103 protein-coding genes, 1 tRNA gene and 2 pseudogenes (2 of these 106 cut by a window edge) are annotated in these 113,546 nt (G+C 65.7%); 57 read left to right on the forward strand and 49 right to left on the reverse strand.

Annotation, left to right across the window (positions count from 1 at the left end):
* On the reverse strand, nt 1-190 hold the 5' portion of the coding sequence (locus tag LN450_RS17685) for a TonB-dependent receptor (RefSeq protein WP_011348939.1). It extends 2,825 nt beyond the left edge of the window; 190 of the gene's 3,015 nt are visible here — the first part of the coding sequence; the start codon lies at nt 188-190; the stop codon falls past the left edge of the window.
* Nucleotides 191-573: 383 nt separating this feature from the next.
* Between LN450_RS17685 and LN450_RS17690 the strand changes: the two genes are divergently transcribed.
* The 4 genes from LN450_RS17690 (at nt 574) to LN450_RS17705 (ending at nt 6,366) form a co-directional block, all read left to right on the forward strand.
* Nucleotides 574-1,263 carry a glutathione binding-like protein gene (locus LN450_RS17690; protein WP_008576488.1) on the forward strand — a complete coding sequence of 230 codons (690 nt, stop codon included), beginning with the start codon at nt 574-576 and terminating at the stop codon, nt 1,261-1,263.
* A gap of 332 nt (nt 1,264-1,595) precedes the next feature.
* Entirely contained in the window at nt 1,596-3,833 is a 2,238-nt protein-coding gene (locus LN450_RS17695) for a S9 family peptidase (RefSeq protein ID WP_011348938.1), read from the forward strand.
* A gap of 197 nt (nt 3,834-4,030) precedes the next feature.
* On the forward strand, nt 4,031-4,312 hold the full coding sequence (locus tag LN450_RS17700) for a cytochrome c oxidase assembly factor Coa1 family protein (protein ID WP_011348937.1): 282 nt from the start codon (nt 4,031-4,033) through the stop codon (nt 4,310-4,312).
* 263 nt (nt 4,313-4,575) lie between these two features.
* The gene (locus LN450_RS17705; RefSeq protein WP_039418136.1) at nt 4,576-6,366 is read left to right on the forward strand and encodes a DUF885 domain-containing protein; all 1,791 of its coding nucleotides are present in this window, start codon (nt 4,576-4,578) and stop codon (nt 6,364-6,366) included.
* A 99-nt stretch (nt 6,367-6,465) separates the two neighbouring features.
* Here LN450_RS17705 and LN450_RS17710 read toward each other — a convergent pair whose 3' ends face one another.
* Nucleotides 6,466-6,936 (reverse strand): hypothetical protein, encoded by a 471-nt coding sequence (locus LN450_RS17710; RefSeq protein WP_011348935.1) that lies wholly within the window; start codon nt 6,934-6,936, stop codon nt 6,466-6,468.
* A 223-nt stretch (nt 6,937-7,159) separates the two neighbouring features.
* On the opposite strand from LN450_RS17710, the gene LN450_RS17715 reads away from it, so the two are divergent.
* Both LN450_RS17715 and hemB read left to right on the forward strand, forming a co-directional pair.
* Entirely contained in the window at nt 7,160-7,402 is a 243-nt protein-coding gene (locus tag LN450_RS17715; RefSeq protein WP_017156266.1) for a hypothetical protein, read from the forward strand.
* 224 nt (nt 7,403-7,626) lie between these two features.
* Entirely contained in the window at nt 7,627-8,619 is a 993-nt protein-coding gene (gene hemB / locus LN450_RS17720; protein WP_011348934.1) for a porphobilinogen synthase, read from the forward strand.
* Between the two features lie 384 nt (nt 8,620-9,003).
* On the opposite strand, the gene LN450_RS17725 is transcribed toward hemB, so the two are convergent.
* Entirely contained in the window at nt 9,004-9,756 is a 753-nt protein-coding gene (locus tag LN450_RS17725) for a DNA/RNA non-specific endonuclease (RefSeq protein ID WP_008576478.1), read from the reverse strand.
* Nucleotides 9,757-9,985: 229 nt separating this feature from the next.
* Here LN450_RS17725 and LN450_RS17730 point away from each other — a divergent pair, with 229 nt between their 5' ends.
* Complete coding sequence (locus LN450_RS17730) at nt 9,986-12,520, forward strand: PepSY domain-containing protein (protein WP_039419049.1); 2,535 nt, start codon at nt 9,986-9,988, stop codon at nt 12,518-12,520.
* A 464-nt stretch (nt 12,521-12,984) separates the two neighbouring features.
* Here LN450_RS17730 and LN450_RS17735 read toward each other — a convergent pair whose 3' ends face one another.
* Entirely contained in the window at nt 12,985-13,866 is an 882-nt protein-coding gene (locus LN450_RS17735) for a TolB family protein (protein ID WP_011348930.1), read from the reverse strand.
* Between the two features lie 64 nt (nt 13,867-13,930).
* On the opposite strand from LN450_RS17735, the gene aroE reads away from it, so the two are divergent.
* From aroE to LN450_RS17800, 13 genes are all read left to right on the forward strand, one after another.
* Nucleotides 13,931-14,782: a shikimate dehydrogenase gene (gene aroE / locus LN450_RS17740; RefSeq protein ID WP_011348929.1), complete on the forward strand. Its 852-nt coding sequence runs from the start codon at nt 13,931-13,933 to the stop codon at nt 14,780-14,782.
* Complete coding sequence (locus LN450_RS17745; protein WP_031424702.1) at nt 14,772-15,146, forward strand: hypothetical protein; 375 nt, start codon at nt 14,772-14,774, stop codon at nt 15,144-15,146. The genes aroE and LN450_RS17745 overlap by 11 nt, the downstream gene beginning before the upstream one ends.
* Nucleotides 15,143-15,379 carry a hypothetical protein gene (locus LN450_RS17750; protein WP_008576468.1) on the forward strand — a complete coding sequence of 79 codons (237 nt, stop codon included), beginning with the start codon at nt 15,143-15,145 and terminating at the stop codon, nt 15,377-15,379. Before LN450_RS17745 ends, LN450_RS17750 begins: the two co-directional genes overlap by 4 nt.
* Nucleotides 15,380-15,646: 267 nt before the next feature.
* A complete protein-coding gene (gene dinG, locus LN450_RS17755; RefSeq protein WP_011348927.1) occupies nt 15,647-17,782 on the forward strand; it encodes an ATP-dependent DNA helicase DinG in 2,136 nt (711 codons plus the stop codon).
* Between the two features lie 557 nt (nt 17,783-18,339).
* Complete coding sequence (gene katB, locus LN450_RS17760) at nt 18,340-19,845, forward strand: catalase KatB (protein WP_031424697.1); 1,506 nt, start codon at nt 18,340-18,342, stop codon at nt 19,843-19,845.
* 58 nt (nt 19,846-19,903) lie between these two features.
* A complete protein-coding gene (locus tag LN450_RS17765) occupies nt 19,904-20,491 on the forward strand; it encodes an ankyrin repeat domain-containing protein (RefSeq protein WP_011348925.1) in 588 nt (195 codons plus the stop codon).
* 566 nt (nt 20,492-21,057) lie between these two features.
* Nucleotides 21,058-21,282: a hypothetical protein gene (locus LN450_RS17770; RefSeq protein ID WP_008576462.1), complete on the forward strand. Its 225-nt coding sequence runs from the start codon at nt 21,058-21,060 to the stop codon at nt 21,280-21,282.
* 460 nt (nt 21,283-21,742) lie between these two features.
* A complete protein-coding gene (gene dusA / locus LN450_RS17775) occupies nt 21,743-22,747 on the forward strand; it encodes a tRNA dihydrouridine(20/20a) synthase DusA (RefSeq protein ID WP_011348923.1) in 1,005 nt (334 codons plus the stop codon).
* 275 nt (nt 22,748-23,022) lie between these two features.
* Nucleotides 23,023-23,388 carry a hypothetical protein gene (locus LN450_RS17780; protein ID WP_041855090.1) on the forward strand — a complete coding sequence of 122 codons (366 nt, stop codon included), beginning with the start codon at nt 23,023-23,025 and terminating at the stop codon, nt 23,386-23,388.
* Nucleotides 23,389-23,459: 71 nt separating this feature from the next.
* Nucleotides 23,460-24,143, forward strand: a complete 684-nt coding sequence (locus LN450_RS17785) for a response regulator transcription factor (RefSeq protein WP_002808458.1) — start codon at nt 23,460-23,462, stop codon at nt 24,141-24,143.
* Between the two features lie 74 nt (nt 24,144-24,217).
* Entirely contained in the window at nt 24,218-25,588 is a 1,371-nt protein-coding gene (locus LN450_RS17790; protein WP_228892919.1) for an ATP-binding protein, read from the forward strand.
* A 118-nt stretch (nt 25,589-25,706) separates the two neighbouring features.
* A complete protein-coding gene (locus LN450_RS17795) occupies nt 25,707-27,296 on the forward strand; it encodes a DUF1800 domain-containing protein (RefSeq protein WP_011348920.1) in 1,590 nt (529 codons plus the stop codon).
* A 119-nt stretch (nt 27,297-27,415) separates the two neighbouring features.
* Complete coding sequence (locus LN450_RS17800; protein WP_011348919.1) at nt 27,416-28,600, forward strand: DUF1501 domain-containing protein; 1,185 nt, start codon at nt 27,416-27,418, stop codon at nt 28,598-28,600.
* A 137-nt stretch (nt 28,601-28,737) separates the two neighbouring features.
* Here the strand turns inward: LN450_RS17800 and LN450_RS17805 are convergent, their stop codons facing one another.
* Both LN450_RS17805 and LN450_RS17810 read right to left on the reverse strand, forming a co-directional pair.
* Nucleotides 28,738-29,493: a M90 family metallopeptidase gene (locus tag LN450_RS17805; protein ID WP_029820641.1), complete on the reverse strand. Its 756-nt coding sequence runs from the start codon at nt 29,491-29,493 to the stop codon at nt 28,738-28,740.
* 8 nt (nt 29,494-29,501) lie between these two features.
* The gene (locus LN450_RS17810; RefSeq protein WP_008576447.1) at nt 29,502-29,816 is read right to left on the reverse strand and encodes a hypothetical protein; all 315 of its coding nucleotides are present in this window, start codon (nt 29,814-29,816) and stop codon (nt 29,502-29,504) included.
* A 304-nt stretch (nt 29,817-30,120) separates the two neighbouring features.
* Between LN450_RS17810 and birA the strand changes: the two genes are divergently transcribed.
* The 4 genes from birA to LN450_RS17830 all read left to right on the forward strand — a co-directional run bounded on the left by birA (nt 30,121) and on the right by LN450_RS17830 (nt 32,891).
* Nucleotides 30,121-31,137: a bifunctional biotin--[acetyl-CoA-carboxylase] ligase/biotin operon repressor BirA gene (birA, locus tag LN450_RS17815; RefSeq protein WP_170808551.1), complete on the forward strand. Its 1,017-nt coding sequence runs from the start codon at nt 30,121-30,123 to the stop codon at nt 31,135-31,137.
* Nucleotides 31,134-31,862 carry a type III pantothenate kinase gene (locus LN450_RS17820; RefSeq protein ID WP_011348917.1) on the forward strand — a complete coding sequence of 243 codons (729 nt, stop codon included), beginning with the start codon at nt 31,134-31,136 and terminating at the stop codon, nt 31,860-31,862. The genes birA and LN450_RS17820 overlap by 4 nt, the downstream gene beginning before the upstream one ends.
* Nucleotides 31,863-31,871: 9 nt before the next feature.
* Nucleotides 31,872-32,783, forward strand: a complete 912-nt coding sequence (locus LN450_RS17825) for an SPOR domain-containing protein (RefSeq protein WP_074038694.1) — start codon at nt 31,872-31,874, stop codon at nt 32,781-32,783.
* Between the two features lie 32 nt (nt 32,784-32,815).
* A tRNA-Thr gene (locus tag LN450_RS17830) sits at nt 32,816-32,891 on the forward strand.
* Nucleotides 32,892-33,193: 302 nt separating this feature from the next.
* Here LN450_RS17830 and tmk read toward each other — a convergent pair.
* The 5 genes from tmk to LN450_RS17855 form a co-directional block, all read right to left on the reverse strand.
* A complete protein-coding gene (gene tmk / locus LN450_RS17835) occupies nt 33,194-33,874 on the reverse strand; it encodes a dTMP kinase (protein WP_011348915.1) in 681 nt (226 codons plus the stop codon).
* Nucleotides 33,875-34,344: 470 nt separating this feature from the next.
* On the reverse strand, nt 34,345-34,887 hold the full coding sequence (locus LN450_RS17840) for a GTP-binding protein (protein ID WP_039418666.1): 543 nt from the start codon (nt 34,885-34,887) through the stop codon (nt 34,345-34,347).
* On the reverse strand, nt 34,884-35,801 hold the full coding sequence (locus LN450_RS17845; RefSeq protein WP_008576439.1) for a hypothetical protein: 918 nt from the start codon (nt 35,799-35,801) through the stop codon (nt 34,884-34,886). The genes LN450_RS17840 and LN450_RS17845 overlap by 4 nt, the downstream gene beginning before the upstream one ends.
* Before the next feature lie 96 nt (nt 35,802-35,897).
* Nucleotides 35,898-36,257, reverse strand: coding sequence for a roadblock/LC7 domain-containing protein (locus LN450_RS17850; RefSeq protein ID WP_003486613.1), 360 nt, complete (start codon nt 36,255-36,257; stop codon nt 35,898-35,900).
* Between the two features lie 63 nt (nt 36,258-36,320).
* The gene (locus LN450_RS17855) at nt 36,321-36,773 is read right to left on the reverse strand and encodes a roadblock/LC7 domain-containing protein (protein WP_008576438.1); all 453 of its coding nucleotides are present in this window, start codon (nt 36,771-36,773) and stop codon (nt 36,321-36,323) included.
* A 320-nt stretch (nt 36,774-37,093) separates the two neighbouring features.
* Between LN450_RS17855 and rocF the strand changes: the two genes are divergently transcribed.
* The 7 genes from rocF (at nt 37,094) to LN450_RS17890 (ending at nt 43,504) form a co-directional block, all read left to right on the forward strand.
* Nucleotides 37,094-38,017, forward strand: coding sequence for an arginase (rocF, locus tag LN450_RS17860; RefSeq protein WP_008576436.1), 924 nt, complete (start codon nt 37,094-37,096; stop codon nt 38,015-38,017).
* A gap of 106 nt (nt 38,018-38,123) precedes the next feature.
* Entirely contained in the window at nt 38,124-38,276 is a 153-nt protein-coding gene (locus LN450_RS17865; RefSeq protein ID WP_011348912.1) for an entericidin A/B family lipoprotein, read from the forward strand.
* A gap of 74 nt (nt 38,277-38,350) precedes the next feature.
* Nucleotides 38,351-38,485 (forward strand): entericidin A/B family lipoprotein, encoded by a 135-nt coding sequence (locus LN450_RS17870; RefSeq protein WP_005914328.1) that lies wholly within the window; start codon nt 38,351-38,353, stop codon nt 38,483-38,485.
* 227 nt (nt 38,486-38,712) lie between these two features.
* The gene (locus LN450_RS17875) at nt 38,713-38,922 is read left to right on the forward strand and encodes a CsbD family protein (RefSeq protein ID WP_003486601.1); all 210 of its coding nucleotides are present in this window, start codon (nt 38,713-38,715) and stop codon (nt 38,920-38,922) included.
* 166 nt (nt 38,923-39,088) lie between these two features.
* Nucleotides 39,089-40,378, forward strand: coding sequence for a tryptophan--tRNA ligase (locus tag LN450_RS17880; protein WP_011348911.1), 1,290 nt, complete (start codon nt 39,089-39,091; stop codon nt 40,376-40,378).
* A 128-nt stretch (nt 40,379-40,506) separates the two neighbouring features.
* The gene (locus tag LN450_RS17885) at nt 40,507-41,451 is read left to right on the forward strand and encodes an MBL fold metallo-hydrolase (RefSeq protein WP_039418368.1); all 945 of its coding nucleotides are present in this window, start codon (nt 40,507-40,509) and stop codon (nt 41,449-41,451) included.
* A 400-nt stretch (nt 41,452-41,851) separates the two neighbouring features.
* Nucleotides 41,852-43,504, forward strand: coding sequence for a M28 family metallopeptidase (locus tag LN450_RS17890; protein ID WP_011348909.1), 1,653 nt, complete (start codon nt 41,852-41,854; stop codon nt 43,502-43,504).
* 336 nt (nt 43,505-43,840) lie between these two features.
* On the opposite strand, the gene LN450_RS17895 is transcribed toward LN450_RS17890, so the two are convergent.
* Nucleotides 43,841-44,314 (reverse strand): Rap1a/Tai family immunity protein, encoded by a 474-nt coding sequence (locus tag LN450_RS17895; RefSeq protein ID WP_039418373.1) that lies wholly within the window; start codon nt 44,312-44,314, stop codon nt 43,841-43,843.
* Nucleotides 44,315-44,345: 31 nt separating this feature from the next.
* Here LN450_RS17895 and yedA point away from each other — a divergent pair, with 31 nt between their 5' ends.
* Together yedA and rarD are read left to right on the forward strand one after the other, a co-directional pair.
* Complete coding sequence (yedA, locus tag LN450_RS17900) at nt 44,346-45,290, forward strand: drug/metabolite exporter YedA (RefSeq protein WP_031424669.1); 945 nt, start codon at nt 44,346-44,348, stop codon at nt 45,288-45,290.
* The gene (rarD, locus tag LN450_RS17905) at nt 45,287-46,195 is read left to right on the forward strand and encodes an EamA family transporter RarD (RefSeq protein WP_011348906.1); all 909 of its coding nucleotides are present in this window, start codon (nt 45,287-45,289) and stop codon (nt 46,193-46,195) included. The genes yedA and rarD overlap by 4 nt, the downstream gene beginning before the upstream one ends.
* A 76-nt stretch (nt 46,196-46,271) precedes the next feature.
* On the opposite strand, the gene LN450_RS17910 is transcribed toward rarD, so the two are convergent.
* The 5 genes from LN450_RS17910 to LN450_RS17930 all read right to left on the reverse strand — a co-directional run bounded on the left by LN450_RS17910 (nt 46,272) and on the right by LN450_RS17930 (nt 52,369).
* Nucleotides 46,272-47,387 (reverse strand): alpha/beta hydrolase family protein, encoded by a 1,116-nt coding sequence (locus tag LN450_RS17910; RefSeq protein WP_014091326.1) that lies wholly within the window; start codon nt 47,385-47,387, stop codon nt 46,272-46,274.
* Nucleotides 47,388-47,554: 167 nt separating this feature from the next.
* The gene (locus tag LN450_RS17915; protein WP_109298367.1) at nt 47,555-48,880 is read right to left on the reverse strand and encodes an ABC transporter permease; all 1,326 of its coding nucleotides are present in this window, start codon (nt 48,878-48,880) and stop codon (nt 47,555-47,557) included.
* 7 nt (nt 48,881-48,887) lie between these two features.
* The gene (locus LN450_RS17920) at nt 48,888-50,048 is read right to left on the reverse strand and encodes an ABC transporter permease (protein WP_011348903.1); all 1,161 of its coding nucleotides are present in this window, start codon (nt 50,046-50,048) and stop codon (nt 48,888-48,890) included.
* Between the two features lie 12 nt (nt 50,049-50,060).
* On the reverse strand, nt 50,061-50,750 hold the full coding sequence (locus tag LN450_RS17925; RefSeq protein ID WP_005914341.1) for an ABC transporter ATP-binding protein: 690 nt from the start codon (nt 50,748-50,750) through the stop codon (nt 50,061-50,063).
* A gap of 374 nt (nt 50,751-51,124) precedes the next feature.
* Nucleotides 51,125-52,369 carry an efflux RND transporter periplasmic adaptor subunit gene (locus LN450_RS17930; protein WP_011348902.1) on the reverse strand — a complete coding sequence of 415 codons (1,245 nt, stop codon included), beginning with the start codon at nt 52,367-52,369 and terminating at the stop codon, nt 51,125-51,127.
* A gap of 450 nt (nt 52,370-52,819) precedes the next feature.
* On the opposite strand from LN450_RS17930, the gene LN450_RS17935 reads away from it, so the two are divergent.
* From LN450_RS17935 to LN450_RS17945, 3 genes are all read left to right on the forward strand, one after another.
* Nucleotides 52,820-53,995 (forward strand): sensor histidine kinase, encoded by a 1,176-nt coding sequence (locus tag LN450_RS17935; RefSeq protein ID WP_039418377.1) that lies wholly within the window; start codon nt 52,820-52,822, stop codon nt 53,993-53,995.
* A gap of 84 nt (nt 53,996-54,079) precedes the next feature.
* Nucleotides 54,080-54,682: a response regulator transcription factor gene (locus tag LN450_RS17940; protein WP_008574779.1), complete on the forward strand. Its 603-nt coding sequence runs from the start codon at nt 54,080-54,082 to the stop codon at nt 54,680-54,682.
* Nucleotides 54,683-54,909: 227 nt separating this feature from the next.
* Nucleotides 54,910-55,698, forward strand: coding sequence for a ThuA domain-containing protein (locus tag LN450_RS17945; protein WP_011348899.1), 789 nt, complete (start codon nt 54,910-54,912; stop codon nt 55,696-55,698).
* A gap of 224 nt (nt 55,699-55,922) precedes the next feature.
* Here the strand turns inward: LN450_RS17945 and LN450_RS17950 are convergent, their stop codons facing one another.
* Nucleotides 55,923-56,465, reverse strand: coding sequence for a cytochrome b (locus LN450_RS17950; RefSeq protein WP_011348898.1), 543 nt, complete (start codon nt 56,463-56,465; stop codon nt 55,923-55,925).
* Entirely contained in the window at nt 56,462-57,553 is a 1,092-nt protein-coding gene (locus tag LN450_RS17955) for a catalase family peroxidase (RefSeq protein ID WP_011348897.1), read from the reverse strand. Before LN450_RS17955 ends, LN450_RS17950 begins: the two co-directional genes overlap by 4 nt.
* A gap of 160 nt (nt 57,554-57,713) precedes the next feature.
* Here LN450_RS17955 and LN450_RS17960 point away from each other — a divergent pair, with 160 nt between their 5' ends.
* Together LN450_RS17960 and LN450_RS17965 are read left to right on the forward strand one after the other, a co-directional pair.
* A complete protein-coding gene (locus tag LN450_RS17960) occupies nt 57,714-58,229 on the forward strand; it encodes an RNA polymerase sigma factor (protein ID WP_008574784.1) in 516 nt (171 codons plus the stop codon).
* Nucleotides 58,226-58,978 (forward strand): anti-sigma factor family protein, encoded by a 753-nt coding sequence (locus LN450_RS17965; protein WP_011348895.1) that lies wholly within the window; start codon nt 58,226-58,228, stop codon nt 58,976-58,978. The genes LN450_RS17960 and LN450_RS17965 overlap by 4 nt, the downstream gene beginning before the upstream one ends.
* A gap of 55 nt (nt 58,979-59,033) precedes the next feature.
* Here LN450_RS17965 and LN450_RS17970 read toward each other — a convergent pair whose 3' ends face one another.
* The 7 genes from LN450_RS17970 to LN450_RS18000 all read right to left on the reverse strand — a co-directional run bounded on the left by LN450_RS17970 (nt 59,034) and on the right by LN450_RS18000 (nt 65,772).
* Nucleotides 59,034-60,404 (reverse strand): leucyl aminopeptidase family protein, encoded by a 1,371-nt coding sequence (locus LN450_RS17970; RefSeq protein ID WP_011348894.1) that lies wholly within the window; start codon nt 60,402-60,404, stop codon nt 59,034-59,036.
* A gap of 41 nt (nt 60,405-60,445) precedes the next feature.
* The gene (locus LN450_RS17975; RefSeq protein ID WP_008574788.1) at nt 60,446-61,183 is read right to left on the reverse strand and encodes an HAD family hydrolase; all 738 of its coding nucleotides are present in this window, start codon (nt 61,181-61,183) and stop codon (nt 60,446-60,448) included.
* A gap of 100 nt (nt 61,184-61,283) precedes the next feature.
* Entirely contained in the window at nt 61,284-62,390 is a 1,107-nt protein-coding gene (locus LN450_RS17980) for an AI-2E family transporter (protein ID WP_011348893.1), read from the reverse strand.
* A 597-nt stretch (nt 62,391-62,987) separates the two neighbouring features.
* Nucleotides 62,988-63,371, reverse strand: coding sequence for a hypothetical protein (locus LN450_RS17985; RefSeq protein ID WP_011348892.1), 384 nt, complete (start codon nt 63,369-63,371; stop codon nt 62,988-62,990).
* The gene (locus LN450_RS17990; protein ID WP_008574791.1) at nt 63,368-63,853 is read right to left on the reverse strand and encodes a phage holin family protein; all 486 of its coding nucleotides are present in this window, start codon (nt 63,851-63,853) and stop codon (nt 63,368-63,370) included. Before LN450_RS17990 ends, LN450_RS17985 begins: the two co-directional genes overlap by 4 nt.
* Nucleotides 63,854-63,856: 3 nt before the next feature.
* Complete coding sequence (locus LN450_RS17995; RefSeq protein ID WP_008574792.1) at nt 63,857-64,219, reverse strand: hypothetical protein; 363 nt, start codon at nt 64,217-64,219, stop codon at nt 63,857-63,859.
* A 116-nt stretch (nt 64,220-64,335) separates the two neighbouring features.
* Nucleotides 64,336-65,772 carry a Do family serine endopeptidase gene (locus LN450_RS18000; RefSeq protein ID WP_005914355.1) on the reverse strand — a complete coding sequence of 479 codons (1,437 nt, stop codon included), beginning with the start codon at nt 65,770-65,772 and terminating at the stop codon, nt 64,336-64,338.
* A 243-nt stretch (nt 65,773-66,015) separates the two neighbouring features.
* Between LN450_RS18000 and LN450_RS18005 the strand changes: the two genes are divergently transcribed.
* Nucleotides 66,016-66,867, forward strand: a complete 852-nt coding sequence (locus LN450_RS18005) for a histidine biosynthesis protein HisIE (RefSeq protein ID WP_011348891.1) — start codon at nt 66,016-66,018, stop codon at nt 66,865-66,867.
* A 278-nt stretch (nt 66,868-67,145) separates the two neighbouring features.
* Here the strand turns inward: LN450_RS18005 and LN450_RS18010 are convergent, their stop codons facing one another.
* The 8 genes from LN450_RS18010 to LN450_RS18045 form a co-directional block, all read right to left on the reverse strand.
* Nucleotides 67,146-67,808, reverse strand: coding sequence for a DUF3313 domain-containing protein (locus tag LN450_RS18010; protein WP_011348889.1), 663 nt, complete (start codon nt 67,806-67,808; stop codon nt 67,146-67,148).
* Nucleotides 67,809-67,872: 64 nt separating this feature from the next.
* Complete coding sequence (locus LN450_RS18015) at nt 67,873-68,163, reverse strand: hypothetical protein (protein WP_008574798.1); 291 nt, start codon at nt 68,161-68,163, stop codon at nt 67,873-67,875.
* 376 nt (nt 68,164-68,539) lie between these two features.
* Entirely contained in the window at nt 68,540-69,724 is a 1,185-nt protein-coding gene (locus LN450_RS18020) for an ATP-binding protein (protein WP_011348887.1), read from the reverse strand.
* Nucleotides 69,721-70,386, reverse strand: coding sequence for a response regulator transcription factor (locus LN450_RS18025; RefSeq protein ID WP_008574802.1), 666 nt, complete (start codon nt 70,384-70,386; stop codon nt 69,721-69,723). Before LN450_RS18025 ends, LN450_RS18020 begins: the two co-directional genes overlap by 4 nt.
* 146 nt (nt 70,387-70,532) lie before the next feature.
* On the reverse strand, nt 70,533-71,420 hold the full coding sequence (locus tag LN450_RS18030; protein ID WP_011348886.1) for a TIGR01777 family oxidoreductase: 888 nt from the start codon (nt 71,418-71,420) through the stop codon (nt 70,533-70,535).
* Nucleotides 71,421-71,626: 206 nt separating this feature from the next.
* Complete coding sequence (locus LN450_RS18035; RefSeq protein ID WP_011348885.1) at nt 71,627-72,220, reverse strand: DUF4142 domain-containing protein; 594 nt, start codon at nt 72,218-72,220, stop codon at nt 71,627-71,629.
* Between the two features lie 73 nt (nt 72,221-72,293).
* On the reverse strand, nt 72,294-72,569 hold the full coding sequence (locus LN450_RS18040; RefSeq protein WP_011348884.1) for a hypothetical protein: 276 nt from the start codon (nt 72,567-72,569) through the stop codon (nt 72,294-72,296).
* A gap of 43 nt (nt 72,570-72,612) precedes the next feature.
* Entirely contained in the window at nt 72,613-72,894 is a 282-nt protein-coding gene (locus LN450_RS18045) for a hypothetical protein (protein WP_003486531.1), read from the reverse strand.
* Between the two features lie 404 nt (nt 72,895-73,298).
* On the opposite strand from LN450_RS18045, the gene LN450_RS18050 reads away from it, so the two are divergent.
* The 3 genes from LN450_RS18050 (at nt 73,299) to LN450_RS18060 (ending at nt 75,515) form a co-directional block, all read left to right on the forward strand.
* Complete coding sequence (locus tag LN450_RS18050) at nt 73,299-73,463, forward strand: hypothetical protein (protein ID WP_008574812.1); 165 nt, start codon at nt 73,299-73,301, stop codon at nt 73,461-73,463.
* An 88-nt stretch (nt 73,464-73,551) separates the two neighbouring features.
* Complete coding sequence (locus LN450_RS18055; RefSeq protein WP_011348882.1) at nt 73,552-74,646, forward strand: DUF3182 family protein; 1,095 nt, start codon at nt 73,552-73,554, stop codon at nt 74,644-74,646.
* Complete coding sequence (locus tag LN450_RS18060) at nt 74,646-75,515, forward strand: alpha/beta hydrolase family protein (protein WP_011348881.1); 870 nt, start codon at nt 74,646-74,648, stop codon at nt 75,513-75,515. The genes LN450_RS18055 and LN450_RS18060 overlap by 1 nt, the downstream gene beginning before the upstream one ends.
* A gap of 267 nt (nt 75,516-75,782) precedes the next feature.
* On the opposite strand, the gene LN450_RS18065 is transcribed toward LN450_RS18060, so the two are convergent.
* From LN450_RS18065 to fabR, 4 genes are all read right to left on the reverse strand, one after another.
* On the reverse strand, nt 75,783-76,583 hold the full coding sequence (locus LN450_RS18065; protein ID WP_008574817.1) for a hypothetical protein: 801 nt from the start codon (nt 76,581-76,583) through the stop codon (nt 75,783-75,785).
* Nucleotides 76,584-76,788: 205 nt separating this feature from the next.
* The gene (locus tag LN450_RS18070; RefSeq protein ID WP_039417243.1) at nt 76,789-78,012 is read right to left on the reverse strand and encodes an RtcB family protein; all 1,224 of its coding nucleotides are present in this window, start codon (nt 78,010-78,012) and stop codon (nt 76,789-76,791) included.
* 54 nt (nt 78,013-78,066) lie between these two features.
* Nucleotides 78,067-79,191 (reverse strand): slipin family protein, encoded by a 1,125-nt coding sequence (locus tag LN450_RS18075; RefSeq protein ID WP_011348879.1) that lies wholly within the window; start codon nt 79,189-79,191, stop codon nt 78,067-78,069.
* A gap of 1,664 nt (nt 79,192-80,855) precedes the next feature.
* Nucleotides 80,856-81,503: an HTH-type transcriptional repressor FabR gene (gene fabR, locus LN450_RS18080; RefSeq protein ID WP_008574825.1), complete on the reverse strand. Its 648-nt coding sequence runs from the start codon at nt 81,501-81,503 to the stop codon at nt 80,856-80,858.
* A 92-nt stretch (nt 81,504-81,595) separates the two neighbouring features.
* On the opposite strand from fabR, the gene LN450_RS18085 reads away from it, so the two are divergent.
* Both LN450_RS18085 and LN450_RS18090 read left to right on the forward strand, forming a co-directional pair.
* Nucleotides 81,596-82,672: a ferredoxin reductase gene (locus LN450_RS18085; RefSeq protein ID WP_039417246.1), complete on the forward strand. Its 1,077-nt coding sequence runs from the start codon at nt 81,596-81,598 to the stop codon at nt 82,670-82,672.
* 9 nt (nt 82,673-82,681) lie between these two features.
* A complete protein-coding gene (locus LN450_RS18090) occupies nt 82,682-83,803 on the forward strand; it encodes a fatty acid desaturase family protein (protein ID WP_011348875.1) in 1,122 nt (373 codons plus the stop codon).
* Nucleotides 83,804-83,867: 64 nt separating this feature from the next.
* On the opposite strand, the gene LN450_RS18095 is transcribed toward LN450_RS18090, so the two are convergent.
* Nucleotides 83,868-85,430 carry an EAL domain-containing protein gene (locus LN450_RS18095; protein ID WP_008574831.1) on the reverse strand — a complete coding sequence of 521 codons (1,563 nt, stop codon included), beginning with the start codon at nt 85,428-85,430 and terminating at the stop codon, nt 83,868-83,870.
* A gap of 379 nt (nt 85,431-85,809) precedes the next feature.
* Between LN450_RS18095 and LN450_RS18100 the strand changes: the two genes are divergently transcribed.
* Nucleotides 85,810-85,986, forward strand: a complete 177-nt coding sequence (locus LN450_RS18100; protein WP_008574834.1) for a hypothetical protein — start codon at nt 85,810-85,812, stop codon at nt 85,984-85,986.
* 223 nt (nt 85,987-86,209) lie between these two features.
* On the opposite strand, the gene LN450_RS18105 is transcribed toward LN450_RS18100, so the two are convergent.
* The 3 genes from LN450_RS18105 to ubiK all read right to left on the reverse strand — a co-directional run bounded on the left by LN450_RS18105 (nt 86,210) and on the right by ubiK (nt 88,873).
* Nucleotides 86,210-86,719, reverse strand: coding sequence for a lipocalin family protein (locus tag LN450_RS18105; protein ID WP_008574836.1), 510 nt, complete (start codon nt 86,717-86,719; stop codon nt 86,210-86,212).
* 339 nt (nt 86,720-87,058) lie between these two features.
* Nucleotides 87,059-88,579, reverse strand: a complete 1,521-nt coding sequence (locus LN450_RS18110; RefSeq protein ID WP_008574838.1) for a YifB family Mg chelatase-like AAA ATPase — start codon at nt 88,577-88,579, stop codon at nt 87,059-87,061.
* Nucleotides 88,580-88,594: 15 nt separating this feature from the next.
* A complete protein-coding gene (gene ubiK / locus LN450_RS18115) occupies nt 88,595-88,873 on the reverse strand; it encodes a ubiquinone biosynthesis accessory factor UbiK (protein WP_008574840.1) in 279 nt (92 codons plus the stop codon).
* 153 nt (nt 88,874-89,026) lie between these two features.
* Here ubiK and LN450_RS18120 point away from each other — a divergent pair, with 153 nt between their 5' ends.
* Entirely contained in the window at nt 89,027-89,401 is a 375-nt protein-coding gene (locus tag LN450_RS18120) for a P-II family nitrogen regulator (protein ID WP_008574841.1), read from the forward strand.
* A 477-nt stretch (nt 89,402-89,878) separates the two neighbouring features.
* Nucleotides 89,879-91,864, forward strand: a complete 1,986-nt coding sequence (locus LN450_RS18125) for a glycoside hydrolase family 84 protein (protein WP_011348871.1) — start codon at nt 89,879-89,881, stop codon at nt 91,862-91,864.
* A 203-nt stretch (nt 91,865-92,067) separates the two neighbouring features.
* Here the strand turns inward: LN450_RS18125 and LN450_RS18130 are convergent, their stop codons facing one another.
* On the reverse strand, nt 92,068-92,724 hold the full coding sequence (locus tag LN450_RS18130) for an RIO1 family regulatory kinase/ATPase domain-containing protein (protein WP_008574844.1): 657 nt from the start codon (nt 92,722-92,724) through the stop codon (nt 92,068-92,070).
* A 543-nt stretch (nt 92,725-93,267) separates the two neighbouring features.
* Here LN450_RS18130 and LN450_RS18135 point away from each other — a divergent pair.
* Both LN450_RS18135 and LN450_RS18140 read left to right on the forward strand, forming a co-directional pair.
* Nucleotides 93,268-94,086 carry a hypothetical protein gene (locus tag LN450_RS18135; protein WP_011348870.1) on the forward strand — a complete coding sequence of 273 codons (819 nt, stop codon included), beginning with the start codon at nt 93,268-93,270 and terminating at the stop codon, nt 94,084-94,086.
* A gap of 184 nt (nt 94,087-94,270) precedes the next feature.
* Nucleotides 94,271-94,882, forward strand: a complete 612-nt coding sequence (locus LN450_RS18140; protein WP_011348869.1) for a PH domain-containing protein — start codon at nt 94,271-94,273, stop codon at nt 94,880-94,882.
* Nucleotides 94,883-95,250: 368 nt separating this feature from the next.
* On the opposite strand, the gene speE is transcribed toward LN450_RS18140, so the two are convergent.
* A complete protein-coding gene (gene speE / locus LN450_RS18145; protein WP_011348868.1) occupies nt 95,251-96,108 on the reverse strand; it encodes a polyamine aminopropyltransferase in 858 nt (285 codons plus the stop codon).
* 221 nt (nt 96,109-96,329) lie between these two features.
* Here speE and speA point away from each other — a divergent pair, with 221 nt between their 5' ends.
* The 5 genes and pseudogenes from speA to LN450_RS18170 all read left to right on the forward strand — a co-directional run bounded on the left by speA (nt 96,330) and on the right by LN450_RS18170 (nt 105,673).
* The gene (gene speA, locus LN450_RS18150) at nt 96,330-98,216 is read left to right on the forward strand and encodes an arginine decarboxylase (protein WP_039417250.1); all 1,887 of its coding nucleotides are present in this window, start codon (nt 96,330-96,332) and stop codon (nt 98,214-98,216) included.
* Nucleotides 98,217-98,353: 137 nt separating this feature from the next.
* On the forward strand, nt 98,354-98,524 hold the full coding sequence (locus tag LN450_RS18155; protein ID WP_164735716.1) for a hypothetical protein: 171 nt from the start codon (nt 98,354-98,356) through the stop codon (nt 98,522-98,524).
* A gap of 621 nt (nt 98,525-99,145) precedes the next feature.
* Nucleotides 99,146-103,089 (forward strand): annotated as a pseudogene (locus LN450_RS18160) (amino acid adenylation domain-containing protein).
* The gene (locus LN450_RS18165) at nt 103,082-104,410 is read left to right on the forward strand and encodes a glycosyltransferase (RefSeq protein WP_011348863.1); all 1,329 of its coding nucleotides are present in this window, start codon (nt 103,082-103,084) and stop codon (nt 104,408-104,410) included. Before LN450_RS18160 ends, LN450_RS18165 begins: the two are co-directional and overlap by 8 nt.
* 136 nt (nt 104,411-104,546) lie before the next feature.
* A pseudogene (locus LN450_RS18170) lies at nt 104,547-105,673 on the forward strand (acyltransferase family protein).
* Between the two features lie 246 nt (nt 105,674-105,919).
* Here the strand turns inward: LN450_RS18170 and LN450_RS18175 are convergent.
* The 5 genes from LN450_RS18175 to radC all read right to left on the reverse strand — a co-directional run bounded on the left by LN450_RS18175 (nt 105,920) and on the right by radC (nt 110,771).
* Nucleotides 105,920-106,675 carry an SDR family NAD(P)-dependent oxidoreductase gene (locus LN450_RS18175; protein ID WP_011348861.1) on the reverse strand — a complete coding sequence of 252 codons (756 nt, stop codon included), beginning with the start codon at nt 106,673-106,675 and terminating at the stop codon, nt 105,920-105,922.
* A gap of 38 nt (nt 106,676-106,713) precedes the next feature.
* Nucleotides 106,714-107,247, reverse strand: a complete 534-nt coding sequence (locus LN450_RS18180; RefSeq protein WP_011348860.1) for a hypothetical protein — start codon at nt 107,245-107,247, stop codon at nt 106,714-106,716.
* A gap of 6 nt (nt 107,248-107,253) precedes the next feature.
* Entirely contained in the window at nt 107,254-108,138 is an 885-nt protein-coding gene (locus tag LN450_RS18185) for an SPOR domain-containing protein (RefSeq protein WP_011348859.1), read from the reverse strand.
* A 179-nt stretch (nt 108,139-108,317) separates the two neighbouring features.
* The gene (gene argS, locus LN450_RS18190) at nt 108,318-110,006 is read right to left on the reverse strand and encodes an arginine--tRNA ligase (protein WP_039419019.1); all 1,689 of its coding nucleotides are present in this window, start codon (nt 110,004-110,006) and stop codon (nt 108,318-108,320) included.
* An 87-nt stretch (nt 110,007-110,093) separates the two neighbouring features.
* A complete protein-coding gene (gene radC / locus LN450_RS18195) occupies nt 110,094-110,771 on the reverse strand; it encodes a RadC family protein (RefSeq protein WP_011348857.1) in 678 nt (225 codons plus the stop codon).
* A 96-nt stretch (nt 110,772-110,867) separates the two neighbouring features.
* On the opposite strand from radC, the gene coaBC reads away from it, so the two are divergent.
* The 3 genes in view from coaBC to LN450_RS18210 are tightly spaced (at most 13 nt apart) and all read left to right on the forward strand, a layout consistent with a single transcriptional unit that may run on beyond the window.
* Nucleotides 110,868-112,142, forward strand: a complete 1,275-nt coding sequence (gene coaBC / locus LN450_RS18200; protein ID WP_011348856.1) for a bifunctional phosphopantothenoylcysteine decarboxylase/phosphopantothenate--cysteine ligase CoaBC — start codon at nt 110,868-110,870, stop codon at nt 112,140-112,142.
* Nucleotides 112,139-112,606, forward strand: a complete 468-nt coding sequence (gene dut / locus LN450_RS18205) for a dUTP diphosphatase (protein WP_007964142.1) — start codon at nt 112,139-112,141, stop codon at nt 112,604-112,606. The genes coaBC and dut overlap by 4 nt, the downstream gene beginning before the upstream one ends.
* A gap of 13 nt (nt 112,607-112,619) precedes the next feature.
* Nucleotides 112,620-113,546 carry the 5' portion of a phosphomannomutase/phosphoglucomutase gene (locus tag LN450_RS18210; RefSeq protein ID WP_011348855.1) on the forward strand. It continues 1,419 nt past the right edge of the window, so only the first 927 of its 2,346 coding nucleotides appear in the window; its start codon is at nt 112,620-112,622; its stop codon lies beyond the right edge, outside the window.

A 113,546-nucleotide genomic window follows, 5' to 3' on the forward strand; every position in this document is an offset into this window, starting at 1 on the left:
AGGTAAGGCTGCCGCGAATACCGCTGACCTGGACGGTATCGAGGGTGGCGGGGTCAGCCTGACTGGAACCCGGGACAGTGGATGCCGATTGCGGCGCCGGCGCGGTCTGCGCGGCCAGCGGAGTCGACAAGGCGAACAGCAGGGCAGACGTCAAGCGCCGCGTGCGCGGCAGGGTGCGAGTCTCTCTCACGGTAATTGCTTCCCCAAACAGAAGATAAGGCCGGCCCCACGGGGGCAGGCAAAGGTCGACGGAACAATCGAGCATTTGTTAGTGCGGCCTTAACAAAGTCAATTTGCACTGCAGCATCGGCCGCGACCCTGTCGCGTCACACATCGTTCCACCGAGCCAGGTGTGTCATGCCGCCATAGGCAAACGCTTGGCCTTACCATCACGCTTGGATGGCAACCTCTCTCAAGATGCGATGGGACTGAGGTAGCCGGCACACGCCTTGGATGCGCACCTGGCAAGCGGATTCGTCAGGTGCGAGCGCGTTGCCGGCCCGACGCCTGCACGCCAGGCAGCCGCCCTTGAGTCAGGCCTGCCGCAACGACCACCTTTGACTGGAGCGCACGATGATCGATCTGTACTACTGGCCCACGCCCAACGGGCACAAAGTCACGCTGTTTCTGGAAGAGGCGGGGCTGCAGTACACCCTCAAGCCGGTCAACATCGGCAAGGGCGAGCAATTCGAACCGGCATTCCTGCAGATTTCGCCCAACAACAAGATGCCGGCCATTGTCGACCATGCACCGGCCGATGGCGGCGGTGCGCAGAGCGTGTTCGAGTCCGGCGCGATCCTGCTGTATCTGGCCGAGAAGACCGGCCGCTTCCTGCCGCGCGATGCCCGCGGCCGGATCGCTGCACTGGAATGGCTGTTCTGGCAGATGGGCGGGCTGGGCCCGATGAGCGGCCAGATGGGTCACTTCAACGTCTACGCACCGGAAAAGATTGCTTATGCGATCGAGCGCTACAACGCCGAGGTGCGTCGCCTGCATGGCGTGCTCGACAAGCGCCTGGCCGACCACGCCTTCCTGGCGGGCAACGACTACGGCATCGCCGACATGGCCAGCTATCCGTGGATCGAAGTGTACGGCGACCTCAAGCCGGACTATTCGGCCTTCCCGCATCTGAAACGCTGGCACGACGCCATCGCCGCCCGCCCCGCCACCCAGCGCGCCTACGCGCTCAAGGAGCAGGTCAATCCCAATGCGGGCCAGCCGCTCAGCGATGAAGAGCGCAAGCATCTGTTCGGCAAGCGTTGAAGCAACGTCTTAGGCGCGGATGCGTAACAGTACACGCGCATCAAACGCGCGCGGCACATCAACGGGGCGGCATGCGCCCCTCTCCCACGGGAGAGGGGTTGGGATGAGGGTACGGCATCGCCGGAGACTGACAGCGACCCCAATTGCGCTCCCTCGCCATACGTAGCGACGCGTTAGTCCCCACCGTCCACAGACATCCCGCGATGCATGCGCATCCCCGGCCCCATCAATCCCAACGCGCGCACGCCTGAGCGGCCAACGCCAGGATCGCCGCGCTTCTCAAATCCACAACGCCGCCGCATCCTGTGCGCAGTCGTCAGACAGGATCATCGATGCGCGCCCTGTTCGTAGCCCTTGCCCTCATGCTCAGCACCGTTCCCATGGCCCACGCCGAAAAACTCACCCTGGAGGCCATCACCGGCCCATTGCCGCTTTCCGGTCCCACGTTGATGAAGCCCAAGGTGGCACCGGATGGCTCGCGCGTGACCTTCCTGCGCGGCAAGGACAACGATCGCAATCAGCTGGATCTGTGGGAATACGACATCGCCAGCGGCCAGACGCGCCTGCTGGTCGATTCCAAGGTCGTGCTGCCCGGCACCGAGGTCTTGAGCGATGTCGAAAAAGCCCGCCGTGAACGCCAGCGCATCGCCGCGTTCACCGGCATCGTCGATTACCAATGGGCACCGGATGCGCACGCGCTGCTGTTCCCGCTCGGTGGCGAGTTGTATCTGTACGACCTGCGCAAGACCGGCGCGGCCGCGGTACGCAAGCTCACCCACGGCGAAGGCTTCGCCACCGACGCCAAGCTCTCGCCCAAGGGCGGCTTCGTCAGCTTCGTGCGCGAGCGCAACGTGTGGGTCATCGAGTTGGCCAACGGCAACGCGCTGCAGCTCACCCACGATGGTAGCGAGACCATCGGCAATGGCGTGGCCGAATTCGTCGCCGACGAAGAAATGGATCGTCACACCGGCTATTGGTGGGCGCCGGACGACTCGGCGATCGCCTTTGCGCGCATCGACGAATCGCAAGTGCCGGTGCAAAAGCGCCCGGAAGTGTATGCCGACCATACCGAAGTGATCAGCCAGCGCTATCCGCAGGCCGGCCAGCCGAATGTAGCGGTGCAGCTAGGTGTGATCGCGCCGCGCGCCAAGGCCACCCCGCGCTGGATCGACCTGGGCAAGAACCCGGACATCTATCTGGCGCGCGTGGATTGGCGCGATGCACAGCGGCTGACCTTCCAGCGGCAGTCGCGCGACCAGAAAACCCTTGAGCTGATCGAAACCACGCTGGCCAGCGGCGTGCAGCGCACGCTCGTCACCGAAACCTCGCCCACCTGGGTGCCGCTCAGCAACGACCTGCGGTTTCTCAAGGACGGCCGCTTTCTCTGGAACTCCGAACGCAGCGGCTACGAGCATTTGTATCTTGCATCCGAAGACGGCCGCACGTTGACGCCACTGACTTCCGGCAACTGGGTGGTCGATGCCCTGCTCGCCGTCGACGAGCAGGCCGGCAACGTGTATTTCGCCGCCAGCAAGGACGGGCCCACACAAACGCATATTTACGCCGTGCCACTGGCCGGTGGCGCGATCGAAAAGCGCTCCAACACCAACGGCACGCATGCGGCCGGTTTCGCAAGCAACGCCAGCGTGTACGTCGATACCTGGTCCAACACCACCACGCCGCCGCAGATCGAGTTGTTCCGCGCCAGTGGCGAAAAGATCGCCACGCTGCTGAAGAACGACCTGAGCGATCCGCAGCATCCGTACGCCACCTACCGCGATGCGCAGCGCCCGATCGCATTCGGCACGCTCACCGCTGCCGATGGCAAGACACCGCTGCATTACCGGCTGACCAAGCCCGACAAGTTCGACCCGGCCAAGCGCTACCCGGTCATCGTTTACGTGTACGGCGGCCCGGCGGCGCAGACCGTGCTCGATGCCTGGCCCAGCCGCGGCGATGCCTTGTTCGACCAATACCTGGCCCAGCGCGGGTACGTGGTGTTTTCGCTGGACAACCGTGGCACGCCGCGGCGCGGGCGCGCGTTCGGTGGCGCGCTGTACGGCAGGCAGGGCACGGTGGAAGTGGACGACCAGTTCCAAGGCGTGGCCTGGCTCAAGCAACAGCCCTGGGTGGATGCCAAGCGCATCGGCGTGCAGGGCTGGTCCAACGGCGGCTACATGACCTTGATGCTGCTGGCCAAGCACAGCGACGCCTATGCCTGCGGCGTGGCCGGCGCACCGGTCACCGATTGGGGCCTGTACGACACCCATTACACCGAGCGCTATATGGATCTGCCGGCTCGCAACGCCGCAGGCTACCGCGAGGCACGCATCGCCACGCATCTGGATGGCCTGCGCGCCAAGCTGCTGCTGATCCACGGCATGGCCGACGACAATGTGCTGTTCACCAATTCCACCGCGCTGATGAGCGCGCTGCAGCAACGCGGCACCCCATTCGAATTGATGACGTATCCCGGTGCGAAGCATGGGTTGTCGGGTGCCACGGCGCTGCATCGTTACAAGACTGCCGAAGCGTTCTTGCAGCGCTGCCTGAGGCCGGTGCACGACTGAGCGTGCCCAGCAGGCGCAAGCAACAGGAGCCAGCTGGGTGAGGGCGGCGCACAGCAACCGACGCGTACCTGTAGCGCGCCGCTTCTGAGCATCTCCTGCGCCCGCCGGCGGCTGTGCAGTCGTTGTCCACTGCTGTGCGTCGCTCACAATGGGCGGTACCGATCATTCGCGTTCTCAGCGTTTGCACAAGGAGTGCCATGTCCCGGCCACCACCGCTTCCTCAAGCAGCACCGCAACGCCCGCGTGCTGCCGACCTCTGGAACCGGCACTGGAAGTGGGCTGTGCCTGGCATCGGTATTGCGCTGTCTGTGCTCCTGGCGTTGCTGATCGGTGGTGTGCTCTACGTGATCACTGCAGCGTTGAAATCCAGCGACGTGTATCTCGACGCGCTGCAGATCGCCAAGACCGACGCGCAGGTCGTGCAACGGCTGGGCATGCCAATCAACGAAGACGTCTTGATCAACGGCAGCATTCGTTAGTCCGGTCCTACCGGCGAAGCGCATTTCAGCGTCGGGCTGCACGGCCCGCGCGGTAAGGGCCGTGTGCAGGTGGATGCCATGCGCAGGCAGGGCCGCTGGACCTACCGGACATTGACCTTCGCCGGCGTCGATGGCGCCCGGATCGATGTGTTACCTGTTGCCGCCTCGCCGCCGCCGCCGCCCCGCCGGCCATGACCTAAGGCAGATTGCCGCGGCCGCTGCAGATGGGTAGGGTCGCGCTACTCAATTCGCGGATCTGCCTCATGAAGCCACTCGTTCTCGCCGTTGCGCTGGCGCTCGGTTCCTCGTTGCCGTTGCAGGCACAGACCGGCAAGACTGCGCCGACACAACCCGCCAGCCCGGCCTGGGTGCAGACCAGCAACGGCTATGCGCAGATCCTGCTCAATGCGCAGGCGCCGTTCCAGCCCGAATACGCCAGCTTCTTCGGTGTGCCCGGCTACGACGATCAGGTCGTCGACCTCGGCCCGGACAACGCCGCGCGCTATCGCGATGCCATGCGCAAGGCGCGCGCCACGCTGCAAACGAAGTTGACCACCGAGCGCGATGCCAACGTGCGCCAGGACCTGCAGATCATGATCGGCGCGGCCGAGCAGAACATCGAAGGCAGCGAGCTCAACGAACGGTATCTGTTGCCCTGGAGCGATGCTCCCGAGGCGGTTTTCAGTGGTCTCAACGGTCTGCTCTCCGACCAGACCGTGCCCGAGCGCCGCGCCAAGGCGCTGGATCGCCTCAAGCGTTACGTCGGCCTGGTACCGGGAAGCACGCCCACCACCACGCTGGCGCGCCAGCGCTACGAGGAAAAACTGAGCAACAAGGCCCTGCTGCAGCCCACCCAGCGCGAAGTAGAGCAGGCGCTGGCCAATGTGGACACCTACGTCGCCGGTATTGGCGAGCTGTTCGCCAAGTACAAGATCGCCGGCGCCGACGAGGCGCTCAAGGCCATGTCCACGCAACTGAAGGACTACGCCGCGTGGACCCGCGCCACCGTGCTACCCAAGGCGCGCAAGGACACTCGCCTGCCCGAGCCGCTTTACGCTTTCCAGCTCAAGCAGGTCGGGATCGATATCGCGCCGCAGCAGCTGATCCAGCGCGCGCAACTGGAGTTCATGGAGACCCGTTCGGCCATGCGCCAACTGGCGCCGCTGGTGGCCAAGGCCAAGGGCGTGCAGGGCGGCGATTATGTGCAGGTGATCCGCGCCCTCAAGGGCAACAAGATCGCCGACGACCAGTTGGAAACCCACTACCGCGGCGTGATCGATCAGATCGACCCGATCATCCGCCAGCAGCGCATCGTCGATGTGCCTAACCGCCCGATGCAGATGCGCCTGGGCAGCGCCGCCGAAAGCGCCGCGCAACCGGCCCCGCACTTCCTGCCGGCCCCGTTGATCGGCAATACCGGCCAGCAGGGCCAGTTCGTGTTGCCGCTGGGCAACCCGACCGCCGATGGCGCCAAGAAAGAGCAATACGACGACTTCAACTTCGGCTCGGCCGCCTGGACGCTCAGCGCCCACGAAGGCCGCCCCGGCCACGAACTGCAGTTCACCGCCATGGTCGAACGCGGCGTCTCGCTGGCGCGCAGTATGTTCGCCTTCAACTCGGTCAACGTCGAAGGCTGGGCGCTGTATGCCGAAGCAGAAATGGTGCCGTACGAACCGCTCGACGGCCAGCTGATCGCCCTGCAGTTCCGCCTGCTGCGCGCCGCCCGCGCCATGCTCGACCCGATGCTCAACCTGGGCCTGATCGACCGCGAACGCGCGCGCCAGGTACTGGAAGACGACGTCGGCCTTTCGCCGGCCATGACCCGCCAGGAACTGGACCGCTACACCGTCCGCGCCCCCGGACAGGCCGGCAGCTACTTCTACGGCTATACCCGCATCCTCGAACTGCGCATGCGCACCGAACTGGCCCTGGGCAAAAAGTTCGACCGCCTGGCCTTCAACAACTTCCTGCTCGACCAGGGCCTGCTGCCACCGGATCAGCTGGCCAAGGCGGTGGAGACGCAGTTCATTCCGGCGCAACAGGCCAAGCGCTGACCAGCTCCGTGGAGTTCAAAAAAACAGGGCGCGATAAAAGGCCGCAAACAGCCTTCCGTCGCGCCCTGGCGCAGTGATGCGGGTGATTCTTTGCGGGCTTTACCGCGTCGATGGGGAGACGTCCGGTGCAGGACGCTGCTGTGCCCCCGCCGGCACCCAGATCGCCACACCCGCCGCGCGCTTTTGGGTGGTGGGGATGCCGATCCCCAAGCCGCCGCCGACGCGGCCGCCGTAGCTGCCACCGCCCACCGACAGGCCGCCGCCGGAGCGTTCGGAGCCTACGCCGACGATGACCACGCCGTTGGCGCCGAGCTTGGCGGCTTCGCGCTTGAGGCGTTGCACGGCAGCGTCGGTCTGGCCCTGGGTGCCGAAGCCGGCGGCACTGGTCGATTCGAGCTGGGCGATTTCCACCGAGCCGACCGGGGCGTTGGAATACACCTCCACCTGCGCCGGGTCGATCGGCGCGCGCGCCTGGCCCAGCATCACCTTGGAGCTGCTGGCGCAACCGGCCAGCAAGGCGGCGGTCGCCGCGGCGATGGCGACGTTCCTGATCAGCGATTGCTTGTGCATGGTGGACCCCCCTTGGGTGATGAAAGCTGGGTAATGAAATCCGCGTAGTGGCAGCGATGATCCGGCGCCTGGACTGAATCGCGCCGCACTTTGGCGCACCCTAGCCATGCCGGTGTGAGGCTGCCGCCAAACCGCCATTGGTCATGATGACCACCCGCCCACGGCGTGAGGACGGCCGCGCCGGTAAGCTCGTGCTTTCTTCAAGACGAGGTGGCACGTGGGACTGATCAGCCTGTTGTGGGGCATCGTGGCGCTGCTCTGGATGGTGTTGGCCTTCATTCCGCTGCTGGGTTGGGGCAACTGGTTCCTGATTCCGTTCGCGGCGGTGGGCGCGTTGATCGCCGCCATCGCGCTGTTGTTCACCTCGGCAGGCAACCGTGGCCGTGCCAAGACCGGCTTGGTGCTCAACGGCCTGGTGATCGTGGTCGGGGTGATGCGCCTGACCCTGGGCGGCGGGATTATCTAACGGGCTCTCGACAAGGCGGCGATGCGTACCTGCGTGTGCATGTGTCGGGTGCGCGCGTGTCCGGCAGGGTCTGCATCGCCAGACGTCGGCGCCTTGCTCGACCTGTGGCTGAGAGAAAGCGAGCAAGAACCCGCGTGCCGTTGCAGCGCTGCGACACTGCGTCGCAGCGCGTTCTGCGCATCATGGCGGGCGTAAACTGATGCGCTGTCTACAGGAGCCTTGTCATGGCCCACCCGCACTATCGCCCCCGCCGCATGCGCCACGATGGGTTTTCGCGTCGGTTGATGCGCGAGAACACGCTGACCACCGATGACCTGATCTGGCCGGTGTTCGTACACGAACTGTCCGGCCGCGCGCCGATCGCGTCGATGCCCGGCGTGGAACGCCTGTCGCTGGACGAGCTGCTGCGCGAGGCGGAAAACGCGCTGGAACTGGGCATCCCGGTGATCGACCTGTTCCCGGTGATCGACCCGGCCGGCAAGAGCCTGGACGCGGCCGAAGCCTGGAACCCGGACGGCCTGGCGCAGCGCGCGGTGCGGGCGTTGAAGTCGCGCTTCCCTGAGCTGGGCGTCATGACCGACGTGGCGCTGGACCCGTACACCACCCACGGCCAGGACGGCATCATCGACGACAAGGGTTATGTGCTCAACGAGATCACGGTCGAGGCTTTGGTCAAGCAATCGTTGTCGCATGCGCAGGCGGGCGTGGACATCATTTCGCCTTCGGACATGATGGATGGCCGCATCGGTGCGATCCGCCGCGCGCTCGATGCCGACGATCATCTCAACGTGCGGATCATGGCGTATTCGGCCAAGTACGCCTCGGCGTTCTACGGTCCCTTCCGCGATGCGGTAGGCAGCGCCGGCAATCTGGGCAAGGCCGACAAGACCACCTACCAGATGGACCCGGCCAACGGCGATGAAGCCTTGCGCGAGATCGCACTGGATTTGGAAGAAGGCGCGGACATGGTGATGGTCAAGCCGGGCATGCCGTATCTGGATGTAGTGCGCCGGGTGAAGGATCAATTCCGCGTGCCGACCTTTGCGTATCAGGTCAGCGGCGAGTACGCGATGCTCAAGGCGGCGTCAGCCAACGGCTGGCTGGACGAGCGCAAGTGCGTGCTCGAAGCATTGATGGCCTTCAAGCGTGCCGGCGCCGATGGCGTGTTGACCTATTTCGCGCCGCAAGTGGCGCGCTGGTTGCGCGAAACACGCTGAGCGCGAGCACGGTGCGACGACGCTGCCACTCAGTTGCGCAAGAATGAGGGCCGCTCGCGTCGGCCAAGCAGTCGCCTGCGCGCAGTAGGATCCGGAGCGGGCGGCCTGGTTCGATGGGCAGGTCGTTAGCCTGACAGATGCACCAGCGCCCGCTGGATCGCGGGGATGTCGACGTGCCGCCTGCATCAGATGCAAGACGGCACGTCGCTCCCATGCATTAGCGTTCAAACCTTCTGATGGTATGGCTTGCGTACGCCGCAACAGGACCGGCGCGCTACGCTTGAAATTTCCGGGTCAGCCGCGCAACGCGCCTGGTGACGGCGTAGCGCCGAGCCAGCAACTGATAGTGGTGCAAATCCCGAATCCCAAATCCCGTCTCTCATCTCAGGGCAGCACCAACGCGATCGCCTGCGACTTCACGCTGGCGCTGAGCGAGGGGAACGGGTCGACGTTGGTCATCACGACCAGGTCGTCGATCGACACCACGTCGCAGTTGATGCTGCTGTCGTTGACGCACAGATACGCGCCCGCGCCCACGCCCGGTTCGTAGATGGCCTTCCACACATACGTCGGGACGGCGACGTTGTCGGTGCCGATCGTCGTTGCAGTGCCGCTGTCGAACGCCGGGCCGGTCACCACGTACAACTCGCCGTGCTGCTTGGCCAGCTGACGCACCTGCTCTTCGATGTGCGCCCACTCGCCGGTGTTGAGCTTGTGGTCCTGCGGGACGACATTGGCCATGGAAAATGTTTCTTTTTCCGAACTTTCGGTCGATGCATCGCCGGCCGGCGTCATGTGCCCGCGGTCGTAGCCGGTATTGGTGTAGTCGGAACTTTTCGAGCGATCAGCGGCGGGGATGCCGGTTTCGTCGTGGAAGGAGCCGACCCGGCCGATCGCCTCGGCGCCGGCAACCTGTTGGTCGGTGAGGTGCTCGGCCGAATACACCGGGTCCTTGGTCACGCCCGAGGCCAGCAACACGTATTCGGTGTGGCAGACCTCGGTGGCGCGGGTCGTGCTGCTGCCCACGCTCGGCGGGGTGCCATTCGCGTAGAGGCTGGGACAACGGGTGGCGGCCATCGCCACGGAGGTCGTGCACAACACTGCCAGGGCCACACAACCGCGCAGGAGGAAGGACATTGCAGAGCTCGCTTGCCAAGGGAAGTGAGGAAGGTGGCAAGGCGCGATGTCCAAACGATGACCGCGCCATGTGCGGCAGATGACGGCGCGGCAGCACGCGTCAGACCAGACAGACCGCTGCCGGGCGCGGCGTGCAGCGAGCCATAGAACGCCGTCGGCATCGATGCAGATCGGATGCGAGACTCATTCTCATCTACAATGGGCGGCCGTCCTGTTTCGTGTCCAGGTCTTGATCAAGACGCTCCTGTTCCAGCTGCATTGGCTGCTCGGCATCACTGCCGGGCTGGTGCTGTCGGTAATGGGGTTGACCGGCGCGGCGATGTCGTTCGAAAACGAGATCGTGCGCATGGCCAATCCGGTCATTGCGCAACTGGCGCAACGGCATGCGGCGGGCGAGCAGCCCTTGCCGGTGGATGTGTTGCTGCAACGGCTCGATCTGGCGCCAGCCGGTGCCGGGCAGAAACAGACGGTGACGCGCCTGTTGATCGATCCCACTGGTGCGCGCCCGTCTGCCGCGCGCCTCTCCGGCAAGGGCGCGGGCCGGGTGTATTTCGACCCCTATACGGGTGAGCGGGTCGCGCCGCCGCGGCTGAGCACTGCGTTTGCCTTCATCGAAGACCTGCACCGCAATCTGACGGCCGGCAAACGCGGGCAGGCGGTCACCGGTGCGAGCGCCTTCATCTTGCTGTTCTTCTGCGCATCGGGGCTGTATCTGCGCTGGCCGCGACGGTGGTGGAGCCCGCGCACCTGGTGGGTGGTGGAATGGCGACGGCAGGGGCGCAGTTTTTTGTGGAGCCTGCACGCGGTGTTCGGCACCTGGTGCTTGCTGGTGTATTTGCTGGTCGCGCTGACCGGGCTGACCTGGTCCTACCCCTGGTATCGCGATGGCATGATGGCCTTGCTTGACGGCCTGCCTGCGATACGCGGCGACAAAGGCGATAACCGCCCGGCCACCGTCGATCTTGCACGCGTGCAGCGCACGCTCGATGGCATTCCCGCCACGCGCAGCGCCGCCCTGGATCTGCGCATTCCCGCGCGCGCCGGGCAGCCGTTGAATGTGCGGTTCTTGCCCGACCATCCCGCTCACGATCGCGCCTACAACAGTCTTGATATCGCGCCGGACAGCGGAGCACTGCTGCAGCGCCTGGACTACGCGCTGCTGCCGCGCGGGCAGCAATTGGCGGCGAGCATGTTCCCGCTGCATTCGGGCAGTTTCTTCGGGTTGCCCGGGCGCATCGTGGTGATGCTCGCCAGCCTGGGCATGTCGGTGTTCTTCGTCACCGGCTGGATGCTGTATCTGGATCGGCGCCGCAAAAAACGCGAACTGCGCGCTGCGCGCAAGGTGTTGCAAGACGCAGCACCGGCCTCGCAAGCGGCGCCGTGGTTGATTGCGTTTGCCAGCCAGAGCGGTTTTGCCGAGCGCCTGGCGTGGCAGGCCGCCGGGCATCTGCAGGCCGCCGGCTTGCCGGTGCAGGTGTGCTCGCTGGCGCAGCTGGATGCGCAGGCGCTACAACGCACCGGGCATGCGCTGTTTGTGATCAGCACGTTTGGCGATGGCGAGCCACCGGATGCGGCACGCGGTTTCGAGCGTGGGCTGCTGCGGCAACGCCTGCAATTGCCGCACCTGACCTACGCGGTGCTGGCGCTGGGAGACCGCCAATATGCGCAGTTCTGCGGGTTCTCGCGGCGTGTCGAACAGTGGCTGGATGCGCAAGGTGCACGCGCGCTGTTTCCTGCGGTGGAACTGGATAACGTCGACCCGCAGGCGCTGGCGCAATGGCATGCGCAGCTGGGCCAGATCGCCGGTGCACCTTTGCGCGTGGCGCCGCTGGCACGGCCCAAATTGAGCGAATGGACCCTGTCTTCGCGCATGCATCTGAATCCGGGCAGCGAGGGGGCGCCGATCTGGCGCGTCGATCTGCAGCCGCCTGCCGATGCGCAGTGGCAGGCCGGCGACATCCTCGAAGTGCAGCCTGCGCATGCCCAAGCACAGGTGCGCGCCTGTCTGGCGGCATGGGGCCTGGCGCCGGACGCACTGGTGCACGTGGATGCGCAGCTGCTGCCATTGCAGCAGGCTGCCGCCGAGCGCGTCCTGCCCGAGCCGCCCGCAACGCCGCTTGCCCATCGCCCTGATCCGCAGACCTGGCTGGATGCTTGCGCCTGGCTGCCCACACGCGATTATTCGCTCGCCAGCGTACCGGCTGACGGCACCGCGATGGTGGTGGTGCGGCTGACGGCGCGTGCCGATGGCAGTCCCGGTCTGGGTTCGGGGTGGTTGATCTGCCATGCGGCGATCGGCACGCCGGTGCGCGCACGGTTGCGCACCAATCCCGGGTTTCATCGGCTCGAAACAATGCCGATGGTCTTGATCGGTAACGGCACCGGCATTGCGGGCCTGCGCGCGCTGCTACGCGAGGCCGAGTTGGCCGGCGTGCATGGGCACTGGTTGTTGTTCGGCGAACGGCATGCGGCGCACGACCGCCTGTTCGCCGACGAGCTGCAGGCCTGGCAGGCGAGCGGGCATCTGCAGCAGCTGGAGTGGGTGTTCTCGCGCGATCAACCACAAAAACGCTATGTGCAACATCACTTGCGCGACGCCGGCGACACGCTGCGACACTGGATCGACCGCGGCGCGGTCATTTACGTCTGCGGCAGTCTGGACAGCATGGCGCGCGAGGTCGATGCAACCTTGCGAGAACTGCTCGGCGACACGCGATTGGAATCGCTGACCGCGGCCGGCCGTTATCGACGCGATGTGTATTGAGCGCGGCGCTGATGGCGCCAGCCCCGCCTTACATCGGCTAGCAGAACCTGGCGAGTGAGCATTGTGCGGGTGCGCAGAGTAGAGAGCCGCAGACCACCGTGGACGACGGATACGCGCCCACTCCGAGTGGCTGGCGTTCTACGTTTGTATGGCATTGGTGCAGCGTTGTGTCGGCTGATGACCTGTTGGACCTATCAACAACTCCTCGACGGTCGAGCGTGCGCTGTCCTCGTCGCGCGCGGGACACGCCATGAACCCATTCCTGTGGTTCAACGGCGGCAGCTATGCCGCCAACGGTCCCGCAAGCGGCGCAGGCACAACGCCAGTCAGTTCGCGGGCTGTTTATCGAAGAATGAGCACGTCGCGTCGCACGGTTTGCTTGTCCCCGCATTGGAAGTGATCAGCAGCTCTGCGGCGAATGCCCAGGCAACATCGTCTCGATCGGACCGATGCACCCATCCACCTCAACGGCAATTCGCATCGCCGTCGGCTGCCGGTGCCTTCATCCGGTAGATGTCCAACTGCCCTGCGCGCGGCGCACGGGCGCTGCCGGTCACCAGCAATTCGCCCGGCTTGGCGGTATCCACGACCGCGCCAAAAGTGCGCTCCTGCGGCCCGTTGAACGACAGTGGCAGCGGCAAGCCCTGGGCAAAACGACCGTCCTTGCAGATGGCCAGCAGCAACTGGCTGGGGCCATTGGTCTTCCCCCGGGCCCAGACCAACGCGCGCCCGTCGCCGAGCCAGGCTGCGTCCAGCTCGTCGGCTGCGCTATTGATGTCGACCGGGGCCACCGGCGTGGTGAACGCCTGCCCATCCCAGCGCGCGACGAACAGATCCATGCCGCCAGCACCGCCATGACCGTCGCTGGCGAACAACAGGCGTGTGCCGTCCAGCGACAGCGTCGGTGCGCGCTCGTTGCCGGCGCTGTTGATCGCCGCGCCCAGCGATTGCACCGGGCCCACGGCGCCTTGCGCACCCACCGGTGCACGGTACAGGTCGCTGCCGCCCGCGCCGCCGGGCCGGGTGGAGGCGAACAGCAGCCAGCGGCCGTCGGCACTGAACAATGGGGTGGTCTCGTCCTGCGCGGTATTGATCGGCAGCGGCTGCGCGTCCTGCCAACGCCCGCCGCGCAGTTGCGCCTGCCACAGATCCCAGCCGCCGGTGCCACCGGCCCGGTCGCTGGCCCACACGATGCGCTGCCCGTCCGGGCTGAGCGTGGCGCGCGCCTCGTTGGCCGGCGTGGAGACCACACCCATGCCCTCGATGCCGAATTCAGCAAGCCCCGAAGCAGACGGGACGCAGAGTAAACTTGCCGCCAGCGTAAGCAGCGTCCATCGATAGTGCATGCGGTGTTCCTGCCTCAAGAGCGGCTCCAAGTCGCGCACAGTCTAGTCAACCAGAGAGTGTTTCATGCCCGTATCCCGTTATGCCGTGTTCGGTCACCCTGTCGCCCATTCGCTGTCGCCGGCCATCCACACCGAGTTCGGGAAGCAGACCGGCATTGCGCTGGACTACACCGCCATCGACGCGCCGCTGGAGGATTTCAGCGCCGCGTTGCAACGCTTCGCCGATGAGGGCGGCAAGGGCGCCAACGTCACCCTGCCGTTGAAGGAAGCCGCCTATGCGCTGGCCAGCAGTCTGAGCGATCGCGCGCGGTTGGCCGGGGCGGTGAACACGTTGGTGCGCAATGACGGCCAGTGGCAGGGCGACAACACCGACGGCGCCGGCCTGGTGCGCGATCTCACCGAACGCCAGGGCCTGGATCTGCGTGGCCGCCGCGTGCTGCTGCTGGGCGCCGGTGGTGCTGCACGCGGTGTGGCGCCGGCGCTGCTGGAGGCGGGCATCACCGCAATGGTGGTGGTGAACCGCTCGCCCGAGCGCGCCGATGCCTTGTGCGATGCGCTGGGCGAGCCGGCGCGGGTGACGTCGCGTTACATCGAAGACCTGCGCGAGCTGGGCGACTTCGAACTGATCGTCAATGCCACTGCCGCCGGTCGCGACCGCGATGCCGGTGCGTTCGCATTGCCACTGGGTCTGGTCAACAGCCTGACGGCCGCGGTCGATCTGAATTACGGCGACACCGCCATTGCGTTTCTGGCCTGGGCGCGCGCGGCGCAATGCCGGTACGCCATCGATGGACTGGGCATGCTGGTGGAACAGGCTGCCGAGAGCTTCGCGCTGTGGCATGGCGTGCGCCCGGACACCGACCCGGTCTATGCCGCGCTGCGCGCGCGCGAGGCCGTGCTGGTCAGTGCCGACTGACGTGGGCAGCGCCGATGCCACCGCGATCCTGCTAACCCTGGTCACCAGCCTGCTGTCGCGCGTGCCGATGCTGATTGCGGTGCTGCTCGGGCTGGCTCTGTTGTGGCGCGTACCGCATAGCCCGCTGCGGCGCGCGGGGCTGGCCGCGCTCTGGCTGCTGCTGGGCTGCCTGTTCGCCGAGGTCGCCGTCCAGGCGATTCCGATGGTGCTGCTGCAGCAAGGCAACGTGCGCCAGATCAGCATGGTGGTCGGCATCGCCCACTTCGTGCTAATGGCCATGCAGGCCGTCGGCATCGGCGTACTGGTGTGGACGCTGGCGGCCAGCCTGCAGCGTTTGCCGGCTGGCACTGGTCCGCGCCCGTGATCCCGCTCAAAGCCATCTTGCTGGTGATCGTTGGACTGGTCTGTGCCGGGCAGGGCGTGTGGACGCTGCTGCATCCGCAGGCGCTGGCGGCGGTCAATCGCGGCGGCCTGCTGTACGAACGTTTCGGGCCCAATGGCGTCGGCGCCGGCATGCTGTTGATGGGCGTGGCCATGGCGGCCATCGGCCTGGTGTGGGCGCGCCATGCGTGGCCGGCACGCCGGCAGCGGAACTGAGCGCGCATCGATCCTGCATACGCGTTAAAGACAACGGCGTTTCGTGCATCGGCATTCACTGCGCCGCCTTCCGGGTCGCGCCGGCGGCGAGTGCCTGCAGGCGGCCGGTGCTGGCAGGCCACGATCGGAGAATCGAACCATGCCCTCGGCCGCGTAGCAGTCGCACCAGCGTGGGAGTGGCCGGGTGGCCGCCGCAGGCAGGCAACCTGTTCAGCCCTGCGGCGCGCCGGTCGCAGTCACTGCGCCGGTCCGTGCGAAAATAGCGCGATGAGTGAAGTTGCCCCACCGGCCGCGCCGTCGGCGCCCGTTTCCACCCAGCGCAGCCTGACCGACCCGATCAAGGCCAGCATCCGCGACGCTTACGCCAAGCTGCAGGCCAATACGCCGGGCTTTGCCACGCGGCGCGCACAGAGCCAGATGATCGGCCTGGTCTCCCGTGCCCTGGCCACCTCCGGCGGCATCGGCATCGCCGAGGCGCCCACCGGCGTGGGCAAGAGCCTGGGCTATCTCACCGCCGGCGTGCCGATCGCACTGGCGACCAAGAAGAAGCTGGTGATCAGCACCGGCACCGTGGCGCTGCAATCGCAGCTGGTGGAACGCGACATCCCGGCCTTCCTCAAGGCCACCGGACTGGAAGCGACCGTGGCGCTGGCCAAGGGCCGTACCCGCTATCTGTGTACCCGCAATGCCGCCGAGCTGGAAGGCGACACTAGCCAGAACGCCATGTTCGAAGACGAGCAGGCGCTGTACGACCGCCCGCTCAGCCCCGTCGATGCGGATCTGGCCAAACGGTTGGCCAAGGCCTACGCCGCCCGCACGTGGAATGGCGATCTGGACGATGCGCCGGAACCGATCTCCGTGCCGCTGCGCATGCGCATCACCACGCCGGCGTCCGGCTGTGCGGGGCGCCGCTGCAGCTACGCGGCGCAATGTCCGGTACTCAAGGCGCGCACCGATGTACGCGAGGCGCAGATCGTGGTCACCAACCACGCCTTGCTGCTGTCGTCGCTGTCGCTGGGCGATGCCGAAAACGGCCAGCCGCTGATCGCCCCGCCAGCGGACATGCTGCTGGTACTCGACGAAGGCCACCACATCGCCGGCGTGGCGATCGACCAGGGCGCGGCGAACCTGCCGCTGGACGAGATGGCCAGGCGCACCGGGCGCCTGCAGATCCTCATCGCGGCCGCTTATCGTGCAGTGGACAAGGACAAGCTGGGCAACTTGCTGCCCAACGAAGCCATCGAGGTGGCTGCGCGCGTGTCCAAACTGCTCAAGGCCTTCCACGCCGAGGTCGAACGCGTGTGGAAGCCCGAGCCCGGCGAGCGCGATCCGCTGTGGCGCGCGGCCAATGGCAAGTTGCCGCCGCAGTGGGGCCCGGCCATCGAAGAGCTTGGCGAAGAAACCCGCGCACTGTTCAACTGGGTGCATGCCGCACACAGCGCCATTGCCAAGGGAAAACAGGACGATTCCGCGCGCGAACGTCTGCAGCGCAGTCTCGGCCTGGCGCTGGAGATGGCCGAGCAGCAACACAATCTGTGGAGTGGCTGGCGCCGCGAAGACAAGGAAGGTCAGCCGCCGATGGCGCGCTGGATCACCCTCTCGCGCGACGGCGACCTGATCTGCCATTGCTCGCCGGTGTCGGCCGCGCAGGTGCTGCGCACGATGATCTGGAACGAGGTGGATTCGGTGGTGATGACCTCGGCCACGCTGACCGGTGGCGGCGATTTCCAATCCTTCGCCATCGACAATGGCTTGCCCGATCACGCCGAAATGGCATCGCTGGCCTCGCCGTTCGACCTGCCCAACCAGGCCGAATTGATCGTCCCCAATTTTCCGGTCACTCCCGACGACCGCGAAGGCCATCCCAAGGAAGTGGCCAAGTATCTGGTGCGCGAACTGGATTGGAACGCCAAGGGCAGCATCGTGTTGTTCACTTCGCGCTGGAAGATGGAAAAGGTGGCCGACCTGATGCCGTTGGCGCAGCGCAATCGCGTGCTGGTGCAGGGCGAAGGCAACAAGTCGCAACTGATCACCGAACATTTGCGCCGCATCGGTGCCGGCGAAGGCTCGGTATTGTTCGGCCTCAATTCCTTCGGCGAAGGCCTGGACCTGCCCGGTGAAGCCTGCACCACCGTGGTCATCACCCAGGTGCCGTTCGCCGTGCCCACCGATCCGCAAACCTCCACCTTGAGCGAATGGTTGGAAAGCCGCGGGCACAACGCCTTCAACCTGATCGCCATCCCGCATGCGTTGCGCACGCTCACCCAATTCGCCGGCCGCCTGATCCGCAGCTCCAGCGACCACGGCCGCGTGATCATCCTCGACTCGCGCCTGCTCACCCGTCGCTACGGTAAACGCATCATCGATGCCTTGCCGCCGTTCAAGCGGGTGATCGGGCGTTGAAGATCGCCTGGCGATGCCAGTGCCATCATCATCGCAATGTGCAATCTCGCGTGCGACGGTGATGGCGCAGCCGATACGGATGTAGCGCGCCGGTTCGGGTGTTGCGCGATGCAAGCCAGCGCCGCGCTGTGCAGCCACACAGGGGGCATGGCCAGTCGTACCGCATCGGCATACGCGCGATGGTGTAGCTGCAGCGTTGGAGGATCTCGTGCCGCGGCTCTGCATAATCGGCGCTGCATACGTGGCCCAGTCCTGCATCGCGCGATGCGCAATGGGCCACTCGCGTCATCCACACTGCGCACGATCCTGCAACGCAACATTGGCTGCGCGCGATTGAAACTCAGGTCGCGCAAAAAAACGCAATGACGCACGTAGCGTTCGATAATGCGGTTATTTGCTATGTACCGCTCGCGAGTTTGGCGATGCATATCACGCAACGCAGTCATCATCATCTTCCCCTATCGAAGCGATCATAACTAACGACTTCTCACACTCCGGCCTGCTAGCGATGATTCAGCCTCCTCAAACGAGCTGACGCCATGCGCCCTGGACACCTCATGGTGCTAGCCCTGCTAGCCCCGACGTTGATCGCTCCGCCGGTCTTCGCCCAATCCGTTCTGACCCGCGACAATGGGGCCAAGGTCGGCGATAACCAGAATTCGCAGACAGCCGGTGCCACCGGCCCGACGCTGCTGCAGGACGTGCAGCTGATCCAGAAGCTGCAGCGTTTCGATCGCGAACGCATTCCCGAGCGCGTGGTGCATGCGCGCGGCACTGGCGTCAAAGGCGAGTTCACCGCCACTGCCGATCTCTCCAGCCTGACCAAGGCCAAGGTCTTCAGCGCCGGCGAAAAAACTCCGGTGTTCGTGCGCTTTTCTTCGGTAGTCCATGGCAACCATTCGCCGGAGACGCTGCGCGACCCGCATGGTTTCGCTACCAAGTTCTATACCAGCGAAGGCAATTGGGATCTGGTCGGCAACAACTTCCCCACCTTCTTCATTCGCGATGCGATCAAGTTCCCCGACATGGTGCACGCGTTCAAGCCGGACCCGCGCACTAATCTGGATGACGATTCGCGTCGCTTCGATTTCTTCTCGCACGTGCCAGAAGCCACGCGCACGCTGACCCTGCTGTACTCCAACGAGGGCACTCCGGCCGGCTATCGCTTCATGGACGGCAATGGCGTACACGCCTACAAGCTGGTCAACGCGCAGGGTGAAGTGCACTACGTCAAGTTCCATTGGAAGACGCTGCAGGGCATCAAGAACCTCGATCCCAAGCAGGTCGCCGCGGTGCAGGCCAAGGACTACAGCCACCTGACCAACGATCTGGTCGCTGCGATCAAGAAGGGCGATTACCCGAAATGGGATTTGTACGTGCAGGTGCTCAAGCCGGAAGACCTGGCCAAGTTCGATTTCGACCCGCTTGACGCCACCAAGATCTGGCCGGACGTGCCGGAGCAGAAGGTCGGCCAGATGGTGTTGAACAAGAACGTCGATAATTTCTTCCAGGAAACCGAGCAGGTGGCCATGGCGCCGGCCAATCTGGTGCCGGGCATCGAACCTTCGGAAGACCGCCTGTTGCAGGGCCGCATCTTCTCCTACGCCGACACCCAGCTGTATCGCATCGGTGCCAATGGGCTGAGCCTGCCGGTCAATCGCCCGCGTGTAGCTGTCAACAACGGCAACCAGGACGGCCAGGGCAACATCGGCCAGACCACCAGTGGGGTGAACTACGAGCCGAGCCGCCTGGAGCCGCGTCCGCAGGACACCGCTGCGCGCTACAGCGAGCTGCCGCTGTCGGGCACCACCCAGCAGGCCAAGATCACCCGCGAGCAGAACTTCAAGCAGGCCGGCGAGTTGTATCGCTCCTACAGCAAGAAGGACCGTGCCGATCTGGTGCAGAGCTTCGGTGAGTCGCTGGCCACCACCGACCCCGAAAGCAAGCACCTGATGCTGTCGTTCCTGTACAAGGCCGACCCCGAGTACGGTACCGGCGTCACCCGCGTGGCCAAGGGCGATTTGGCGCGGGTCAAGCAGTTGGCCTCCAGCCTGCAGGACTGATCCGCCCGACGACATCGCGGCCTGCGCCGCGGTGTCGTCTTTACTTCGGGAGATCCCTATGCGCACCCTGTTGTTTCTGATGCTTGGCAGCGTGTCTGCGATTGCCAACGCTGCGTCGCCTGCATCTGCATCTGCATCTGCTGCCAGCGCAACGGCCACTGCCACTGCCACGCCTGAGCAGATCAAGCTGCAACTGCGCGAGTATTTCTTCGACGCCGCGCGTGAGGGCCGCCAGGAGATGCTGGCCGAATTCATCCGTTCGCATTACGACCTCAATACCCGTGACGAGAAGGGCTATACGGCCCTGATCCTGGCCGCATACCACGGCCAGCGGCCGGCGGTGGAGCAATTGCTGAGCGCCGGCGCCGATCCCTGTGCGCAGGACAAGCGCGGCAACACCGCACTGATGGGCGCCATCTTCAAGGGCGAGCTGGGCATCGCCAAGCGCCTGATGCAGGCCGATTGCGCGCCGGACCAGCGCAACAACGCCGGCCAGACCGCTGCGATGTATGCGGCGTTGTTCCAGCGCACCGACGTGCTCAAGGACCTCGCCGCCAAGGGCGCGGATCTCAGCCTCAAGGACGGGCAGGGCAACGATGTGACCAAGCTACAACGCGGCGAATTTGCCACCGTGCCGGCGCGCTGAGCGCGCCAGTCTTGCCTGCCAGGCGTGCCCCTGACAGCGTGCCGCATCGGCCGCTATGCGCGTCCGTGGTTGCGCTTCACTCACTAGAAGCAACGGGACGCTGTTCGTGGCAACGGCTGTGGGTGCGGCAGGTGGGTAGTCACGCGCGCTCTTGTCGCAACGCCCCGGCTCTCGCGAGACGCCACGCTTGTGGGTGCACGCCGCGCCCCCGGTCGGTGCACTTCCTCCAGCTCTTGCTGCACCTGTCATGTCGACGGCGTCGATCGGGATCGCCGCATCCATCGCCGCACTCCTAACCGCTGTCTGGTACCCCCAAACCGCGCCTTGCAGCGCCGTCGGTTTTCCGCCACGGCCGCGCTGGATCTCTGACAGTGACGGTGAAATCTTCGCCATTGCGTCAGGATTTTTCTGACGCGCAAACGTTTGTGCGCCAAGGCTTTGACAGAAAACTGAGTACTTGCTGACTTGCTTTAAATCGCCTGGAAAAAATCGCAGAAAACAGTTCAAGAAAGCGCCGGGAACGCCGATGCTGCAGCTATCGCATCGCACCTTGGAACCCCCGGACCATGAAGCTCGATCCCTCCATCCCTTTCCTGATGTCGCTGCTGGCCATGGTGCTGTGCACTGCCGCTGCCGTGGTTGCACTGGTGTTCGGCCAGGTGCATGTGCTGGCCAAGTCGTGGAGCTTCTACACGGTCATGGGCACTGCCCTGATCACGCTGGTTGCCTCTTACCATGCACTGGGCAAGCCGCTGAGTGCCGAAGAGCGTGTCGGTGTTCGTAACCCGTAAGTTCCGGGTTCGTCCGGGCGCAGCGGTCACCGCGGCACCGGACCTGGAAAGCTCCGCTCGTCACTGACGATGCAAGGCGTTCGCCGCAGAGGCGAACGCAGACAGGCACCGCGCATCCTGCAGCGCTGCCTCCGTTACCGCCCGCACTTGGCGAGCGAGGGAAACAAAAACAGCGTCAACGCGATCTTCGGCGCTGTTGCCGTTTCCGACAGTAAAACGCACCCGTGGTGCTGGCCGCCCAAGCGCGTCACCAGCGCCACTCGCAATCGCGCGTCATGCTCATCGCCTGCCAGCTGATAGGGGGCGATCCCGTGGCGCAACGAGTAGGCGATCCTGCAGCTAAGTCCCAAAGCAGCCGCTCCAGCCGCCCACTCCGCACCGCCGCAGATTCATCGACGCCCGTGTAAGCTGTTGATCCTGCTTCGCATTCTAATGGCTGCTCGCTGCGGCCACTTCGTCGATGACCGCTTCCGCCGATCGCTACGCCGCCTCCCTGCGCCTGTCCGTCGCTCCGATGATGGATTGGACCGACCGCCATTGCCGGGTCTTCCACCGCCTGTTGGCGCCGTCCGCGCGCCTGTACACCGAGATGGTGCACGCCAACGCGGTGATCCACGGCGATCGCGCCCGCTTGATCGGCTTCGATGCGGTGGAACATCCGCTGGCGCTGCAGCTGGGCGGCAGCGATCCCGCCTTGCTCGCGCAGGCGGCGGCGATTGCGCAGGAGTGGGGCTTTGATGAGATCAATCTCAACTGCGGTTGCCCCTCCGACCGTGTGCAGGCCGGGCGTTTCGGCGCCTGCCTGATGCGCGAGCCGGCGCTGGTGGCCGAGTGCGTCGCGGCCATGTGCGCGGCCACCCACGTGCCGATCACCGTCAAGTGCCGCCTGGGCGTGGACGACGATGACGACTACGCGCTGTTTGCCCGCTTTGTCGACCAGGTGGTCGCGGCCGGCGCGGCCATGGTGGTGGTGCATGCCCGGAACGCCTGGCTCAAGGGCTTGTCGCCGAAGGAAAACCGCGAAGTGCCGCCGCTGCGGTACGACTGGGCTTACCGGCTCAAGCAGGAGCGGCCCGGTCTGCCGGTCGTGCTCAACGGCGGCATCGTGGCCGTGGACACGGCGATGGCGCATCTGCAGCACGCCGACGGTGTCATGCTCGGCCGCGCCGCCTACCATGACCCGTACGTCCTGCATTGTCTGGATGCAGCCTTGAACCAGCGGCCCGAGCAATCGCGCGAGTCCTTGCTGCGCGCCTATCAGCCGTACGTGGAATCCCAACTGGCACAGGGTCTGGCCTTGAAACACATGACCCGGCACGTCCTCGGTCTGTTTCATGGTCAGCCTGGAGGCAGGGCGTTCCGGCAGGTCCTGAGCGAGGGCGCCCATCGCCCGGGCGCCGGTTGGGAACTGGTCGAGCAGGCCCTGGAGCGCACCGATACGCGGTCCTGGCGCGTGGTTGCCTGACTTTGGCCCACCGCTTGCATTCCTGAACGGGCTGCCTGGATCTCCGAGCGTTTCGGGTGGCTGTTGCAGCAGGCGCGTCCGCAACACCACGTGCTCGCCGTGTCGGCCACTCTGTTCGGCATTCATTTCACTGAATGCCGTTAACGTGGAGCTAAAAAGTTCAGATCGGATTCACCCCGAAAAATCAAGAATTTGGCTCGATTCCGATGCTCGACCCTCTGGTATGCGTGGTCGATTTCACGAATTTTGAATGTTTCTGAACAACCCGCTAGGATTTGTTTGTGACCCAATTGCACTGCCGCGCTCGCCAAGTCGCTCTGGTTGCCCTCTGGGTTGCCATGGCCGCGCCGTCGGCCTGGGGCCAGGGCTATCCGATGGTGCAGAGCGGACGCGAGGCGATGCCGCCCTCGGCACGCGGCAATAGCCGGACGCTGTCGGACACCATTCTACATGTGCAGCGGTCTACCGGTGGACAGATCCTGGGTGCCGAGCGTGTGCCGTTCGATGGCGGCAATCTCAATCGGGTCAAGTACATGAAAGATGGGCGCGTGCACACCGTGTATGAGCCGGAGCAGACGCAGGCTGCGCCTGCGCGTAACTTGCCGCCGCCCGACGCGCCACCACGCGACGATAACCACTGAACGTAGATAGTTCTGCGTTCAGTCTTATAAATTCCCCGGCCGCTGGCCGACAACGTAACTAGGGAGAGTGCATGCGTATCCTTTTGGTCGAAGACGAAGCTCCGCTGCGCGAAACCCTCGCGGCGCGTCTGAAGCGCGAAGGCTTTGCGGTCGACGCTGCACAGGACGGCGAAGAAGGTCTCTACATGGGCCGCGAAGTGCCATTCGACGTCGGCATCATCGATCTTGGCTTGCCCAAGATGTCAGGGATGGAGCTGATCAAGGCCCTGCGCGATGAAGGCAAGAAGTTTCCGGTGCTGATCCTGACCGCGCGCTCGAGCTGGCAGGACAAGGTCGAAGGCCTCAAGCAGGGTGCCGACGATTATCTGGTCAAGCCGTTCCATGTCGAAGAGTTGCTGGCGCGCGTCAACGCGCTGCTGCGGCGTGCTGCTGGCTGGAGCAAGCCCACGCTGGAATGTGGCCCGGTCGCGCTAGACCTGGCGGCACAGACGGTGAGCGTCAACGGCGCCAACGTCGATCTGACCAGCTACGAGTACAAGGTGCTCGAGTACCTGATGATGCATGCCGGCGAACTGGTCTCCAAGGCCGATCTCACCGAGCACATCTACCAGCAGGACTTCGACCGTGATTCGAACGTGCTGGAAGTATTCATCGGTCGCCTGCGCAAGAAGCTCGACCCCGATGGCGAACTCAAGCCGATCGAAACCGTGCGTGGCCGTGGTTACCGCTTCGCCATTCCGCGTACCGAAGGCTGAGTCAGCGCGTCAGCGAGCAGGAAGACCAAGTGCCGGGCCGCTCCAAGTGGTATAGACGCTGGCGGCCGCGCTCATTGCAGGCCCGCCAGCTGCTGGCCGCCAGCCTCAGCCTGGTGGCCTTCCTGGCGCTGGCGGGTTACGCGCTGGACGTGGCATTTGCCGACACCGCCGAGAAGAACCTGCGTGAGCGGCTGAAGAACTACGCCTCCGCGTATGCGGCCAATATCGATTTCGTACGCGACGGGTCGCTGTACATCGGCGGGCAACCGCCCGATCCGCGCTTCGATGTGCCTGGCGGCGGGCTCTACGTTGAAGTTGTACGCCCGGACGAAAGCTGGACCTCGATGTCGGCCGAAGGCCCGAACATTCCGCATGGCCGCATGCTGGAGCCGCGCCAGGAAGAATTCATCGGCCCGCTGGAAATGACCCAGATCGACGGCAGCCTGGGCCAGCTGTATCGCTACGGGCTGGGCGTGAGCTATGTCGAACGCGAGCACGGCGGCGAGATTCCGTACACCATCTACGTGGTGGAGGACGCGCGCTCGATGGGTGCGCAGCTGCGCGTGTTCCGTGGTGCAGTGTGGTTCTACCTTGGCAGCGCCGGTGTGGTGTTGCTGGTATTGCAAGCCTCCATTCTGCAATGGAGCCTGCGTCCGCTGCGGCGGGTCATCAACGAGTTGACCAAGGTGCAGCGCGGCGAGATCCAGCGCATGAGCGAGCAGCATCCACGCGAACTGGAGCCGCTGACCGACAGCATCAATGCCTTCATCGAAAGCGAACGCGACAACCTGGAGCGTCAGCGCAACACGCTGGCCGATCTTGCGCATAGCCTCAAGACGCCCATTGCCGTCTTGCGCACACAACTCGATAGCGGTGCGTCCGAGCGCGATCTGCACGAAGAGATGGATGTGCAGCTGCGCCGCATGAACGACCTGGTGTCGTACCAGCTGGCGCGCGCGGCGTCCAGCGGGCACAAATTGTTCGCGGCACCATTGCCCATCGAACCGACCGCCGAAGAAATCGTGCGTGGCCTTGAGAAGGTGTATTCGGTTAAAGGCGTGTTGTGCGAATTCGATATTTCGCCCGAAGCACGCTTTCACGGCGAGCCGGGCGATTTGCAGGAACTGCTTGGAAATTTGCTGGAAAACGGCTTCAAGTGGGCGCGCAGCCGGGTGCTGCTGACCGCAAAACCGGGACCCACTACCGGTAGCCGTCGTGCCGGCCTGATTCTGTCGGTGGAAGACGACGGCCCCGGCATCGCGCCGGAAGACGTGGCCAAGATTCTGCAGCGCGGTGTGCGTGGTGACGAGCGTGTGCAAGGGCATGGCATCGGCATGTCGATCGTGCAGGACCTGATCAAGGGCTATCGCGGCGAGCTGCAGGTGGTGCGCTCGCAGGAACTGGGCGGTGCCCGCTTCGATGTGACCCTGCCGCCGGGATTGTGACCGCCGCAGGGCCGATGAACCCGTGGCCAATGTGCGCTGGCCTTCCGACAACCGTTTAACGCCTCACGCGTTGGCTTACCCATACTGGGCGGGCAAGCCGTTGCGATGGAGGGGCTGCATGTTCGAGCAAGTTGGCCAGGCTGTGGGCGTGGATGCGCGCGTCGCGCACGTGCGGCGCACGCGAGGATGGCGTGTGCTGCCGCTGTTGATCGGCAGCCTGTACGCGCTCACTTGCACGGCTGCCGAAACGCCGCTGACCCCATCGCAGATGCGCTGGCTGCAGCGGGCCACCTATGGGGTTGATGCCAGCAGCGCGACGCAGCTGACACGGCTGGGCCCCAAGCGCTTTGGTGCGTTGTTGTTGCAGCCCAGCGACGACGCTGCGTTGCCCGCGCCGGTAGGCGCGCAGCTGCAGCGCTTCGACGCATTGCATACCCCGCTGGTGGCGTTGCTGACTCAGTACGAAGCCGACAAGGTCCGCCTGCAATCCATGCCCGATGGCGATGAGAAGGTTGCCTTGCGCAAGGAGTGGCAGGCGCGCGGTGGCCAGATGCTGGTGCAGGCGCGGCAGGCGCAACTGTTGCGCGCGGTGTATGCGCCGGATCAACTGCGCGAGCAACTGGTGTGGTTCTGGCTCAATCATTTCAGCGTGTACGCCGACAAGGCCCGGGTGAAGTGGATGGCGGCCGACTACATGGAAAACGCGATCCGCCCCAATGCCACCGGCAAGTTCGCCGACCTGGTGATGGCCACGCTGGAAAGCCCGGCGATGCTGGAATACCTGGACAACGCCAAGAACGCCAAGGGGAAGGTCAACGAAAACTACGCACGCGAGTTGATGGAACTGCATACGCTGGGCGTGCACGGCGGCTACGGCCAGCAGGATGTGCAGCAACTGGCGCTGATCCTCACCGGCGCGGGCCTGGTGCCGATCAAGGCCAATGGCGCGCCGCCGTTGCCGCCTGCAGCGCCAGGGCAGGCGCAGGTCGTGCGCAAGGGTCTGTTCGAATTCAATCCGGCGCGTCACCAACCCGGCGACAAGATGCTGCTTGGCCAGCGTATTGCCGGCGGTGGACTGGATGAGATCGAACACGCCGTGCAGGTGTTGGTGCGCCAGCCGGCCTGTGCGCGTTTCATTTCGCAGCGTCTGGCCGAGTACTTCGTCAGCGACGCCCCGCCTGCGGCGTTGGTGACGCGCATGGCCGATACCTTCCAGCACAGCGATGGCGATATCGCCAAGGTCATGCAGACCATGCTGGCGTCGCCGGAGTTTGCGCAGGCGCAACCGCGCAAGTTCAAGGACCCGAACCGGTTCGTGGTGTCGGCGATGCGGGTGGCGTACGAGGGTCAACCAGTGATCAATGCCGCGCCAATGGCCAGTTGGGTGCAGCAGCTGGGTGAACCGTTGTTTGGTCGCATCACGCCCGATGGTTGGTCGCTGCAGTCGCAGGCCTGGACCAGTTCCGGGCAGCTGGCACGCAGGTTCGATGTGGCGCGTTCGATCGGCGGCGCACCGAAGCAGTTGTTTCGTCTGGAGGGCGACAACCAGACGCCGATTCCTGCGCCGGTGCAGATCGATACGCGCCCGTCGTACCGCTGGTTGGCGCCATCGCTGTCGGCCGCCACACGGCAGGCGCTGGAGCAGGCGCGCTCGCCTGCCGAATGGAATGGGTTCTTGCTGTCGTCGCCAGACTTCACTTATCGCTAGGACCATGGCGCCGAGTCGGATCTGCCGATTCAAGGCCCACGCGTCACGTTCGCAGATGCAACAACAACCGATCCAGCGATCCAACGAATGCCAGGCGCTCAATGCCGCGGGAGTACACCATGCAACGACGTCAATTTCTGCTTGCCTCTGCCGCCGCTGCAAGCATGCCGTGGGCCGGCCGTCTGTTCGCTGCGCCACGCGATAGCGCGCGCATGCTGGTGGTGTTTTTGCGTGGCGGCTACGACAGCAATAATCTGCTGGTGCCGCATGGCAGCGATTTTTATTACCAGTCGCGGCCGAGCCTGGCGATTGCGCGGCCAGATGCCGCCAATTCAAACAGTGCCCTGGCGCTGGATGCGCAGTGGGGTCTCAACCCGGTGGTAGGCCAGACGCTGCTGCCACTGTGGGAACGCAAGCAAGTGGCCTTCGTGCCGTTTGCCGGCACCGACGATCTGTCGCGCAGCCACTTCGAAACCCAGGACGATATCGAATCCGGCCAGGCCGGCAAGCACCGCGATTACCGCTCCGGGTTCATGGCGCGCCTGTCTGGCGTACTCAGTGGCGTGCCGGCCATCGCGTTCACCGATTCGTTGCCGCTGACGTTCCAGGGCGGTGGCGATTTACCCAACGTGTCGTTGCGGAGTATCGGCAAAGGCGGGCTGGATGCGCGGCAGGCGCAGATCCTGTCGCAGATGTACGACAGCACGCCGCTGGCCGCCGCTGCGCGCGATGGTCTTGCATTGCGTCAGCAGGTCACCGCGCAGTTGCGCGAAGAGATGGAGCAAGCCGGTCGTGGCGCCGCCAGTGCACGCACGTTTGCCGATGAAACCCGGCGCATGGCGACCTTGATGCGCGAGCGCTATCGCCTGGGGTTCGTCGATGTCGGTGGCTGGGACACGCATGCCAACCAGGGCAGTGTGGAAGGTGGCCTGGCCAACAACCTGCGCAATCTCGGCGAAGGGCTGGCTGCCTATGCCGATGCGTTGGGCCCGGCCTGGAACGATACCGTGGTGGTGGTCATCTCCGAATTCGGCCGCACCTTCCGCGAGAATGGCAGCAAGGGCACCGATCATGGCCATGGCACAACGTACTGGGTGCTGGGCGGTGGCGTGCGCGGCGGCCGCATCGCTGGCGAGCAGGTGGCGGTCGAACAGGCGCAGCTGCTGCAAAACCGCGATTACCCGGTGCTCAACAACTACCGCAGCCTGTTCGGCGGAATGCTCGGCCGTCTGTGGGGGCTGTCGCCAGCGCAGTTGGAACGGGTATTCCCAGGTGCCAAGCCACGCGATCTTGGATTGGTGTGAGTGTGCATGGCGAGCGATCGCACCGTGCGTGGTATCGACAGCCGGCTTGTGTCGATCCCGCGGCGTCTGCTTCGGGCGACGGCTGCAGGTTGCTCCTGCCAAGTGCGATACCGCACGCCGCTCCGCGACGCGGCGCATCAACGTTGCATTGAATCTGCAAACGGTGAGCGCCCGTAAAACCGTTCCAGGTGCAAGGCGACCTGCGGCATCGTGCGCAAAAGCACGCGCGGTGCGGAGAAATGATATTCGCTGACCACTGCGAAGAATTCCTCCGGGGCTTCGGCGGCATACGGATCGATCTCGGTGTCCTGACCCGCATCGACGCGTTGGCAAAACAGATCGTAGGCATGCTGGAAATCGCGCGCCCAGGCGCGTTGCGCATCGCGCGGCAGGGGCGGTGTGCCGTCGAGCGCGCCATCCAGTGCATCGAGCTTGTGCGCCATCTCATGCACGATCACGTTGAAGCCTGCCTGCGGGTCGTCCAGGTCGGCTTGCACATCGGCCCAGCTGACGATCAACGGACCTTGCTCCCAGGCTTCGCCGATCAGGGTGTCGTCCCAGGCATGCATCACCCCGGCCGCATCCATGTGGGTGCGCTGCACGCGAAACGCATCCGGGTACACGATCAGCTGCGACCAGCCGCGCCAACCGGCGGCGCCGATTTCCAGCAGCGGCAGGCAGCAGGTCGCGGCCAGCACGAGTTGATCGTTCGGTTGCAGCTGCAGCCCGTCGACAGGCGAAATGGTCTTTTGCTGCAGGAACTGCGCGGTCAATGCGCGCAGGCGTTGCTGGCGGAGTGGATCGAGCGCGGCGACCCAGGCGCAACTGCCGCACAGCCGCTGCCACAGCGCATCAGCAATGTCTGGAGGCGGCCGGCGCAGCCAGCGCATCAACCACTGGATCAGCGGAACATGCCCGGCAGGAAACTGTGCCAGCGCGGCATCGTGCGCATGCGCGGGAACAACGAATCGCCATCGCTGCCACCGCCGCCGCCGGTGGACGGCGTGGCCTTGTGCGGGCTGTTGCGTGCCGGTGCGGCTTCGGGCGCCGGTGTCCTGCCGCGCGCGGCCGAGTTGGTGCTGATGCAGCTGTCATGATCGCCGTCGATCAGCTGGTCCGATGCCAGGGCGGCAAGCGGAGCCAACAACAGGAGCAGGCAAACCGTGATTCGGCGCATCGTCCACATCCAGGGCAAGCGGCGTGAGTCGCCGATCATAACGCGCTTTTCACTCCCTCACGCAAGCCGCGCTGGGCGCCCGGGAGGGCTTGGCGCATACTTTGGCGGATGGATTCGGGGACTTTGCGCGCAATGCACTGTGAGATGAAAGGCGCCGGCGGCCGGCAGTGCGGCGCAGGCGCTGCAGGAGATTGGTCGGGCGCGCGCGCCGGTCAGCCGCAGGGCGCACGCCCGGTGCGGCCGGTCACCGAGCCCACCGCACGCCTGGTCTGGGCTGTCGATGTTGCATCACGCGCGTTGCCTCGGCGTCGCGCCGGCCGCGTCGCGCAGGCATTCCTCCCGGGTGCTGCAGCCCGCGCCGTTGCCACGTCACGCCGCATCGCCCGCCGCAGCCGTGGATGACCGTGCGTTGCTGGCCAAACTCGCCGGTGGCCGGTTGTCCGGCGATGCGTTGGCGCGCGATGCCGGGCTGACCCGCGCGGCGGTGTGGAAGCGCATCCAGAATCTGCGTGCGGCCGGCGTCGACATCGAAGGACGGGCCGGTGACGGCTATCGCCTGGCCACGCCCTTGGATCTGCTGGACGCGGCGCGTATTCGCGCCGGCATGGCCCCCGGTGCGGCAGCTGGGCTGGCGGCGCTGGATGTGGCCTGGACGCTGGAATCCACCAACACCGCCTTGCTGGCGCAGCCGGCGCCCCAACAGGGCGTGGCGGTGCTGCTGGCCGAGCGTCAGACCGGCGGACGCGGCCGGCGCGGGCGTCAATGGACCTCGCCGCTGGGCGCGCACATTTATCTGTCGGCGTCGCGCCGTTTCAATGGCGGGCTGGGCCAACTCGCAGGCCTGAGCTTGGCCGTGGGGGTCGCAGTGGCCGAAGCCTTGCGTGGTTGCGGGTTTGCCGATGTCGGGCTGAAGTGGCCCAACGATCTGCTGGCGCGGCAGCGCAAGCTGGGCGGCCTGTTGATCGAAGGCGGCGGCGAGATGGCCGGCAACGCGCGTGCAGTGATCGGGCTGGGCTTGAACGTGCACATGCCGGCGACCGCAGCGGCCAGCATCGACCAGCCGTGGATCGACCTGGATACCTTGGCCGGCGGCGCGGTGTCGCGCGACCAGGTGACGGCAGCGGTGCTGTCCGGGTTGCTGCCGGCACTGGACCTGTTCGAGGCGCAGGGGCTGGCGCCGTTTCTGGGGCGTTATGCAGACCTGGATGTCTTGCACGGGCGTGCGGTGCAAGTCGAGGAAGCCGGCACCCACCATCGTGGCGTCGCGCTCGGCCTGGCGGCCGATGGTGCGTTGCGGGTGCAACTGGGCGAGACGGTGCGACTGTTCCACTCCGGGGAAGTGAGCGTGAGACCTGCATGAGCGAGTGGTTGTTCGACCTGGGAAATTCGCGCTTCAAGTACGCGCCGCTGCACGGCAACCGTGCCGGCCAGGTGCAGGCGTGGGCGCATGGCGCCGAGGCGATGGACGCGGCGGCGCTGGCGGCGCTGCCGTCCGGGCGTATTGCGTATGTCGCCAGCGTGGCAGCGCCGGCATTGACGCAACCCATGATCGCCTGCCTGCAGGAGCGCTTTACGCAGGTGCGCATCGTGCGGACCACCGCCGAATGCGCCGGCGTCCGGATTGCTTATGCCGACCCGAGCCGCTTCGGCGTGGACCGCTTTCTGGCGTTGCTGGGTGCGCGGGGCGATGCGCCGGTGCTGGTGGCCGGCGTGGGCACCGCACTGACCATCGACGTGCTCGGCGCCGATGGCCTGCACCACGGCGGCCGCATCGCCGCCTCGCCGACCACCATGCGCGAAGCGCTGCATGCGCGCGCGGTGCAACTGCCGGCCAGCGGCGGCGATTACGTCGAGCTGGCCATCGACACCGACGATGCCTTGACCTCCGGCTGCGATGGCGCGGCGGTGGCGCTGATCGAGCGCAGCCTGCAGCACGCCCAACGCAGCCTGGGCGTTCCGGTGCGGCTGCTGGTGCATGGCGGTGGCGCGCCGCCGTTGCTGCCTCTGCTGCCCGATGCCTCGTTCCGCGCGGCCCTGGTGCTGGACGGTCTGGCGACGTGGGCGACCGCTGCGGCGTCCCCGTAGAATCGGCGCATGTATGTTCGCGCGCTCATCGTCGTCTTGATCGTCCTCAATGCCGGGGTGGCGTTGTGGTGGGCCTTGCAGCCGCCACCGGCACCACCGCCGGCGCCGCTGCAGCCGACCGGTGTGGCGCGGCTGGAATTGCTGCCGACAGTGACCGGTGCTGGCGGGCCTGGGCTGCCGGCTGCAGCGCGTACGGGATCGGGGTCTGCGGCAGAGAGTGCGTCGACAGCACCGGCGACATCGCCATCGACAGCATCCGGGCCTGCATCGGTACCCACGCCGACCACGCCGGCAGTTGCCGGTCCCGCCGCGCCAACGTCTGCAGCGCCGCCACCGGCCACCACTGCCGCAGCGCAAGCGCCGCGCGGCACAGCGGAAGCGTCGGCAGCGGCGAACGCTGCTGCGAAACCGGCCAAAGGCGTCGCCGCGACGGCTGCACAACCATCGCCCGCCCCATCCCCGCCTGCCGCGGAGCGCTGCGCCAGCCTGGGACCTTTTGCGGCACGCGCCGATGCCGAGGCCGCGGTGGCGCGCGTGCGTGGGCAGGCCAGCCGCGCCAGCGTGCGCGAGGACAAGGACGCCGGCATCAGCACGTTCCGGGTGATGGTGCCCAACGTGGGCGATCGCGCGGCCGCGCAGGCCCTGGTCAAGCGCATTGCCGCGGCCGGGATAGGCGACTACTACGTGATCGCGCAGGGCGAGGACAACACCGTGGCGCTGGGCCAGTACCAGAGCCGCGAGCGCGCCGAGCGGCGCCAGGCCAGCCTGGTCGGCGCAGGATTCCCGGCGCAATTGGTGCCCAGCGGCAACGGGCAATCGCGGTGGTGGATCGATGTCCGCACCAGTGCGGCCACCAACGCCCTGCAAGGGGCTGCCGGTGCCGCCCGTCAGCGTTCGCTAGATTGCGCCGCGCTGCGCTAGAATGCGCACCGGCGCGCAACGCGCCTGCCTTCGCCGGCATAGCTCAGTTGGTAGAGCAACCGCCTTGTAAGCGGTAGGTCCCCAGTTCGAATCCGGGTGTCGGCACCATCTTCGATCCACGCATGCGTGGCAATCACGCTCGACGTTGCTGCTGTTGGAGCACGCGATGCGGTGTGGATCTTTGCATCAACCGGTTGCCAAGCACGATGGCGCGTTGCCTGCCGCCATCTGTCCCAACGAACGGTAGCGTGCTCAGCGTTGTGTGAGCGGGCGTATGCGGCGCGCTCCGGTTCCGAGCGCGCGATCCACACAGCTGGCTGCTGCCGGCTCCGTTTGGTCGCCACTTCAGGTGGCTGGCACCATGGCACGCGCATCGCGCGATGTTGATCGCGCCATGCGAGGTGCAGCACTCAGGCCGGGCGGCCGCCCGAGAGCAGTTCCAGCGCGGCCTTGCCGGTGTCTGTGTGTGCATCGCCGCTCAGTCGGTCGGCCAATGCGGCCACGATGATGGCGTGGGCCTGACGCAGCACGCTGTCGGCATCGGCGCTGGCGTCCACCACGTGTTTGCCGGGCAAGTCCAGCGCGGCAAAAATCGTGCGGCAGCGTTCCAGGTTGTCCTGGGTTTCGAAGTGGTTGGGCGCATCGCCACGGGCGCGGATCCGGGCCAGGCCGGTGGGTGGGGGCAGGTCGAGCAGCAGCAGTACGTCCGGGCGCGGCGCGAAGGCGTTGCGCTCCAGGAGTTCGTCCAGCGGCAGACCGGCCGCGCCCTGGTAGGCCACCATCGAGGGAAAGTAGCGGTCCAGGATGACGATGTCGCCGCGTGCCAGCGCGGGCGCGATCAAGGTGTCCACGTGTTCGTGGCGGTCGCGGATGAGCAGCTCGGCTTCTTCCTCCGCACTCAGGCGGCCAGTGGCGGCGGACTGGCGCAACTGGGTGCCCCATGGGCCGTTGGTGGGCTCCTTGCTCAGCACGACGCGCGCGCCGGCCGCGTCCAGGGTGGTGGCCAGGCGGCGGGCGAGCGTGGTCTTGCCGGCGCCGTCGATGCCTTCGATGGCGATCAGCAAGCCGCCGGGCTTCAGTTCGATTGTCATCGCGCTACTTTAGCTGATCGTGGCGATGAACCTAACCGGCAGCAGGGCGATGAAGAGCGTGCAGTCTGCGCGACACGCGCCTGGCAAAACTCAGCCGCAGGAGCACATGGCATACGCGACGATGCAGCGACAGCGTTGCGGTGACGCGCCCGGCGGCGCGCGACGGGAGGAAACAGAATGAGTTGACGTGCGCTGTGGCGGATATTGCCAAAGAATTATCGCCGGTATGTCCTGCGCGATGTCGGAAATGTCCCGATATCCTGGCTTCTGGCTGCGGGCCATACTGAACAAGTCAGACACACTGCACGCGCATCTCGCGACTGAGTCGTGTTTTTGGCTTCAAGGAAGACGGACGCGTCGCCGCCACCCTAGAGGCGGCATCCCCCGCGTGACGCCCGCTCAGGCACCGTCGTGACCAGATTCCTTGTCTTGCTGGCCGTACCCAGCGCCGGCGCCAGGCGCGCTTTCGATCAACTGGTCGCCGAGGTGTAGCGATAGGACAGCAGCGACTTCACCAGGAAGGTGATCTGGGTGGCCGAGCGCGCATCCACGCGCATGACCGGTACGCGGAAGCCTTCGGCCACCAAGGTCTCGCGAAACGGCGGCACCAGGAAATCCTCGACTTCATCGGTCATGGTGATGCCCACCGCCAGGCTGGCCTCGGGTGCGATCTGCGAAAACTCGCGCAACAACTCCAGCGTGGCTGTGAGCATCTGCGGGTCGCGTGCGTTGGTCAGCACGATCACACCCAGCGCACCGTCGCACACCAGCGGCCACATGAAATCCAGGTATTTCTGACCTGGCACACCGTAGACATGCAGCAGCTCGCCGTCTTCCAGCTCGATCGAGCTGTAGTCCAGCGCGACGGTGGTGTAGGTCTTGTCGCCGTAGGCGTCCTGGCTGAGCGGCATTTCGGTGCTGACCGGCTCCACATCGGAGATGGAACGCACTGCGGTGGTCTTGCCGGCGCCCATGCCGCCGACGAACACCAGCTTGTTGGCTGGAAGACTCATGACTGCGCCTGGAAGAGGGAAAGGCCGAACCGACGTGCGACCCAGGAAAAGAACCGCGTGTTGCCGCCATCTGGGCGGCGCTGCGTTGCAGGCACGGGAATCTCCGCAGTCTGGGCAAGGCCGCTGGCAAGTGCAGCGGCGAACAGGCATTCCACCGTTTGCAGCGGCAGCTTGCAAGCATTGGCCAGCGCCTGCGGGCGCCAGGGCCGTGCATGCAGGTGGGCGATGGCCAGCAACTGGGCTGGCGAGCTGGTCTCTGCAGTCAATTCCGGCCACTGGCGCAATTGCAGCGCATGGCCGGGTTCCACTGCCGGCAGCGCCTGGCGCAGATGCTCGGGCAGGGCGAAAAACAGCGCTTCGAAGGAAATGCGTTGGGGCAACGCGGTCGCGGCAAGGTCGGGCACGACGTGCCAGCCCGAGCGGTCCAGCGCGGCGATGACCTGCGCCAGCGCCACGCCAGCGGGCAACTGCACGCAGCCATTGCCCGGGTCCACACGCACCTGCAACTGCGCATGCTGCAGCGTCGCTGCGCCGGCACCGAATTCGCCACGGCAGTGCCGCAGCAGCAATGCCGGCTCCGCGACCGGGGTGGCGTGCGGCGAGGACAACAGCAGGCGCATGTGTTCGTTGAGTTCGCGCACGGTGGCGCCGTGCTTGATCCAAGCGCCAGCCACGGGCGTGCGCGATACCACCAGCACCCGCACCGGTTGACCCTGCAATGCCTGCCAGGCGGCCAAGCCATCGGCGCTGTCCAGGCCCAGTACCACCACATCGGCCGCGTGCTGCGGCCATTGGCCCAACTGCACGTCGATGCGGTCGGCGAGCAGCAGCGAGCACGCCAGTTTCAGGCGTGTGGTGTGCAGCAGGTCCAGGCCGGCCGTGGCGACCCGCATGGCGTTGATGGGTGTGGTCATGAGCTGGCGCCGTAGCGGCGCATTGGATTACGAGATGCCTGCCGGTCTGCACCGGCAGGCTGGATCAGGCGATGCGCTGGCACCGCGCTGTCGGCATCAACCGAAATCGAGGGTCTTTTCGAACGCCTTGAGCTCGTGACGGGCCATGGCCAGGTTGGCCTTGGCACGGTCCAGCACCACGTACAGGAACAGCGTGCTGTTGCTTTCCAGTGGGCGCAGCAGGTGGTACTGGCGTGCAAGCGTGATCAGGATGTCTTCGATGGTGTCGTTCAGGCCGAGCTGTTCGGCGATGCGGCGCTTGGCGCGCACCACTTCGGTATTGCCGGCCGCCGCCAATTCCAGGTTGAGCTCGGCACCGCCGGTCATGCCCAGCGCCATGCCGCTGTCGCTATCGACCAGCGCCGCGCCGACGAAGCCGGCCAGCGAATGCAGGTGTTCCAGATTGAGTTTTGACACGTGTGGTCCTTGGAAACGATGAGGAATGGGTGCCTTGCGGCATGCACGAACAGTGCCAGGTGCTCAGCCTTGCGGCGGGGTCAACACGGTGGCGAGGCGGCCGGCGCAATCGCGCGCATTGAACAACAGCGCAGCGGCATTGATGTCGCCACTGCCCACTGCGGTGAGCGTCAGCGGCTTGTCGGCGCGGATGCGGATCAGCACCAGCTGCCCGGCACGCGTGCTGACGGTGGCGTAATCGGCCTCTTTCAGGCTGGATTCGCGCGCCAGGGTCTCGCCCAGGGTCAGGAACGAATTGGCCATCGCGGCAAGCCGGCGACTGTCCACGTCCAGGCTGGAACGCTCGGTGATGGCGCGCCCGTCGGCCGTGGAAAGCATCAACAGGCGGATGCCCGGCTCACGTTCGATGGTCTGCGCAAACTCGTGACCGATGCGCTGCAGATCGTAGAAATGCAACGCCCGCGGGACTTCGCCTACGGCAGCCTTGACGACCTGGTTGACGGCGTTGTGCGGCATGAAAATCCCCTTGTTGCGTGATAGCCCGGGCGCGTACGTGCGTGGTGTGCCGCGCCGGGCGGCGCACCATACCACCCGGATCCGAGCAGGCTGTCACGCTCGCCCGTGGTGCTTAACTGGGCGGTCAGACAGGCAGAATCGGCAAAGTCCGGTGCGCCACAAAGTGCCTTGGTACGTCACGATAGCGGCGCGAAGAGGCAGATCTAAACCTCGCGTTTGCTCGCACTGTTCAGTACGGGCGACATGCGTGCTGCGCTGCCGCGCGTCACTGTGCGGGCGGGCAACTAGACTGCACGGCTTTATCGATACTGGAGCAATGCATGGCAACGCAGTACGTGCCGGTTTCCTTGATTGGCGTTCCCACCGACATCGGCGCGGGCCACCGCGGCGCGCGCATGGGGCCGGAGGCGCTACGCATCGCCGGCTTGCAGGAGGCGCTGGTCGGCCGCGGCGTGGAGGTGCGCGATCTGGGCAATCTGGATGGTCCGCGCAATCCCTGGCAGGCGCCGCAGGCCGGCTACCGGCATCTGGACGAAGTGGTGGCGTGGAACCAGGCGCTGATGGACGCCAGCTACGCCGAACTGCGTGCCGGGCGCATGCCGATCATGCTCGGTGGCGACCATTGCCTGGGTATCGGCTCGATCACGGCGGTGGCCAAGTACTGCCGCGAGCAGGGCAGGCCGTTGCGGGTGCTGTGGCTGGATGCGCATTCGGATTTCAACACCAGCGAGGTGACTCCTTCGGGCAACGTGCACGGCATGCCGGTGGCCTGCCTGTGCGGGCTGGGGCCCGAGTCGCTGACCCACCTGGGCGGCAGTGCGCCGGCGTTGTTGCCCGAGCAGGTGCGGCAGATCGGCATCCGCTCGGTGGACCCGGAGGAAAAGCGGCTGATCAAGCAGCACCGCATCGATGTGTACGACATGCGCTACATCGACGAAGCCGGTATGAAGCGCACCATGGAAGCGGCGTTGCAGGGCATGAGCGCCGATACCCACCTGCACGTGAGTTTCGATGTGGACTTCCTCGACCCCAGCATCGCGCCGGGCGTGGGCACCACGGTGCCCGGTGGCCCCAACTACCGCGAGGCGCAACTGGTGATGGAAATGATTGCCGACACCGGGCGCATGGGCTCGTTGGATATCGTCGAACTCAACCCGGTGCTGGACAACCGCAATGCGACCGCCGAACTGGCGGTGGATCTGGTCGAGAGCCTGTTCGGCAAGTCGACGCTGATGCGGGATTGATCCGGACCGAGCGCACCGGGACGCGTTCACATCAAATCCACGGCCGCGCAGTCAGATTTGGCGCCAAGCCAGGTGCGCTGGCACCGTGATAGAACGAGGACAAGCGATGAAGCGACTGCTGACACTGATGGTGCTGGGCCTGTTTTCGGCCGGCGTGATGACGGGCTGCAACACCGTGGCCGGCGCCGGCAAGGACATGCAGGGTGCAGGCGACAAGGTCGAGAAAACGGCCGAAAAATGCAGCGACGGTAAGTGCTGATCCGTCACATCGCGTGGCCTTGTTGAATTGATCGATCTGCGGCAACGCGCCGCTTTACCCCTGAGGAGTGTGTTATGAAGCGTGCAATTGTGCTGCTGGTGCTGTCGATGTTGTCGGTGGGAATGCTGGCGGGTTGCAACACCGTCGCGGGCGCCGGCAAGGACGTGCAGGGCGCTGGCGAGAAGGTGGAAGACGCAGCGCGTAAGTAATCCGACGCCGCATGCAAACAAACGGGCCGCAAGGCCCGTTTTTTGTGCGCGCTTTACGTACAAGGCGGCTTCCGTCGACGCATGCAACATGCAGTGCGACCAGCGGCGGGAGTAGGCAACGGTTCAGTGCGGTGATCGGCGGTTTGACACCTTTTGATCCCGGACCAACACCCGCGTGGGCACGCTGGCCCCACGGTCAATCGCGACCGCATCAGCGGAGTCATCGCATGAACAGTGACATCATTTCCGGCAAGTGGACCCAGTTGAAGGGCAAGGCCCAGGCGAAATGGGGCGATCTTACCGACGACGATTTCAAGGTTGCCGAAGGCAATGCCGAATATCTGCAGGGCAAGCTCCAGGAGCGCTATGGCTGGGATCGCGATCGCGCCCAGACCGAAGTGCGCGCGTTCGAAAAGTCGTTGCGCGACGACACCTGAGGTGCGCCGATCTGCCGCCAGTTGAGGCGAGCAGCTTGCAGACGACGGGCCGCCCGGTGCGGCCCGTTCTGCGTTCGAGCGTGGAGCCAACTCCCCGGCGCCTGCGGCGGTGGCAAAAGTGCGGAACCGCTAAACTTGGGGGCTACCCCACTCTGGCATGACGTAGATGACCACCCGTGTCCTTACCGGCATCACCACCTCCGGCACCCCGCACCTGGGCAATTATGTCGGTGCAATCCGCCCGGCCATCCAGGCCAGTGCAGGTGCCGATACGGAGAGCTTCTATTTCCTGGCCGATCTGCACAGCCTGATCAAGGCGCAGGACCCGGCGCGCACGCAGCGTTCGACACTGGAAATCGCCGCCACCTGGCTGGCCTGCGGCCTGGACCCGGACAAGGTGTGGTTCTACCGGCAGTCCGATGTGCCCGAGACCACCGAGTTGATGTGGTTGCTGACCTGCGTGGCCGGCAAGGGCATCCTCAATCGCGCGCATGCCTACAAGGCGGCGGTGGACAAGAACCGCGCCGATGGCGAGGACGAGGATGCCGGCGTCACCGCAGGCTTGTTCATGTATCCGGTGCTGATGGCGGCCGATATCCTGATCTTCAATGCGCACAAGGTGCCGGTAGGGCGTGACCAGATCCAGCACATCGAAATGGCGCGCGATTTCGCGCAGCGTTTCAATCATGTCTACGGGCGCGACTTTTTCACCTTGCCCGAAGCGGTGATCGACGAGCAGGTGTCCACCTTGCCAGGCCTGGATGGCCGCAAGATGAGCAAGAGCTATAGCAACACCATTCCACTGTTTGCACCGCGCGAGGAATTGCGCAAGCTGGTGTTTTCCATCCTGACCGATTCGCGCGCGCCGGGCGAAGCCAAGGACACGCAGGGGTCGGCGTTGTTTCAGCTGTACCAGGCGTTTGCCACACCGCAGGAATCTGCCGCCTTTGCGCAGGCGTTTGCCGACGGCATCGGCTGGGGCGATGCCAAGCAGCAGTTGTTCGAGCGGATCGATCAAGAGATTGCACCGCTGCGTATGCGCTACGAGGCGTTGATGGCAGAGCCGGCCAAGATCGAAGCGATCCTGCGCGCCGGTGGTGCACGTCTGCGCGCGCGCTATGCCACCCCCCTGCTGGCCGAGTTGCGCGACGCGGTGGGTTTGCGCGATCTGTCCAGCCAGGCCGCCACCGCGGCGGTGCAGGCCAGCGAAAAGGTCGCACTGCCGGTGTTCAAGCAATATCGTGAAAGCGATGGGCAGTTCTATTTCAAGTTGAACGATGGCGCGGGTGCATTGCTGCTGCAGAGCGATGGCTTCGCTTCGCCACGCGATGCCGGACAGGTGATCGCACGGTTGAAGCAGGCTACCCAAGCCAGCGATCTGCAGCTGCCGGGCGTGCATGCGCAGGTGGATGCCGACGTGATTGTTGCCGCGATGGATGCCTTGCGCGAGGCGTGAGCTGCGCGGCGCAACAGGCGTCGAGGTGGGTTGTTGCGGTTGCGTAGGTCGTGCCTGTGGCGACATGCGCGACCGCGACGCCAGGCTTGGGCCTACACTGCAGTTCCGACAGCCGCCGCGGGGTGCGAATGACAGCGACAGCCGAGTTCAACATCCACACCATCGATACCGGCTTTGGCGGCGTGCAATTCGATGCGGCATATCTGGTGGTCCAAGCGCAGCAGGCCGCCTTGATCGATTGCGGTACCTCGCTGTCGGTCCCGCAGATGCTGGCCGCGGTGCAGGCGGCCGGCTTGGCGCCAGCGCAGGTGGAGTGGTTGATCCTGACCCATGTGCATCTGGATCATGCTGGCGGTGCAGGAGCCTTGTTGTGGCATTTGCCCAATGCGCAGGTGCTGGTGCATCCGCGCGGTGCACCGCACCTGATCGACCCTGCGCGGCTGATTGCCGGCGCCACCGCGGTGTATGGCGAGGCGGACATGGCGCGCCATTACGGCGTTATCGAGCCGGTGCCGGCCGAGCGTGTGGTCGCGGCCGGCGAGGGTCATACCGTGATGCTGGGCAAGCGCGCGCTGCGCACCGTCGAGACGCCTGGACATGCGCGCCATCATCTATGCGTATGGGATGCGCGCAGCCGCAGCTGGTTCACCGGCGACACCTTCGGCCTGTCGTATCGCCAGTTGGACAGTGCGCGTGGCGCTTTCATCGTGCCGACGTCCTCGCCGGTGCAATTCGAACCCGAGGCCATGCTGCAGTCGATCGCGCGCCTGATGGACGCCGCACCAGAGGCGATGTATCTGACCCATTACGGCCGTGTCACCTCGCCAGAACCGTTGGCGCGGGCGCTGGGCGAGCAGATTCATGCGATGACCGACATTGCGCTGGGCTGCGCGCAGCGTCCGGACCGGCATCGCTGCATGGTGGCGGCATTGACCGAATTGTATCTGGAACGCGCACGCCAACATGGATGTCGGTTGGACGATGCCGCCGTGGAGCAACTGCTGGCAACGGACATCGAACTCAACGCGCAAGGGCTGGGCTGTTGGCTGGATCGTGCAGCGCGCATGCGTTAGCGCTGGTTGAGGGGTGACACACCCTCTCGAACGCTGTAGTGCGTGGTCGCGTCGTTCTGGTGCCGCTAAGGCCGGATCAGTCGGGTGCGCGGTGCCCTCACCGCTGGCGGGACACGCCGTAAACCCGTCCATGGGGGCGCGATGGCGGCCTCCATGCCGCCAACGGTCCCGCAATCGGTGAGGACACCGCACCAGAACGTTGGCTGGTGGTTTTGTTGAAAGCAGTGCACACCGACCATCTTGATGGCGCACGGGCAAGCGCCTTGCAGCCACACCGGAGATCATCCGCGCTTGGCCATGCATGCGATCGACTGCATTCTCGTGTCATTGCGCTCCGGTGTTGGTCGCACGCTTGTAAACTATGTGTCATCTACCGTTGCAAGGCCTCACCGTGAATCCGATGCGCATCCTGCTGTTGTCTGCCTGCCTGTTTGTAGGAGGTGTGGCGCAGGCCGCCAACGATCTGCCGGGCGGCGGCATCGATGCCGAGGCATTGTCGCGTCACGTGCGCTTGCTGGCGTCGGACGAATTCGAAGGGCGCGCGCCGGCCAGCGCCGGTGAGCAGCGCACGGTCGATTACCTGGTCGAGCAGTTCAAGGCGGCCGGCCTGGAGCCAGGCGGCGAGCAGGGCAGCTGGACCCAGGCCGTGCCGCTGGTGCGCGCGCAGGTGGATGGCCCGGTGCGCGCAAGCCTGCGCGTCGGGGGCAAGACCCAGGCGCTGGTCAATGGCAACGATGTGACCCTGCAAAGCCTGCGTCCGCAGCAGGCGGTCGCGTTGAAGAACGCGCCACTGGTCTTCGTCGGCTACGGCATCAGTGCGCCAGAGCGCCAATGGGACGACTACAAGGGCGTGGACCTGCGCGGCAAGATTGCGGTGGTGCTGATCAACGATGCCGATTTCGAATCGCCGCAGCCGGACGCATTCGACGGCAAGGCCGTGACCTATTACGGCCGATGGACCTACAAGTACGAAGAGGCGGCGCGGCGCGGTGCGGCCGGGGTATTGATCGTGCACGAGACGGCGCCGGCGGCGTATGGCTGGGCCACGGTGCAGAGTTCGGGCATGTCGCCGTTGTTCGACATCGAGCGCAGCGATGCCGATGCCCGCGCGCAGCACGTGCCGGTACGCGGCTGGATGCAGCGTGCATTGGCGGTGTCGTTGTTCAAGCAGGCCGGCCTGGATTTCGAACAGGCCAAGGCACGCGCGCAGCAGCGCGACTTCGCGCCCGTGGCACTGGGCGATGCGGCGTTGTCGGTGAATTTCAAGCTCAAGCGCGAGCGTGTGGTCACGCATAACGTGGTGGCCAAACTCACCGGCAGCCGGCATCCGGATGAGACGGTGATCTTCTCCGCGCACTGGGATGCATTCGGGATCGGCAAGGCCGATGCCGGTGGCGATACGATTCGACGCGGCGCCGTGGACAACGCCACCGGCGTGGCCAGCGTGCTGGAACTGGCGCGCGTGTTCGCAGCCGGCCCCAAGCCGCAGCGCACGTTGTACTTCATTGCGTTGACTGCCGAAGAAAAGGGCCTGCTCGGCGCCAATTACTACGCCGCGCATCCGCTGGCGCCGTTGGACAAGACCGTGGCCGTGCTCAACATGGAAATGTTCAGCCCCGATGGCCCGACCCGCGACATCGCCTCGTGGGGACGTGGGCGGGTGTCGCTGGAAGGCGATCTGGAAACCGCCGCCAAGGCGCGTGGTCGCAGCTATTCGCCGGATCCGAATCTGGAAGCAGGCTTCTTCTACCGCGCCGATCATTTCGCGTTCGCGCGCATGGGTGTGCCGGCGATCACCGCCGGCCCCGGCCTGGACATGCTCGACGGCGGCGTCGCGGCAGGCAAGGCACTGCGCGACAAGTATTTCGCCGATTGCTACCACCAGCCGTGCGATCGCTGGACCCCGCAATGGGATGCCAGCGGCCATGCCGCCGATACCACGCTGGTGTACGACGTGGGCGTGGCGCTGGCCAATGGCCGGCAGTGGCCGAGCTGGCAGGATGGCTCGGAATTCAAGGCGATCCGTGCCAAGAGCGATGCGGTGCGCAAGTAAGCGCGCAGGAGCGAGAGGGCGCCGTGCCCTCGAGAGAGGCCAAGCGCAGCGACCAAGACGACTGCGTTGATCGCCAGACGGGCGCAGCTGGATTCGATGCGGCCTGTGCGCTCGTACATTCGGGGTCCTGCACGCTGTCCATGCGCATCGGATGACTGAGCGCGACGCCAAGCGAACGCAGCCGCTGCCCGGTGGCCTGCATTTGCTTGTGCGTGTGCGGATCCCGCGCGCCGTCCAATCTCATCAGACGGCCGCTCGGGACGTTTGTCGTTGCTCGGTGCACAGGCTGGCGTTGTGATCAATGCCATCGCATTGAACGACTGCGTATAGGCGTGCCTACGGCTTGGCGGCGTTGGGTGAGTTGCCGCCGCCGGCACGCGTGCTCTTGTCGCCGCCGCTGCACGGATAGCGCTTTGCCAGCACCTGAACGATCAAGTCAGGTGCGGCTTGGTCCTGGCGTTTATCGGGCAGCGCGCCGATATCGGCGATGACCGCCTGCAGATCGGGCGAGCCGGTGCTGCCCGCCGGCATGCACCAGCCGGTGCGATAGCTGGCGCTGGCGACGCCGAGCAGATACGCACCGGCGCGGCTGGCCGAAACAAGCACCTTGAACTCGCGTTGCTCCGGCGCGGTGATTTCTGGCGCAAGCGATCCGTCCAGTCCGGCGTCGATCAGCTTGCGGCCGCTGAGTTCCCACGGCTCGGGGGCACGCGCCGATGCCGTGGCGGACGTTGCGAACAAGGCGGCCAGGGCCAGCCAGCGAAGAGGGTGCTGCATCTGCACGCTCGGATGCGGTGTGAAGTGCACCATAGCGCGACCGAGGTGCGGCGTGGGCTTTGGCATGTGCTCTAGAATCGAAGGTTCCGCTGCACTGCCTGGCACTGTTCCGATGTCTTCCTCTCACGATGCTGCCGCGCCTGCGCGCAGCGGGTTAGTCGTTCTCGCCTTGTTGCTGGTCTACGTGGTGTGGGGCTCGACCTATCTGGCGATCCGTTTTGCGCTGGAAGGTGGCGCGCAGCCGCTGACGATGGTGTCCGGCGCACGTTTCATCGTCGCCGGTAGCGTGCTCTACAGCGTGCTGCGCTGGCGCGGTGTGGCGGCGCCAACGCGCGCGCAGTGGAAGAACGTGGCGCTGATGGGTGCGGCGTTGCTGCTGCTCGGCAACGGCATGGTGGTGCTGGCCGAGCGCAGCGTGTCGTCCGGGCTGGCCGCCACGGCGGTGGCGTCGGTGCCGTTGTGGATGGCCTTGTTCGGCGCATTGCGCGGGCAGCATGCCAGCGGCGGCGAATGGCTGGGCATCGTGATCGGCTTTGTGGGCGTGGTGTGGCTCAACGCCGGCAGCAGCCTGACCGCGACGCCGGTTGGCCTGGTGTTGCTGCTGATCGCACCGATCGGCTGGGCATTCGGGTCGGTGTGGTCGCGCGGGCGCGATCTGCCTTCGCCGTTCATGACCGCTGCCGGGCAGATGGTGTGCGGCGGCGTGCTGCTGGTCAGTACCGGCCTGCTGATCGGCGAGCGCCCGCAGGTGTGGCCGAGCCCGCAAGGACTGCTGGCGGTGGCGTACCTGTGCGTGTTCGGCTCGATCGTGGCGTTTACCGCCTACGTGTGGCTGCTGCATCACGTGCGGCCTGCGCTCGCCGGTAGCTACGCCTACGTCAACCCGGTGATTGCGGTCAGCCTGGGTGCCTGGTTGGGCCATGAGCGCTTCAGCGCGCAGGACATCGGTGCGATGGCGGTGATTCTGGCCGGCGTGCTGGTGGTCACCTTCGCCAAGGCGCGGCGATGAGCGCGGTGTCGTCGCAGGAAGCACGCCGCGGGTTGTTGATCACCGCCTCCACCTTCGTGCTGTGGGGGCTGGTGCCGGTGTACTGGCATCTGCTCAAGGCGGTGCCGTCGCTGCAGATCATCGCCCACCGCATCGTGTGGAGCACGGTGCTGGTGGTGGCCTGGCTGCTGGCGAGCTCGGGCCTGCGTTGGTGGCGCAGCATCGCGGCGCAGCCCCGCGCGCTGGGCATGCTGGCCGGCAGCAGCGTGGCGATCGCGTTCAATTGGGGCCTGTACATCTGGGCGATCAACGCCGGGCATGTGATCGAGGCCAGCCTGGGATACTTCATCAACCCGCTGCTGAGCGTCTTGCTGGGCGTGCTGGTGTTGAAAGAGCGCCTGCGTCGCATCCAGTGGGTGGCGGTGGCCTGCGCGGCAGCGGGCGTGCTGTGGCTGACCATCGATGCCGGCGCGCCGCCGTGGATTGCGTTGGGGCTGGCGGTGTCCTTCGGTATTTACGGGCTGCTGCGCAAATTGGTGGCGGTGGATCCGGTGGCCGGGCTGGGCGTGGAAAGCGTGTACCTGTTCGTGCCGGCGTTGCTGCTGGCGGCGTGGGGCGAGCAGGGCCACGGTGGCGCGTTCCTGAGCGGCTGGAGCCTGCGGACCGACGCGATGCTGATCTTCGGTGGCGTGGTGACGGCGCTGCCGTTGATCGGTTTCGCCTACGGTGTGCGGCGCATTCCGCTGTCGTTGGTGGGCATCCTGCAATACATCGCGCCGAGCCTGCAGTTGCTGCTGGGCGTGTGGTTCTTCCACGAGCCGTTCGATCAGGGGCGCGCGATGGGCTTTGCCGCGATCTGGGTGGGTTTGCTGTTATTTGTCGGCGACAGCGTGGTGCGGTCGCGGCAGCCGGTGCTGACGCGCTAAGTCAGCCACCCTGCACGCAGTGCGTGTGGCATTCATCAGTGCGATTGCTTCGCGTCAGCGTGCGCGATTGCCGCGCTCAACTCTGCGGCATCGCCAGGGGGTTGGCTACGGCCAGCGTGGACGCGGGCAGCGCCTGCGGTGCAGGGCAATGGCTGGGGTCTTGGTGCACCTGTGCCAGCCATTGGTCGATCGGCCCGCCGAGCACGTCCAGCCGTAGCGGCAGGCTCAAATGGTTTTCGCCCGGCAGTTCGAGGTAATGCGCACGCGCGCTGGCCAGGGCCAGTGCGCGGCCGTGCGCCACCGGAATGTGTTGATCGGCATCGCCGTGCAACAGCAGCACGCAGCTGCGCGTGTCGGCCAGGGCGTGCGCGACATCGACACGGTCCAGGTCCAGCTTGAGCTGGGTGTCGGCCGCTGCAATCACCGCGTCGATATTCTGGTCGGCATAGCGCCAGCGTGCATACGCCGCCACCGCCCGCCCACGCCACCCGTGCGGCTGGCTGGCGAGCAGGTGCGGCACCATGTCGCGGATGCCGCGCCCGGCATTGGCGAAGGATTCCATCGCCACCACGCCGGTCACGCGCGGGCCGAGTTTGTCGGCCGTAAACAGCGCGGTGGCCGCGCCGTAGGAAATGCCGAACAGATACAGCGGCCCGCGGATTTCGCCGCGTGGTTGCAGGGCGTCGAGCACATCGATGACGTCGTCGGACTCGCGCGTGCCGTAGCCGGACGGCCCGCCGCCGGAATGACCATGGTTGCGCAGATCGATGGTGACCACGCGGTAGCCGGCCTGCGCAAGCTGCAGCGACCAGGGCAGCAGCGAGTCGCCATCCATCATCCAGCCGTGCAGCAGCACCACGGTGCCGCGCGGCGCCGGCGGTTTGGCAGTCGGTGCCTTGAAACTGAAATCCACATCCAGCGCATGCGCCGGGTCGCTGCGCTGCCCCGTGTAGCGATAGTGCATGGCGTACTGGCCGGGGTCGATCGCGCGCCAGAAGATCGGCACGCCATCGCGCGTCACCACATGCCCGCTGCGATTGGGCACCGTGGCGATGGTGGCGGCAATGCGTTCTTCGTCCAGCAGCGGCGAGGTGCCACCGGGCGCAACCAGGCGCTCGCTGAGCGAGGTCGAAGAAGAGGAGCAGCCGGCCAGCCACAGGCAGGCGCAGACCAGCAGAAGCAGGCGCGTCATGGCGATCGATCGATGCAGCAAACGGCCGAGCAGGCTACGGCCTGCCCGGCCGGCGCATCTACCGCATTGCGGTGACAGAACCATGACAGCCTGCAATACGTTCAGCCGCCGCCGCGTGCTTCGCCGCGGCTGTCACCATTGCCGATTCCCGGCGGACCAAGGCCCGCCTACACCTCACGCAGCGCCGTGGTAATCGGCAGACGCGCCGCACGCAGCGCGGGAAACAGTCCGCCCACCAGGCCGATGCCCAGCGCCCACTTCAGCCCGCTCCAGAGCAGCTCTGGCGAGACCTTGAACTGGAAGACCACCTGGCTGAAGTTACTGCCCAGCGTGGAGACGGTGTAGCCGTTGAACATCGCCCAGGCGATCGCGCCGCCCAGCAGCCCGCCCAGCAATGCCAGCAGCATGGTTTCCAGCATCAGCGCCATGATCACCGGCGTGCCGCGAAAGCCGATCGCACGCATGGTGGCGATCTCGCGCGCGCGCGTGGCCACCGCCGCATACATGGTGTTGAGCGCGCCGAATACCGCGCCCACTGCCATGATCGCCCCGATCACCGTGCCCAGGATGTTGATCAGCTTGTTCAGGCCGCCGCCCTGTTTGCCGTAGTAGGCGCGGGTGGTTTCCACATCCAGCTTGAGCCGCGGATCGGCAGCCATGGCGGTCTTGAACGCGCTGAAGCCTGCCTTGCCGTTGGTGCGCACGCTGATCGACTGATAGGCACTGCGGTTGTAGGTGGTGGCCAGCGTCTGCGCGTCGGTCCACAACTCCGAATCGTGCGCATCGCCGGAGGCGAACACGCCCACCACCGTCCACTGCTGGCTGCCAAGCGTGAGGGTCTTGCCCAGCTCCAGTCCGCGGAACTGGTTCAACGCGCCCTTGCCCACCACCATTTCGCGCAGGCCGGTGTTGAAGCGGCGGCCCTGCACGATCTTGACCTTGTCATGCACGGCCCAGGCCTGTTCGCCCACGCCACGCAGTTGTGCGTTGACGTCGGTGCCGTCGGCGCGGGAGGCGATGTTCACCACTTGCGACAATTCCGGCGACAGCATCGGGCGGCCATTGGCATCGGCCGCAATGCCGGGCAGGCTGCCGATCAGCGGCACCAGGTCGCGGGTGATCACCGAGTTGGTCTCCGCCTGCGAACCGCCGCGCAGGACGATCGCGGTGGTGTCGTCGCCGGTGCTGTTGAGCGTGGCCTGAAAGCCCTGGCCCATTGCCAGCATCGCCACCAGCACGCCGACCACGCCGGCAATGCCGACCACGATCACCGAGCTGGACCCCCAGCGCTGCGGCAGCGTGGCGATGCCGATGCGTGCGGCCGCCAGCGAGAGCCTGCCGCTGCGTGTGGCCACCAGCCACACCGCCAGCAATCCACCGATCGGCAGCAGCACCATCCACGGCAGTGCGATCCAGGCCGCCAGCCCAATTGCCAGCAGCACGACCGACAGCGCGTTGACCCCACGATCTTTCCATTTGCGTTGCATGTGCATGCTCCTGTCAGCGGCCGGCGAGTGCATCGACGATCTTCAAGCGCTGCGCGCGTAATGCCGGCAGCACACCCACCACGATGCCGATGCCGGCCATCAGCCCGACCGCGACAAGCCAGGTCTGCAGCGGCACGGTCTGGGTCGGCATCAGGCCGCCGCTGCGCGCTGCAACCGCCGGGATCACCAGCGCCGCCAGCCCCATGCCGATCAGCCCGCCCAGGCCGATCAGCAACATCGACTCCACCATCACCAGGCTCAGCACGGTGCGGTCCTGAAAGCCCAGCGTCTTGAGCGTGGCCAGCTCCGGAATCCGCTCGCGCACGGCCTGTGCCATGGTGTTGTCGGTCAGCAGCAGCAAGGTGAAAAACACCGCGGCCATGATCGAGGTGACGATCAAGCCGATATCGGCAAACTGCTTGACGAAGGCTTGCTGAAATGCCGATTCGGTCTGCGACTTGGTTTCATGGTCGGAGTTGGCCGACAACGCATCGATGGCCTGCGCCACGCGCGATGCCTGGTCGGCGTTGCGCAGCGTCACCGTGTACCAACTCACCCTGCTTTTGATGTAGTCGTTGGACTCGTCGAAGTACTTCCAGTTCATCATCAACTGGCGTTCCTGGTTGGCGGCCACGGTGCGGTCTTTCATGCGGAAGATGCCGACCAGTTGCAGCGGCCAGTCGTTGCTGCCGCCGCGCGGAAAGATGGTGGCCTGCAGCGGAATGGTGTCGCCGATCTTCCAGCCATTTTCCTTGGCCAGGCTTTCGCCGACCACCGCGCCGGTGCGCGTGGTCTGGAAGGCCTTGAGCTGGTCCTTGGGCAACTGATATTCGCTGTAGACGTCGAAGAAATTGGGCGCCACCGAAAAATTCGGAAAGAAGTTCTTCGGGTCGCGATAGATGCCGCCGAACCACATCGCCGAGGTCACGTCGCGCACGCCCGGCACGCTGCGGATCTGGTTTTCCAGATTGATCGGCAACGATTGGGTGATCGACAGACGCGAGGCCACCACCAGCCGGTCCACGCCGCTGACGCTGCCGCCGGAGGTGAAGGCCACGCGCACCGAATCGAGCATGCCGAACAACAAGAACGCCGCCACCACCGAGAGCAAGGTCAGCAAGGTTCGGGTCTTGCTGCGGAACAATTGGGCCCACACCAACGCGAGATACTTCATGGCAGCGCTCCCTTACAGTGCAAGCGGCGCATCGGCCAGCTCGCCCTTGTCCAGATGGATGGTGTGGGTGGCGTATTCGGCAGCCTTGGGGTCGTGGGTGACCATCACGATGGTCTTGCCATGTTCGCGATTGAGTTCCTGCAGCAGGCGCAGGATTTCTTCGGCGTTGTGGCGGTCCAGATCGCCGGTGGGCTCGTCGCAGATCAGGAAAGTAGGGTCGGAGACAATTGCGCGCGCAATCGCCACGCGTTGCTGCTGGCCGCCGGACAATTCGCTGGGCTTGTGGTTGCGACGCTCCTGCAGGCCGACCAGGGTCAATGCGATCTCGGCATTGCGCTTGCGTTGGGCGGCATTGAGCGAGGTGAGCAGCAATGGCAGCTCCACATTCTTTTGCGCGGTGAGCATCGGCATCAGGTTGTAGAACTGGAATACGAAGCCGACGTGGTGGCTGCGCCAGGTCGCCAGCTGGCCGCCGCTCATGCGGTCGATGCGCTCGCCTTCGATCTCGATCTCGCCACCGCTGGGGTTGTCCAGCCCGCCGATCAGATTGAGCAAGGTAGTCTTGCCCGATCCGGAGGGGCCCATCAATGCCACGAAGTCGCCGCTGGCGATCTCCAGATCGATGCCGTGCAGCACCTGCACCTGCTCGGGGCCGCGTTGGTAGGTCTTGGTGATGTTGCGCAAACTGACGAGAGCGGACATGGCAACTCCTGGCGGTGCGATGGAAGAGGTGACAGCAGTGCGCAGAGCGACTGCGGATGTGGTGCGGCACTGCAGTAACACGAGGAACTGAAATGCGATGAAGCGATGGGGCGAGTGCAGGCAAGGCATCGACTGCTGTGGCGACACCTGTGCGGCGCACGCTGCCGATGCCTGAAACGTGCCTGCGACGACAACGGTTGAGATATTGACGAACATCGCAACTGCAGATACGCAAGCACAGCCGATACCGCGTTACTGGATTTCACCGGCGTTCCCTCGCAGCGCGATGCAGGCGCCTGCGTCGTTGCCGTTTCCATCAACGCGCTTTCCGTATTCCCCTGAGTGGTGACCGCCTGCGCTGTGTTGGTTGTGCGTTACTCGGCAGCGTCCGGCGCTGCTTCGGTCACCTTGTCGCCATCGTTCAAGGTTTGCGGCGGATTGAGTACCACGCTGTCGCCTGCGGCCAGGCCGGAGAGCACCTGCCTGTCTTCGCCCATCACCATGCCAGTGGTGACGGCATGCGCGCTGACGGTGTTGTGCTCGCCGACCACGAACGCGACCGTGCGCGTGTCGCGCTCCACCAGTGCGGCGGCCGGGACGCGCACGCCCTGCGGCTTGGCTGCTTGCTGCGGTTTGGCCTGCTCCAGAAAGCTGACCCGGACACCCATCTCCGGCACGATGCGCGGGTCCTTGACCTTGAGCGCCACGCGCACTTTCACCGTGGCCTTGCCGCGGTCGGCGGTGGGGATGATGGCGATGACCTCGCCTGGAATCTTCCATTCCGGGTAGGCGTTGAGCACCGCTTCCACCGGCATCTTGGGTTGCACGCGGCCGATGTAGGACTCGCCCACTTCCACCTCGATTTCCAGCGATTCCATGTCCACGATGGTGCCGATACCGGTACGGGTGAATCCGCCGCCGGCCGACAACGGCGAGACGATTTCGCCCGGCTGCGCTGCCTTGGCGGTCACCACGCCGGCAAACGGCGCGCGCACCACGTTGAAGTCAGAGCGGATACCGGCAATGGCCAGTTGGTCGGAAGCGACCTGCACATTGCGCTGCGCGTTCTGCAGCTGGGCGCGCAAGGCATCGCGCTGCGCAATGGCCTGGTCGTATTGCGAGCGCGACACCAGCTGCGCACCCACCAACGACTGCAGGCGCGTGGCATCGGCGTTGGCTACCGCCAGTTGCGCCTGCATGTTGTCGACCTGGCTGCGTGCGGCCGACAACTGCGAGGCCGACAAGCTGCGCTGCGCATCGGCATCGAGCGGGTCGAGTGTGGCCATCACCTGGCCCTGTTCGACGCGCATGCCTTCTTCGATCATCACCTCGCGCACCTTGCCGGTGACTTGCGCCGACACCGTGGCCATGCGTCGTGCCACCACATAGCCGGAGGCGTCCAGCACCGATGCGCTGCTGCTGCCGGCGCTGATCGCCACCACCGGCGCGGTCTGCACCTGCACCACCGGGCGGCGCGTGAACCACCACGCGGCGGCGGCCAGCACGATGACGAGGATCACTGCGGCGAGGATCCAGCCGGTACGGCGGGCGGGCGGCGGCGTGGCAGGGCGCTGGCGGTCGATGCGGAGTTGCTTGAGCAGATCGGCGGAAGTGTTCATCGATGACCAGGACGGAAGGCTGCGCGAAATGTGACGGTCTACAGGCGATGCCGCAAGCTGCCGGAAGTCACCAACTGCGGTGCGGCGACGAACGGTCGATGCGCCGATGCCACCGCCAGATGGTGCGCAGCATGCAGTCAGCGCGGCGCGCTCACCAGTGACAGCTGTCATCTGCACACCATGACACCGGCAACTGGTGCACCAGCGCTGCGGCAGGCCATGCTGGCGGCTCCTCCGGCAATCCGCTAACGGCATGCTTTCCTTTGCATTTGCAGACTGCACGTATCTGGCTTGCGCTTGCGCAGGCCAATCGCAACCCCGGTGGGCGATCGCATCGCAGCAAGCACCGGGAGCATGCATGAGGCCGCTCACCCGTATCGTCCTGCACGCAGCCGCACGCAGGCGGGCCCGGCAGTGGCAGAATCCGCTCATCCACACGGACCTTCGCTGATGCGCCCCCGGTTTCCCGCATGGCTTCGCCCCGCCGCCAGTTCGCAGGTTGCCGCGCGGCTGGCGCAGGGCCAATCGCCGTGGATGGACAGCGTGCACCTGCTGTGGTCGGCCTGGGTATTCGTGGTGCCGGTGTTTTCTGCGCGGGGCTACGACAGGACCTGGCTGTTGTGCACGCTGCTCTCGTATCCGGTTTTCCTGCTGCTGTACGCACGCATGTTGCTGGCGCCACGCGGCACCTTGTATCGCTACGCCTGGGCGATGGCGGTGATGAGTGCCGCCTTGTTGCCGGTGTATTCGTCGGGCATCAGCTACTTCATCTTTGCCTGCCTGAGCTTGCGTCCCTCCACGCGGCCTGGGTTGTGGCGGCACTTTGCGATGTTGCTGCTGATGAATGCGTTGTACCTGAGCTGGGCGCACTGGCTCGGGTTGAGCATGCAGGCGCTGGTGTGGATGCCGGTGACGGTGCTGGGCATGGCCGCCGTGGGCGCGGTGTACAGCATCAACGAACGCAAGGACGCGTTGCTGCGCTTGTCGCAGGACGAAGTTCGTCGTCTGGCGGCCACTGCCGAACGCGAGCGCATCGGCCGCGACCTGCACGATCTGCTTGGCCATACCTTGTCGCTGGTGGCGCTCAAATCCGATCTGGCTGCGCGCCTGATCGAGCGCGACCCGCAGGCCGCACGCAACGAGATCGACGCGGTGGCGCAGGTCTCGCGCGAGGCGTTGGCGCAGGTACGACGCGCGGTCACCGGCATCCGTGCTGCCGGCCTGGTTGCCGAACTGGCATCGGCGCGGGTGCTGCTGGACCTGGACGGCATTGCGCTGGAGCAACAGCTGGAGCCGCTGGCCTTGCCGCCCGAGCACGAAACCGCGCTTGCGCTGGTGGTGCGCGAGGCGGCCACCAATGTGCAGCGCCACGCGCAGGCAAGACGCGTGCGTGTGCAACTGCGCGCGCACGGCGATCAGGCCGTGCTGGAGATCACCGACGACGGCCGCGGCGGCGTGATCGTGCCGGGCAACGGCCTGGACGGCATGCGCGCACGCCTGCACGGCCTGGGTGGCGCGCTGGATGTGCAGGCCTTGCCGCGCGGCATGCGATTGCGCGCCAGTGTGCCGTTGCCGCGGCCTGCGGTTGTCCCCGCAACGCCGCCGGTGATGCCGCAGCCGCTCTAACGCGCCGTGGTTGCGCTGCCAAGTGCACGGCATGCGTCGGCGCTGTTATCGTGCGCAACCGTTGCATGCATGCGAGCGCGACCGATGATCCGGGTGTTGTTGGCGGAAGACCAAGCCTTGCTGCGTGGCGCGCTGGTGGCCTTGCTCGGACTGGAGGACGATATTGCGGTGGTCGGCAGCGCCGGCGATGGCGAAAGCGCGTGGCGCGAACTGCAGCGCCTGCAGCCGGACGTGCTGGTCACCGATATCGAGATGCCTGGCCTGACCGGGCTGGAACTGGCGCAGCGGATCCAGCGCCAGGCGTTGCCGGTACGGGTCATGATCGTCACCACGTTCGCGCGTCCGGGATTTTTGCGCCGTGCCCTGGATGCCGGCGTGGCCGGGTATCTGCTCAAGGATGCGCCGGCCGAACAGCTGGTCGATGCGTTGCGGCAGGTGCACCGCGGCGGGCGGGTGATCGACCCGCAGCTGGCCCTCGATGCGTGGGTGGAAGCAGACCCCTTGAGCGAACGCGAACGGACTGTGCTGCGGCTGGCCGGCGAAGGCCGCTCCGCCAGCGAGATCGCCCAGCAGTTGCAGCTCTCGCACGGCACGGTGCGCAATTACCTGTCCGAATGCATCGGCAAACTGGGCGTGGCCAATCGCATCGAAGCCTACCGCCTGGCGCGGCAGAAGGGCTGGTTGTAGTGCAGCCAGTCGATGGTTTGCGTGCGCGGGAAGCTGACGTTTTCGGGGTGCGGGATTGCATGCAGGTGCGCCGCGCCTAATCGACGCGAGCGCACCACAAAGCCGCCATCGACGACGGTGCATCGGTTGCTTCATCCGCCAATCTGCAGCTATTCCAAACGCGTGCGAAGGCATGCGATTTGCACCCAGGTACACTGCACAGCATCGAAAAACACGGCGAGCGATGCATGAAATCTCTGTGGCTTTCGGGCCTGCTGTGGATATGCGCCTTCAACGCGTCCGCCGAGCAATTCAAGATATTGGTGGCTGCCATTCCCAACCAGTATCACCACGACTATATCCCCGTGGCCAAGCCGCAATTCGAAGCGATGGCGCGCAAGCATTATGTCCAGATGGTGTGGGCGTGGAATGCCAAGGCGTTCGATGGCGACCTGTCGCAATACGCGGCCATCGTGTTGCTCAATACGCCGGCCACCGATCTCGACCCAGCGCAGCGGGCCAACTTCCAAAAATACGTGCGTAACGGCGGCGGCGTGGTCGCGGTGCACAAGGCCTTTGCGATCAAGCGCGGTGAATGGGAGTGGTACGACCACATGATCGGCCGCTCGTTCCGCACCCATCCGTACATGCAAACGGCGATGGTGGATGTGGCCGACGCCAATTTCCCGGCCACTGCCGGCCTGCCCAAGCGCTGGGTATGGAGCGACGAATGGTACGAATACGATCCGCCCTACAGCGACGACTTGGTCACGCTACTCACCGTCGACGAACGCAGTTATGACCCCACCTTGATCTGGCCAGGGCAGGTCGCCAAGGGCATGGGCCAGCAGCACCCGGTGGCGTGGTACCACCACTTCGAAGGTGGCCGCATCTTCGCCACTGCGCTGGGCCATCTGGCCGAAGCCTACAACGACCCACGCTATCTGGAACACTTGTACGGTGGGATCTATTGGGCGGCCACCGGCAAGGGCATCGAATCATCTGCGCCAGCGGCCAGAACAAAACGCCAGCGTTAGGCACCAGCCCTTCTCCCAGGCGGGAGAGGGGTGGGTAAGGCGACGGGCGAGGCCAGCCGCGTGGGCCTACTTCAATCGGCTGCGCCCGCATCCTCGTCCGCCCCTGCGGGGCACCTCCTTCCCCATGAAGGGCAGACGATGTCCCAGGGAGAAGGAACTGCGTGCTGCCACTGTGTGCCGATCATCTGCCAAGCCGCGTCAGCCCACCATCAACTGCGACCCCATCACCGCGCAGACTGCTCTCCACGCGCCATGCTGGAAAACACCCCGTCGCGGCGTACCCAGGCGTGAAACAACGCCGCGCTCAGATGCCCCAGCACGGTGGCAAATAACAGATACGCCAGCCAGCCATGCGCGCTGCGCAGCCAGGCATACAGTGCAGGATCGTGCGGTGCGATCGCCGGCAGGTTCGCGCCTGGCCACAGCACGATCGGGTAGGCGCCGGCCGACAGCATCGCCCAGCCGATCAACGGCATGCCCAGCATCAATGCATACAGCAGCCAATGCGAGGCAATCGCGGCAGCCCTTTGCCATGCCGGCAGATCGGCCGGCAGCGGCGGCGGGCGATGGCGCAAGCGGTTGATCAGGCGCAGCACCGCCAGGATCAGAATCGCGATGCCCAGCGGGCGATGTAGATCGATCAACCACGGCCGCTGCGTCACCGAGGCCACCATGCCCACGCCGACGAACAGCATGGTCAGGATCATCGCGGCCATCAGCCAGTGCAGCACGCGCGCTGGCAGATTGAAGTGGGTACGGCGGCTCATTGGCGTGCTCCCTGGCCGGTGGCGGCGCTGCCCGTGCCGTTGGCGATCTCGCGCTCGCGGCGGTTGAACGATTGCGAATACACCGACGAGCGCGCTGCCAGAATCGGGTCATTCGATGCGGCAAGGCCCTTGGGCAAAATCAACGGGTCGTAATTGAGATCGCGACACGGGCCGGTGGCCTGCGGCTGCGCACGCTCGATCGAGAGCGTGCCGGCCACGATCTGCTTGCGGCGTTCCGGCCACGGTTGCGACGGGTCGTCCACCGCATCGCCGGGCTCGGCGATGGTCAGCACCATGTCCCAACGCAGCGGCCCGTGCGCCAGCCGCGCGTCCAGGTCGGTGGCGAGAAAATCGCCATCGGCCTGCTTGCGTTGCGCGGCGCTCAGTTCCTTGAATGGCGTATGCGGGCGCATCGACCAGCGGATGTAGCGTTCGCGTCCGTCGGCGGCAATCGCGCGGAACGCATTGACGCCGTTGTATTGCGTATTGGCCCAGCTGTCCGACCACGGCGCAGTCTTGGCCCACTGCTGGAACTTGGCCGCTTCCGGATACTGCTTGCCGAACGCCGCCAGTTTTTCGGGGTCCGGCTTGCCGGTGGCCGGGTCTGGCTTGGAGGCCACGTTGAGCGCCTGAAAGCCGGCCGGCGTGGCGACCACGAAGAACGGGAAGCTGTTCATCGCCGTGCGCCATTCCTGCCCATCGTCGCTGCGCAACAGCAGCGCCATGCTGCGTACGCGCGCCTGCCCGTCCGGCCCGTGCGGGTCGCCGCCGCCGATCGACATGCGCCCCAGCACCGGCGTGCTGGGCTGGCTGAAGATGCGTGCCGACGACAGCCAGGTGGCCTTGCCGCTGGACTGGAATTGCCCGCTCACGCACACCCCTTTGGTATGCGCGCGGCGAAAGCCCGGATGCGGCGGCCCGCTGGATTCGATGGTGTCGGTCATGCGCGCGGCAGTGAGCCGGTCGCCACCGATCCAGCCGGCCGTCCAGGCAAACGCAAGCGCAACGCCGCCGGCAATGGCGGCAATCCCCAACAATGGCAGCACGGGGCGGCGCGCGCGCGGGGGCGAGGGAGGTGGCAACGTCATGGCTGGCTCCGGTGGTCGATACTGTGAGTGGTTGATACGAGTGAGACGACATGCGAGCCGCGTTATTCCCTCGTCCACCAACGACGGTGGCACGCACCGATCGCGGGAATAATCCACGCTCCAGTGCGTCTACCGTGTGATGCCACCACCACGCCCGCCAATGGATGCTCTGGACGATGACCAACTGCGCGCCGTGCTGCCGGCGCTGCGCCGCTTTGCGCGCTCGCTGAGCGGCGAGCCCGCCAGCGCCGACGATCTGGTGCAAGCCACACTGGAGCGCGCGCTGCGGCGGTGGCACACCCGGCATACCGCCGAAGCCCTGCAGCCCTGGCTGTTCGCCATCCTGTACCGGCAGTTTCTGGATGGGCAGCGGCGTGCCGCGCGCTGGCAGCGGGTCGTGGGCCTGTTCGCGCCGCAGCAGCCCAGCCAATCCGCGTCCGCTGAGCAGGTGCACGACGGCCGTGCCATGCTGGCCAGCCTTGCATCATTGCCGGCCGAACAACGCGCGTTGTTGCTCTTGGTCAGCGTGGACGGTTTCAGTTATCGCGAAGTGGCCGATACCCTCGGCATCCCGATCGGCACCGTGATGTCGCGCCTGTCGCGTGCGCGCGAACGCCTGCGTGCCGTGAACGAAGGCCAGGTGAATCACGCACCTGCATTGAGGATCCTGAAATGACCACCATACCGCCCGACGAACACGCGCTGCACGCCTACGTCGATGGCCGCCTGACGCCGGAGCAACATGCAGCAGTGGCAGCCTGGCTGCAGGCACATCCCGCTCAGGCCGCGCGCGTGGCGGCCTGGAAGCGCGATGCCGAAGCGCTGCGTGCCGCACACGCCGGCCTGATGGCGGAGACTGGCGCCGTAGCCTTCACGCCTGCGGCGATTCGCCGTGGCTTGCAACAGCGCCGTCGTGCCGCGTTTGCCGTGGCCGCCAGTTGCGTGCTGGCACTTGGCCTGGGTACCGGGCTGGGCTGGCAGCTGCATGCGAGCCGGATCGCCAGCCAACGCGTGCCGATGGCCGATGCAGTGGCCGCCTACCGCCTGTTCGCCGATGCCGACGCGCATCGGGGCGTTGGGTTGGACGTGCAGCGCCGCGCCGAGTTGGAACCGTGGTTGCGCACGCATTTCGGCAACGCAGGCGCGGTGCCGGATCTGCGTGCGCAGGGGTATACGTTGCGCGGTGGGCAATTGCTGTCCACACCGGAAGGCGCGGCCGCGATGCTGGTCTACAGCGATGCCGACGGCGCACGCATTGGCCTGTATCTGCGTCCACGCAGCGGCCCGATGCCGACCGGCGAGCGCCGCGATGGCCGGCTGTTGGCGCAGTACTGGGCCGAAGGCGACACCGCATTCGCGCTGGTCGGCCCCGCGACGCAGACACGCATGCGCACGATCGCGCCGTTGTTGCGTCGCCAGGGCTGACCAGCGCAGCGCAAGCGTTGTGCTGGCCTCAGCCTGATTGCAGCGCTGCCCGCGCTCAGCCGCCGTAGCGTTGTTGCAGCATGGCGAACGCCGAGCGCAGTGCCAGCGCTTCGCCGCCGGCGGGGCGGCCGGGGCGGTCGCTGTCATTCCAGGCGTAGACGTCCAGATGCGCCCACGGCCGGCCGGGTGCCACGAAGCGTTCCAGATACAGCGCGGCGGTGACGGCGCCGGCCATGCGCGAGCCGGCGTTGGCCATGTCGGCTACATGGCTGTTGAGATAACGCAGGTATGGGCGCCATAGCGGCATGCGCCACACCGGGTCGCGGGTCTGTTCGCCGGCACTGATCCAGGCCTGCGCCAGCGCATCGTCGTTGGCAAAGAGCGCCGGCAGGTCCGGGCCCAGCGCGATGCGTGCCGCGCCGGTAAGCGTGGCGAAATCCAGGATCAGATCCGGGTGCTGCTCGGTGGCATAGCTCAGCGCATCGCACAGCACCAGGCGGCCTTCGGCATCGGTGTTGTCCACTTCCACCGTCACGCCGGCGCGGGTGGTGATCACTTCACCAGGGCGGAATGCATCCGGGCCCACCGCGTTCTCCACTGCCGCAATCAGCAGCGTCAGCCGCACCGGCAACTGCTGCGCCATTACCAGACCGGCCAGCGCCAACGCATGCGCCGCGCCGCCCATGTCCTTTTTCATGTTGCGCATGCCATCGGCCGGCTTCAGATCCAGCCCGCCGGTGTCAAAGCACACACCTTTGCCGACCAGCACCAGATGCGGATGCGCCGTGTCACCCCACTGCAACTGGATCAGTCGCGGCGCGCGATGCGAGGCGCGCCCCACGGCATGGATGGTGGGGAAGTTCTGCGCCAGCAACGCGTCGCCGACGATCGCATCGACTTGTGCGCCATGCGCCTGTCCCAGCGTGCGTGTGGCCTCTTCCAGATGCTGCGGGCCCATGTCTTCGGTGGGCGTGTTGACCCAGTCGCGCACGCGCAGGCACGCCTCGATCAGTGCATGCGTATGTGCCGAGGGCGTTGCAGCCAGTTCGGCCGGCGCGCGCGGCACCTTGCGATAACGTGAAAAGCGATAAGTGCCCAATCCCCAGCCCAGATGCAGCAATGCCTGCTCGGCATCGCTCAGCGGGTTGGCCAGCGTCCAGCGGCTGGCCGGCGGTAGGGCCATCGGCGCATGCGCGTAGGCGTAGGCATCGGCCCGGTCACCGATCCCCAGGACCGCGCCGGCCAGCCCGTTGTCGCCCGGCAACAACAGCACGCTGCCCGGCGCGGCATCGAAACGCTGTGCCTGCGCCCACGACAGCACACCGGTGGGCTGCTCCGCGCACCAGCGCGTAAAGTTCTCGCGGTCGAGCACATACAGCGGCAAGGCTGCGGCATGGGGATCGGTGAAACCGGTGAGGTGCGACATGGAAATCCTCGAGTGCAGCGCCGTGCGCCGCGCAGAGTGGCTCAGGCGGGAAGGGTGATGCCGGCGTTCATCGGGCCTGGATGCGGCTGCTGCGCGTCCAGCCAATCGGCCAGCCCGGTCATGCTGTCGAATTCCAGATCCGGCTGCTGGGTGGGATGCGACCACACCGCGCCCTCGCGATTGATCCAGCAGGCGCGCAGGCCGGCATCCAGCGCGCCCAGCACGTCCATGCGCACGTGGTCACCCACATGCAGCACTTCCGAAGGCGGCACCTCGAGCCGGGCACAGGCGGCCAGGAAGATGCTCGGGTCGGGCTTTGCGCTGCCGTGTTCGCGCGAGCCCAGTTGAAACGCAAAGTGGTGCATCAGCCCGATGCGCTGCAAATCGGCATTGCCGTTGCTGAGCGCGGCCACCGGCACATGGGCGGCAATGCGCGCCAGCGCGTCGAGCGCATCCGGGTAGCATTCCACCTGGTTACGCGCCGCATAGAACACCTCGTAGGCCGGCTCCAGCAACGCCAGATCGCCGCCGCTCTCGCGCAACGCCATTTCCAACGTCAATCGGCGCAGCGCGCTGAGGTCGTGATGCAGGTGCGGGTTGTCGGCAAAGCTGCGCTCACGCAACTGGCGCATCGCCTCCACCGGAAAGCGCTCGGCAGTCACCGGGCTGTGCTCGCGCATCCAGTCGTACAGCACCTGATCGATCCGCGCCCCGATCGGCGCAAAGGGCCACAACGTATCGTCGAGGTCGAGGGTGATGGCGCGGATGTGGAAGCTCATCGCACGATTGTAATGCCGGGAATGGAGAGTCGGGAATCGAGAATGGGCAGAGCACCGCCTCTGCGCTTGCGATTCCCAACTCCCGATTCCCCATTCGCGGCTACTCAAGCAACCGCGCCCAGCGCTGCATCCCGTCCACCCGGCTCAGCACCATCTTGATGCAGACCAGCAACGGCACCGCCAGCAGCAGGCCGACCATGCCCCACAGCCAGCCGAACAGCATCAGCGCCAGGATCAGCATCAGCGGCGAGATCGCCATGCGTCGGCCCAGCACGATCGGCGTCACCACCTGGCCTTCGATCGTGTGCAGGGCCAGGTACAGGATCGCCGGCAGCAGCGAGGACAAGGTGGTGCGAAATTCCACAAAACCCATCAGCAGCATCAGCATCACGCCGATCAACGGGCCGACATACGGTGCGAAATTCAGCAATGCGACCACCGTTCCCCACAGGATCGCTTCGGGCAGCGGAATCTGCAGCACAGACAAAATGCCGGCAAATACCAGCCCGACCAGGGTGTTGATCACGCTGATGGTGAGCACGTAGCGCGAGACCTCGCGCTCGATGTCCAGCATGATCTCGGTGGTGAACCGTTGCTGCTGCCGGTTCGGTAGCAAGGCGATCGCATGCCGTTGCAGGCTTTCGCCATACACCATGAAGAAGAACGTCAGCAGCACCACCGCCAGCACCGAAGCCGCCAGCTTGGGCGTGCGGACCAGCGCCTTGTAAGGGTCGTCCATCTGCGTGCGAACGATCTGCACGCCGCGCTGGCCTTCGCCACCGGCCGCGCGTGCAAAGTTTTCCGCTGCCTGGTTGGCTTGCATCACCGGCTTGGTGAGATCGCGCACATCGCGCGCAATCTGGCGCATCTGCCGTGGTGCCTGTTGCACCCATTCGTCGGCAGGGCCGGCCAATTGCGTGGCCAACGTGACGGTGCCGGCCAGGCCTAGGCACAGGATGAGCAAGGCGCCGAGAAACCGCGGGATGTACAGCTTGCGCAGACCCCGCAGGATGGGGTTGCCGATCAGCGCGAAAAACGCGGCCAGCATGATCGGCAGGATGATCGTCTGCGCTGCCCAGAGGGTGTAACCAACAGCGAGCGTGGCCAGCACCACCAGCGAGGCCGGCGCGCGCGGGCGGGGCGCCGGTGCGGGCGGAAGCGAATCTGCCGCGGTGACGGCATCCGGTGAGTCGACGGGAAGAGACATGCGCGCCCTGGCAGCAGACTGGCGTGCTGCCAGCGGTGCGCCATTATCGGCGCAATGCGTCAACGGCGCGCACAGAGCCTGTGGGCAGGATGTCAGCGAACCAACGCTAGTCTGGCGAACTCGGCAGCAGCGCCCCTGTGCAGGTCGCGGGGCGTAGAGTCGGTTGTCGAAGTGGGATTGCCAGTGACCGCAGGATCCTGCCGCATGCTACTGACTGCGACAGCACGCATGCCGTGCGGAATTGGTGGTCAGGCGTCAGCGCTCTGGGCGAGGAAAGGACCATTCGTCGCACGATTCCCGCATTTCAGCGCTGATATCCGTCAGCCTTCGCAGCGAGCAGTTATCCAGCGGAAATAGACAGCGCGGATGCCAGCATTGCGGGCCCGTCGTGCAGCGGTCTTTCAAGCATTTACCAAGCGCACTACGCGCGGACTGCATGCAGCGCCGGGATCAGAACGCAGCGCCAGGACCAAACATGACCATGTGGCGGTGGCACCTCTTCAAAGCGGCACTGGTATGTTGATGCCTTGCACAGGCAATCCGCTGCTGTCGACGGCGGCCTGGCAAAGCCCTAGCCGCCGTGAATACCGTCCGCGCTCAGGCGGCGCGGTCGGCCGGGACCTGCACCACGGTCACCGGCGGGTCGGCTGCAACTTCCTCGGCATTGTCTGCCGCACGTTCGGCCTGCTCGGAAGCCTCCTGCGCACGGTGTGCAGTGAACAACGCAGAGATGGTACTGATCATCTGCAGAAGCTTGGGAATACCGCCAAGCTTGCTGGCGATGCTGCCCAATGCCGCTTGCGGTTCGTTGCGGCCGGTAACGAAGCCGAGCCCGAAGCCCACCGTTACGATCCGCAGTGGCGACCACCCGGCACGCCAGGTCTGGCGGAGTTCGCTCCAGTGCAGACGCGTTTCTTGCGCGCGTCCTTCGACCAGAAACTCGGCGCGTTCGACGCGTTGACGCAAGGTTCCAAACTTCATGGGCGTGCTCCACTGGCAGAGGTTGCCGCATCATCGTCCTTGCTCGGGTCATCGAAAATTCCCAGCTTGATGAGCTGACGGCGCGTTGCATTCATGCCGGTGTGGTCGAAGTAGAAAAACACGCGCCATGCCGCGATGCCGGTCACCAACAGACTCGCCAACGCAGTGAAAAACATCGCCTGGAACCACGACAGCCCGGCACGTTGCAGCAGGGCGATGATGGCACCGGCCAGCAGCAACCACGACGAGGCACCGAACACCACGGCTACGCAGGCCCAGGCCAGGCCACGCCCGAATGCGCTGCGTGCCAGTTGCAGATCGGCCGACACCAGCCGGCGCAAGGCGCGGCTGGTGTCCTTGGCCGAGCCCAGCGCTGCACGGCCGGCTGCGCCGACCGCACGTACGCTTTCGTCCAGTCCTGGCGTCTGCGCGCTTGCGTCTGGCGCGTCGGTTCCGGCAGCGGGAGAGGCCTGATCGCTCACGACTTAGTTGTCGTTGCTGCGTGCCAGCTTGGCGATGACCCAGCCAGCGGCGAAGGCAACGCCGAAGGCAGCCAGCGGACGCTCGCGAATCAGATCGGTGGCGCTTTCCAGCAGATCGTTGCCCTTGGCAACCAGGACATCCATCTGCTCCTTGGCAGCGGCACCGCCGAACTCGGCAGCGGCCATGCCGGCCAGCGCGGTGTCGGACAGCTCGGCCTTGACGTTGGCGCGACCGAGCTTGAGCTCATCGCCAGCGGCGCTGGTGGCGCCCCTGACCGCTTCGCCAGCGGCGCTCGCTGCCGACTTCAGGTGGGTGCCGGCTTCGCTCAGGTTTTCCTTCAGCTGATCGGTATTGGTGGGGCTCATGCGATATCTCCTTCGGTCATTGATGGCAGCCGCCACTCACGTGCGGTCGAGCGGTAGCAATAGCATCGGGGGGGTGTAGGAGGCGTTAGTGGAAGCAACGCCCGGTACACATCGCGTCAACGCATCAGCGCGTCGTACTGCGCGTTGCCACGCAGGATGCGCACGACAAGCTGCTGCGGTTTACGCTGGAAATTGGCCCGCCAGCTGGCAAGGTCGGCGAACTCGCCCACGCTGCTGGCCACGATCACATCGCCAGCGACCAGGCCGTTGGCGGCAGCGCGACCGCCGCGTTTGACCTCGCTCACCATCACCCCGGTGATGCCTGACTGACGCAGCGATTCGGGGAGATCGACGAAGGTCGCGCCGGTCAGGCGCGGGTCCAGCATGTCGCCGGTGACGGCGCGGTCCTGCTCTTTCAGCGTGGCCTTGAGCTTGAGCGGCTTGCCATCGCGACGGATGTCCAGGGTCACCGCACTGCCAACCGCCTGCAGGCCTTCGTAATTGTGGAGCGCCTCGGCGCTGTCCACGCGCTGGTCGTTGGCCGCTACCACGACATCGCCCGGTTGCACGCCTGCCGCCGCCGCTGCGGAGCCCGGCAACACCCGTGTCACCAAGGCGCCGCGCAATGAATCCACGCCAAGGCCCTGCAACATTTGCTGGGTGAGGTTCTGGGTTTCCAGGCCGAGCGTGCCGCGCACCACCACGCCCTTGGTCACCAATTGCTCGACGACATTGCGCGCCAGGTTGGACGGAATCGCCAGCCCAAGGCCGATATTGCCGGCCATGCTGCCCTGTGGATTGAAGCTGGCGGTATTGATGCCCACCAACTGGCCTTGCAGGTTGACCAGCGCGCCGCCCGAGTTGCCGGGGTTGATCGAGGCGTCGGTCTGGATGAAGTTCTGATAGCCCAAGCCGCGAATTCCGCTACGCCCTACCGCCGAGACGATGCCGGAGGTGACGGTCTGGGTGAAGCCGAACGGGTTGCCGATGGCCACCACGAAATCGCCCACGCGTAGCGCGTTGCTGTCGGCCAGTTTGATATCGGTGAGGTTGTCGGCCTTGATGCGGATCAGCGCAATATCGGTATCGGCATCGGAGCCGATGAACTCGGCCTTGACCGTGCGTCCGTCGCCGAGCGTCACCTGCACGTCGTCGGCGTTTTCGATGACGTGGTGATTGGTCAGTACGTACCCTTTTTGCGCATCGATGATCACGCCCGAACCCAGCGATTCGTTGATGCGGTCCTGCGGCACCTGCGGAAACAGCCGGCGCAGGATCGGGTCATTGAAGAACGGATTGCGGACGCGCACCACCTGTTTGGTGTTCACGCTCACCACCGCGGGCATGGCCTGCTGCAGCATCGGCGCCAGCGATGGCACTGGCTGGCCGGCCACCGCAGCCGGCAATGCGGCGGCCGTTGGCAGGGTAAAGGCGGCGTTGCTGGGGGGCGTGGCTTCGGCGCGATTGTCCAGCCAGGCGTTGATGCCGGTGGCGGCAAATCCGCCGAAGGCAGCGGCCAGCGAAAGAGTCAGCAGGGTAGGCAGCGGTCGCATGGAACGGATTCCGGGTTACGCGGTGGATGAGGAATAGGGCGTCTGACTGCGTAAATCAAGCTGAACGAGAGTGCCTGCGCGCAATTTAACTGCCGGTGAAAGTGCCGCACATCCCTTGCCCTGATTGCGTTGACAGCCCGACGGGCCGGGCGTAGCGTCCGCTTGATCCGATGCCTGTTCAGCATGTTGCGTGCGGTCGCGCATCGCCTGAGTTTCCCGCACTGACGCCCTTAAGGAGGGTCTATGAGCAACGGCAATGGCGTAACGGCAACCCTGTCCGACGCCGTCGATAGCGTAAAAAGCACCGCCACCGAATTGACCGAGACCATCGCCAGCACCGCCAGCGAGGCGGTCGCCAGCGTGCAGGAGGCCGCAGGCACGGCGGTGGAAGAGGTCAAGACGCAGGTGGCCAAAGCGCGCAAGGCGGTGGTCAAGGTCGAAAAGAAGGTGGCCAAGAACGCCGGCACTGCGGCCACCGCAGTGAAACGCAGCGTGGCCAAGACCAAACGCTCGCTGGCGGCCACCAAGGACGCTGCCAAGGACAAGCTGGTCGCCACCACGGAAGCCGCCAAGCAGAAGCTCACCGCCACCAAGGACGCGGCCAAGCAAACGTTGACCTCGACCACGCAGGCCGCCAAGCAGAAGTTGAGCAGCACCAGTGCCGCGGCCAGGAAGAAGATTACCGACACCAAGGCCACTACCAGGCGCAAGCTGGAAACCGCCAAGGCCAATGCCAAGGCCGAAGCGGCCGCATTGAGTGCCAAGACGGCTGCCAAGAGCGCCGCACGCAAGACCGCCGTCGCAACGGTGAACGCACGCACGGCGGCGAAGAAGGCAGCGAAGAAGGCAGTGGCCAAGCCGGCGGCAGCGACGAAGACGTTGCTCAAGCCTGCAGCGAAGAAGGCGCCGGTCGCCAAGCAAACCGCGACCAGGCAGGCCGCAGTGAAGAAAGCCCCGCTCAAGAAGGCCGTGACCAAGACCGCGCTGAGGAAAGCCGCCAAGGTGACCAAGACCCCGGCCACGCGTGCCGTGGCAAAGACCACCGCCGCGCGCAAGGCAGTGGGCAAGAAAGCGGCAAAGCGCGTCACGCGCTGAGGTTGTCACGCTGCGGCGCAGGGTGCGATGTGCGGGTCGCCAGGTAGCCTGGAAGGCGTGCAACGCACGCGATAGGTGTCACTGACCCTGTGCAATGGTGAAGACGCCGGCGCTGTTCCATAGCGTCGGCGTTTTTGTTGCAGCGGCTTTGGCCAGCGCTCCCCGCCTGCAGCCAACACCCTGATGACCCTGCACTGCGCGGGAGGATTGCCCGAACGTATCGCGTGCGTGCACTCCGATACGCACAGGCATCGCGCATGCAATAAAAGGAGCAGGGCCTAGCGCATGCCATCGACCAACTGTTGCGCACCCAGGCCGATCCCTGCCTTGGCCGCGTCATAAGCACCAAGGCTGGCCTTGATGTTCATTGCGTTGGGGTACTGCTTTTCGACATAGGCCGCCAGCAGGCGATCGCTTGACGCGTCGAAGATTTCCACCGCATAGCTGACCGAGCCGGAGAATGCGCCCTCCTTGCCACGCGCGGCCTGCACGGCATTGTAGGCGCCGCCTCCGATATCGACCTTCATGAAGGTGCCGAGCACCCGCTTGCTGGGTTTGGCGCCGGTCAAGGTGAGCCGCACACGCAAGGTGTCGGGCCCGATGGCGGTGGTGGGCTGCCAGCGCTGGCCAATCGCGTCGCCGAACTCGCGTTGCATGAGATCGGCGAGCATGCGTTTGTCCTGCTCGGGTACCCCTTCGAATTGCGCGTCCGCGCCGCGGTAAATGCTCACCGGCTCGACCAATGCGGTGCGATACCGCGACCAATCGACCTGGCCGTGATACGCGTACGGCATGCGGCCGCCGCGGCTGCCATCGTGGGGGCGCAGGTAGCTCGAAGATGGCAGTTGGCGATAGGGCGTGGGGCGGGTGCTGGCGCAGCCGATCAGGCTGACGCTGACGACGGCGAGTGCGCAGTATCGAACGAAGCAAGAAGTCGACATGGAGAACTACCTGGTGGAAGAAGGCGAGTGGGCGCAGTTCCAGCGCGCTGGCGTGACCTGATGTTCAGTGCAGTAGAACGCTGGCAGCGGCCAAGGCCAGAACGGCCGTTGCGGCAGTGAACAACACGCCGCGCCTGGCCAGGTGCTGCAGGCGGCGGGCAGCGCGCGCGCTGCGGATATCCGGCAACGCGCACCAGATGTCGCGGTTGCGCGTGCCGGCAGAGCCGCAGCGAAATTCCGGCGCGAGAGGCCGTGGCAGCGGATGCGCAGCGACGGGGTCGTTGGCAGCGCACTGCCCGACCGGCAGCGACGGCGCGGTGGGGAAGTGTTGCGTGAAACGGATCGAATGAGGCATCACCAGGCATCCTTGATGCGTGCGGTGAGTGCACTGTAGGCAAGCGATTTTGGGAACTTATTGGATCAACGCGACGAACGCACCGCTTGGCGAAAGCGCGACATTTCTTTGCAGCACGCAATGGTGTCGGCATTAGAGCGACCACCAAAATGTAGCGAGCAGGTGGTGTGGACGGCGCTCGGGAGCCGCGATGTACGCGTCAGATGGGCCGTCTCGCGCTGCGCGCTGGGCGCTGGGTGTGTGCGTGCGCAGTCGCGCATTTCACGTACCCCTGCTGGTCCATCGCGCACCGCGCACTCGCCGCGCCAGCCTGTGGTTGCGCCGTCGTTTGGTTGGCCGCATATCGTAGTGCTCTCGCGCTGCAGCGCAGGCGGCTTCAGGTCGCGCCGGCAGGGCGGTTGCCGGCAAACACCACGCGCACGCAGAGGCCGCGTCCATCGTTGCCGTCGCCGGCTTCGATCGTTGCTCCGTGCAGGCGCGCAATGCCGGCGACCAGCGACAATCCGATGCCACTGCCCTGTACCGCGCTGCCGGGCACGCGATAAAACCGCTCGAAAATAGAAGCCTGCGCGCTTTCGGGCACGCCGGGGCCGTCATCGCTGACCTGCAGGAACGGGTGCAGTACGTCAGCGCGCACACAATAGCCGCAGCTCACTTCCACCTTGCCATGCAGGCGGCCATAGCGGATGGCGTTGTCGACCAGGTTGCGGATCAGAATGCCCACTGCATCCACATCGCAACGCAGCAGGCAGGGCGATGCCTCAACCTGTAACTGCAGCTGGCGTGCGTCGGCCTGCACGCTGAATTCGTCCAGCACATGCGAGATCAGCTCGCCCATTTCGACTTGATGATAGGCGGCTGAACTGATGCCGGCATCCAGTCGCGCCAGATCCAGCAATTGTTCGGCCAGCCGGTTGCTGCGCCGCGCGGTTTCCAGCAGTTGGCCCAGCGCGGCGTCCTTGGCCTCCGGTGTGGACGCGCGCAATGCGACCTCGGCGTAGGCATGCAGTGCCGAGAGCGGGGTGCGCAGTTCGTGCGCGGCATCGGCGACGAAATCGCGCTCGGCCTGGACGGCTTGTTCCACCCGCGCCAGCAAGGTGTTGAACGAGGCGATCAACGGGCGGACTTCGTCGGGCGCCTGTGCCAGCGGCACCGGCTCGGTATCCAGGCCGGTACGTTGCGCGATGGCGCCGGACAGGGCGCGTAGCGGCCGCAGCGAGGTCCGCACGGCCCACCACATCAATAGCCCCAGGATGCCCAATTGCACGGTGTTGAGCACCACGGCAATCAGGGTCTGCTTGACGCTCATGCGCGAGGATGGGTTGCCGATCGGGGTCGACGTGGCTGCCGCGCCGGGCGTCTCTGTCTGCGTATCGAAGCGGTGCTGGAGCGCGTCGGGCAAGGTGGCGATCAGTCGATCGCCGAGAAGGTTGAGTTCCTGCTCGAACACGCTGTGATGACCCTGGGTGACCAGTGCGACCAGGATCCATAGAGAGGTGGACCAGCTCAGCAGAACGATCGCGGCCAGCGCCGCCAGCATGCGTGCCTGCAGCGACTTCATTCCGGGGTCTTTCCGACCATGTAGCCCTGGCCGTAGACGGTGGAGATCAGCGCATCGCCCAGCTTGCGCCGCAACTGGTGCACATACACCGCGATCATGTTGCTGCCGCCTTCGGACGGGCCGCCATAGACGCCTTCTTCCAGCTGATCCTTGGTGACCACGCGTCCGGCACGTTCCATCAACGCCAGCAGCAGGCGATATTCGTGTGCGCTCAGCGCCACCCATTTACCGTCCTTGGTGACCTTGCGGCTGCCCGGATCCATGCAGACGTCGCCGTGGCTGAGCAGGGGCACCACGCGGCCCTGGCTGCGCCGGGTGACCGCGCGCAGCCGTGCCATCAGCTCGTCGAACTGAAACGGCTTGACTAGATAATCGTCGGCGCCGGCATCCAGGCCGCGGATGCGGTCGGTGAGCTGGCCACGCGCGGTCAGCGCGATCACCGGGGTGGCATCGTAGTGGCTGCGCATGAAACGGATCACGCTCAGCCCGGACTCGCCCGGCAGGCCGATATCCAGCAATACCGCACTGTAGCGGTGGTCCACCAGCACCGTCTTGGCGGCATTGGCATGACCGACATGATCGATGGTCCATGACTGCTGACGCACACCCTCGCAGATGGCGCTGGCCAGCATGGTGTCGTCTTCGACGAGGAGCAGATGCATAGGTGTTCTGCCGTGCGCAGGGCCAGTCCGAGATCCGCAGCACTGTCGGTGATGAAGTTTGGGCAAATATTAGGGCATGGCCAAACCGCATGCAGGCCAGGCCATGCATGCCGTTCGATCCCGTCTGGTCAGGCCCTGGCCGCCGCTCAGCGCTGCAGAATGGCGCGCAGCGCAGCGTCCAGGTGCAGGTACTGGAAGCGGAAGCCGGCATCGAGCGCGCGTTGCGGCAGCACGCGCTGGCTGATCAGCAGCAGGTCGGCCATCTCGCCGAAGCCCAGCCGCAGCACGCCGGCCGGCAGCGCCAGCAGGGCAGGGCGGTGCAGCACCTTCGCCAGCGTGCGCGCGAAGTCGGCATTGGTCACCGGATGGGGCGCGGTGGCGTTGTAGGCGCAGGGTTGGCCGTGCTGCAGCAGCCACAGCAGGAGCGCAACCATATCGGCGCGATGGATCCAGCTCATCCAGTGCCGGCCATCGCCGAACGGCCCACCGCCGCCGAATCGAAATGCCGGCAGCATGCGGGCCAGCGCGCCGCCATCGCGATCCAGCACGATCCCGGTGCGCACCCAGCTCACCCGCGGGCCGAGTGCGGCGATGGTGTTGGCTTCGGCCTCCCAGTCGCGGCACAGCACGGCAGAGAAGTCATCGCCGGCGGGCTCGGCCTCGGTCAACGCCGTATCGCCACGTTCGCCGTAGTAGCCCACGGCCGAGCCGGAAATCAGCACCGAGGGACGTTGTGCGGCCGGCTGCTGCGCAATCCAGTCATGCAATTGGCGCGTGATGCCCAGGCGCGATTGGCGGAAGCGCTGCTTGCGGGCATCGGTCCAGCGGCCGGCGGCCAGCGGCTCGCCAGCCAGGTTGATGACCGCATCGGCCTGCACTCCATCCAGCGTATGCACGGCGGTCATGCCGGGCAGGATGCGCTTGGCGCGGTGCGGGTCGCGGGTCAGCACGCTGACCTGATGGCCGGCCTGCAGCAATGCCGGGCACAGGGCCTGGCCAATGAAGCCGGTGCCGCCGGTGATGAGCAGATGCATGGAGGGCTCCTGGCCGAATCGATGCGGCACGATAGGCCAGGATCACGCCAAGCGAGGTGAAGCTGGCGCGCGCATGCGGCCGTGCGCTGCAGGGTCAGCCTGCGGCGTGGCCCAACGACCTCGAGGACAGCCGCATGTGCTGTCCACCCAACGCAAACGCGCCGGACTGGCCGGCGCGTTTGCAGGGCAAGCGCCTGATCGGCTGCTTACTTGGACGAAGACACCGCGTGGGCGCGTTCGAAATGCGCCGAGACTACGCGACGCGTCTCTTCCAGATGTTGCTTGACCGGCGCGCTTTCGGCGGCGGGCAGCAGTTCCGAATCGATGATCTTGATGGTGTCGCCATGGTCGATGACCATGTTGCGCATGAATGCATTGCGGTAGGCATCCTTGCCGTCCGGCAGGGTCAGCGTCTTGGACAGCGCTTCCACTGCCGCCTTGCCCTTGGCACGTATGGCCTGCGCGCGCGGGCTCTCGGTTGCGCCAAGCGACTTGGTCTTTTCAAGGTTGGCCTCGTGGTCGTGCAGCATCTGCTGCGCGAACTCGCCGGTGGCACCGCCCAGATCCTGTTCGATGGCCTGCTTGGCGAGTGCGATCTCGTTGTCGTCGATCGCAGCCAGCACGCCCAGCACCGCGCCATCGCCCTTGGCCAGCTCGGTCGCGCCGCTTCCGCTGACGGGCGCAGCCGTCGGCTCGGGCGACACCGCTGGCGCGGTGCGCGAAGCATCGCCGCCGGGGCGGTCGCAGGCAGTCAGAGAGAGCATGGCCAACAGCGAAGCGGTGAGAAGCGTGACTTTCATGAAGATCCTGGAATGATCGGCAATTGCCGGGGTGGAATGCAAAGGAGCCGCTAGGCGGCTCCGGGGAGGTCGGTCAGGCCCACTGCGGCTGGGCAACGGGCGCAATGCCCAATGGTCTGGCGGGCGCTTTGGGTGCGCGCACGGCGTCCTGCGCACTGCGGCAGGTACGTGCCATGCGAGCGGTGCGTTCGCGAATCAGCGCATGTTCGCTGATCGGCGCGCTACCCAACAGACTGGCCACGTGGAAGCCAAGGATTTCCTCCGCGCGGTCGCCCTGGTCGCTGACGATGTGCGGTACCAACCGCTCCAGTCGTTCCAGCTCCTGCTGCACTTGATACGGGGTTTTCATGACGATCTCCAATGAAAAACAGATGTTGCTCGATACTGCGGACTCAACTATTGCGCGCGCCCAAGCGCTGCCAGCAATCGGTTGCCAATTGTTCGTAGTTGGACTGTGTGCTGGATGAAATGAAGTGGTGCTCCAAGCGGTCCCGAAATAGGCGCAGACGTTCCTGGTCGCTCGAACGCGGGGCTTGCAGGTAGATATCGCAGGCCATTTTCACCACCGGGGACAACTCGCTGAACTTGCCTGCGCCGAGGTTGCCCTGGGCATGCCGCGCCTGCCAATGCGCGATTTCGGCCTGTACATCGATGACGGATGGATCTCTGCTCATGACTTGGGGTGTTCCGGTATAAACAAACTTGACCTGCAGAGTAACTGCGGGTATGTCAACGATTGATCATCGAACCCGACCATTGCAGCACTTCGGTGCATTGCACGCTTAACTGGTCAGATTGTTCGAGTGCATCTACACGCAATGCATGCAGGTGCGTGCATGTGGTCAATGCGTACCAAGTGACGCGTTTGAACCCGTGTGGTCGAAGCGACGCGTTGGTCTCGCATGCGTTTCGATGTCACGACTGCAACGTGGCCTGATCACACCAGGCAGGTGATCGCCGATCGGGCAAAATCGCTTTCGCAATGCCGCATTTCACGGAAGATTCTGAACCGCTCCACACCTGTGTAACGTCTGATCATTAAGGTAGGCGGCGACGTAATGGAGCGAGAGTACCCAGGATGCAGGACAGCGAGACCCGTAGCCCTAAGCCGCATCATGCAAGCGGCACACCTGAAGCGCGCGTGTGGTGGCATGCCTTGTTGGAGTTGCGCGGCGGGCGTATTGCCATCAGTTTGATCGTGGTGTTCCTGATTGTGCTTGGCTTGTATCTGGCACTGAAGTAAGGCTCCGGCGATACCCACTGCCACGACTCGTCCCTCAGCTGCGACCGAGGCCAGCAACGACGCGCGATCACGCCGCAGGGGAGATGTCATGGCACAGACACACTATCGGCAGGTGCTTGGGCATGCCACGCGCGTGGTGCCCGAGCATGGTCATGAGCGTGCAACGCACGCATGGGTCTGTCGCGAGGTCGCGCATTTGCTGGGCGTGCCCGATGCCGGCGTCGCTGGCGATGGCGTGATCGAAGTTGGAACATTCCACGTACCCGATGACACGCTCACTACCGCGCAAGCGCGCGGGCTGGGCATCCACGGCGTCGGTGACTTGCTCGGCGGTATCGTGCCGCATGCGTTTCTGGCCACCAAGGTCATCGGTCACCCACTGGTTTCTGACGACGCGGCAAGCACTGCGGGCTGGGACCAGGCGCTGGCCATGTCGCTGATTCCCGCCACGCTGCCGGGCTACACCGCGTTTTCTCGCCCGGATGCGATGCATGCGTTCGAGGCGCTGTCTGATGGTGGAGACGTGCGCCTGAAGCTGCCCACCGGCGTGGGCGGCAACGACCAATGGCGCATTGCCGACGCATCGCAGCTGGCGCAGGTACTGGATAGCCTGCCCGATACCTATCTAGGCACGCATGGCGGCGTGCTGGAACGCAATATCTTGCAGCCAACGACGCACAGCGTAGGCGAGTTGTGTCTTGCCGGCGTCCAGATTGCGTATTACGGCACGCAATGCAGCGTGCCCGATGCGGACGGCAGCGATGTGTATGGCGGCTCGTCGCTGTGCGTGTACCGCGGGTCGTTGGAGGCACTGATGGCGACAGCTTTACCTTCGCTGGAGCGACGGGTGGTCGAGCAGGCGTGCAGGTACGATCGATGCGTCACCGCCGCTTATCCTGAGCTGCAGATTTCCCGCCGCAACTACGATGTGGTCAGCGGTCAGGATGCTGGCGATGTCCCGGTATGCGGCGTGCTGGAACAATCCTGGCGAATCGGTGGCGCAACCCCGGCAGAACTCGCTGCAATCGCCGCCTTTCAGCAAGATCCCGCATTGCAGTGGGTAAGGGCGTCTACACACGAAATCTATCAGGGCCAGCCGCCGGCCGATGCGCAGGTCTACTATCGCGCAACCCAATCCGGTCCAGGGCCGCGCTACAAATACAGGAGGATCTCTGCGACGTAATGGAAGCCAAACTTTCCAGCATCGACATTCCGGTCGGCCAGGACGCACTCAGCGGCACCTTGCTCACGCCCTCAGGCATGCCTGCAGTGTTGTTCGTGCACGGCTGGGGCGGCAGCCAGCACCACAGCCTGGTACGTGCGCGCGAGGCAGCAGGCCTGGGCTGCATCTGCATGACCTTCGATCTGCGTGGGCATGAGGGTTACGCATCGATGCGCCAGACCGTGACACGCGCGCAGAACCTGGACGACATCAAGGCTGCGTACGATCAACTGGCAGGTCTGCCCTACGTGGATGCGCAGTCGATCGCGGTGGTCGGCCTGAGCTACGGTGGGTATCTATCCGCATTGCTGACGCGCGAGCGCTCGGTGGAATGGCTGGCGTTGCGTTCGCCTGCGCTCTACAAGGATGCCCACTGGGACCAACCCAAGGTCAGCCTCAACGCCGACCCGGACCTGATGGCATACCGGCAGCAGCGCCTGCGTCCGGCAGACAACATCGCCTTGGCCGCCTGCGCCGAGTACAAGGGCGATGTGCTGTTGGTGGAAGCCGAGCACGATGCGATCGTGCCGCAGCCGGTGCTGCACAATTATGCGCACGCGTTCGTGCAGGCGCGTTCGCTCACATCGCGTGTCATCGCTGGCGCGGACCATGCGCTCAGCATCAAGGAACACCAGCAGCAATACACGCGTGCCCTGATCGACTGGCTGACCGAAATGGTCGTCGGCCGGCGCATTGCATTGGCCAAGGAGGTGGTGGCCACGCGCAAGCAGTTGCTCAAAGATCAACAGGGCGCTGCTGCGGCCCCGTCGGAACAGACCACTGCGGTATTTCGCGGCGACATCCGTGCGGTGGAGAAGACCGCAGGGTAGTGATCCGGGAAAACGTGGCGTGCAAAGCCATGGGGTCGCGCACGCGTCGCTCTTTTCTTTCTGCGTGTTGAAGACCCGGTGGGCCCGCGGATTGCCTTGTGGATTCGTCAGCCTGAGATCATCTCGGTACTGTTTTTTTTCTGAGCGCCGCCGAGTGAGCAGGAACCCGCATTACTCCATAACGCAGAACGGGCCCGAGTGGGCCCGTTCTGGTTCAACGTCGTGCGCTGGCCGCGGCACTTGTGACCGCGCAGCTGCGATCACGCGTTAGACGCGCGGGTCGGTCGGGTGACGGCGCGCCGCTGCATCGTGATGATCCGAGTCGAATGCCTCACGTACCGCATGCTTGGCCTTTTCCCAGCTCAGGCGCGAATTGGCCTTGAAGCGGTCCCAGCCATCGCCCAGATCGCGTTCCAGGTGGTCGTCCCACTGGCGGCCGGCGTGCTGCTGCCGTGCCTGCATGCCATAGCGATAGGCCGGGCGATAGTCGTCGTACGAATAGTCGACATCGCGGTAGCTGGCGCTGTCGAAGCGGCCTGCGTAATGCGTGTCGCTGTCGCGATAGACAGTGTGGGTACGGTCCGCACGCTCCCATGCATCGCGTGCTGCAAGCCGGGCTTCATCCCATTCCAGGCGCGATTGCCCGCGGTTACGCGGCCATTCGCCGGCCAGCGTGGCTTCGGTTTCTTCCCAGGTGCTGGTCGGGCGGGTTTCGCGTGCCTGCAAACCGAATCCGTAGACGGTGGCGTAGTCGCGATCGTAGTCGGTGCCTTCCTTGTAGTAGGGGCGGTTGCGATGCTCCTGGCGCCAGTATTCGGTCTCCACAGTGGGGTCGAGCCGTTCGGCCACGCCCTTGCCAGCCGCTGCGCCAGCAACCACGCCGGCCGCTGCACCAATCAAGGTGCCGAGCGGCCCGAACACCGTGCCTGCAAGCGCCCCTGCCGCCGCACCGCCGGCGATGCCGCCCACACCGACGCCAACTGGATGCGAACCAGGCGCACCGGAGATCGGGTCGCGGTTCAAGTCCTTTGCTTCTTCCTTGCGTTCCTGCTTGTCGAGATTGCTCATACCGCCTCCGGATTATCTGATGGATGCGCCCTGTAGATCAGACCGCGAACGAGGCGCAACGATGGCGTCGCAAGAGTGAAACGTGCGTGCTTTGATGTGAGCGCGATCGCGACATGACTGAACTGTGCATTGCATTGCGGATGAGGTTGCTCACTCGCACTTGCAACGTGTCTGTAGCGAAAAGGGCCGCTGGCGCGGCCCTTTTCTATCCCTTGATGCACACCACCTGGCGCAAGGTGTGCAGCACCTCGACCAGGTCCTGCTGCGCCGCCATCACTGCATCGATGGACTTGTACGCTGCAGGCGACTCGTCGAGCACCGCCGCGTCCTTGCGGCATTCCACATGTGCGGTGGCCTGACGATGCTGTGCCAGGGTGATCTGCGCGCGTGCAGCGGTCCTGCTCATCACACGCCCCGCGCCGTGGCTGCAGCTGTGGAAACTGTCGGCGTTGCCCAACCCACGCACGATGTAGCTGCGCGTGCCCATGCTGCCCGGAATGATGCCCAGCTCGCCGACACGAGCGCTCACTGCGCCCTTGCGGGTGATCAACAATTCCTCACCAGCGTGCGTTTCCTTCTGCACGTAGTTGTGGTGGCAATTGACTGCGAGCTTTTCCAGCTGGAATTTGGGCAAGCGGTGACGCATCTCGGCCAGCACGCGCGCCATCATCGCCTCGCGATTTTCGCGGGCGTAATCCTGCGCCCACGACACCGCTTCGACGTACTCGTCGAACAACGGCTCGCCCTGCATGAAGAAGGCCAGGTCCTTGTCGGGCAGATGGAAACCCAACACGCGATGCGCCAGTTGTTCGCGCGCGCGCTCGATGAAGTACGTGCCGATCAGGTTGCCGGTGCCGCGCGAACCGCTGTGCAGCATCACCCATACCGCATCGGTTTCGTCCAGGCAGATCTCGATGAAGTGGTTGCCGCCGCCCAGCGTGCCGATCTGGCAGTCCAGCTTGTCGGTACGGATGCGCTTGTGCTGCTGCTTGATCGCATCCAGACGCTGCACCAGCCCGGACTGCGCAATGCGGGTCTCGATGCTAACCGGCAGCTTGCGATGCTCGCCGCCACGTCCATTGCCCACCGGCACGCTACGCTCGATGCTGGAGCGCAATTGCGCCAGATTGTCGGGCAGGTCGTTGGCGCGCAGCGTGGTGCGCACCGCAGCCATGCCGCAGCCGATATCCACGCCGACCGCCGCCGGGATGATCGCGCCACGGGTTGGAATGACCGAGCCCACGGTTGCGCCTTTACCCAGGTGTACGTCGGGCATCACCGCTACCCACGGACCGACAAACGGTACCGCCGCGATATTGCGCAGCTGCGCATGCGCCTGCTCTTCCAGGGGCACGCCGCGCACCCAGCCCTTGATCGGGGTGGTGCTGCCCTCGGCATGCAGAAATTCAAAGTGTTGTGATGTACTCATTGTTGTCATTGCCTTGCGGCAGTGCGTGGCAGATCCTTCCGCCACGCGCAGCCTTCATTGCCTGATCGTCACCAATTGCTTCAGCACGCCATCCAGGCCGCCGAACACGGTGAGCTTGTCGATCTTTTCGGTGACCTTTTCCAGCGCCTCCAGTTCCTTCAAACGCATCAGCACCGGGCTGTCTTCGATCAACTTGGCGGTGTTGAGCAACGAGCGCGTGGCATTGGCCTCTTCGCGCCGGCGGATGACGTTGGCTTGCGCCTGCTTCTCCGCCTGCACGACCGCGTTGAGGATCTCGCGCATCTCGCCCGGCAGGATCACGTCCTTGACGCCGACGCCCAGCACCTCGATGCCGAAGCCGCTCACGCTGCCGCGCACATACCCGAAGATATCCGCATCCAGGCAGGCCTTGTCGCCCAACAACTCGTCCAGCGTCTTGGACGAGACCGCGCGCCGCAAGCCGTACTGCAACTCGCGATACAGGTAATCGCCGGCCTTGGCCACGCGCGTGCGCATTGCCACCGCATCGGTGACGCGCATGCTGCCGGCCAAATTGACGCGCAACGACACCTTGTCGCGCGTCAACAGCTCCTGCCCGGACACTTCGACCGACTGCACGCGCAGATCGATCACGTCGGTGGTGATGTTCTTCTGGAAATTCCAGAACGCATACGCCCCCGGCCCGAACGGTGCAAACAGCTTGCCGTCGACGAACACCAGCCCTTGCGACTCGGCTGGCACGTCCATGCAGACCGCCACACGCGACAGCGTGCCGAGCTGACGCAGCCTGCGCTGCACATCGGTGGGCACCTGCAGCCCATCGCCCAATGGCAGGGTCTGCACCTCGATTGCCGCCGGACCACGCCAGTACAGCGTGCGTGTGCCCGGTGGCAGCACGTCCTCGAGCTTGCCGTTGCGGATCAGCAAGCCGACCTGCGCGGTGCCGATGTCGGCCAGCACGAAGTGTTGCGGCAGGGTGCTGCCGAGCGTATCGATCAGCATCTCCGCATCGCGGCCCATATAGGCGCCTTGCGTGATGGCGTGGACGATGACCTCGCTGCGACCCAACGGGTCGAACAGGCGATAGACGCCGGGGACGAGCACCCGCTCGAACCGACGATTGCGATACACCAGGCCGCGCTCGCCGTCACCGATCACGACCCTCTTGGTCCAGAACATGGCACTTCTCCTTAGGTTTGGCTCTGGTGGTCCGATCCGGGAATGCAAGCGTTCCGCCGCCCGGATCGGACTGCTGGCGGAACGTGTGCCGATGCAACGCGGCGTTGAAGGGTGGAAACGCCCGTGACGGCGGCCGTGCGGGGCGCAATGCGCTGTTGGCGCCTGCAAGTGCGTGGCTGATGCGGTGCGATGTCTTGCATAACGGCAGCGAACGGCGCAGCACGCGCGTTCAGGACAAAGGCCCGGCAGGGGCGCCGCTGCTGCAGGCAGTCAGGCGATGGCTTGCCTGTTTGCCTGCGGCATGGGCGTTTCCGTAAAGGGACTTGCGTCCCGAGGAATGACCGAAAAGGTCATGCATGGAGCGGGATTCGAACCCGCGACTAACAGATTACAAATCTGCTGCTCTACCAATTGAGCTATCCAGTGGTGGGTATTCCGGAATTGAACCAGGCCTACGGCTTGCGCCGCCGCTCCACCAGGAGCCGATACCCGTAACGAGAAACATGAAAAAGAGTTCGGTATACGCCACGGCATTGCCGCGCGCACCAGCTGGAATAAACTCCAGGCCGCTGAATATCTTTCGCAATGTTTCTGATTACCGTTTTATTCAAACGGCAATTCTTGTATGAGCATGACCACGCGCCACCCGTGCCCGGCACATAGCGCTTTGGCGCCTGGTCGCGTGCAACGTCCGTGTTGTCGGGCAATTCCATGCCCGGGTACCTGGAGGGTCATCCACAAGAGTCGGTGCGAACGCATACGAAAACGCCCCCGGATGCTGCATCCGAGGGCGTTCGCTTGCCTCGGAGATCGGGTGACCAATCTCCTTGTCAGGACATCAGTCGAAGAGGGTGATGCGCACGTCTGCTTTCTTCGTGCGCACACACGATGCCGCGCGGTGGGCGCTGGGCAGTCGGTTGAGTGTGGCGGAGTTGAGCAGGGACATGAGGCCGATTGGGTAAAAGTGCAGACGTGGCTGCCGAGGGCGCGAACATTACCCGTGTCTTTTTAGCGATGCAAGCACTTTATGCAATTATGTTCTGGATTATCTCTCTGGCGGTCGGAGTCGGTCGTCGGAAACAGAATCAAAATCGCGTCGCGGCAGCAGGCGAGAGCCATTGCGTGGGATGGTCGACACAAGCGATGCCACGATTTCGAAATTCAGGACCAGGCGAGCCGACGCTGCGCGCGGCGAGCAATCGACATGCAATTCAAGCGGCGCGCTGTTGGCCGGTGCAGCCCGCGCCCCATGTCCACGCGGACACTGGACGCGCTCACGCGGCCTGCAGCCTTGTGGATTTGTAGGCCATGTAAGCCTTCGCCTGCAGCGCTTCCATCGCTTCGAGAGAATGGGGCGGCAGCTAGAGTTTTTGCCCAGATGCCGCATGCGTCGCATTGGGCGAGGCATCGCTCGTCGCGCATCGGTGCCGCGGGCCGTTTCGCCTCTGTGCCGATGACAGAGGGACGACACGTCACCGCGCGTTGTGTGCGCCCGCATGTCGCCAGTCACGCAGAATGGCCTGAAGTGTCGGATCAGAGTGGCTCGCAAGAGCGATGCCGCGCCCGCCACGTCTTTGAAGATCCGTGATCCGGCACGACGCTGACCGCCTGCGGTGTCCCTTCCGCCCGCACGCCAGCGCGCGCGCCAACGTCAGTGCAGACAATCAGCCTGCGTGGGTGCCCAGCGTGCGCGCGCCGGTCAGGATCATGCGCAGCATCTGCGAGATCTGCTCGATCAGCTCGGGATCTTTTTCCGGTGGCGAATCCATTGCCACCGCGCCCATCGCAAATACCAGCCGGGTGATCGCCTTGGACACCAGGGCAGGCGCGTGCAGCTTGGCGTTGTCGGCCGCGGCCAGGCGAATCAGGTCCACGCGCAGCTCGTCTTCGAAATAGGTGAGTTCGCGCTCCACCGCTTGCTTGAAGGCGTCCGAGCCCACCGCGCCTTCGCGCAGGAGCACGTGCAGCAGCTTGTCGTCGGCGCGCAGCTGTTCCATGAAGGCTTCGACCGAGACACGGATGACGCTACGGTCGGTAGAAGTCGCGCGCTGGCGCGCCTGGCCGATGATGGTGCGCAGCGAACGCCCGGCCCGATCGATCAAGGCCACGGCGAGCTCGTCCATGTCGCGGAACTGGCGATAGAAGCTGTTCGGCGCGATGCCTGCCTCGCGTGCCACTTCGCGCAGGCTCAGCGTGGACAGGCTGCGGTGCGGGCCAATCAAGGACAGCGCTGCAGCGATGAGATCCTCCCGTGAAATCGCCGGCTTGCGGGACGGCGGCGCGTCGTGGGAAGGCAGGGCGATAGAGGTCATGAGGCTGCAGCCGGGCGTGGGCCTGAATCATAGCCCCTCTGGCAATATACAAGTGTATACACGGCTGTGCATGCATGCGTATAGTGCGACCCATGAACCTGGCATCTCCTCGCAAGTCCAAGTCCCCGCTGCCGGCACGCCTGGCGCGCCGACTGGTGTCGCCGCAACTGTTCGATTTCTGGGCAACCCGGCTCAACCCGTTGTGGACGCTGGAACAGCCGATGGCGCGGCTGGTCCAGCGCACCCCGGCCAGCCGGGACGCGGTGACCCTGGTGTTGCAGCCCAACGGCCACTGGCGCGGCCTGCAGGCCGGCCAGCACGTGAGCTTGGGCGTGGAGATCGACGGCCGCCGCCTGTTGCGTAGCTACAGCCCCACGGTGCAGGCCGACGGCCGGCTGGCGATCACCGTCAAGGCGATCGAGGGTGGGTTGGTGAGCCGCTTCCTGGCGCACGATGCGGCCTTGGGCACGGTGGTCTCGCTGGCCCCGGCCTTCGGCGACATGCTGCTGCCGACCACGCCTACCCCGCTCGTGCTGCTGGCCGCCGGCTCCGGCATCACGCCGATGCGTGCGTTGCTGCAGGCCGCCGCGCAAGCCGGCATGCCGATGGACGTGGACCTGCTGTATTGGGTGCGCCAGCGCGACGAAGCCTGCTTCGTCGACGAATTCGCCGCGCTGGCCGCGGCGCATCCGCGCCTGCGTGTGCAACTGCTGACCACCCGCGAAGGCGAGACTCCTGCAGAACGCGTGGACACCTATTCGTTGGACCACATTGCCGCGCTGGAGCAGCGCCATGTGATGGCCTGCGGGCCGGGTGGTTTTGTGCAGGCCGCGCGCGAACGGCTGCAGGGACGCGTGGCTGCATTTCAGGCCGAAGCCTTCAGCGTGCCGGCACTGGACCAGGCCGAGACCGGCCAGGTGCAGGTCCAACTGTCACGCAGCGGCCGTACCCTGACCCTGCCGCGCGGCCAGTCGCTGCTGGAAGGGCTGGAAGCGCAAGGCCTGCGGCCCAAACATGGCTGCCGCATGGGCATCTGCAACACCTGCGCCTGCCCGCGCCAATCCGGCACCACCCGGCACCTGCTCACCGGTGAACGCAGTAACGAACCCACCGCACAGGTGCGCCTGTGCATTAGTGCGCCAAGCACTGACCTGATCCTGGATCTGTAAGGAATCTTCATGAGCCGAGTCCATAACCGTGCCCTGTCCGCTGCCGAACTGCAGTCTTTCGGCGACGAACTCGATGCCATCCGCGCGCGCGTGCTGAGCCAGGTGGGCGCCGCCGATGCGCGCTACATCCGCCGCATCGTGGCCGCCGTGCGCTGGACCGGCGTGGCCGGTCGTGCGCTGCTGTTCCTGGGTGCGTTCGTGCACAGCGTGCTGGTTCCGGCATGGATCGCCGGCGTGCTGCTGCTGGCGTTGTCCAAGATCCTGGAGAACATGGAGCTGGGCCATAACGTCATGCACGGCCAGTACGACTGGATGGGCGACCCGCAGCTCAACGGCAACACCTACGAGTGGGACATCGTTGCCACCGGCGACAACTGGCGCAAGACGCACAACTTCAAGCACCACACCTACACCAACGTGCGCGGCATGGACGACGACATCGGCTACGGCCTGCTGCGCATCTTCCCCGAGCAGCGCTGGCGCCCGTTCTACCTGCTGCAGCCCTTCATTGCGGTGGTGTTCGCGCTGCTGTTCGAATGGGGCGTGGCGATCCAGGACCTGCGCCTGGGCCGTTGGTTCGCCGGCAAGATGAAGGCGGCCGAACTGCGTGCCTCGTTCCTGCCGGTCGGCCGCAAGATGGGCCGCCAGATGCTCAAGGACTACATCGTGTTTCCGCTGCTGGCCGGCCCGTTCTTCCTGACGGTGTTGCTGGGCAACCTGGCGGCCAACGTGCTGCGTAGCATCTGGACCTTCGTGATCATCTTCTGCGGCCACTTCACGGCCGATGCGGAAGTGTTTCCGAAGGAATCCATCCGCAACGAATCGCGTGGCCACTGGTATCTGCGTCAGCTGCGTGGTTCGTCCAACCTGACCGGCGGCAAGCTGATGAACGTGCTGTCGGGTAACCTGAGCCACCAGATCGAGCATCACTTCTATCCGGACCTGCCGGCCAACCGCTATGCGCAGATCGCTGTCGAAGTGAAGCAGGTCTGTGTGCGCTACGGCCAGCACTACAACACCGGCTCGCTGCCGCGCCAGTTCGGCCAGGTGATGTGGCGAATCGTGCGCCATGCCTTCCCGAGCCGGCCCAAGCCGGTGCGGCAGAGCAGCGCTGCATTGCAGGGCGCGTGATCGGATTGCGCAACGCATGATCGACATCGAAAGGCCGCCAATGGCGGCCTTTTTGTTGCCGGGTTCATTGTGTCGCGCTGCGTGCCTGTGCGTAGTAGGCGATGAAACCAGTGGCCGGCAACGCGCGCGAGAACAGCCAGCCCTGCGCCAGATCCACGCCATGGGCGCGCAGATAATCGAGCTGTTCCTGCCGCTCGACTCCTTCGGCGATGGTGCGCAGCCGTAGCGTCTTGGCCATCTCGATGATGTGCGCGGTCACGGCGCTGGTGGCCGAGTGGGTGCCGATGGTGTCCACGAACGACTTGTCGATCTTCAACGCGTCCAGCGGCAGGCCCTGCAGATACTGCAGGCTCGAATAGCCGGTGCCGAAATCGTCGATGGAGACCGTATGGCCGGCACCGCGCAGATGGGTGATGGTGGTGCGTGCCGCATCGATGTCCATCAGGCTACGTTCGGTCGCCTCCACCCACAGCTGGCCGCTGTCCACGCCGGTGCCCCGCAACGCTTGCGCCAGCACGCCCTGCACGCGGCCGCTCTTGATGTCGTCGGCGGAGACATTGATGGCCACGTGCAGCGCTGGATCGGCGGCCAGGGTGGGGCCGAGTTCGCGGATGACTTCGGCCACCACCAGATCGGTGATCGGCAGGATCAGGCCGCTTTGTTCGGCCAGCGGGATGAAGGCGTCCGGCGGCACCAGCACGCCGTCGGGCTGCTGCCAGCGCACCAGCGCTTCGGCACCGACGCAGGCACCGCTGTCGAGCGCGATGATCGGTTGGTAGTGCACGATGAACTCGCCACGCTGCACGGCGATCTCCAGCCGCGCCAGTGGCGACAGCCGCCGCCGCGAGACCCACAGCACTGCACCGACCAGCAGCAGCGCCACTGCAATGCCGACCGGTACCAGCTGCAACCGTGCCGCCGCCAGCGGCCCGCGCAGATAGGCCACCGGTTCGGTGACCACCGCGGCCCAGTCGCCACGACGGTCGCGCCCGAACAACACCTGCGACAGCAAGAGGTCGCCCGGCTCACGCGTGGCTGGGGGGTCGGTCAGCAAGCGTTCGGCGGCGGTACCGGTGCTGCTGAGGATCTGCCCGTCCGGCGTGCCGATCGCCAGTTGCAGGCCAGGCGGAATATTGATGTCGGCCAGCGTGTCGGGGTTGATCAGGGCGTTGTAGTCGCCCAGTTGCAGCGCCATCAGCGGACGCTGCGGATTGGCCAACGGCAGCAGCCGCGTGGTCACCGCGATGCCGCGCTTGACCACGAAATCGGCGGTGCGCTGCGGAATGGTATTGCGCAGTTGGCCCCATGAGGTGCAGCTGAGGCGACCTTGTTGAAACCGTCCCAGCTCGACGATGTAGTGGCTGGTCAGCACCAGGGCGCGCATCTGTGCCAGGTGCGGAGGCGAGCACGGTGGCAACCGCGAGGCGGCCATGCTCAACAATGCCCCATGCGCCTCGTCGAAGGCGGTTTCAGTGCGCCGGATCGACAGCGCAGCCAGCTGGCTCAGCCTGCCCTCTTCGCGCGCCAAGGCCAGCCGCCAGGCCAGGTAGTAGGACAGGCCGATCGGCAGCGTTGCGCTCAGCAACACCAGCAGCACGGTGACACTGATGATGCGTTGGCGCTTCACCTCACCACCTGCGACGGCTGTGCTGCCGGTTCACGCATGGCTCCTCGAGAAATGCCGCCAGCGCAGGCTTGGGCAGATGGAAGGTGCACGCCAACCGGGTACGCGCGAACGGCGCACGTAGCGATTGGTGACGCACGGCATTGATTGATGAGGCTGCACGTCGCGAATGTACGACACACGCGTGCATTGCGCGCGTTTGCGGAGCGAAGCGGCTGTGATTTTTTTCCGATCGTCCTGCGTCGCATCCTGGCAGTCGGGGCCGCCTGCGGATTCACGCCACTGCACGCACTACCGCGCTACGGTCGGATCGTCTGCGCTCCCGCCCGGGAGCGGCGGGACAACGGTCCCACGCAAGGCGCTTTCACTGGAGGAATCACGCATGACAACGCAGAAAGAACGCGTCGGCGGCACCGATGCGGTGCCGATCTTCAAGATGCAGGAAACAACACGCGACGGCGAGCTGACCAAGTACGTGGTCGGCGATACCGGCGTGGCCTTCGACAGCCTGGAAGGTGCACAGGCCGCTGCCAGGGATCTCGGCACGCTCGACGATTGAGAGGACGAGCGCTGGCCTGCGCGATGGAACGGCTAGGCCAGTGCGCTGGGTCGCCATGGCCGTGGACATGGCGATTGCGTCGGTGGGCGACTGTCGTCTGGCTGGTCGTTGAGAGCATCGCGTGCCTGTCGTCCCTTGGTCGGTGCCTCGATGCGACCGGGGTTGCAGGCGCGACGGTGCTGCCGTTGCCGGTTTGACCAGTTCCCCAACCAGCCGGGGTCGCCTACGGAAGCGGTTGCTCGGTCAGCCGCCCGGTATGCGGGGTGTGGATCAGTGGCGCCAGGTCGAAGCCCTGTTCGCGCGCATGCGCCAGATAGGCCTGGGCGATGTTTTCGTCCAGCTGCGGCAAGCGTGCCAGTAGCCAGAGGTACTTGCGATCCGGGCTGCCGACCAGTGCAGCGGTGTAATCGGCATCGATGCGCATCACCCAATAGTCACCCTTGGTGAAAGGGATCCAGCGCAGACCTTCGGGCAAGAAGGTCACTTCCAGGCGGCTGTGCGTGTCGTCGATGGCGCGCGCCTGGCCGATCGCTTCTTCCAGCTCGCCTTCCGCGGTGAAGCAGCGATTTTGGACGCGCACGCTGCCGTCCTCTTCCAGGGTGTAGTGCGCCGACACATCGGTGCAGTCGGCATCCTCGAAGCGGGTCGGCAGGCGGGCGATTTCGTACCACGTGCCCAGGTAGCGATTCAGATCCAGCGAAGGGACCGTGGCGAGTTCGGGATGGTGGCTCATACAGGCCTCTGCACAATGGAGTGGCGCCTGTTGTACGTGTAGCGCCATGAAATGCATGTTGGGATGTGGCGCCAGCGGTCGTGCAGCGAGGGCGGGCGTCCGCGAGGGCACCGGCTCGGTGCGCACGGCCGGTTGGCACGATGTCGCTCGTGGGCCGATGCCGCGCGAGCGATCAATTGGCTGCATCCGATGAACTCCGTGGCGGCGAATGAGGTTGCGCACCGACATCGACACCGAAACCGAAACGATGCCCTGACAATGCGGGCGCTTTGCGGTACCAAGGTGTCACGCCAGCGGATGGCGTGCGAATCGCGCGCGCCTGTCGACCTGCCGAGCACGCTACGCCGCGCTGGCGGTGCCAAGCGCACGATCCAGTTTGCGGTAGCCGATCGCTTCGGTGAGATGGGGTGTGGCGATGTCTGGGCTGTCGTCGAGATCGGCGATGGTGCGCGCAACGCGCAGGATGCGATGCATCGAGCGTGCGGACAGCTGCAGGTGTTCGATGGCGCGCTCCAGCAGCACCTGATCGTCGTGTTGCAGGCGGCAATGGCGGTCGGTGTCGGCCTGGTCCAGTTGCGCATTGGGCAGCGCACCGCGTGCAAGCTGTCGCTGTCGCGCGGCGACCACGCGGGCACGCACGCTGGCGCTGTCTTCACCGAGGTTGCCGCTGCGCAGCGCCTGCGGAGGGAGGCGCGGCACTTCGACATGCAGATCGATACGGTCCAGCAACGGGCCGGAGATGCGGCTGCGGTAGCGACGGATGCTGTCGCTGCTGCAGCGGCAGCGCCCGCTGCCATCGCCTGCCCAGCCGCACGGGCAGGGATTCATGGCGGCGACCAATTGAAAGCGCGCCGGAAAATCCACGCTGCGTGCCGCGCGCGCGATCGTGACCACGCCCGACTCCAAGGGCTCGCGCAACACTTCCAGGGTTTGCCGTTGCCACTCGGGCAATTCGTCCAGGAACAGCACGCCGTTGTGAGACAGCGAGATCTCGCCGGGGCGCGGGTGCGTGCCGCCGCCGACCAGGGCCACTGCGCTGGCGGTGTGGTGCGGGGCGCGGTAGGGGCGTTGCCGCCAGCGGGCCAGATCCAGCCCACGGCCGCTGATCGAGGTGATCGCAGCGGTTTCCAGTGCTTCTGCTTCGCTGGCTTCGGGCAATAGACCGGGCAGGCGCGAGGCCAGCAGGGTCTTGCCGCAGCCAGGGCTGCCGACCAGCAACAGGTGGTGCCCACCGGCAGCGGCGATCTCCAGCGCGCGGCGGGCGTGCGGTTGCCCGCGCACGTCGGCCATGTCGGGCAGGGCGCGGGCGCCGAGCGCCTGCACTGCCAGCTCGGCGGCGGGCGCTTTCTGGCTGCCGTTGAGCGTCGCGCAGACATCCAGCAGGGTACGCGCGGTGAAGGCTTCGACGTGTCCGGCGATGGCCGCTTCGGCACCGTTGGCGAGCGGGACGATCAGCCGTCGTCCGGCCTGCGCGGCCGCCAGCGCCGCGGGCAGCACGCCGTCGACGCCGCGCAGCTCGCCGGTCAGCGCAAGCTCGCCGAGGAATTCGTAATCGGCCAGGGCCTGGCGGTCGATCTGCCCGCTGGCAGCCAGGATACCGAGGGCGATCGGCAGATCGAACCGGCCGCCTTCTTTCGGTAAATCGGCCGGTGCCAGGTTGATGGTGATGCGCCGGGCGGGAAATTCGAACTGTGCGCACAGCAGGGCGGCACGCACGCGTTCGCGCGATTCGCGCACTGCCGCTTCGGGCAGGCCCACGATCTGGGTGGAAGGAAGACCGCCGGAGAGATGCACTTCCACCCGAACCTCAGGCGCATGCACTCCCACGCGGGCACGGCTGTGCACCAGCGCCAGACTCATGGTGGTGGCCTTCGCTCAGGGGATGGTGGGCGGTGCAGCGGGTGGCGTGCCGGGCGCGCGCGCCTCCAGTGCGGCGACGGTCTGCTCCAGCGCGTCGAGTTTTTCGCGGGTGCGCAGCAAGACCGCGCGCTGCACGTCGAACTCTTCGCGGGTGACCAGGTCCAGCTTGCCCAGGCCGGCCTGCAGCGCGCCCTTGAAGGTGCTTTGCAGTTCTTCGCGCGATTGGCGCAGGCCCGGCGGCACCAGGTCGCTGAGGCGGCGGGCGAGGTCGTCGAGCTGGTTGAAATCGATCATGGTGTTCTCCGCAGGTCCGTAGGAAGCCTAGTGCAGGCCGGGACACGCGGGACATCGGCAAGGCAGTCGGCAGGCGGTAAGGATAGTCCCATTCGGCTGTCGTCCGCGGTGATGGCGGCGCGCGGTTGGATGAGTGTTGCGCCCGTCCACGGTATGCTGCGCGGCCGTCATGCCCTGGGACCTGCACCGATGAAAATGATCATGGCCATCGTCAAACCGTTCAAGCTCGACGATGTGCGCGAAGCGCTCGCCGGCTGCGGGGTGGCGGGCATCACGGTGACCGAGGTCAAAGGCTTCGGCCGGCAGAAAGGCCATACCGAGCTCTATCGCGGCGCCGAATACGTGGTCGATTTCCTGCCCAAGGTGAAGATCGAAGTGGCGGTGACCGACGACCAGGCCGAGCGTGTGGTCGAGGCGATCGTCGCGGCGGCCGGTACCGGCAAGATCGGCGACGGCAAGGTGTTCGTGTACGACCTGGGCACGGTGGTACGCATCCGTACCGGCGAGCTGGATAGCGACGCGCTGTAGGTTCGCAACGCGGCGCCCGCTGCTTGCCGGATGTGCGGTGGGTGGTGAGGGGTTTGCTGCCCTCTGCCGGCGCAACGACGATGCCCGGGCCACGTATTGCTGAGCCAGCGCCGCTGCTAGTGGCGCTGGATCAGGCGCATTGCAGGCATTGCACGGCTCACAGGAACCCGACCGCCCAAGTTCTGCGGCGCGCCACCTGCGCTGACTGCGTTGGCTGTGGCGCGCATCACCGCGGCTGATGCACGGCTGGGTGCATCCGCGCCAGGCCGCTCTCAGGCGCAAACGCCCCACTTTTCATACCATTTCAATACCGCCATGTATCGCTGCCGCACCTTTCTGGATTGCGATCCAGAAACAGGCTGAAGTCACCGCGCGGCAGCCTAGCGCTGGCCAGAATGGAAATCCCGGCCGCGCTTGTCGCCGCCGCCCGACTTGCCTACTCTAGGGCGTAGTACCATTCCAATACCGGAGTTCGAGATGAAGCCACGCAACAGTACGCCGGGCGTGCGCCTGCTTTCGGTATTGGTGGCGTTGGGCCTGGCTGCTCCGGCGTTGGCACAGGCCGTGACCGAACCGGTCACCCAGCCGGCGATCTATCCGACGCCGGTCTCGATCACGCTGGATGGCGCAACCGTGACCTTGGGCCGCTCGGTGGTGCTGGTGGTCGCCCCTGGCGCGGACAAGGCCACGGTGGCGCTGGTGCGCCGCATTCTCGACAGCGCCGGCGTCACCAAGATTGCGACCGCCACACGCCTGCCTGCCGCGCTGGACCGCCCGCACATCGTGCTCGGCACCGGCGATGCGGCAGTGGTGCGCGATGCGCTGACGCGCAGCAAGGCGACCCAGGACACCCATAAGGAAGGCTACACGTTGGCCAGCGTCGCGCTCGATCGCGGCAGCCTGATCACGCTGGCCGGCCACGACGACGATGGCCTGTTCCATGCGGCGCAGACGCTGCGGCAGCTGGTCGAGCGGCCGGCCATCCCGACGTTGACGATCCAGGATTACCCGGCCATGCCGATCCGCGGCACCATCGAAGGCTTCTACGGCGCGCCGTGGTCGATGAGCGATCGCAGCAAGCACATCGATTTCCTCGCCCGCACCAAGGCCAACACCTTCATCTATAGCCCCAAGGACGACCCTTACGCGCGCGATCGCTGGCGCGAGCCGTACCCGAGGGCGACCTTGAAGGCGCTTGGCCAGCTGGCCGCTACCGCCAAGCGCAATCACGTCGATTTCGTCTATGCGATTTCGCCTGGCCCCACCGTGTGCTTCTCCGATCCGGCCGATGCCAAGGCCTTGTTGCGCAAGTTCGATGCGTTCCGTGCGCTGGGCGTGCGCAGCTTCTACGTGGCGCTGGACGATATCGAATACACCAAGTGGAATTGCGAACGCGACAAGACCACCTTTGGCGAGTCCGGCGCGCAGGCGGCCGGTATCGCGCAGTCGCATCTGCTCAATCTGGTGCAGGCCGATCTGGTCGCGCGCCACGATGCGGCCGCTGAACTCATCATGGTGCCGACCGAGTACTACGACGCCAAAGAGAGCCCGTACAAGGAAGCCTTGCGCAAGCATCTTGACCCGAAGATCGTGGTGCAGTGGACCGGCACCGATGTGGTGCCGCCGGCTATTTCCATTCCCGATGCGCGCGCGGCCACCAAGGCGTTCGGTCGCAAGACGCTGTTGTGGGACAACTACCCGGTCAACGATTTCGAAACGTCGGCCGGGCGCCTGCTGATGGCGCCGTATGCGCGGCGCGAGGCGGGTCTGTCGGCCGAGTTGTCGGGCATCGTCTCCAACCCGATGAACCAGGAAGCGCCCAGCCGCGTCGCGGTGATGGGTGTGACCGCGTTCGCCTGGAACGACAAAGACTACGACGCGCAACGCACCTGGCATGCGGCGGCGCGCGATCTGGCCGGCGGCGATGCGCGCGTGGCTGCGGCCTTGCTGACCTTCTTCGACACCCAGCATCTGGCGCCAACCTTTGGCAGCCAGCCGTGGCAGGAACAGGCTCCACGCTTGAAGGCCGTGCTCGATCATGTGCGCGAGGCAATCGCGCTTGGCGATGCGGCAACGCGCACGGAGGCGATTGCCGAACTGGCACGCGCTGCCGACGAACTGGCTGCGGCACCGCAGATCATCCGCGACGGCGTCGCCGACAAGGGCTTTGCCGAGCAATCGCGTCCCTGGCTGGAGGCAATGGAGGATTGGGGCCAGGCCCTGCAGAAGACGGCAGCCGGGCTGGATGCGGCAAATCGCGGCCACACGCAGGCGCCGGCCTTGTTTGCCGAGGCGGCTGCGATCGCCGCCGTCGCAAGCCAGATCCCAACGATTCCCGGCGCCACGCGCTTCGGCGGCCCGGTCAAGCTCGCTGACGGCGTGCTCGACCGCTTCATCGCGCAAGCGCCGCGCTTGATCGCCTATCGCGTGCCGGCGGTTGCCGACTCGGCAGCAGCAAAGTGATGGGGGAGTGCAATAACACAGCGACGCGCATCGGGAATTGCTCGCGTCGCTGTGCCTGCAAATGCGGGAGCGCCATTGCCACTGCATCGCAGCACCCGGCATGGCGCGCTGGAAGGACGTCTGTGCTGCAGATCAAACCGACGACATCAGCGCAGTAGCTGGGCGTAACGGTGTGCCCAGCCGCCGTTAGCCAGCAGCGCTGATCACGCCTTGCCTTTCAAACGCCGATATAGCCGCTTCCAGCCGCTGCGAATCGCATGCACCCAGCGCGGTTCGGCACTGCGGGCCGATTCGTCGGCAGTCGGTGCGATGCCGGCAAGGCGCTGGCGCATTTTCTGAAAATTGGCCACGTCGCTGCGCTGCAGCTGACGCGCCAGCGTGCCGCGCCGCAGCCAGCGCGGAAATCGCCACGCGGAGGTGAAATCGATCAGCACCGGCACGCCGGCACTGACCACCACATTGGTGCCGTGCAGATCGTTATGGGTGATGCCGAACGCATGCAGCCTGCGCAGCGCCTGCTGCAATTGCTGGAAGACCTCCTGGCCCACGACGGTGCTGGCGCTGAGCGTGTCGCCTGGAATGAATTCCATGCCCAGCGCCAGCCCGCCCAGCGTGCCGAGCAAGGCCGGTGCATGCCGCCAACCCTGCAACTGCCGCAGCATCCTGGCCTCGTGGCGCACCATGAGCCGGGCGATCGGCGACAACAGCGTGCGGCGATAGCGGCCGTAGTCCTTGACCACTGCCGGTTGCCCGTTCACATGGGTGCGGTAGACGTCCGGCTCGAGCAGCCGGGTGCCTTGCTTGAGCAGAACGGGAGTGACGAGGTGCAGGCTGGACACGTCCAGCGGCTGGTAGTGCATGGCAGTTCTCCAGACCTTGGCGGCGCGGAGCTGTCACGCGTTGCGCAGGTTCACGGTGATCGCGAGGGTCGGTCTGCCCAATTTTAGAACTTGTGAGTATGGAAATTATATTTATTTAACAAATGAAATGTTCCGGGAGTGGAACAGCTTTTGGAATCAGGTGTTTGGCGGACCCCACCAGGATCGGCATGTGCCAGCGAATGCATGCAAACCTGCCACCCCAGGCCATGGTGTCGTTCCGCCAGCGTTGCGTCCTGCTTCAAGATAGGCGCTGTCAGCGCAACACGGCGTGTGGTGGCGGTCACGCCGCTTCTTGACAGCGATTGAGACTCCAGACACTGTGCCGGCTGCGGTCAGGGGGCTGCAGCACGCGTTAACACGGGCACGCTCTTCGAGCGTCGCCTGCATCGATGTCGTACGACATCCGGTGATGCCGGGTGCGCCTCCGAATGCGACCGCAACTGCGCCACTTCCAGACGCCGTCAGGTGCCACCTGCGTGCGCAAGGATGCGGAAACGATGGAGTACGACTCATGGGGATGCAATGAAAAGGACCGCAACAGTGCTGTTGGCTTGCACGGCGTTCGGCGTCACGGCTCAGGCCTCGGCGCAGTCGTTGTCGCGCGGCTGGGACAGCTACCGTCAACAGCAAAAGCAGCAGGCCGGCACCCAGCGCGCCACCGCGCCTGCAGCGCCATCCTCGCGCCCGGCGCAAGCGGGCGTTGGCGGAGCGCCGGCCGCTGTCGGTGGAAGCGGCAGCCAACCTGGTGCGTCCGGCGGGTTCACTACGGTGACCGAGCAGACTGAGGCGGTGGCAGTTCAGCCTGCCGCTGCTTACCCTGCAGCGCCTGTCCCCGCAGCGCGCTACACACGGGTGGAGGAATCGCGCATTGAAAGGGGCGCGTTCATCGGCGTGCAGCGTGGTCGAGGTGAGGTTTTCAGTGGCTATAAGCAAGACATGCTTGGCCTCAGCGCCGGCTATCGCTGGCGTGCTGGCTCGGTCACGTTGATCGGACTTGAGGGATCGATTGGACGCCTGGAACGCGGCGATACAACCGACGATGTCTTTATCCCCGCAGTGAAGTTTGGCGGCATCGGGGGTACGGCACGTTTCAATTTTGGTGACACTCCACTGTTCGCGGTAGTCCGCCTCGGCTCATGGTATGCCGAGGTCGCAGACATGAGCGACGAAATCTTTGGTGGTTACGCAAGCCTCGGCCTGGGCGTCGATATCGGCAAGCATGCGAGCGTGAGCGCGATGTACACCAACTACGTCTACGCCAATGACTACTACGACTATGCTCAAGACACCACCATCAACCGTGCAGAGGTACTGAACGCAGTAGTGGAAGTCCGCTTTTAACTAGCGATGTCGAAGGGCGGGCAGCAGCGCTCACCCTTCCCCGTCACGCGGCATGCAGCGCGATGCCGCGGACGGCAATCCATTTGAAGCTGCACCGCAAACGGTCATCGGCATTGCACAGCCATCCATGCGGCTTGCTGTAGTGTCTTGGTCAACGCACTGATTCAGCCATGGGCGAGGGCAGATGGACGCATTGGCGAAGTTCTTGACAGACGAACAGGACCCGGTGGCGGTGGGCAAGATCCTGCCCAAGATCACCGAGTTGCTGACCCGCGACGAGCAGGTCGAGTACATCGCCGTGCAGAAGAAGATGGTGATGAACCTGTCGCCGGATGCGGTGGTGCTGACCAACCGTCGCTTCATCGTGGTCTACCCAAAGCTGCTCGGCATGACCTTCCGCGATTTCCCCTGGCGCGAGGTGCTCGATGTGCACATGAGCGAACAGATGCTCGGAGCCACCATCATGTGCCGCACCACGCAGGGCGCCTACGCATCCATCGACAGCCTGCCCAAGAGACAGGCGCGGCGCGTGTACGCCTATGCGCAGCAGGTGGAAGAATCCGCCTACGAACAGCGCCAGCAGCTGGAGATCGACAAGTTGCGCGCGGCGGCCGGTGGCGTGGTGGTGCATGCGCCTGGTGCGCACGGCGCAGCAGTGCCCTTGCAAGCCAGTGCCGTTCCTGCAATCGACGATCCGGTGCAGGTGCTGAGCAAGCTCAAGCAATTGCTGGATGCGGGGCTGATCACGCAGGACGAATTCGACGCCAAGAAGACAGAAGTGCTGGCGCGCTTATAGCGTGCGCAGGACATCCGCGCATCGGTCGGCTTCCACTACGTCGGCCCATGGATCGCAGTGACGCAGCAACTGACGCGTCCATTGCACGGCGGCGCTGTCGGTGGATCGCCGCGCCAGAAGGCTGCTGGCCGCGCACTGGCCTCACGCTCCAGCAGCGCCGCGCGACTACGGCAGCCTGATCGGTGCGAATGCATCAGCCCGCGCGCTGTAAGCACGCAGGCCATGTCACGCGAAAAAAACTAGCAAACCGGCCGGGCTTATCGCCAAGCGGACGCAGCCGGCTGCTGTAACCCGCCACGTCCATCCAAGCGCCGCGATTCAACGCATGTCGTCTGCGCTTTTTGCCGGCGATGCTCGGCCAACCGCGATTACTCGCCCAGCGCCTTGGCCACGAACGGCGGGGCAACCAGCACGCCGGTGTGCAAATGGGCGGTGTAGTACAAGGTGTCGAAGCCCTTGGCCTGCGCGTCCGCTTGGCGAAAGGCGAAATCGGCGTTGGCCTGCTTGCTGGCCATGGTCACGCTCCACCAGCCGGTGGGGTAGCACGGCTGCGGGAACGGCAGGGTCTTGAACGACTGGAAGCCGGCCTTGCCCATTTCGGTGCGCATTTCGTTGATCAGGTCCAGCAGCGCCAGCGGCGATTCGGACTGCTGCACCAGGATGCCCTCGTCCTTCAAGGCCTTGAAGCAGCTTTCGTAGAAGGCCTTGTTGAACAGGCCCTCGGCAGGGCCGACCGGGTCGGTGGAATCGACGATCACGATGTCCACGCTTCCGGCCGGGCAATTGGCCATATAGGCCACGCCGTCGTCGAACAGCAGTTCGGCGCGCGCGTCGTGGTTGGCATCGCACAGCTCGGGGAAATACTTCTCCGACATGCGGGTGACCTGCTCATCGATATCGCATTGGGTGGCGCTTTCCACGCCCGGGTGCTTGAGCACCTCGCGCAGCGTGCCGCAGTCGCCGCCGCCGATGATCACCACGCGCTTGGGCGCGGGGTGGGTGAACAGCGCCGGGTGGCTGATCATCTCGTGGTAGAAGAAATTGTCGCGGCTGGTGAGCATCACCGCGCCGTCGATCAGCATCAGCTTGCCCCAATCGGTGGTCTGGTAGATCTCGATCTTCTGGAACGGGGATTGCACCTCGTCCAGCTTGCCGCTGATGCGGAAGCCGATCGCCGAGCCGGTCGGCTGGAAGTGTTCGATGTACCAGTTGTCGTTGGTGCTCATGCGGACGTCCTAATGCTGGAAGAAGCGGGCGGTTCCTTCTCCCGGCGGGAGAAGGTGGCGCGTAGCGCCGGATGAATGTCGGGTGCAGCCTCGCGCAGCCAACCTGCGCCAACCCCGCTCCAACCAGGAGCGGGGCGTGAAGTCGGCGCGGATTGTAACGGACCCTGCGCATGCCAGGCGTTACACTTCACGCCCTTTTTTATTCCAGCCGAGACAGCGAAATGAGCGATTGGTCCCTCGACCAAGCCCGCAAGACCTATTCGATCCCGCATTGGGCCGACGGGTATTTCGATGTGAACGCTGCCGGACACGTGGTGGTCACCCCGACCGCCGATGGCCCGGCGGTGTCGCTGCCCGAGGTGGTGGATGCCGCGCGCGCAGCCGGTGCCAAGCTGCCGCTACTGGTGCGCTTCCCGGACATCCTGGGCCAGCGCCTGGGCAAGCTGCAGGCAGCGTTTGCGCAGGCGCAGTCGGAGTGGGACTACGCCGGAGGCTATACGGCGGTGTATCCGATCAAGGTCAACCAGCATCGTGGCGTGGCCGGCACCCTGGCCGGTCACCACGGTGAGGGCTTCGGGCTGGAAGCGGGCAGCAAGCCCGAGCTGATGGCGGTGCTGGCGCTGTCGCGTCCGGGCGGGCTGATCGTGTGCAACGGCTACAAGGACCGCGAATACATCCGCCTGGCGCTGATCGGCCGCAAACTCGGCCTGCAGACCTTCATCGTCATCGAAAAGCCCTCCGAACTGACCCTGGTGCTGGAAGAAGCACGCGCGCTGGACGTCAAGCCCGGCCTGGGCGTGCGCATGCGCCTGGCCTCGCTGGGCGCGGGCAAGTGGCAGAACAGCGGTGGCGACAAGGCCAAGTTCGGTCTCTCGCCGCGCCAGGTGCTGGACCTGTGGAAGACGCTGCGCGACACCGAGTACGCCGACAGCCTGAACCTGCTGCATTTCCATATGGGCTCGCAGATTTCCAACGTGCGCGACATCGCCAACGGCATGCGCGAGGCCACGCGCTATTTCGTGGAGCTCTCGCGCCTGGGCGCAAAGATCAGCCATGTGGACGTGGGCGGCGGCCTGGGCATCGATTACGAAGGCACTCGCTCGCGCAGCTATTGCTCGATCAACTACGGCCTGCACTCGTATGCCAGCAACATCGTGCAGCCGTTGGCCAGCGCTTGCGAAGAGCATGGCCTGGCCCCGCCGCGCATCGTCACCGAGTGCGGGCGCGCAATGACGGCGCACCATGCGGTGCTGATCGCCAACGTGTCGGAAGTGGAGCAGGCGCCGGAAGGCCGCGTGCCGGTTGCGCACGACGATGAGCCGGCCGCGATCCGCCACCTGCGCGAGATCCATGACGAGCTCGATGTGCGCCCGGCGGTGGAGCTGTTCCAGGAAGCCCAGCATTTCCATGCCGAAGGTTTGAGCGCGTATGCGCTGGGCCAGATCGACCTGCCGCAGCGCGCGCGCATCGACGATCTGTTCTACGCCATCGCACATGGCGTGCGCGCACGCCTGAGCTTCGATGAGAAGAGCCATCGCCCGGTGCTGGATGAGCTCAACGAGCGGCTGGTGGACAAGTACTTCGTCAACTTCAGCGTGTTCGAATCGATCCCGGACGTGTGGGCGATCGATCAGGTGTTCCCGATCGTGCCGATCGAGCGCTTGAACGAAGCGCCGCAGCGGCGCGGCATCATCGCCGACATGACCTGCGATTCCGACGGCATGGTCAAGACCTATGTCGAGAACGAAAGCCTGGACAGCTCGCTGCCGCTGCATGGTTTGAATGCCGGCGAGAGCTATCGCATCGGCTTCTTCCTGGTGGGCGCCTACCAGGAAATCCTGGGCGATATCCATAACCTATTCGGCGATACCGATGCGGTGGAAGTCGTGGTGAATCGCGATGGCTATCGCATCGCACAGCAGCGCCGCGGCGATACCACCGACGTGATGCTGGACTACGTGGGCTATCAGCTGGACACGCTGCGTGCCACCTATGCCGAGCGCATTGCTGCCGCAAATCTGTCGCCCGAGCGGGCGCAGGAACTCGGCGCTGCGTTGGAAGCGGGGCTGACCGGCTACACCTATCTGTCCGACGAGCCGCTGAGCTGATCCGCAGTGCGCTGCGGCTGGTCCGCAGCGCTGGCTGTGCGCGACATGGCCCATCTTGCACGCGCTCCTGCCGCGAGCGCCGCTTGCAGCAGCAGGGACATCACCGACATGGACGCTGCAGGTTCTGCAACGCGTCGATGCGCCATCGCGCCGACGTCGGTTGCGATCTCGCACTTCAAGTCGACCTGCTTCGTCGCATCGAGCAAGAGCGCCTGCGCTTACCTTGCGCGAAGCCGTCGATCGGTTCGACTCACGCTTTTCGCGCGTTTGTGCTGCATGCCGATGACAATCAGGCGACCATCGCGTGATCGTGCGCTTGTCGAGGCAGACGCGTTGAACGCGTCTTTTTTTCTCCTGAAGTGATTTGCCGAATAACCTAATTCCGGCAACGCTGATTTGGAATTGGTCTTATTCAATGCGGCTTTTTATCTGCCGTGGTGCGCGCATATTTGTCTTGAAGCCCATGCGTATCGTCGGCCATGCCCTACGCCGGATGCGGCGCGGAAATTGATCGGATGTATGCATGCAGAACACTAGTTCAAATCACACTTCAGTGAAAAAATTTTAGGTATCACGCGATTTCCGTGATTTTTTGCACGGTTTCGGCCCCGCGCGAATTGTTAGTGTTCGTTTAACTTGTCGGGATACAAGTGCTTCAACGAGCCACCCGCACACCGGGGTTCGATTGTGCGAGTCGCTGTGCTGTGCGTCTTCATCATGCGTTTCCATCGCGTATTGCCGGCAAGTGTCGGTGGTCGGCGGTGTTTCTTACCCCTCGTTTTCTTAGGCCAGGTGCTGATTCGGCGTCCATCGACCGCATAACGGTTGAGGGGTGTCGACGGACTGCGCGCCACACCAGAAGGATGCACGCAATGCACGCTGACGCCTCTCCCGTTTTTCCCCTGACCAAGGCGCAACGTGGCCTTTGGGTGGCCAACAAGTTGCATACCGACAACACCTTGATGTTGGCCGAAGTATTGGAAATGTTCGGTCCGCTCAATCCCCAGGTGCTGATCCGCGCCAGCATGCAGCTGACGCACGAGTTCGATACGCTGCGCCTGTGTATCGTCGAGCGCGAGGGCGTGCCTTCGCAGGTGGTCTTGCCCGCGTACAACGGCACGATTCCATACTTCGACGTCAGCTCAGATCCTGCTCCGCGTAATGCCGCCGAACATTGGATCGACGAAGAAATCCGCAAGCCGGAAGATCTGCAGAACGGGCCGCTATGGCATTGCGCGGTGTTCCGTCTTGGCGAAGATCATCATCTGTGGGTGCAATGCGTGAGTCATCTGGTGATGGACGGCTATTGCGCGTCGATCATGATGCAGCGCATGGCCGTGCTCTATAACGCCTACCTGGCCGACGTGGAGCCTGCGCCTGCGCAGTACGGCAGTGCACTGTCGCTGCTCGAAATGGAACAGCACTATCGCAACTCCGATCGGTTCCAGCGCGATCGCGAGTACTGGATGCAGCAGTTGGCCGATCTGCCGCCGCCGGCGACGCTGGCGCGGCCGGGCAATCAGCTGTCCACCGGGTTGTTGCGCGGCACCGGGCAGTTCTCGCCGCAGCAGGTGGTGCGTCTGCGCGCGCTGGGCAAGGAGTACGGGGCCAGCCTGCCGCAGATGCTGATTTCGCTGATTGCCGCGTACTACTACCGCTGCACCGGTGCCGAGGATCTGGTGCTGGCGATGCCGGTGACCGGCCGCATCAATGCGCGCTACCGGCAAACCGCAGGCCTGGTGGCCAACGTGATTTCGCTGCGCCTGAAGATGGATCCGCAGCAGCCCATCCATACCTTGTTCGCGCAGGTGTCGTCGGTGGTGCGGCATGCATTGCGCCATCAGCAATATCGCTTCGAGGACGTACGCCGCGATCTGGGCATGTTCGGGATGGAGCAGAAGTTCGCACGCCTGGCGGTGAACATCAAGGCCTTCGACTACACCTTGCGCTTCGGCGAGGCGTACGCGGTGCCGCATAACCTTTCCAACGGCCCCGCCGATGACCTCACCATCTTCTGCTACGAACGCGGCGATGGGGCAGCGCTGCGTTTCGATCTGGATGCCAACCCGGCGCTGTACGACAGCGAGGAGCTGGCCGAACACTGCCGTCGTCTGACCCATCTGGCCGACGCGGTATTGGCCGATCCGGAATGCGCGCTGGGCCAGGTCGATGTGCTCGGCGATAGCGAGCGCCGGCGTTTGCTGCATACCTGGAACAACACCGCAGCGCCGCTGCCGGAACCGGCCACGCTGTTGCACGGCATGCTGCAACGCGCCGAGTTGATGCCTGCGGCCGTGGTTGCGCAATACGACAACCGCACGCTCGACTACGCCACGCTGTGCGAGCTTGCCTCGCGCATCGCTGCGCAATGGGTGGCCGATGGCGTGCGCCCTGGCGATGTGGTCGCGGTGGCGTTGCCGCGCAGCGAACACTTGCTGGTGGCGTTGCTGGCGGTGATGTGGAGCGGGGCGGCGTATCTGCCGCTGGATCCGGAGAGCCCGGCCGCACGCAACCGCCAGATGCTCAACGATTCCGGTGCCATTGGCCTGGTCTGCGAGCCAGCGCTGTGCGAGCGCTATCTGCTCGGTGGCATGGTCTGGCTGGATCCGCGCCCGGCCGTGTTGCCGGAGGCAATCGCACCGCTGGCGACGCCCGACGGCACCGCGTACGTGCTGTACACCTCCGGCTCCACCGGCGCGCCCAAGGGCGTGGAGATCAGCCATCGCAACCTGTTTAATTTCCTGCATGCGATGGAACACGAGCTGGCATTGCGCCCGCGCGACCGTGTGCTGGCCGTCACCACCATCACCTTCGATATCGCCGGGCTGGAGTTGTACCTGCCGTTGCTGGTGGGGGCGCGCGTGGTCATTGCACCGGCCGGTATCAGCCACGACCCGCGCGGCCTGTCGCGGTTGATCGCCGACGAACACATCAGCGTGGTGCAGGCCACGCCATCGCTGTGGCGTATCCTGCTGGCCAATGAGGATCTGGTGCTGGATCGCATTCATGCGTTGATCGGCGGCGAGGCGTTGGTGCCGGAACTGGCCACCCAACTGCTCAGCCGGGTGTGGGGCGCCTGACCCAGTTGTACGGGCCTACCGAAACCACGATCTGGTCGACCATCATGCCGTTGCAGTTGACCGATGCCGCCGCACCGCCGATCGGCAGGCCGCTGCTCAATACGCGCGTCTATGTGCTGGATGCGCAGCGGCAACCGCTGCCGACCGGTGCGATCGGCGAGCTGTATATCGGTGGCGCAGGCGTGGCCAAAGGCTATCGCGGCAAGCGCCAGCTGACCAGCGAGCGCTTCATGCGCGACCCGTTCGCCGACGACGGCAGCAGCATGTACCGCACCGGCGACCGCGTGCGTCAACGCAGCGATGGCCTGCTGGAATTCATCGGGCGCGCCGATGCGCAGCTGAAGATCCGCGGACATCGGGTGGAGCCGGCCGAAATCGAAAGCGCCCTGCTGTTGCATTCGCAGGTGGCGCAGGCGGTGGTGGTGGGCCACGGCGATGGCGAGCATGCCTTGCAACTGCTGGCCTATGTGGTGGGCAAGCACGGCAATGCGCCGTCGATCGAGTTGTTGCGCGCGCATCTGCAGCAGCGCCTGCCGGCATCGATGATTCCCACCCTGTGGGTGCCGCTGGAGGCGTTGCCGCTGACCCCCAACGGCAAGCTGGACCGGCGCGCGTTGCCGGCGCCTGGCGCATTGCCGCAACGCGCGCATCTGGCGCCGCGCGATGCGCTCGAACGCCAGCTGGCAACGATGCTGCAGGAGGTGCTGGGCATCGAAGTGGTGGGCGTGGACGACAATTTCTTCGAGCTTGGCGGCGATTCGCTGCGTGCGGCGGAAATGGCCGCGCGTTTCCCGCAGATGTTCGGGGTGGAACTGCCGCTGGGAACATTGTTCCATGCGCCGACGGTCGCCGGCCTGGCCGAGGTGATCAAGCGCAGCGCACACACGCCCAACGACCCGCTGAGCGTGCTGTTGCCGCTGCGTGCAGGCACCGCCGGCAGCACGCCGCTGTTCTGCATCCATCCGGTCATCGGTCTGGGCTGGTCGTATCTCACCTTGCTGGGTCAGCTGGATCCGCAGTGGCCGGTGTATGCGCTGCAATCGCCGGGCTTGAGCGACCCGCAGCACCGTCCGGAGAGCATCGAGGCGATCGCGCGCGATTACCTGGCGCGTCTGCGCAGCGTGCAGCCGAGGGGGCCGTACCGTCTGCTGGGCTGGTCGCTGGGCGGTTTGATCGCGCACGCCATCACCGCCGAATTGCATGCGCTGGGCGAAGAGGTCGAGGTGTTGGCCATGCTCGACAGTTACCCGCATCTGGAACAGGCCGCAGCGTTGTCGGAATCGGAGAACGTGCGCGCCTCGGTGCACGCGTTGGCCTTGCATCTGGCGCCGGGCCAGCCGATGCCGACCACGGTCGCCGAGCTGGCGAGCCTGTTGTGCGATCACTACGGGCTGAACGAATTGCCTGCGGTGCGCCAGTTGCTGGAGCAACGTCCCACCTTGCTGGACGATCTGGGCGCCCTCACCCAACATCACCTGCAGCTGGCGCGGCGTCATCGGCCCAGGCAGCTGGACCAGGATGTGGTCTTTGTCGAAGCGAGCGTGCGCATGAGCTCCGGCGGCGACGATGCGCTGTGGGTGGATTACCGTCCCCAGGCGTGGCACCCGTACGTGCGCAACCTGCAGCTGCACGTTCTGGACAGCGACCACCATTCAATGCTCTCGCCGACGCATGCGGCCACGCTCAGCACCTTGCTGCACGCGGCCACCGCAGAGGCCACCCGGGCTGTGCGGCCGGTGGGACAGGCCGGCCGTGGCGCGGTCGCCGGCGACGGAGTGACCGAATATGCCTGAGTCCAGCGCCGATCCGTTACGCCAGCGCCCGGTGGTGATCGCCACCCTTGGCACGCATGGGGACGTGCGCCCGATCATTGCGCTGGCCCTTGGCCTGCAGCGGCGCGGTTATCCGGCGCGGGTGCTGACCAGTTCCAACTTCGAGTCGTTGATCCGTGCGCACGGCCTGGAATTCTTCCCGCTCAGCGGCGATCTCCAGCAACTGTTGCACGACCATCCGGACGTTGCCGAGATGCGCGGTGCCCCTGGCATCTTGCGCAAGAAGTTGCTGGAGTGGGCGCGCGATTGGCCCGCGCAGGGCCGCGCGGCGTGTGCCGATGCCGGCTTGATCCTGGGCGTGGGCAGTGCCAGTTTCCTCGTCCATAGCCTGGGCGAGGCGTATGGCGTGCCGGTGGCGTTTGCGCAGTTGCAGCCGCTCACCGAGTCGCGCCACCTGCCGTTGATGCTGATGCCCAACCTGCGTCTTCCGGGACGTGTCAACGTGGCATTGCATCGCCTGATGCGCTTTGTCGGCTGGCAGCTGATGCGGCCGGCCTTCAACGATATCGTGCGTCCGGCGTTGGGGCTGCCGGGATATCCGTGGAGCGGTCCGGATCGCAGCGCACTACGCGTGATCTACGGCTATAGCGCGCACGTGTGTCCGCGTCCGCCGGACTGGCCGGAGAGCGCGCAGGTGTGCGGCTTCTGGCAGCTGCCGCCGTCGCAGTGGCAACCGCCGGCCGCGCTGCAGGCGTTTTTGCAGGCCGGGCCGCCGCCGCTGTATATCGGTTTCGGCAGCATGACCAGTAGCGCGGTCGCGCAGCTCACTGCCACGGTCAAGGCAGCGGTGCGACTGACCGGGCAGCGCGCGTTGCTGGCCAGCGGCTGGGGCGGTCTGGGGGCCGGGGACGCTGTCGCCGATGATGCCGAGCGCTTCTTCCATCTGGAACAGGCACCGCACGATTGGCTGTTCCCGCGCGTGGCGGTGGCCGTGCATCACGGTGGCGCCGGCACCAGTGGTGCTGCGTTGGCGGCGGGCATTCCCTCGGTGGTGCTGCCCTTTGGCTACGACCAGTTGTTCTGGGCCCATTGCCTGGCCCAGCGCGGCGTTGCGCCGCCAGCGCTGGCGCGTGCGGGGCTGCAGCCCGAAGCCCTGGCCGCTGCCATCCGGCAGGCGGGCACGCCGGCCATGCGTGCGGCTGCGCGCGCACTCGGTCAACGGATCGGCCAGGAAGACGGCGTCCGCAACGCGGTCGATCAGCTGGAAGCCTGGCAATTGCTTGAACCCGCGGCAGTGACGCCCGCGGCGGCCGCACGGACCGAGCAGCACGCCATCGCATAAGCATGGCGATGCTGCGCATCCGCCGCAGCGCTGATGCGCGCACTGCGGCGCGGTGGAGCAGTGCGTGGTTGGCGGCGACACCCTGCGCGCTGCCGGCATGCGGCACAATCGGGCTCCCTCGGTTGATCTGGCCCGCATGCGCTATCCCGCTTTGGACCTGTTGCGTGGCATCGCCATCGTCTGGGTGATGCTGTTCCATTCGTTCGTGGTCGGCGGGTTGGGTCCGGACTGGGAATGGCTGTCGCGCTACGGCTGGATGGGGGTAGACCTGTTCTTCGTGCTGAGCGGCTTTTTGATCGGCACCCAGGTGCTGACCCCGCTGTCGCGCGGCAAGCCACTGGACTTCGCCGATTTCTACCTGCGCCGCGCATTCCGCATCCTGCCGGCGTTTTTGGTGGTGTTGGCGATCTACATGGCATGGCCGGGTTTTCGCGAATCGCCCGGGCTGGCGCCATGGTGGATGTTCCTCACCTTCACCTTGAATCTGTTCGTCGATACGCCGAGCAGGCGGCGTTCTCGCACGCATGGTCGCTCTGTGTGGAAGAGCATTTCTATCTGGTGTTTCCGTTGCTGGCCACGTTGTTGTTGCGGCGTCCATCGGCGGCACGCGTGGTCGCGGTGTGCGTGGTGGTGGTGGTCGCCGGCATCGCGCTGCGCACCAGCGTGTGGCTGCACAACACGGCGCTGGATCAGATCGGCAGCGGCCAGCAGCGCAACTGGTTTGTCGAAGATCTCTATTACCCCACCTGGAACCGACTGGACGGTTTGCTGGCCGGTGTCGTGCTGGCAATGACGAAGGTCTTCCGCCCCCGCACATGGCAATGGCTGCAGCAGCGCGGCAACACCTGGGCGCTGGCCGGTGTGGCCATGCTGGCACTGGCGATGTGGTTGTTCCGCGAGCGCACCGGTTTGATCGGCAACGCGGTGGGCTGGCCGGTGCTTTCGCTGGGGCTGGCCTTGCTGGTATTGGCAGGCACCGCGACCGACAGCGCACTGGGCCGGCTACGGGTGCCGGGTGCCGCCTGGTTGGCCGCCATTTCCTACAGCGTGTATCTGACCCACAAGGAGATGTTCCATGTGACCCAGGGCTGGCTCGGCGCCACGCTGGACGGACGTGGCATCCTGGCCTTTGCAGTGTATGGCGTGGTGGCGCTGGCGGCGGGTGCGCTGCTGCATTACATGGTGGAACGTCCGTTCCTGCAGCTGCGCGGCGCGTTGCTGCGGCGGCGCGCAGCCGTGCGCCGCGATGCCGAACTTGCGTGATGCGATGGTGCGGAGAACGGCGAGCGTGCACGGGTGGCGGCGTGGCGGCCGCCGCTGCAGCACCTGGTGTCGGGCAACCGGTCTGCGCAGTTGCTGCGACCATGCAGCGCTGATGTAACGAAAAGCCGCGCAGTGCGCGGCTTTTCGATGCTTCGTTCGATGCTCGGAAGGGCTTGCGCGGCGCAGCGGGGGGTGCGGCTGGCGCGCTGCACGCCCACCGCCTAAGCCCTTGCTTCGGTGCACGCCTCACTGCGCGTCGCGGGCCACCTGGAACCCCGCAAAGGACTGCGTCACCGGCATGATTTCCAGGCGGTTGATGTTCAAATGCGCCGGCAGGCTGGCGACATAGAAGATCTGTTCGGCGATGTCTTCGGCCGTCATCGGGGTGGCGCCACGGTACAGCGTGTCGGACGCGGCCTGGTTGCCGCCGGTGCGCACCAGGGTGAATTCGGTCTCGGCCATGCCCGGTTCGATCGAGGTCACGCGCACGCCGGTGCCGTGCAGGTCAGAGCGCAGGCCCAGCGAAAACTGCTGCACGAAGGCCTTGGTACCGCCGTAGACGTTGCCGCCGGTGTATGGGTAGGTTGCCGCCACCGAGGCGATATTGATGATGGCGCCGCGGCGCGCAATCAACGCCGGCAGCAGGCGGTGGGTGAGCGTGACCAGCGCGGTGACATTGGTGTCGATCATCTGCTGCCACTGCGCCAGGTCGGCCTGCTGCGCCGGCGCGGTGCCCAGCGCCAGGCCGGCGTTGTTGACCAGTACGTCGATGTCGGCGAAGGCCGGCGGCAGCGCGTCGATCGCGTCCGACAAGGCGTGTGCATCGCGCATGTCGAACGCGGCGGTGTGGACCTTCCCGGCCGGCAGTTCAGCGGCCAGCGCCTGCAGGCGTTCGGCGCGCCGGCCGGTGGCGATGACCTTCCAGCCGGCTGCGGCGAAGCGGCGCACGGCGGCGCTGCCGAATCCGGAGGTGGCACCAGTGATCAGGACGGTCTTGGACATGGGGGACTCCAGGGGGACAGGGGGGGCGGGAACCAGATTCAGTGAGCAGGCCGCGGCTTCGCCGTTGCGGCATGCCGCGCACGCAGCCGCTCTTCGGTCAGGGTCTGGCGTGCGACGACCTGGCCACGCCGCAGCTGCAGCACCACGTACGGGGCCGGTGCGTGCGCAGCGCTCGTCGCGGTGGCGGGCAGCGCGACGAGCAATTCGCCATCCACCCAGACGGCGGGCACGGGCGCTGCCTGGCCGGGGAACAGCACATCCAGCGGCAGCGTGGGCGGCGCGTCGTTACAGGCGCCCAGGACCACGCGGTCGAGCACCAGCTGTTGCCCGTCCAGGCGCCAGTGGGCGCGGTAGCCGCGCCAGTTGGCGCTGCAGCTGCCCAGCGCGCTGCCTGCGTGCGCCACAAAACGCTTCCAGGTGGCCGGGTCGTCCAGTGGGCCGGACAAGGGTTCGGCCAGCAACGTCGCCTGCTGACCGTCGATCTGGATCAGGTCGGGAAGTTGATCGGTGGCCTGCGCCGGGCCGGCCCACGCCAGCACGCCCAGCAACACGCCAGCGCTACGTCGCAACACGGGCGTTTACTGCGCCTTGATCGCAATGGCGGACAGGCCACTGCCGGTGAGCTTCTGCTTGGCCTCGGCCAGTTCGCTGGCACTGCCATAGGGCCCCATGCGCACGCGGTAGACCGTCTTGCCGCTGATGTCGGCCGATTCCACGCGTGCGGCCAGGCCCATCATCGCCAGCTTGGCCTTGGTGGATTCGGCATCGCCGGAGGCGCCGAACGAGCCGGCCTGCAGGATGTAGCGGGTGTTGTCGGCGACCGCCGGCGCTGCAGCCGCGGGCGCTGTTGCAGCGGCGGCGGTTGCAGCGGGCTTGGGCGCGGCAGCGGCCGGTGTGGTGAGTGCGGCGGTGCTGGCCGGAGCCGGCGTGGCGGCCGGGCGTGCCGGTGCGGTTTCCGGCAGCGGCTTGGGTGCGCTGGCGGCGGTTTCCTTCAACGGCGTCGGGACGCTGGCCGCCGGTGTGGCGGCTGCCACGCTGGCGCCGGGTGCGGGGGGCACGGGTTTGCCTTCCAGCGCCGCACGCGCACGCGCGGCCTCTTCGGCGCGCGCGCTGGCCGCCAGTTCGGCATCGGACATCTGCACTTCCTTGCCGGGCAGCAAGGTGTAGAAGTCGTACTGGGTCTGCGCATCGCCGGGTTTGGCCTGCGGCTTGGGCGGCTGCGCGCTGGGCTTGGGCAGTTCGGCCGGCGTGTCCACGTCGGCATCGGCCACCGGCTCGGGCTGCGCATCCGGATTGGCACGCGGGCCCACGCGCAGGAAACCGTCGCCGTCCTTCTTGAACAGGTTGGGTGCGGCCAGGAAGATCACTGCCGCAATCGCGGCGCCAGCCACCAGCCACACCCAACCGGGGGTGCCATTGCTGGTGTTGCGCCGGGCCTGACTCTTACCGCGTCGTGCTGCCATCTACCACTTCTCCGAATCGTGTCGTTGCGGGCCCGCTGGCCCGGCTTGCTGTGGCAATGCGCGCCGCTGCGCTGATTGCCCGGTGAGCGCCATCGGCGCCCGAGGTGGCAGGCCGGCGCCTGCCGCAGTGCCACGCGCTGCGCCGCTGCCTGCGCCGGCACCCGGGAGCTGCCGCCTGTCTACATCTTTTCCGGAGCGCTGACGCCGAGCAGTTCCAGGCCATTGGCCAGCACCTGTTGGGTGGCGACCGCCAGGGTGAGCTTGGCGTCGCGCTCGGCGGCATCGTCCACCAGCACCTTGCTGTTGTGATACCACGTGTGGAAGGCGTGCGCCAATTCACGCAGGTATTGCGCGATCTGGTACGGCTCCAGCGCCTGGCCGGCGATTTCCACCACTTCCGGGTAACGCGACAGCTCCAGCATCACCGCCAGCGAGTGTTCGTCGTCCAGGCATGCGAGCTCGGCCAGGCCGTGGGCCTGGTCGTACTTGTAGCCCTTTTCCTGCGCCTGGCGCAGCACGCTGCACACCCGCGCATGCGCGTACTGCACGTAGAACACGGGGTTGTCGTTGCTTTGCGCGCGCGCCAGGTCGATATCGAAGGTCAGCTGCGAATCGGGCTTGCGCGCGATCAGGAACCAGCGCACCGCATCGGCGCTGGTTTCTTCGATCAGGTCGCGCAGGGTGACGTAGCTGCCGGCGCGCTTGGACAGCTTCACTTCCTCGCCGCCGCGCATCACCGTGACCATCTGGTGCAGCACGTATTCCGGCCAGCCTTGCGGGATGCCCAGTTCCATCGCCTGCAGGCCGGCGCGCACGCGCGTCAGCGAGCCGTGGTGGTCGGCGCCCAGTTCGGTGATGGCGCGCTCGTAGCCGCGTTGCCACTTGGTCAGGTGATAGGCCACGTCCGGCACGAAGTAGGTGTAGGTGCCGTCGGACTTGCGCATGACGCGGTCCTTGTCGTCGCCGAAGTCGGTGGACTTCAGCCACAGCGCGCCGCCTTCTTCGTAGGTATGGCCGGAGGCGATCAGCTTCTGCACCGCTTCTTCGACCTTGCCGTCCTTGTACAGCGAGCTTTCCAGGAAGTAGATGTCGAAATCGACCCGGAACGCGGCCAGGTCGTGGTTTTGCTCGTTACGCAGGTACGCCACCGCGAAGCGACGGATCGATTCGAGATCGGCTGGGTCTTTGGTGCCGGTGACCAGATGGCCTTCCAGGTCGACGGTGTCGCCGGCCAGGTAGGCACTGGCCACATCGGCGATGTAGTCGCCGCGGTAGCCGTTTTCCGGCCAGCCGTCGCTGTCGGGGGTGAGCCCCTGCGCGCGTGCCTGGACCGACAGCGCCAGGTTCTCGATCTGCACGCCGGCATCGTTGTAGTAGAACTCGCGCTTGACGTTCCAGCCGTTGGCGTCGAGCACGCGCGCCAGGCTGTCGCCGATCGCCGCGGCGCGGCCGTGGCCGACATGCAGCGGGCCGGTCGGGTTGGCCGAGACGTATTCCACGCCCACCGAACGGCCGTTGCCGGCCAGCCCGCGGCCGTAGTCGTGGCCTTGCTTGATCACATGCGCCACTTGGCGCTGATACGCGGTGGGGGCCAGATGGAAATTGATGAAGCCCGGACCGGCGATGTCCACCTTGGCTACGTCGTCGCTGGCCGGCAGCGCGGCAACCAGCGCCTGCGCCAGTGCGCGCGGATTGCTGCGCGCAGCCTTGGCCAGCAGCATCGCGGCATTGGTGGCGAAGTCGCCGTGCTCGCGGGTCTTGGGTCGCTCGACCACAAAATCCGGCGGCAGGGTGTCGGCGGGCAGGGTGCCATTGGCGCGCAAGGCTTCAATGCCTTGGCCGATCAGTGCGCGGAGTAGGGCTTTCACGTGGGATCTGCTTGGAACCAAACCAGCGATTTTACCCGACCGCGCGGCGCAGGGTCCGACCGATGGTTCAGGTCAGCGCACCACTGCTCATTCCAGCCAGCCGCGCTCGGCGAACGACACCGGTCGACCATCGCCGATGACGAAATGGTCCAGCAGGCGGATATCCACCAGCTCCAGGCTGTCCAGCAGCCGCTTGGTGACCGCGCGGTCGGCCTCGGAGGGCTCCGGATTACCCGACGGGTGGTTATGCCCGACGATCACCGCCGCCGCGTTGTGCAGCAGCGCCCGCCGGACCACTTCGCGCGGGTGGATGTCGGCCCCGTCGATGGTGCCGGTGAACAGTTCCTCGAAGGCGATGGCGCGGTGGCGGTTGTCCAGGAACAGCGCGGCGAACACTTCATAGGCCCGCGCGCGCAGCCGCTGCGAGAAATAGCGGCCCACGCTGGGCGGGTCGCTGAGCGCCTCGCCGCGCTCCAGCGCGCTCATCAGGTGCCGCTGGGCCAGCTCCATCGCGGCGGCAAGCTTGCAGGCCGAGGCCGGGCCCAGCCCGGGCAGGCGCGCCAGCGTCTTGGCCGGGCGGTCCAGCAACAGACGCAGCGGGCCGTGCCGGTGCAGCAGATCGCGCGCGGTCTGCACCGCATCCTGGCCGCGCAGGCCGGAGCCGACGAAGATCGCCAGCAGCTCGGCATCGGACAAGGCGGTGGCCCCGCGCGCCAGAAGTTTCTCGCGCGGGCGTTCGTGGGTGGGCCAGTCGTGTATGTGCATATGGCGAGATTGCCGGTGCTCATCGCCGACGCCCATCAGGCCAAGCGGAGGCATCGGCTAATCTAGTTGTCCTTGTAACCGTAGGACGACCCCGACGTGATCGGCTCCACTCAGGCCCGCCCCCTGGACGGACAGCGTTTGCTGCTGTGCGTCGGCGGAGGCATCGCCGCTTACAAATCGCTCGAACTGGTCCGTCGCCTGCGCGACGCCGGTGCGCAGGTGCAGGTCGCCATGACCGGCGGTGCGCAACAATTCGTCACCCCGCTGAGCTTCCAGGCATTGTCCGGGCAGCCCACCCGCACCACGCTGTGGGACAGCGCCGCCGAGCAGGCGATGGGCCACATCGAACTTGCGCGCTGGGCCGACCGGGTGATCGTTGCCCCGGCGACCGCCGACCTGCTGGCGCGTCTGGCGCATGGTCTGGCCGACGATCTGGTCACCACGCTGTGCCTGGCCACGACCGCGCCGCTGACCGTGGCGCCGGCCATGAACCACCGCATGTGGCTGCATCCGGCCACCCAGGCCAACATCGCCACCCTGCGTGCGCGGGGGGTGGCGGTGGTGGGCCCTGACGACGGCCCGCTGGCGGAGGGCGAATCCGGCCCCGGCCGGCTGGCCGAACCGGCCGCGATCCTTGCGGCGCTGGCCGGCGGCGCGGCGGTCGCCAGCGCAGCCCCGGAGGGCACCAAGAGCGTTGCCGCGCCCGTGTTCATCCCCAGCAGCACCCAGCTGGAAGGCCTGCGCATCGTGATCAGCGCCGGCCCCACCTTCGAGGACCTGGACCCGGTGCGCTACGTCGGCAACCGCAGCAGCGGCAAGATGGCCTACGCCCTGGCCGCCGCCGCTGCCAGGCAGGGTGCCGATGTGGTGCTGGTCAGCGGGCCGGTGCATCAGACCACCCCGGAGGGCGTGCAGCGCATCGACGTGCGCTCGGCCGCGCAGATGCGCGACGCGGTGCTGGGTGCATTCCCGGCCGACATCTACATCGGCGCTGCCGCCGTGGCCGACTACACCCCCAAGCGGGTGGTGTCGCAAAAGATCAAGAAGACCGGCGAAACGTTGACCCTGGAGCTGGTACGCACCCCAGACATCCTGTCCGAGGTCGCCGCGCAGACCGGGGCGCTGAAACTGGTGGTCGGTTTTGCTGCCGAAACGCACGATGTGGAGCATTACGCCCGTGGCAAGCTGGCGGCCAAGCGGCTGGACCTGATCATCGCCAACCAGGTGGGGATCGAAGGCGGCGGATTCGAAAGCGACAACAACGCAGCCACGGCCTATTGGCAGGGCGGCGAGCGTGTGTTCCCCAGCAGCAGCAAGACCGAGTTGGCAGACCAACTGCTGGCCCTGATCGCGGAGAGATTGCAGGCATGAGCCCCCCAACCCAGTCCTTGCAGGTGAAGTTGCTCGACCCGCGCTTCGGCGATCTGTGGCCGCTGCCGGCCTACGCCACCGAATCCAGCGCCGGCATGGACCTGCGCGCCGCGCTGGAGGCGCCGATGACGCTGCAGCCGGGCGATGCGGCGCTGATCCCCAGCGGTATCGCGATCCATCTGGCCGACCCGCAGCTGTGCGCGGTGATCCTGCCGCGCTCGGGGTTGGGCCATCGCCACGGCATCGTGCTCGGCAACGGCACCGGTTTGATCGATGCCGATTACCAGGGGCCGCTGCTGATCAGCACCTGGAATCGCGGCCGCGAGGCCTTCACCATCGAGCCGGGCGACCGCATCGCGCAGCTGGTGATCCTGCCGATCGTGCGTATGGGCTTGCAAGTGGTGGATACTTTCGTCGACAGCGCGCGGGGAGCGGGTGGATTCGGCCACACCGGCGTGCGCTGACAGGGGAAATTACATGAGCAAGGCGAACGAGCGCAGGCAGGGGATGTCCAGCGTGCGTACGAGTGGTCCGGTGTTGGGAGGCATGTTGCTGCTGCTGGCTGCCTGGTTCGGCTGGAACAGTTATGCGCAATGGCGCCAGGACGCGGTGGCGCAAGGGCTGGAGCAGGCGCGCGACCGCGCGGTGCAGGACGTGGGCCAGGCCATGGCCACCCAGGCCAGCCAGCTCGACGCGGTGCTCAAGCAGCCGCCGGTCATCGCTGCGTTGGCCGGTGGCGACGCGCTGGCGGCCGCATCGGCCATCCGCGAGCGCTTCAAGGGCGCCGAGGATGTGCAGGTGCTGCCTGGCGACCTTGCCGCGGCCTATGCCAACCCCAAGGATTTCGGTTACGCGCGTCTGAGCCTGCTCGAATCGGCGCAGGTGGCCGACCGGGCGCAGGTCCGGGTGGTACGCGAGGCCAAACAAGTCCGCCTGGGCGTGGCTGCCGCGGTGCGCCTTGGCGGGCAGCCGGCGGTGGCGTATGCGCGGTTGCCGTTACTGCGCCTGACCGGCCCGCTGGATGCAATCGCGGCACCGGACAGCGCCTACCTGGCCGTGCGCCAGGGCAGCTACAACGTGGCCCAGCAGGGCGATATGGCACTGGCCGATGCGGCCGAAACGCTGGCAAGGCCGCTTGGGACCAGCGGCTTGCGCGTGGCTGCGGCGGTGCCGCAAGGCGACAGCGGCCCACTGGGCCTGGGCGCCGTCGGTTGCGCCATCGTGGCGGCATTGCTGCTGATCATTGCGGTACTGCTGGTGCTGGCCAGCCGGGGTCAGGTGGCCTTGCCACGGCGCCGGGTTGCCGACCAATCCGGCGCCGATGAACCCACCTTCAGTCAGAGCCTGCAGCACGACGCCAGCGTTGCCAGCGAGGCACGCGCGCTGGACGCCGAGGCACCGCCG

Source organism: Xanthomonas euvesicatoria pv. euvesicatoria (genome assembly GCF_020880415.1).
Taxonomy (GTDB): domain Bacteria; phylum Pseudomonadota; class Gammaproteobacteria; order Xanthomonadales; family Xanthomonadaceae; genus Xanthomonas; species Xanthomonas euvesicatoria.

Excerpts from the sequence above, each read along its gene's own strand:
- LN450_RS18105 (WP_008574836.1), bottom strand. The coding sequence starts at position 86,719 with ATGAGCCACCATCCCGAACTCGCCACGGTCCCTTCGCTGGATCTGAAT.
- LN450_RS18135 (WP_011348870.1), top strand. The coding sequence starts at position 93,268 with ATGAAAAGGACCGCAACAGTGCTGTTGGCTTGCACGGCGTTCGGCGTC.
- LN450_RS18045 (WP_003486531.1), bottom strand. The coding sequence starts at position 72,894 with ATGAGCAGAGATCCATCCGTCATCGATGTACAGGCCGAAATCGCGCAT.
- LN450_RS17710 (WP_011348935.1), bottom strand. The coding sequence starts at position 6,936 with ATGCACAAGCAATCGCTGATCAGGAACGTCGCCATCGCCGCGGCGACC.
- aroE (WP_011348929.1), top strand. The coding sequence starts at position 13,931 with ATGCCCGTATCCCGTTATGCCGTGTTCGGTCACCCTGTCGCCCATTCG.
- LN450_RS17770 (WP_008576462.1), top strand. The coding sequence starts at position 21,058 with ATGAAGCTCGATCCCTCCATCCCTTTCCTGATGTCGCTGCTGGCCATG.
- LN450_RS18005 (WP_011348891.1), top strand. The coding sequence starts at position 66,016 with ATGAGCAACGGCAATGGCGTAACGGCAACCCTGTCCGACGCCGTCGAT.
- LN450_RS17920 (WP_011348903.1), bottom strand. The coding sequence starts at position 50,048 with ATGAAGTATCTCGCGTTGGTGTGGGCCCAATTGTTCCGCAGCAAGACC.
- rocF (WP_008576436.1), top strand. The coding sequence starts at position 37,094 with ATGGCAACGCAGTACGTGCCGGTTTCCTTGATTGGCGTTCCCACCGAC.
- LN450_RS17810 (WP_008576447.1), bottom strand. The coding sequence starts at position 29,816 with ATGATCGGCGACTCACGCCGCTTGCCCTGGATGTGGACGATGCGCCGA.
- LN450_RS17985 (WP_011348892.1), bottom strand. The coding sequence starts at position 63,371 with ATGAAGTTTGGAACCTTGCGTCAACGCGTCGAACGCGCCGAGTTTCTG.
- LN450_RS17970 (WP_011348894.1), bottom strand. The coding sequence starts at position 60,404 with ATGTCGCACCTCACCGGTTTCACCGATCCCCATGCCGCAGCCTTGCCG.
- LN450_RS17865 (WP_011348912.1), top strand. The coding sequence starts at position 38,124 with ATGAAGCGACTGCTGACACTGATGGTGCTGGGCCTGTTTTCGGCCGGC.
- LN450_RS18175 (WP_011348861.1), bottom strand. The coding sequence starts at position 106,675 with ATGTCCAAGACCGTCCTGATCACTGGTGCCACCTCCGGATTCGGCAGC.
- LN450_RS18185 (WP_011348859.1), bottom strand. The coding sequence starts at position 108,138 with ATGGCAGCACGACGCGGTAAGAGTCAGGCCCGGCGCAACACCAGCAAT.
- LN450_RS18140 (WP_011348869.1), top strand. The coding sequence starts at position 94,271 with ATGGACGCATTGGCGAAGTTCTTGACAGACGAACAGGACCCGGTGGCG.
- fabR (WP_008574825.1), bottom strand. The coding sequence starts at position 81,503 with ATGACCTCTATCGCCCTGCCTTCCCACGACGCGCCGCCGTCCCGCAAG.
- LN450_RS17765 (WP_011348925.1), top strand. The coding sequence starts at position 19,904 with ATGCGCACCCTGTTGTTTCTGATGCTTGGCAGCGTGTCTGCGATTGCC.
- LN450_RS17735 (WP_011348930.1), bottom strand. The coding sequence starts at position 13,866 with ATGCACTATCGATGGACGCTGCTTACGCTGGCGGCAAGTTTACTCTGC.
- radC (WP_011348857.1), bottom strand. The coding sequence starts at position 110,771 with ATGCACATACACGACTGGCCCACCCACGAACGCCCGCGCGAGAAACTT.
- LN450_RS17975 (WP_008574788.1), bottom strand. The coding sequence starts at position 61,183 with ATGAGCTTCCACATCCGCGCCATCACCCTCGACCTCGACGATACGTTG.
- LN450_RS17820 (WP_011348917.1), top strand. The coding sequence starts at position 31,134 with ATGAGCGAGTGGTTGTTCGACCTGGGAAATTCGCGCTTCAAGTACGCG.
- LN450_RS17935 (WP_039418377.1), top strand. The coding sequence starts at position 52,820 with ATGCGCCCCCGGTTTCCCGCATGGCTTCGCCCCGCCGCCAGTTCGCAG.
- rarD (WP_011348906.1), top strand. The coding sequence starts at position 45,287 with ATGAGCGCGGTGTCGTCGCAGGAAGCACGCCGCGGGTTGTTGATCACC.
- LN450_RS17700 (WP_011348937.1), top strand. The coding sequence starts at position 4,031 with ATGTCCCGGCCACCACCGCTTCCTCAAGCAGCACCGCAACGCCCGCGT.
- ubiK (WP_008574840.1), bottom strand. The coding sequence starts at position 88,873 with ATGATCGATTTCAACCAGCTCGACGACCTCGCCCGCCGCCTCAGCGAC.
- LN450_RS17795 (WP_011348920.1), top strand. The coding sequence starts at position 25,707 with ATGTTCGAGCAAGTTGGCCAGGCTGTGGGCGTGGATGCGCGCGTCGCG.
- LN450_RS17995 (WP_008574792.1), bottom strand. The coding sequence starts at position 64,219 with ATGAGCCCCACCAATACCGATCAGCTGAAGGAAAACCTGAGCGAAGCC.
- LN450_RS18060 (WP_011348881.1), top strand. The coding sequence starts at position 74,646 with ATGGAAGCCAAACTTTCCAGCATCGACATTCCGGTCGGCCAGGACGCA.
- dut (WP_007964142.1), top strand. The coding sequence starts at position 112,139 with ATGAGCCCCCCAACCCAGTCCTTGCAGGTGAAGTTGCTCGACCCGCGC.
- LN450_RS18100 (WP_008574834.1), top strand. The coding sequence starts at position 85,810 with ATGACAACGCAGAAAGAACGCGTCGGCGGCACCGATGCGGTGCCGATC.
- dinG (WP_011348927.1), top strand. The coding sequence starts at position 15,647 with ATGAGTGAAGTTGCCCCACCGGCCGCGCCGTCGGCGCCCGTTTCCACC.
- LN450_RS18110 (WP_008574838.1), bottom strand. The coding sequence starts at position 88,579 with ATGAGTCTGGCGCTGGTGCACAGCCGTGCCCGCGTGGGAGTGCATGCG.
- LN450_RS17945 (WP_011348899.1), top strand. The coding sequence starts at position 54,910 with ATGAAATCTCTGTGGCTTTCGGGCCTGCTGTGGATATGCGCCTTCAAC.
- LN450_RS18085 (WP_039417246.1), top strand. The coding sequence starts at position 81,596 with ATGAACCTGGCATCTCCTCGCAAGTCCAAGTCCCCGCTGCCGGCACGC.
- speA (WP_039417250.1), top strand. The coding sequence starts at position 96,330 with ATGAGCGATTGGTCCCTCGACCAAGCCCGCAAGACCTATTCGATCCCG.
- LN450_RS17880 (WP_011348911.1), top strand. The coding sequence starts at position 39,089 with ATGACCACCCGTGTCCTTACCGGCATCACCACCTCCGGCACCCCGCAC.
- LN450_RS18035 (WP_011348885.1), bottom strand. The coding sequence starts at position 72,220 with ATGAAAGTCACGCTTCTCACCGCTTCGCTGTTGGCCATGCTCTCTCTG.
- LN450_RS18000 (WP_005914355.1), bottom strand. The coding sequence starts at position 65,772 with ATGCGACCGCTGCCTACCCTGCTGACTCTTTCGCTGGCCGCTGCCTTC.
- LN450_RS17960 (WP_008574784.1), top strand. The coding sequence starts at position 57,714 with ATGGATGCTCTGGACGATGACCAACTGCGCGCCGTGCTGCCGGCGCTG.
- LN450_RS18030 (WP_011348886.1), bottom strand. The coding sequence starts at position 71,420 with ATGCATCTGCTCATCACCGGCGGCACCGGCTTCATTGGCCAGGCCCTG.
- LN450_RS17855 (WP_008576438.1), bottom strand. The coding sequence starts at position 36,773 with ATGCCGCACAACGCCGTCAACCAGGTCGTCAAGGCTGCCGTAGGCGAA.
- LN450_RS17785 (WP_002808458.1), top strand. The coding sequence starts at position 23,460 with ATGCGTATCCTTTTGGTCGAAGACGAAGCTCCGCTGCGCGAAACCCTC.
- LN450_RS18050 (WP_008574812.1), top strand. The coding sequence starts at position 73,299 with ATGCAGGACAGCGAGACCCGTAGCCCTAAGCCGCATCATGCAAGCGGC.
- LN450_RS18130 (WP_008574844.1), bottom strand. The coding sequence starts at position 92,724 with ATGCACTACCAGCCGCTGGACGTGTCCAGCCTGCACCTCGTCACTCCC.
- LN450_RS17895 (WP_039418373.1), bottom strand. The coding sequence starts at position 44,314 with ATGGTGCACTTCACACCGCATCCGAGCGTGCAGATGCAGCACCCTCTT.
- LN450_RS17890 (WP_011348909.1), top strand. The coding sequence starts at position 41,852 with ATGCGCATCCTGCTGTTGTCTGCCTGCCTGTTTGTAGGAGGTGTGGCG.
- katB (WP_031424697.1), top strand. The coding sequence starts at position 18,340 with ATGGTGCTAGCCCTGCTAGCCCCGACGTTGATCGCTCCGCCGGTCTTC.
- LN450_RS18120 (WP_008574841.1), top strand. The coding sequence starts at position 89,027 with ATGCTGCGCGGCCGTCATGCCCTGGGACCTGCACCGATGAAAATGATC.
- LN450_RS17930 (WP_011348902.1), bottom strand. The coding sequence starts at position 52,369 with ATGAACACTTCCGCCGATCTGCTCAAGCAACTCCGCATCGACCGCCAG.
- LN450_RS17870 (WP_005914328.1), top strand. The coding sequence starts at position 38,351 with ATGAAGCGTGCAATTGTGCTGCTGGTGCTGTCGATGTTGTCGGTGGGA.
- LN450_RS17695 (WP_011348938.1), top strand. The coding sequence starts at position 1,596 with ATGCGCGCCCTGTTCGTAGCCCTTGCCCTCATGCTCAGCACCGTTCCC.
- LN450_RS18065 (WP_008574817.1), bottom strand. The coding sequence starts at position 76,583 with ATGAGCAATCTCGACAAGCAGGAACGCAAGGAAGAAGCAAAGGACTTG.
- LN450_RS17955 (WP_011348897.1), bottom strand. The coding sequence starts at position 57,553 with ATGACGTTGCCACCTCCCTCGCCCCCGCGCGCGCGCCGCCCCGTGCTG.
- LN450_RS17910 (WP_014091326.1), bottom strand. The coding sequence starts at position 47,387 with ATGACGCGCCTGCTTCTGCTGGTCTGCGCCTGCCTGTGGCTGGCCGGC.
- LN450_RS18165 (WP_011348863.1), top strand. The coding sequence starts at position 103,082 with ATGCCTGAGTCCAGCGCCGATCCGTTACGCCAGCGCCCGGTGGTGATC.
- tmk (WP_011348915.1), bottom strand. The coding sequence starts at position 33,874 with ATGACAATCGAACTGAAGCCCGGCGGCTTGCTGATCGCCATCGAAGGC.
- LN450_RS17800 (WP_011348919.1), top strand. The coding sequence starts at position 27,416 with ATGCAACGACGTCAATTTCTGCTTGCCTCTGCCGCCGCTGCAAGCATG.
- LN450_RS17885 (WP_039418368.1), top strand. The coding sequence starts at position 40,507 with ATGACAGCGACAGCCGAGTTCAACATCCACACCATCGATACCGGCTTT.
- LN450_RS18055 (WP_011348882.1), top strand. The coding sequence starts at position 73,552 with ATGGCACAGACACACTATCGGCAGGTGCTTGGGCATGCCACGCGCGTG.
- LN450_RS18090 (WP_011348875.1), top strand. The coding sequence starts at position 82,682 with ATGAGCCGAGTCCATAACCGTGCCCTGTCCGCTGCCGAACTGCAGTCT.
- LN450_RS17965 (WP_011348895.1), top strand. The coding sequence starts at position 58,226 with ATGACCACCATACCGCCCGACGAACACGCGCTGCACGCCTACGTCGAT.
- LN450_RS18040 (WP_011348884.1), bottom strand. The coding sequence starts at position 72,569 with ATGAAAACCCCGTATCAAGTGCAGCAGGAGCTGGAACGACTGGAGCGG.
- LN450_RS17950 (WP_011348898.1), bottom strand. The coding sequence starts at position 56,465 with ATGAGCCGCCGTACCCACTTCAATCTGCCAGCGCGCGTGCTGCACTGG.
- LN450_RS17980 (WP_011348893.1), bottom strand. The coding sequence starts at position 62,390 with ATGTCTCTTCCCGTCGACTCACCGGATGCCGTCACCGCGGCAGATTCG.
- LN450_RS17840 (WP_039418666.1), bottom strand. The coding sequence starts at position 34,887 with ATGAGTCTTCCAGCCAACAAGCTGGTGTTCGTCGGCGGCATGGGCGCC.
- yedA (WP_031424669.1), top strand. The coding sequence starts at position 44,346 with ATGTGCTCTAGAATCGAAGGTTCCGCTGCACTGCCTGGCACTGTTCCG.
- LN450_RS17725 (WP_008576478.1), bottom strand. The coding sequence starts at position 9,756 with ATGTCCTTCCTCCTGCGCGGTTGTGTGGCCCTGGCAGTGTTGTGCACG.
- LN450_RS18155 (WP_164735716.1), top strand. The coding sequence starts at position 98,354 with ATGCGCCATCGCGCCGACGTCGGTTGCGATCTCGCACTTCAAGTCGAC.
- dusA (WP_011348923.1), top strand. The coding sequence starts at position 21,743 with ATGACCGCTTCCGCCGATCGCTACGCCGCCTCCCTGCGCCTGTCCGTC.
- hemB (WP_011348934.1), top strand. The coding sequence starts at position 7,627 with ATGGCCCACCCGCACTATCGCCCCCGCCGCATGCGCCACGATGGGTTT.
- speE (WP_011348868.1), bottom strand. The coding sequence starts at position 96,108 with ATGAGCACCAACGACAACTGGTACATCGAACACTTCCAGCCGACCGGC.
- LN450_RS17915 (WP_109298367.1), bottom strand. The coding sequence starts at position 48,880 with ATGCACATGCAACGCAAATGGAAAGATCGTGGGGTCAACGCGCTGTCG.
- LN450_RS18075 (WP_011348879.1), bottom strand. The coding sequence starts at position 79,191 with ATGTTCTGGACCAAGAGGGTCGTGATCGGTGACGGCGAGCGCGGCCTG.
- LN450_RS18025 (WP_008574802.1), bottom strand. The coding sequence starts at position 70,386 with ATGCATCTGCTCCTCGTCGAAGACGACACCATGCTGGCCAGCGCCATC.
- LN450_RS18020 (WP_011348887.1), bottom strand. The coding sequence starts at position 69,724 with ATGAAGTCGCTGCAGGCACGCATGCTGGCGGCGCTGGCCGCGATCGTT.
- LN450_RS17925 (WP_005914341.1), bottom strand. The coding sequence starts at position 50,750 with ATGTCCGCTCTCGTCAGTTTGCGCAACATCACCAAGACCTACCAACGC.
- LN450_RS17705 (WP_039418136.1), top strand. The coding sequence starts at position 4,576 with ATGAAGCCACTCGTTCTCGCCGTTGCGCTGGCGCTCGGTTCCTCGTTG.
- LN450_RS17940 (WP_008574779.1), top strand. The coding sequence starts at position 54,080 with ATGATCCGGGTGTTGTTGGCGGAAGACCAAGCCTTGCTGCGTGGCGCG.
- LN450_RS17875 (WP_003486601.1), top strand. The coding sequence starts at position 38,713 with ATGAACAGTGACATCATTTCCGGCAAGTGGACCCAGTTGAAGGGCAAG.
- LN450_RS18010 (WP_011348889.1), bottom strand. The coding sequence starts at position 67,808 with ATGTCGACTTCTTGCTTCGTTCGATACTGCGCACTCGCCGTCGTCAGC.
- LN450_RS18125 (WP_011348871.1), top strand. The coding sequence starts at position 89,879 with ATGAAGCCACGCAACAGTACGCCGGGCGTGCGCCTGCTTTCGGTATTG.
- LN450_RS17845 (WP_008576439.1), bottom strand. The coding sequence starts at position 35,801 with ATGACCACACCCATCAACGCCATGCGGGTCGCCACGGCCGGCCTGGAC.
- LN450_RS18015 (WP_008574798.1), bottom strand. The coding sequence starts at position 68,163 with ATGCCTCATTCGATCCGTTTCACGCAACACTTCCCCACCGCGCCGTCG.
- LN450_RS18070 (WP_039417243.1), bottom strand. The coding sequence starts at position 78,012 with ATGAGTACATCACAACACTTTGAATTTCTGCATGCCGAGGGCAGCACC.
- LN450_RS17690 (WP_008576488.1), top strand. The coding sequence starts at position 574 with ATGATCGATCTGTACTACTGGCCCACGCCCAACGGGCACAAAGTCACG.
- LN450_RS17825 (WP_074038694.1), top strand. The coding sequence starts at position 31,872 with ATGTATGTTCGCGCGCTCATCGTCGTCTTGATCGTCCTCAATGCCGGG.